Here is a 111,059-nt window from a genome sequence, read left to right as displayed (position 1 = left end):
CGTATTCTCCGGCCCCTGCCCGAGAAGCGTCGCTCCGGCGGCGGGGATGAGGCTGCCCGAACAGTTGAACGTGCCGTCCGAGAGGACGACCGTGCCGCCCGGCGGCAGCGCATCGAGCGCCGCCTGGATCTCCACCTGGTCGTCGAGGCCGTCGCAGACGTAGTGCGCATCCGCTGCAGCGCTGCTGTCGCTCGCCGCCACAACGATCGGCGCCGCGGGCGTGGCGGCAACACCCTGGACGAGCAGAAGCCCGACAACTACGCCGACCAGGAGAACGACCGGCAGGTCCGCGGCGGGTGGGCGTGGCCGGGATGGATCTGACGCTTTTTGACGCAGGCGGGTAGTCATCACGCTCCTCGATCATATCGTACGGGCTACCGGGTAGAGGTGTCGGAAACTTCACCCCGATATAGCAGCAGAGATATAAAAATTCATGCGCGAAGAAATAGCCATACGCCATCATACACAGGGGTTCCGGCACCCACGCGGGCGGCGGTCGGAACCGTCCCGGATACCCGGGACAGCCACCTGTCTTCATCGTGCCGCCGACTGCCGGCCCGGATCGCCCCCGGTGCCGGGGCGGAGAAATGCGGCCGGACCAGCCGTTCGGCGGGGCGATGCGGGTCGCCGGTGGAATTGTATATAAAGAGATACAATATTATTCGGGAAATATGTCCAGCAAGAAGGAAGTCACCATCGGGATCACCATCAACCTCGAGAACTACGAAAATCTCCGCCTCGAGGTCGAGGGAGATGTAGAGACCCACGAGGATGTGGACGACCTTATCACATTCCTCGACGGGATCCTTGCCCGGCTCGGGCGCGGCGATCAGGCAACCGCCGAGCGCGTGGATGCATACCGTCGCCGCGTTCTCGCGGCAAGGCCCGCGGTCCGAGAGGCACCTCTCCCGGAGAAGAAGGCGCCTGAGCCGGCAGCCCCGGTGACGGTGGCGGAACCGGCTGCCCGGGAGGAGGAGAAGAGAGCCTGCCCGACGCCCGAGGTCATCGAGGCGGCGATTCCGCCGGCACCGGAGCACCCGGAGCCGCCCCGGGTGCCGAGACCGCCCGAGAAGCCGGAGGAGAAGCCCCCCGTACAGCCGGAGGCGGCACCGCCGCAGCAGGAACCGGTTCCGGCGAAACCGTCCGGGGTTCCGGCGGGGGATGTCTGCGAGGTCTGCGGGGCGGAAGTGACGAAATCGCAGGCAAAACTCTCTCAACTCTTCATGAGCAAAACGCTCTGCAAGAAGTGCATGGAACAGCCTTAATTCCTGCAGGATCCGCGCGATGAGGAGAAACCAACCTGGAGGATATAAATACTACCGTACCCGAGGATTGTATAATGAAGAAGAACCTGCTCATGTGGGACGAGACGCTTTTTCGGGATCCCGAGGTCTTCGAGATCGATTACGTCCCCGAGCAGTTCAACCACCGTGACGCCCAGATCCGGGAACTCGCGTTTCAGGTCAAGCCCGGGCTGCGGGGGGCGAGGCCGCTCAACACCATCTGCCGCGGCCTCCCGGGAACCGGGAAGACGACGAGCGTCAAAAAGGTCTTTGCCGAGATCGAAGAGGCTACGAAGAAGCTCGTCCCCGTCTACATCAACTGCCAGATCGACAACACCAAGTTCGCTATCTTCTCGCAGATCTACCGCCGCGTCACCGGGCACCCGCCGCCGCCGTCGGGCACGTCGTTCAAGCAGGTCTTCGACGCCATAGCGAAAGTGCTGCAGCGCGAAGAGCAGGTGCTCCTCGTGGCGCTCGACGACGCGAACTACCTCCTCTACGAGAACGAGATCAACCAGGTGCTCTATCCCCTGCTGCGCTCGCACGAGGCCTACCCGGGCGTCCGGATCGGGGTCGTCGCCATCGTCAGCGACATGTCCGTCACCCTGCAGACCGAGGTCGACGCACGGGTGGCATCGGTCTTCCGCCCGACCGAGATCTACTTCCCCCCCTACTCAGCGGAGGAGATCCACGGCATCCTCGAGGAGCGTGTCCTGCAGGGTCTCTACCCGAACGTCCTCCGGCCCGATATGCTGGATCTCGTGGTGGAGCAGACGATGAAGAGCGGCGACCTCCGCGTCGGTATCGATCTCCTGAAGCGTGCGGCCCTGAACGCCGAGCGGGAGGCACGCCGGTCGGTCGAGCGGGGGGATGTCTGCAAGGCATACGAGGTCTCCCGGTACCTCCACCTTGCGTTCTCGCTCCGGGCGCTCAAGGCCGAGGAGCGGGAGGTGCTGGCCAGGATCGCGGATATGTCGGCCCGCGACGATAAGGAGATGAACGCCGGCGACGTCTACCGGTTCGTCAAAGAGCAGGTGGGCGGGGTCAGTTACACCAAGTTCTACGAGATCATCCAGAAGTTCGATGCGATGCGGCTCTTGAACCTCCACTACCGCCAGGGAAGGGGGCGAACACGGCTGATCAGTCTCCGGTACGATCCCGGGCGCGTGCTGGAACACCTGGGGCAGGAGCAATCGATTTGATAATCCTTATCTGTTCCCCCACCGTTTGTACTCTGATGAGGTTTTCCACATGCTCAGCGTGAACGAACTGGCACTGGATATTTTTGAGGAACTCTTCGAATACGCCGAGGAGTTCAATGCCGCCCCGCACGAGCTCGACAACGGCGCACGCATTGTTGACTGCGGCGTCAGCACTTCGGGCGGGTACCTGACTGGGAGGCGGTTCACCGAGATCTGCATGGGCGGGCTCGGCGAGGTCGACATTACGATGGGCCGGATCAAGGAGTTCCCCATGCCGTTCATCGAGGTCAGCACCGACTTCCCGTCGATTGCGTGCCTCGGCGCCCAGAAGGCGGGCTGGACGATCAGCGTCAACAAGTACTTCGCGATGGGGAGCGGCCCCGCACGGGCGCTCTCCCTGAAGCCCAAGCACACCTACGAGGTCATCGAGTACGAGGACGAGTTTGATTACGCGGTCATCTGTCTTGAGAGCGACCACCTCCCGAACGCCGCGGTGATGGAGAACATCGCCGAGGCCTGCAACGTGGACGTGGCGAACACCTGCGCGGTCGTCGCCCCCACGGCCTCCCTCGTCGGCTCGATCCAGGTCGCCGGCCGCTGTGTCGAGACCGCGATCTACAAGCTGAACGAGCTCGGGTTCGACACCAGAAAGATCACCGCGGGTATCGGCCACGCCCCGATTGCGCCCGTCAAGAAGGACGGCACGAAGGCGATGGGCTGCACCAACGACGCGACGATCTACCACGGCAGCATCATGCTGACGATGAACGCGCCGGAGATCAAGGACTACCTGGATCGGATCCCGAGCAACAAGTCCAAGGGATACGGGAAGCCGTTCTACGATATCTTCAAGGAAGCCAACTTCGACTTCTACCAGATCGACACCTCGCTCTTCTCCCCGGCCGAGGTCGTCATCAACGAGCTCTCCGAGGGCAAGGTCTACCACGTGGGAGCCGTCAACCCCGAAGTGACGCTGAAGTCCTTCGGGTTTATCTGAACTCTTTTTTTAGGCCCTGTTGGTACGTTTCCTCAACTCTCTTTAGAGGGGCGCCTCTATCGAGGCGTCCCGCGGAGCGGATTCTTACCGGAATACCAAGGATCCGCATATAACTTCCCATGGGACTGCGCATCTAACGATGCTCGAACGACCGCCGTGCCGCCGATCGTTTATCACCACGCACTGCCCGCCCCCTTGGGGGGGCGGAACGACGTTCCATCAGGAGCGGAGTTTGAGCACCGTCAGGTGCGAATGAGGAGCGCGAAGCGCGGGCGGTGGGGGCTTTTGAGGAGAGGCTTGTGAGCACGAGCCGCGACGGACGGAAGAGCACGGACACGACAGCCCCGGAATCAGGAGCAGGCAACACGTTTATCCGTCACGGTGCAAAACACTATAAGGCATCCACGGGGCTTGTGGTCTAGCCGGTTATGACGTCGCCCTTACACGGCGAAGATCCCCGGTTCGAATCCGGGCAGGCCCATTGCTGTTTGGCACTGGCGGCGCAGCGTCATTGGTTCGCTCTTTTATATTCCACAAGGTTTCCTGGTTTCTTGATGCACCATTTGAGTCCTAGGAGCGAATATTCACAGCAGACCTGTGCGGTGGGGGTTGCCGGAAGCACAACTCTGTTGTCCTGCGCGATGATAGATGGCTTTTGCCCCTAGTGCTCAGTCTCGTAGCGGGCTATTCGCTCTCCGGACAGATAGTCGATGAGAGCTTGTCTGCAAGAAATGCAACTCAATTATGCAATTAAAGAAGGGTTAGTCTTGATTGATACTACATGACGCTATAAATTGAGATTTGTCCTCGATGCTTTTTTGTATAACTGAAACCAGCGAATCTGGCACCTACACCCAGGAGAAGAAATATATATTACAGTCTCCAGGGGGGGGTAGTCGGCGATGGAGAACACCGACCGGGAGCGTCATGCTGGTGCAACTGGCAACCTGTACGGCTTACAGGTTGAAATGGGTTACCTCACTGGCACCTTGAACTGCAGCAATCAAGATGTCACGTGCAGGTTGATCCGTGATGTTGTACTTGACGTACGTGGGCTTATGGACAATCTAGAAAATTGTTCATTGTCCAAGGTGTTCGCCACACCGGCGCACATTTGCATGGGTGGGATACTCTTTGACAATCCAATCTGTGTACGTTGTGAACACACAGGTGGTTAACGTCGATGATCGACCTCTTAAGCCGCCTTCAACCTTAACCCCAAGTTGGGGATCGATATTTCGTAGTGAGAATTGCTTTTCTGACCTCTTACACCTTAATGATTCAGAATCGGATGTTTCAGATGACAACTCAAATCCACAAGCACCAGAAGTCCAAGGAGTCAGCCAATTATGCTTTAACCCACGTGAATTTCGGATTAGACCAAAGGGGTATACGGACAACGAGCTTATTGAACTTCTGCAAAGTGTTGGTGGTACACAAGGAAGAAGATCATGTGACAATCTTCTGTACTACTGCCCAGATATTGGCGATTATAGAATTTCTTCTTTTTACTTTGAACTTAGAAATCCAGTTATTTTTGAAGCCATCGATATGCCAGACGTAAGTAAGAACGTATCAAAATTAAATGCAAGAGGCAAAATTCACGCCCACTTCTACCCTTGTGGATATGCAGTTATTCATGTCCCCATCAAATTAAGTTGGAAAGGACACCTGCAACTAGCGGAAATCAAGAATCTTGCGTCTAAAGTATACCCGGGTAAAGAAAGTAATTGGAGTTGGGCGTCAAATATCCACGAAGGACAATTGCATTCAATTTTAGAGAAATTTCTCAAGGCTTTCAACCAATCAGTATACTCAATCAAATCAAAGGGAGTAAACGTATCACAATTTTCTGATCGGGGTTGGCTTACCACATTAAAAATAGCATCTGACGTCAGTGCAAAGTTATTTGCGAAAAAATATTTCAATCGAGAACTAAAGAAGTTGGACTATTTAGAGATTTTAGATGATATCTACCTATTAGGGACCAGTACATACACTAGCTTTGTTTTCTCATCTATTCGAAATAATAGGAAGGCACTACATATATTTTGGGATCTGCTCTCACTAGTTGAATTGTCTCTTATAAATCTAAAAATTTACGAAGACTTAGACTGGTTCCTAGAACAAGAAATAGACAAGTTAAAAGCTAAGAATAACAGTATCTTTGAGCGATATAAAATCTCACGGGAAAATCTGCGAAGATGGGACTATGACGAACCATCTGTTCGAAAATTCTCTAGATTTTTAAAGTATCAAAATGACATCCTTAATAGGAGTATTTACTTAAGAGACACGCACATGGAGATGATTCGCCATCTTTATAATTTTTACGGCGTCAACGGTCAATGCACGACATTTGAAGACAATTTAAAAGAATGGGAGAATGAGGTGAGGGTTAGTACACCTACACCTCTTCGAATAGTCAGAATAATCTGGAGCATTATACCATTTTTCAAACCACCTTAAGTGCGCTTTAGAATTCTCGCCTGTCGACACGTTTAAATTTTGTCTTATTGCGATGAACGCTTATGGAATACGGATTCTCGGAAAACGCCTTCTCGATAGTGACATACCCGGCTTTTTGCAACCGTCGTAAATGAGCCGAGGGGTTACCCGATGTCAGCCCCATCTGCTCCTAAAGACAGGCACGTCAGCACGCCCGGCAAAAATATGAACGCTATGATTGCAAACCGAGTCGGTACGTGAATCATCTCACCATAAGGGCAATTTCCATCCTATTTCATAATATTCAAAATATCCCCAACCAAACACCCCACCAGGAACACACCGCCGCCGGCCCCCTACAGCCCCCCGGTCGTGCACTCCAGGGGTAACCATACCGGGAAAAATGTCCAGGAGAATCTCATGCTACTTCTTGTTCTCACAACCGCAACGGTGCTGCTCGCGCTCTGCATCATGACGGGCCGGGCGGCCGACGGATCGAACGTCACCATAACCGGAACCGACGGCGACACCCGCGAGGGCTACGTCGGCGTCACCGGCGGCCGGGTCTGGTTCCGGATCGTCAGTGCGGAGAGCGCGGGAACGCCCCTCCTTGTCCTCCACGGGGGGCCGGGGATGACGCACGACTACCTCGAACCGCTCGAAGCCCTCGCGGACGAGCGGCCGATCGTCTTCTACGACCAGCTCGGGTGCGGGAACTCCGACCGGCCCGGCGACCCCGCTCTCTGGACGGTGGAGCGCTACGTCGACGAGGTCGGCGAGGTCAGGGAGGCGCTCGGCCTCTCCCGGGTGCACCTCCTCGGGCAGTCCTGGGGAGGCGGGCTCGCGGCCGAATACGTCCTCGCTAAAAAACCCGACGGCGTCGAGAGCCTCATCCTCTCCGGGCCGCTGCTGGACGCCGGCCGGTGGGTCGCCGACCAGCGGGCGAACCTCGCGGCGTTCCCCGACGAGATGCAGGAGGATATCCGGGAGGCGGAAGCAGGCGGGAACTTCGACTCGCCGGAGTACCAGGAGGCCATAACGGCGTACTACACCCGGCACGTCTGCCGGACGGATCCCTGGCCCGAATGCTTGAACAGGTCGATCGAGCACCTCGCCATGCCGGTCTACCTGCAGATGTGGGGGCCGAGCGAGTTCACCTGCACGGGAACCCTCCGGGAGTTCAGCGTCGCCGACCGGCTCGCCGGCGTCCCGGTTCCGGTGCTCTTCACCTGCGGGGAATACGACGAAGCGCCACCCGCGACCATGGAATACTACCGGAGTCTGGTGCCGGGATCGGAGCTCGAAGTCTTTAAAGGCGCCTCGCACAGCCACCACCTCGAAGAGACCGGGGCATACCTCACGGCCGTGCGGGAGTTCCTACGTCGGGTCGACGCGGCACAGTGATCCGGGGACAGGTAAACCCACTCTTTTGCGCCCAGGAGAACCGTATCACAACTCCGGAGTCTCGCGCGAAGGCGCGAAGAACGCGAAATCCAGAGAGTTGCTGGCAATCCCCTTCGCGTCTTCGCGTCTTCGCGTGCAGCAACGTCGATGGAGGTAGCAGGTGCTATGCCTCAGGGTGAGGCATTCAACAGAGCCCTATTTTAGCACTCGTGCAGGCCGGGGGGACACCAGGCGCCGCCGCTCTTCCCCATCCCGGAACCCACAGCGACAGACAGCATCGCGGCATCCCCATCCGCAGGGAGAGGTTGCGTACCACGCCGGTCTTCCGGGCATCGAAACTTATATTGCCCGGAGAGCAGGATCACCGCCGCGGTGCATCATGAAGTTAAGCGCAAGAAACCAGCTTCCCGGAAAAGTAAAGGCCATTGATGTGGGCGTCGTCACTGCAGAGGTCGTCATCGCGCTGGACGGCGGCGGCGAACTTACCGCGGTCATCACGAAGAAGTCCGTGGAGAATCTCGGGCTTACCGTCGGCAAGAAAGTCTACGCCGTGGTCAAGTCGACCGAGGTCATGGTCGCCATCGACTGAACAACCCACCCCTTTTACCCCGAGCAGGGCGGCAACGCATAAATAGACCGGCAACCGTTCTGCCGGCATACCCACCGTGGGGCACCCATGGCACGAGAATACCCTCCCCTGCTGATTGCGGTCATCATCTGCGTCCTGATGACCGTGCTCGCCGGCACCTACGCCCTCCTCGCGAGCGAGGGCGCACCCCCTCCAAAAGAACCGGCCCTCCCCCCGGCCCCGGCCGGAACCCCGGGAACCCCGGTCGCGACGGGCGCCCCGGTGCAGGTTGCGTCCCGCACGTTCTCGATCAGCGTCACCCCGTCGTCCGCCACGGCCCGGCCGGGCGATACCGTCAGGTTCACGCTCACGGTGCACCCAGAAGACGGATTTGCCGCTCCCATCGAGGTCAACGTCACCGCTACGGCGCTCGGTGGCGTATACCGCGATAACCATGACCTCGGCACGATCTCCGTACCCTACCCGCCGCTCACCTACGAGGTCGCGGCCCCCGACCTCCCGCCGCTCGTCTCCACCGCGACCGTGGATGCCGTGGTCACGGCGACCGGAGGAGGCACCGTGCGGACCGAGCGGGTGCAACTGGTCATCAGGAGATAGGGCACCGGCACGGCACATCGGCCGATATGGTCGTTGCAGGCGAATCGCGGCGCGTTCGGGCCGCATCTCCCTTCTCACACGCCTACATCCCGGACACCCGTCTGAGATATCCCCAAATTGCCCTTAAATCCCTCAAATCATCCAATTTAAAGGACGGTTCTGAGTTACCCGCACGGCCTGCGGGACGGTTACCGGGGTCGACAGCCGCAACGGAGAATCGAGAGAATATCTACAATATAGAGAGTATTGTGCAAACCCCTTGATTTCCACTGGAGATTTTGGCAGGCGGGCCTGAACTGCCCGGCAAGGGTGGGGCGGTACCCCGGCACCCGGTTCTCGATACCGGCAACGATCGCTCTGCCCCGGGGATAAACCGGAGCAAAATGGGGCCGGAACGGCAGATCAGCGCGGCTCCGGGCGTTAAGAAAACTCACTCCACCGCATCGAACCAGACGGGATCGGGGCAGTCCGCCGGCCCGCCGTAGTTGATGGTGATCTCCTCGTCCTTCGAGATGGGGCGGTGGGCGGAGATGCGGATCGCGCCCCGGAGATGATCGCAGACGTGATCCGCGTTCGCGTGGTAGGAGTGGTTGTAGAGCGACCCGTAGCCCAGCGCCACGGCGGCGTGCTCCCCCCATGCGAAGTAGTAGTCGAAGAGGTGCGTCTTATCAAGGTGTTCCTGCTCATCCGCTCCAGCGAGCACGATAACCGGGCAGATCTCGATCATCTCGCCGGCCGCAAGATCCCTGCGGGCGAAGACGCCCCGGCCGCGGGACTGCGAGGAATCGACGTATACGGCTTCCGGAGGGGAGAAGACCCCTCCTGTATCCCTGGAATTCTCGATCATGGTTTCGCTGCGACTCCACATCTGCAGATAAGTGCGGTTTACTCTGCCGGGCAAAAAGGCTGCGGGGGCCCCGTCCCGATAGACCGGAATTCCGGCCCGAACCGGGCGGGAATGCTGCATGCCTCCCAGCCGGGAACCCCCTGCGCGGCAGAAGGGTGAGCGAAAGAATGTTGTAGTCGCACGACTCCACTGACCCTTTCGGGAGGAGGAACGATCGGGGACATCATCGTAGCGCACGACCTCTTGAAGCGGTTCGGAGACCTCGTCGCGGTCGACCGCATCGCCTTCCGGGTCAGAGAGGGGGAGGTCTTTGGGTTTCTCGGCCCGAACGGAGCGGGAAAGACGACGACCATGAAGATGATCCAGTGCATCTCCCCTAAATCCGGCGGCACCCTGGAGGTCTTCGGCATGGATGTGGATACCCACCACCGCCGGATCAAGAGCCATCTCGGGGTGGTACCGCAGGAGAACAACCTCGACCCGGACTTCTCGGCCTACCGGAACCTGCTGATCTACGCCCGCTACTTCGGCATCCCGAAGCGGGAGGCGGAGAGGCGGGCCGAAGACCTCCTCGCATTCATGCAGCTCGACGAGAAACGGGACGTCCTGATCGACAACCTCTCGGGCGGGATGAAACGGCGGCTGATCATCGCCCGGGCGCTCGTCAACGAACCGGAACTGCTCATCCTGGACGAGCCCACCATCGGTCTCGACCCGCAGGCGCGGCACCTGATCTGGGAGAAACTCCGGAGCCTCCGGGCCGAAGGAAACACCCTCGTCCTCACCACCCACTACCTCGACGAAGCGGAACGCCTCTGCGACCGGCTGGTGATCATGGATCACGGAAAGATCCTCGTCGAGGGCACCCCGGCGGACCTCATCCGGGAGCACGCGGGAAGCGACATCGTCGAGGTCGAGCGGACACAGAAGGTGGTTGGTCGCCTGGAGGAACTCGGGCTGAACTACGACCTTGCCGGCGACGTGGTTCAGGTCTTCACGGACCGCCCGAACGACGTTGCACGAGAACTGCTCGAGGTCTGTCGGCACGAGGCGGCGGTGACGGTCCGGCCGGCAACCCTCGAGGACGTCTTTCTGCGGCTGACCGGCCGGAGCCTGCGGGAGTGAGCGATGATCGTCGACATCACCACGAGAGTCCGGAGCGTCTGGCGGAGGAACTGGGACGCCTTCCTCAGGACATACAAGGTAAACTTCATCCCGCCCTTCGTCGAGCCGGTTCTCTACCTCCTGGCGCTGGGGTTCGGTCTCGGAACCTACATCGAGGCGGTCGACGGGATCCCCTACCCCGTCTTCATCGCACCCGCCCTCGTCTCGATATCGGTGATGTACTCGGCCTTCTTCGAGTGCACCTACTCCTCCTTCGTCCGGATGTACTACCAGAAGACGTTCGATGCCATCATCGCGACCCCGGTCGGCATCGACGAGGTGATCGCGGGGGAGATGCTCTGGGGCGCCACCCGGGGAATGATCTACGCCGCACTGATGCTCCCCGTGCTCCTCATCTTCAACGTTGTCGCCATGCCGTCGTCCCTGCTGCTCATACCCTTCGCGTTCCTCGCCGGCCTCCTCTTTGCAGGCATCGCGATGTGCTTCACCGCGATCACGCCGAGCATCGACGCGCTGAACTACCCCTCGTTCCTCTTCATCACCCCGATGTTCCTCTTCTCGGGGACGTTCTTCCCGCTCGATCTGCTCCCGGAACCAATCCAGTACTTCGCCCTCGCCGCTCTTCCGCTCACGCACGTCGTCGCCGTCAACCGGGCAATCACGCTCGCGGCGTTCTCGCCGGTAAACCTCCTCAATCTCGCCTGGATAGCGGCGGCTACCGTAATCTTCTTCGTTCTCGCCATCAGGCTGATGCGAAGGCGGCTCATCGTGTGACGGCGCGATCGGCTAAAAAAAAGGGTTAGAATCGGGGTTTTCTGTGCTTCGGGAGGCAGTCGCGGCAGTAGACCGGCCTGCCCTCAGTCGGCTTGAAAGGAACTTCGCACTCTTTACCGCAGTCGGAACAGACCGCCTTGTGGAACTCACGGGGGCGGTCGTCATACGAACGGGGGCCCCTGCGGGGGTATCTCTCTTCCATCGGAACTTCACTCACTTCTGGAAACAGAATTCGTACTGGCTACTCAGAACCGGGGTTTCCTGTGCTTCGGGAGGCAGTCGAGGCAGTAGACGGGCCGACCCTCCGTTGGCTTGAAAGGAACTTCGCACTCTTTACCGCAGTCGGAACAGACCGCCTTGTGGAACTCGCGGGGGCGGTCCTGAAACGATCTGGGGCCCCTGCGGGGATATCTCTCTTCCATATACTCAACCATGCAGATAATCTGCACATACACAACTACCTGCCTGCATATATAGGTGTTTCTTGGGGATCCGGGACCGGGGAGCCCGGCCCGGGGAGGCCGGTGCGTGTTCGGGATATGCGGGAACCAAAACCCACCTTCAATGTGCCTGTTTCCCGCTAAAGAGAGGATCGTGACGCAATGCTTTTATCGATACCATCCTATCGAAAGATCATCCAACTATGTACAGGATAACCGTTCTCTTTTGCAACCCGGCAGAACAATGGTTCTATTCCGGAAACGGAGCCGGGGGGAGTGGGCCGGCATGATCGACGAGGTCCACACCGACGAGCCTCCCGATAGCAAACGCAAGGCAAAACACCGGGACAAAAGGACGATCGGTCCGGTCCCGAACCTTGAGGAACACGTAAAATCCGACTGGTGGAGGGGTATCTTCAATCGCCTCTACCTGAAGACCGACGGCGATGTCGTCGACGACCCCGGGATCACCGAGCGGGAGATCGACCGGATCGCCCGGGTTCTGCATCTCCAGCCCCACGAGAGGGTTCTCGACCTCTGCTGCGGCCAGGGCAGGCACACCCTCGAACTCGCGCGCAGAGGCTACAACGCCGAAGGCCTCGACCAGTCGCACTACCTGATCCAGCGGGCCCGGTCGACCGCGAAGAAAGAGGGGCTCCCCATCCGGTTCCGGGAGGGGGACGCCCGGCGGCTCCCGTACCGCACCGACACCTACGACGTCGTCCTCATCCTCGGGAACAGTTTCGGCTACTTCGATTCTGTCGAGGAAGACCTGCGGATCCTCACCGAGATCCGGCGCATCCTCAAACCCTGGGGACGGGTGCTTCTGGACGTCGCCGACGGCGAGTACTTACGCGAGCACTTCCAGCCGAGGTCGTGGGAGTGGATCGACGACGCCATGTTCGTCTGCCGCGAGAGGTCGCTCTCGTTCGACGAACAGCGCCTGATATCCCGCGAGGTGATCACCGACGTCGAGAAGGGCGTCGTGGCCGACCAGTTTTACGCCGAGCATCTCTACACCCCCGAGGCGCTCCGGCGGCTTCTGGAACGGGCGGGATTCTCCGGGATTGCCTTCCAGGAGATCGCGACCGAGTCGCAGCGCAACCAGGACCTCGGGATGATGGAGCGCCGCCACATCGTCACCGCGCACGTCAGGAAGGAGTGGTCGGCGACGAAGACGAAAGGCCGGGAGAAGGCAAAACACGTCGCGGTGCTCCTCGGCGACCCGGCCAGGCCCGATGCCCTGAAACCCTCCTGCGCCTTCGACGACGACGACTTCTACACCATCGACCAGATGAAGGCGGCGTTGCGGGAACTCTCCGGCTACCAGTTCACCTACCACTCCAAACACGAGACGCTGATCCAGGATCTCCCGCGGCTGAAGGGGAAGGTGGACTACGTCTTCAACCTCTGCGACGAGGGGTTCAACAACGACCCGAGGAAAGAACTCCACGTGCCGGCGCTTCTTGAGATGTACGGCATCCCGTACACGGGAGCCGGCCCGCAGTCGCTCGCGTTCTGCTACGACAAATCGCTCGTGCGCGGGATCGCAAAAGAGATGGGGATCCCGGTGCCGGACGCCTGCTTCATCACCCCCGGCGACCGCACCTACGATGTCGGGATGAAGTTCCCGGCGATCGTCAAGCCGAACGCCGGCGACTCCTCCTACGGCATCACGCAGAAGAGCATCGCCCACACCATCGAGGAGCTCGCCGACATCATCACCTCGCTCCGGACGACCCTCGGGTACGACTGCTCGCTCCTCGTCGAGGAGTTCCTCACGGGAAAGGACATCAGCGTCGGCATCATCGGAAATCCGTCGGGCTACAGCATGGTGCTGCCCGTCATCGAGGAGGACTACTCCGCCCTGCCCCCGGACCTCCCCCGTATCTGCGGCTACGAGGCAAAGTGGCTCCCGGACTCGCCGTACTGGAAGGTCACGTCAAAGCCGGCGGATCTCCCCGAGGGGACCGAGAAGATGATCGTGCGGTGCTGCCTCGCCCTCTTCGAACGCCTGGAGTGCCGCGACTACTGCCGGTTCGACTGGCGGCTCGACGAGCACGGCAACCCGAAACTCCTCGAGGTCAACCCGAATCCCGGCTGGTGCTGGGACGGCCACCTCGCCAGGATGGCGAAGTACGCAGGCCTGAACTACTCCGAGATGCTCGGCCGGATCCTCAAAGCCGCCGAGGAACGGTTCGGGATGGAGCCGGAGAGGGATGCGCGCGAGACCGGCGAGGAACGCCTCCCGTTCGACCTCAGCCAGGAGACGGCCTGACCCTACCACCTTTTTACCGGTCCACCCGGACCGGCCGGCAACCATCAGTATATAACATCCTCCGGCGCATAGATTAGTTATATGGCCGACGAGTATCGAACCGCAACGGTCCAGGGAAGGGAGGTTCCCTACGATCCGGAGCAGTTGCGCAAGATCAGCGAGCACCCCTGCTACTCAGATAAAGCCTGCCACGCCTTCGGGAGGTGCCACGTCCCCGTCGCTCCGAAGTGCAACATCCAGTGCAACTACTGCATACGGGACTTCGACTGCGTGAACGAGAGCCGGCCGGGCGTGACGAGCAGGGTGCTCTCCCCGGAGGAGGCGCTCGACCTTGTTCGGAACGTCGTCAGGGAGTACCCGTACGTGAAGGTGGTCGGGATCGCAGGTCCGGGCGAGCCGCTCGCAAACCCGGAGACGTTCGAGGCGCTCAAGCTGATCCACGAGGAGTTCCCGCACCTGATCATGTGCATCAGCACGAACGGTCTTGCGCTCCCCGAGTCGATCGAGGAACTCGCGAAGTACGATGTCGGGAACGTCACGGTCACGCTCAACGCTGTTGACCCCGCGATCGGTGAGAAGATCTACTCCTGGGTCGAGTACGACGGGAAGAAGTACCACGGGCGCGAGGCGGCCGAACTCCTCCTCGCCCAGCAGATGAAGGGGATCGAGATGGCGGTGGCAAAGAAGATGTTCGTCAAGATCAACACCGTCTACATCCCCGGGATCAACGACGAGCACATTCCCGAGATCGCAAAGAAGGTCGGGGAGATGGGAGCGTTCACCTTCAACGTCATCCCGCTCATCCCGCAGTACAAGTTCGCCGCGATCACCCCCCCGACGCCGAAGGAGAAGCGGGAGATGCAGGACCGGTGCGAACCCTACATCAAGCAGATGCGCCACTGCGCACGCTGCCGGGCGGACGCGATCGGGAAACTGGGCCAGGACGTCCAGTCCTGCGTCTACCAGCAGATGAAGGATGAGAAGAAAGAATAACCCCTTTTTTACCCGCCGCGGCTACCGGCCATGAAGACGATCGAACTCCGGCCCGACCAGCCGTTCGACCTCGACCTGACGCTCTCCTGCGGGCAGGCATTCCGCTGGGAGAAGACAAACGGGTGGTGGCGGGGCGTCGTCGACGGCCGGGCCGTCCGGATACGGCAGGACGGATCCCGTCTCATGTTTGAGGGGGCGGACGATGGGTTCGTCCGCGACTACTTCCGGCTCGACCAGGATCTTCCTGCCATCCTCTCGTCGATCGACCGCGACGCGGCGATCGGCGCCGCCATCCGGGAGTGCCGCGGCCTTCGGCTTGTCAGGCAGCCACCGTGGGAGTGCCTGATCTCGTATCTCTGCGCCACGAACACGAACATCCCGGCGGTGAAGCGGCGGGTCGCGCTGATGGCGGAGCGCTACGGGAGGCCGGTAGACGGGCCCTCCGGCAGGGCATACGCGTTCCCCGGACCGGAGGCGCTCGCGGGGGTTCCGCACGGGGACTTATGGGACTGTAAACTCGGCTACCGGACGAACTACGTCCGGGAGGCTGCCGGATATGCGGCAGAGCACCCGGACTGGGCGGAGCGGGTCGCCGCCCTTCCGTTCGAGGAGGCGCGGCAGGCGCTGATGCAACTCCGGGGCGTGGGGCCGAAGGCGGCGGACTGCGTGCTGCTCTTTGCGTTCGGGTTTTTTGAAGCGTTCCCGGTCGACGTCTGGATACGCCGGATCGTGGGAGAGATGTATCTCCCCGATCTCGGCAAAAACTGCACCCCGGCGGAGTACGAGCGGATCCGGCGATTTAGCCGGGACTACTTCGGGGAATACGCGGGGTATGCGCAGGAATACCTCTACTGCGCGCGTGGCCCGGCGCGCCGGGCGGCCTGAAGTTCACCCCTTCCCGCTGCGGATACGCTCCCGGACGAGCAAGACTCCCGCGAGCAGGATGAGGATGCCGAGGGCTGCGAGGACGATGGTGACCAGGGCAACAGGCACTCCGCAGACCGGGATCACGGGCGAGGCGATGGCGATGGCGACCTGTTTCCCGGGAGGCACAAATTCCCTGCCGGAAGCGAGATCCCCGTGCCGCGCCATCGTCGTGTTGTAGAGATGCGCCCTCACCTCCGGGGGCATGCTCTCCAGGAACTCGGGGCAGACTTGCTCGTAGTACTCGCCGACGGAGGCGTTCTGCTCCAGCATCCGCTCGTAGATCTCCGCGTGCGACTCGTTGAACGAGTAATTGATGGGGATCTCCCCGCCCGCGGCAGAACCCGGCACGAGAGAGATCGCCGCGAGCAGTGCGAGGAGGAGAACGTATCCGTGCTTCACCATGGTCATCATCCGAGGGGCCGGGAGTCCGGCGGCCTCCGGCTATGAGCAGTGATGGACGCCCGGGGCATAAATCCGTTGCGGGGCTCCGACCCGGCGAAACTCGCGATGAACCCGTTCTCCCGCATGCCGAGCACCTTCTCCGGCGCACCCTCGGCCACCACCTTCCCCTCCTCGATGAGGCAGAGACGGTCGCCGAGTTCAAGGGCGTCGCGGAGGTTGTGGGTGACGACGATGCAGGGGATGCCGGCGCTCCGGATCCGGTCGCGAAGCTCGCTCCGCATCGCAGCCTGCGCCCGCATATCGACGGCGGCGAGCGGTTCGTCGAGGAGGAGGAGGTCCGGGTTGAGCACCAGCGCCCGGGCAAGGGCCACCCGCTGCCGCTGCCCGCCCGAGAGCCGGCCGGCGTTGACATCCGAGAGATCGGCGAGGTTCATCGCGCGGAGATGGTTCGTCACGGCGAAGGCAACCTCCGGCCGCGGAACCTTCCGGCACCGGAGGCCGAACGCTATGTTCTCGGCGACGGTCATGTGCGGGAAGAGCGCGTAGGACTGGAAGAGGTGACCGATCTTCCGGCTCTCGGGAGGAATACCGATCTTTTTCTCGTCCGAAAACAGCGTCCGATCCCCGAGCACGATCTCGCCGTGGTCCGGGGTGAGGATGCCGGAGATCAGGTTCAGCACCGTGGACTTGCCCGAGCCGTTCTCACCGATGAGGACGAGGGTCTCGCCGGACCGGACCGAGAGCGTGACGTCGAGGACGAAGTCACGCAGTTGCCGGACGGCATGGACGGAGAGCATCAATACTTCCTCCGGGTGACGATCTTCACGGCAGAGATCACCGCAAACGATATCACGACAAGGATGATGGAGAGGCTGATCGCGGCGTTCATGTCTCCCTGCATGGTCGTGTAAATTGCAAGCGGCATCGTCTGGGTCCTGCCCTGGAAGTTTCCGGCAAACATGATCGTCGCACCGAACTCCCCGAGTGCCCGGGCGAACGAGAGGATCGCCCCGGAGACGAGTCCGCCCCACGCAAGCGGGATGGTGATCCGGAGAGCGACGGTCATGGGGGAGGCCCCGAGCGTCCGCGCCGCATCCTCGTAGAGGCGGTCGACCGCCTCGAAACTCGCCCGCGCCTGCCGGATGTAGAACGGCGAGGCGACGAAGACCTGTGCGAGGATCACCGCGATCGTGGTGAAGCCGATATGGATGCCGAAGATATCGAGGTACTGCCCGATCACGCCCCGGCGGCCGAAGGCCATCAGCAGCGCGAGCCCCGCCACCGCCGGCGGGAGGACGATGGGGAGGTCGGTGAGGGTGTCGACGAGCTCCTTCCCCGTGTAGTCGCGCCGGGCGTTCACCAGGGCAAGCGGCGTCCCGAAGAGGACGACGATCGCCGTGCTCACCGTCGCGGTGACGAAGGAGAGCGAGAGGGCATCGAGCACCACCGGTTGGGTGAGCGAATGGAAGAACCCTTCCGGCGATATGCGCAGGAAGAGCGAGACTACCGGCAGCGTGATGAAGAGGAGGAAGAGTGCAAGAAGGACGGTGGTGAAGAGGGAAAGAACCGCCCTCCTCAATACCGTCAGGCTGCCGTGCGGAAATATCCCGCGTTCAGGCAGGGATCGGGTCAAAACCATATTCCGTCAGGATGGCGCTGCCGTCCGGGCCCCGGACGAATGCTATGAACGACTCTGCTTCAGTCTTGCCCGGCGACTCCGCAAGGATGCCGAGCGGATAGGTGGCCACGACGTTGTATTCGGCCGGGATGTCGAGCCGGGTCACTTTCGTCAGGTCGTCCTTTGAGACGTCCGACTTGTAGACGATCGCCGCATCGGCCTCGCCGAGCGCCAGCTTGGGCACCACGGAGCTCACCGCCGTCTCCTCGGAGACGACGTTCTTCATCACGGCGTCCTTGTAGGCCGGACCATAGGCAGGATCGGCGGCCATCTTCTCGAACATCTGCCGGGTATAGTCGCCGAAGGGAACATCCTTGGTGCCGATGACGATCTTCACACCGGGTTTGTTCAGGTCGGCGAGACCGGTGATCCCTGCCGGATTATCGACCGGGACGATCAGGGCCAGGCTGTTCCCGAGGAACGGAACCACGGTGCTGTTGTCCATGAACCCGCCGTCCTGGAGCGCCTTCATGTGCTTTGTGCTCGCGGAGACGAAGATATCCGCATTCGCTCCCTGTTCGATCTGGGTGCGGAGGGTCTGCGAGCCGTCAAAGACGAAGTCGACCTTGACGTTCTCGTTCTGTGCCTCGTAAGCTTTGCCGATATCCGTGAAGGCCCCCGTGAGCGATGCGGCCGTAAAGACCGTCAGGGTTGTCTCTCCCGGGGTCTCTTCCGTGGTCGTGCATCCTGCAACCAGGAGACCGGCGATGATCATGAGCGTTACGGCAACGAGGGTTGCCGGGGTTGATACTTTCATAATAATGACACCTTGTTCATAAAGGATTGCGGCACGGTATATTTAATTTAGCTTATTCGGGGCCCGTATAAACGATATCTGATTTACAGGTTCGGCGAGCATAAAAATGTGTTGCGCTGCCGGTTGCCGGATAGGGGGTTTGAGGAGATTCTTCATGACGACCGGCCCGGGCGAGAACAGGCAATCACCCCGGCCGATGACGGTCGCACGCAGGTTGAACGATACGTTCGGGTCAGGCTTGCCGCCGTTTCACTTCATCCAGGAGCTCGCGGCGGAACCCCTCGATGCGCTCGTTCACCATCCGGACGAGGGGCTCGTTCTCGCCCGCACCATAAAGCGAAGTCTCGCGGCGCCGCACCTCTTCGAGCGTCCTCGCTTTCGTCAGTTCTCCGATGACGGACTGGGCCATATTCGAGTACTCGCCGCTGTCGACCTTCTCCTTCAGCCACCGGTAGAGATGACCCGGGAGCCGCACACCCACCTGCTTGCTTGAGACGTTATCGGGAGACTCCATCTTCCTATTCAGGTATTCCGGCAGGACAATTATATTGTATTGTTTTTATTTTTTCAACGAGATACCTATTGATACCAATGGATACCATTTAAGCGATCGGAGCACCCATAGGGAGTGTATGAGACAGAGCAGTGTGGTTGACCCATGCAGGCCGGAAAGTATACCGGAAGCACGAAAGGGGTGGAGCAACACCCTCCCGGAGAGGAACAAACGTGCAGAAAACAGGGGGACGGGTGTGTGCGGGTTAGACAGGACCCGGAAGACGGCGTGCCCGTCGTGCGATACCGGAGTGGATGGACCTGCTCCCTGCCCATTCTGCGGGTGCCGGGACCACGTCAAGGAGATCATTACCGCCAACTCACGGGTCCATACCGTCCATCAATGCCTCAAATGCGGCCACTGGTTCGACGATCGGGGGCCGGCATGCCCCCGGTGCGGCTCCCCGGGGGAACTCCTGGGGAATGTCGATGTTCCCGGGTGCAGCATATATGCTCAGTATCGGTGCCGGAGATGCAGTCACGGGTTCATGCTCAAGATACGATAAAGCACAGATGGCCACTGGCCCTAACAGCGAACCGAACCCCGCCCACCGTCCGCTCCCATCATGGATCGTGCGCAGGCGTCTATGGTGCGGTGAAAAAGAAGGGACGAGTTACGTCCCGATCGTCCAGCTGCTCATGTAGGTCTCCTGCTCGGGCGTCAGCCGGTCGATCGAGAGGCCGAGCGCGTCGAGTTTCAGCCGCGCCACAGCCTCGTCGATGGCGGACGGGACGTCGTGCACGCCGGGAGCGAGTTCGCGGCCGTGCTTCGCGATGAACTCGGCGGAGAGCGCCTGGACCGCGAAACTCAGGTCCATCACCTCGACGGGGTGACCCATGCCCTTCGGCGTCGCGAGGTTCACGAGCCTCCCTTCGGCAAGGACGTGGACGGCCTTCCCACCGAGCACGTAGGTGTCGATGCCGTCCCGGTGAACGGTAGAGTCCGCGTGCGACGCAAGCCAGTCGACGTCGATCTCAACGTTGAAGTGGCCGGCGTTCGCGAGGATCGCCCCGTCCTTCAGGCTCGGGAAGTGGCGTTCGGTGAGGATGCCCGTATTCCCGGTGGTGGTGACGAAGATGTCGCCGAGCGCTGCCGCCTCGTCCATCGTCATGACGTCGAACCCGTCCATGTGCGCCTGGAGCGCCCGCCGGGGGTCCACTTCGGTCACGATGACGCGGGCGCCGAGGCTCCGGGCCTTCTGCGCAAGTCCCCGGCCGCAGTAGCCGTAGCCGGCGACGACGAACCGCTTTCCGGCGATAAGAACGTTCGTGGTGATCATGATCGACGCAAGCGAGCTCTCCCCGGTGCCGTGGACGTTGTCGAAGAAGTGCTTCATCGGGGTGTCGTTGACGGCGACGACCGGGAACTTGAGCGCCCCGTCCTGTGCCATCGCGCGGAGCCGGTGGATACCGGTCGTGGTCTCCTCGCACCCGCCGATGATCGAGTCCAGCACATCCCGCCGCTCGGTGTGGATGCGGTGGATCAGGTCCATCCCGTCATCGATGGTGATTGCGGGGCAGGCGTCGAGCACCCGGTCGATGGCCGCGTAGTACTCCTCGACACTGGCGCCCCGGCGGGCGTAGGAGTGCACCCCTTCCCGGGTATCGAGCGCCATCGAGACGTCGTCCTGGGTCGAGAGGGGGTTGCACCCCGTGATGTATACCTCGGCTCCGCCTGCCGCGAGCGTCTCGACCAGCACCGCGGTCTTCGCCTCGACGTGCAGGGCCATGCCGACAGTCATGCCGGAGAACGGCTTCTCCTCGACAAAACGTTTCCGAATGGACGAGAGCACCGGCATATACTGCCGCGCCCACGCAATTTTTAGATCTCCAGACTCCATAAAAACCACCAGACCGGTTATCCCGCCCGGATATCCTCCGGTTTGCCTGTAAAGGTGTCTTTCGTGAGTACTTAAAAGTAAGGGAGCAGCACGGGCTCCAGGGGATCGGGTTCGCCCGCGTGTACGTGCAACCTCAATTGATGGATATCCTCCAGGAGCATCTCCGGTGCGTTCAGCCATTTTCCAGTCGCAAAAAGCGGAAACTGATTTCCACCGGATATCGCCATTGGGGGAGGCGGCTCGCGGGGAGGGGGGAGCATCCCCCCCTCCCCTGTCTCCAACCCGCTCCTCCTGTGCTTGTGTTCCGGTTTCAATGAATCTTCGCAAGTCGAAAACGCTACGCGTTTTCTCAAACTCTGCTCCCGGCGGAGCGTCGCAAGTCGAAAACGCGTAGCGTTTTCTCCTGCTCCTGCCGCTCGCTTCGCTCGCGCCAGTCGCACATACCAAACCCTCATCACCTCCGCCCTCAAAACCACTACGCATGGTTTTGACCAAGCGGATCATCCCCTGCCTGGACCTCAAGGACGGGCGGGTGGTCAAGGGCACGCACTTCGTCGGCCTGCGCGACGCGGGCGATCCCGTGGAACTCGCCCAGCGCTACAACGAGCAGGGCGCGGACGAGGTGGTCTTCCTCGACATCACCGCCACCAGGGAAGACCGGGGCACCATCATCGACGTCGTGCAGCGGGCGGCCGACCAGCTCTTCCTCCCGCTCACCGTGGGCGGCGGCATCCGGACGATCGAGGATATGAAGCAGATCCTCCGGGCGGGCGCGGACAAGGTGAGCATCAACTCGAGCGCCGTCGCCGACCCGAACCTGATCTCGCAGGGCGCAGAGCGGTTCGGAACCCAATGCATCGTCGTCGCCGTCGATGTCCGGCGCAACTACGAGACGACACCGGGAAAGACGCCGATAACCCTCGCCGACGGCCAGGAGTGCTGGTACGAGGTCGTGACCCACGGTGGAAGCCGGGGCACGGGGCTTGACGCCGTCGCCTGGGTGAGAGAGGCGGAGGAGCGCGGAGCGGGCGAGATCCTGCTCACCAGCATGGAGACCGACGGGACGAAGGAGGGGTTCGATATCCCGATCACGGGAGCGGTCTCGGAGGCGGTCGGGATCCCGGTGGTCGCGAGCGGCGGCGTGGGGACGCTCGACCACTTCTACGAAGGGTTCACGGAAGGAAAGGCCGACGCCTGCCTCGCGGCAAGCGTCTTCCACTACGGCGAGTTCACCGTCCGCCAGGTCAAGGAGTACCTGGCGGGACGGGGTATCCCGGTACGGCTGTAAGGTCGAGCGCGAGCGCCGCGACCGGGTGTTCGAGATCGAACGCCCTGAGAACAGCCGGGTGGATCTCCCCGAACACCCCCGCTATTCTTCCGTCGACGACGATATCCCCGCGGCGGCCGTCGAGGAACGCCGGGTCGGCCGACTCGACGATCGTATAGGAGAGCGAGAGTTCCCGGCAGAGGACGTCCGCCGCCGCGTATGCCTCAGAGAAGTCGGCCGCCGGGTGGATGCTGACTGCGGCGGCCTGCTGGGAGGTGACGCAGTCCTCGACCACGTCGCCCACTGCAAAGAGCCGCTGCGGGAGTTCGCGGTGCTTGTTCGCCTGGAGCATCTCCATCAGCAGGGGGAGAAGGTCAGTCCGGACCACCGTCTGCTCCTCGCTGATCGGGTGGAGAACCCGCAGGGTCCCCGGAGCAGGCTCGCGCTGCATGTTCGCGTAGAGCACCCGCTCGTTTGAGAGGGTGAACGGCATCATCTCGAGATAGCCAAGACCGATCATCACCGACCTTACCGCTCCCGCGATTGCGGGGATCGGGTGCTCCTTTGCAACGGTCGAGGTCTCCGGGAGGACGGCGTCGAAGTTCTCGATGCCGTAGGCGATTGCCACGTCTTCAAAGACGTCCCAGTCGTGGAGGATGTCCGAACGGTAGCAGGGGACGAGCACCCGGACCCGTGAGTCGCCGTCGGGCTCTGCCCCGAACCGCATCCGGCGAAGAAGCCGCGACATCTCCTCTCCCGTGAGAGGGAGGCCGAGGAGGGAGGAACACTCCGCGACCGAGACGACGCGCTCCGCGGGGGCGAGCGTGGGCATCTCCTCTCCCTCGACGGTCACCGTCTCGATCGTCGCCCCGGCCTCGGCGAGCGCCGTGCAGATGATGTTGACCGCCGTCATCACCGCTTTCCGGTCGGTGCCGGTGCAGTCGAGCAGGATGTTCTTTGTCGCCGACGTGACCCTCGTCAGCTCGCCGTTGATGATCGGCGGGAAGGAGAGCACCCGGTCGTCGGCATCGACGATCAGCGGGAACCGATTGAAGTTTTCCACCAGATGTGCGTAGTCCCGGCCCTTCGGGTGGTCGGCGAGCATCTTTTCCATCGTCATCTCCCGCTCGAAGTCCAGCGGGACGAACGACCGATCCCGGGGCGAGGCGATGTAGCGGAACGGCGGCCTGACCGCATCGAGGTCGTGGACGCCGATCGCCACCTTGCCCCGCCCGCGCCCGACCGCCCAGTGAAGGGCCTCCTGGAGGGCCATCAGGCTCTCGATCGCCTCCTCGTCGAGGTTGACGTTCCGGATCACGGCCGAGCCGAGATACGGCCGGATACCGGCAAGGCCCGGATCGACCGAGAAGGTGATCCCGGAAGGGCGGACGGCGTAGGCCGGGAGGCCCTCCTCGATACCGAGGAACCCGCGCATCGCCCGGGCAACGCCCTCGGGAGAGTAGAGGTCCGGCCGATCGGGGAAGAACTCGACGTCCACGTGGTCTTCCTCGATCCGTTCGATGTCGGCCCCGATCATCGGAACGCGGTCGATGATCGTCTGCCGGTCGGTCCCGGTCAACCGTTCCAGGTACCGGTAGGGTAGCGTGATTATTCCCATATTACCGCCTCCCGCCGTAGGTGGGCGTCTCCCGGACCCACTCGACGTCGCTCCTGTAGAGCTGCCGGAGATCCCGCAGCCCCAGCCGGAGCATCGCCACCCGGCTGATCCCGAGACCCCACGCGAGCACCGGGTGCTCGATCCCGAAGGGCGCGGTCACTTCCTGGCGGAATATGCCCGCGCCGCCGAGTTCCACCCAGCCGAGCCCGTCGACGTAGACCTCCGGCTCCACGGAGGGCTCGGTGTAGGGGAAGTAGCCGGGTCGGAACCGGACCTTCTCAAAGCCCATCTTGGCGTAGAACTCTTTCAAGAACCCGAGGAGGTGACGTAAATTGACGTCTTCGTCCATGACGATCCCCTCGAGCTGCTCGAACTCCGCAAGGTGGGTGGGATCGACCGCCTCCCGCCGGTAGACCCGGCCGATGCAGAACGCCTTCACCGGAGGGGTGGGGTGGCTCGCCAGGTGCTGGATGGAGAGGCTCGTCGTGTGGGTCCGGAGCACGCACTGCTCCGCCTTCTCGGCGCTCCAGGTTCCCCCCCACCCGGTCGAGGAGGTCTCGCCGCCGTGCTCGTGCATATCGCGGACGCGCTCGTATCCCGCCGGGAGCGGCCAGCGCTCGCCGAGGAAGAAGGTGTCCTGCATCTCCCGCGCCGGGTGGTCCTGCGGCTGGAAGAGAGCGTCGAAGTTCCAGAACGAACTCTGCACGATCCCGCCCGCCATCTCCTCAAAGCCCATGTCGAAGAGGATGCGGCGCATCTCGTCGATGAGGCGCTGGTAGGGGTGGGTCTTGCCCGGGTAGGCGCGTTTCGGCAGTTTCGTGACGTCGTAGCGCCGGAGCGGGAGGTCCTTCCACTCACCGGAGAGGATCTGCTCGCGGGTGAGCGTCCCCACCTCTTCCCGCAGGTCGAGGCCCTGGCTGAGGAGTTCGCGGCCGCGGGGCGTGACCGAGACGGTGTAGGCGACGGTCTCCTCCTCCTCGACAAGCCCGCGCTTCGCGAGATCGGCAACACCATCGCCGTCCTCGATCGCGCCGCTCTCGCCGAGCCTTGCAAACGCGGCCTCATCGGGTCCCGGGGCGGTCCGGCCGGTCTTCTGCACGACCCCGTCGCGGATGGCGATCCAGCCCTTCTTGCGCATCCAGCCGATGGCGATCTTCGCAAGCGGATGGCTCTGGAGATCGCGCATCGGGATCGTCTCCTCGAAGCTATCGAGCACCTGCCGCTCGGGGAGGCCCTTTCCTATGTAGGCCCGCCCCTCTTCCGTCGGGACATACCGCCGTGAGACGTGCTTCTCCACGTCCACAAGGCCCCGCTCCCCGGCGAGGTTCGCGTACTGCACCACCGCTTCCCGGCGGGTATCCATCTTCTCCGCAAGGACGGCCGCGTCGGCCGATCCCATCGTCCCCAGGGCAACCAGGAGCCTCTTCTCGTTCAGCGTCAGTTCCACCGTCACACCTCCTCTGCAAGGTGCTCGACCGCATCCATCTTATCCCGCAACTCCGCGAGGAACGCATTCACGCGCTCCAGCGTCTCCTTCTTGCACTGCCCGCAGGTGAGTTCGCCGCTCTCGCACCGGCGCCGGAGATCGGCAAGTTCCACGTCGTCTTCGAGCATGTGGAAGAGATTCAGGAGATAGACCGAGCAGGCGTCCGGCTCGCCGCCGAGACGCCTCTGCTCCTCGAGCGTCATCCGGCCGCCGGTCATCGCCGCCATGACCTTCTTCCTGACCGACTTTTCGGACTCGTAGAACCCGAACGAACTCTCGGGCACGCTGCTCGACATCTTCCCGCCCTGGAGCCCGGGCATGAAGATGTGGTAGGTCGACGAGGGGAGGTAGAACCCGAACCCGCCGTGAGCGATCTCGATCTCGCGGACGGCGTCCTCCACCCGCCCCTGCGGAAGGCCGGTGACGTCGACGTGGCCCGCGTACTTCTTCGAGCCGGGGAAGGCGCGGTGCACGGCCTCGATAGCCTCCTCGGGAGCGTTCTTCGACCGGACGCTGATATGGTCGCCGCGATCCTCGACCGTGAAGAGCCTGAGTTTGTAGGCCACATCCCGGGTGAGCCGGATGTGCGGGTCCTGGTCGAGGCCGACCGGGACGACGGTGGGCGCAGGGCCGGCATCGAGCTGCGGGAAGAGGATGTCGGCAACCTGGGTGATGACGCTCATGGCATGGGAGAGCGAGGTATCGGGTCCGAACCCGTAGATCGCCGACATCTCCGAGAAGTTCACCTTCGTGGACGCCTCGAACGCGAGGTCTTTCAGGCGCTCGTTTTTGCTCTGGTAGTAGGTCGTGCCCTCGAATCCCAGGGCGTAGAGGGCTTTGAGATACTCCTTCCCGTACTCGCGGCACTTCTCCCACGAGATGCCGCGGACCGCGTGCGCCTCACGGTCGGCGACGGCGACGTAGCCGTTCCCGCCCTGCCGGACGTGCCAGACGACCTCTTTCATGACCATCAGGTGCCCCAGATGCGGGAGGCCCGAGGGCATGAACCCGGTCAGCACGTGAAACGGGGTGCGCTTTTGGATAGCGTCGGCTACCAGGTTGTAGTCCCGGTGCCCGACGACGATACCCCTGCGCATAAACGACGGTACTTCGGGAAGCCTTCGTGCGACCTCACTGACCGGCTCGATGCCGAACTCGGCAAAGAGTCGATCCACATCAACGGTCTGGTTACTCGACCACGGGTTCACTTCAGAATGCATGTGCTGACGCTCACAGTTTTATTCGGGCGAATTCGACGTATCTGATATCGGTGTTATATATGCAGGCAAACAACATCTTTTTTTTGACGCTGTGAGCGAGCCTGACGGAGCGGGAGACGGCGCTCATCGGCGTAGAGGTTCCGGACGGAACCGCGTGGACGAGCATCTCGGAATGGCTCTTCTTCCCGGAGTAGACGCGGAAATGGTGGCCGAACTTGTAGCCCGTCCGGGGGATGTAGCCCTTCTCGCGGAGGTCGGAGAAGACCCGTTCCTTCTCATGGATCTCGACGTCTTTTTCTGCCGCCGCATCGAGGAACTGCTCTGCGGTCATCTGTCCCCCGTCCTGCACGACCGAGAGGCAGCGTCTGCGCATGAGATAGATCGACTCGACCGGGCGGAGGAGGAGCCGTTCGGTATCGAGCCGCTTGCCGTACCAGTCCTCTTCGAGCGGGGTTCCCGGCGGCAGGTGGGCGAGCGCGTAGGTCCCGAAGAGCGTGGCCTCCACCGGCGTCGCGCATCCCGCAGGCTCCCCGACCCCGGGAAGATCCTGCACCCGCACCTCGTAGTAGGTCAACTCGTCCTCGTCGTCGACGACCGCGAGGAGGTACTGTTTGCGCATGTTGACCGCGGCAAGCACGTCCTGGCTTAACCGGTCGAAATCGACGATGTCGCGCTCGGAGAGAACCCGGATCAGGTACCGGGACTTCCCGGCGCCGGGCTTGTGGCCGCGGCGGAAGACGCGGAAATCCTGCGGCCCGGGCTGGATCACGTATCCCCGCTCGCGGATGTCGCGGTAGACGAGGTACCTGCGGATGAAGTTCGGCTGGCCGGCAAAGAGGCCGAGCAGGGCGTCGAAACCGAAGTCTTTCACGTCGATCTTGTTTCGTTCCATGAGGTAGAGCGCCTCTTCGGGAGAGAGGCGGAGGCCGGTTCCCTCGGGCCTGCCGTAGCCGCCCTGCTCGTAGAGCGCCCGCCCTTCACCGCCGAGGCGCACCCAGGTTCCGTCGAATGTTGCCAACACGTGCTAGAGGTATTGGAGGTTCACGTTCATTAATGGATTGCCGGGGCGAACCACTACGCTTTTTGCGTGCCGCGCCGCACCAGTGATCGATTCCATGACGGAAACAGTCCGAGACTTCTGGAAGTCGGGGACGATCCTCGCGGCACTGCTCATAGCGGTGGTGATGCCGGCAGGAATCGTCTCTGCGAGCGAGACCTCACCGGAGGTCGCCTGGAACGTGACGTTCGCACCGGAGAACAACAACAAGTTCGACGCCGTTGCGCCGACGGCGGACGGCGGGTTCATCGCCCTCGGCTCGACCCTTGCGGAGAAGTACGGGGGGAGCGAGAGCCTGCTGCTCGTAAAGACCGACGGCCGGGGTAATGAGACGTGGACGGTGACGATGCCCGAGATAGCGCCGGCCTCCGTTGCAGAGACCGATGACGGGGGATATATCATCGGCGCCTACAACATGTCCACAACCGTGGTCGATCAGGACTTCAACTACCAGGGTTCCTCGTTCCTGATCAGGACGAATGCCGCCGGTGAAGAGGAGTGGCGGCAGGTCATTCCCGGGATGAAGGTCTCGTCCGTCGAGGAGACTGCGGACGGCGGCTACGCCGCGATCGGGTGGCTCTGGAACCCGCCCGAATCGGAGAACGAGACGACGGCGGTCATCGTAAAGACCGACGGTGACGGCACGCCCGCCTGGAACCGGACGTTCCCCGGGATCTCTGCGAACGTAGGAACCGTGACCGCCGACGGCGGCTACGTCCTCGGGGGCACCAAGTCGCCCTTTACTTACGACATCGGCGACGCCTTCCTCATACGCCTCGATGCCGACGGGAACACGCTCTGGCATGAGAACTACCAGGTCCCGGTCATCTTCGACGTCAAGGAGACCGACGACGGGCGGTTCGTCTACGCGGGCAACTACTGGTACGGCCTCGTCGACGGAGACGGCAAGGAGGTCTGGCTCCGGAACATGGAGGGGCTGACCGGATACGCCGTCGAGTTGCGGCCCTCCGGCGGGTACGTGGTTGCAGGCACGGACGCGAGGAGCGGAGAGGGATTCGTCTTCGGAACGGATGGTGACGGAACGATCCTGTGGGACACGGCGTTCACCGCTACCGGGATTTACGGGGCCGCCAGCGCTCCCGGCGGATACACCCTCGCGGGCATCCGGTTCCTCTCCCCCGATACCAGCGCCGCCTGGCTTGCCGGCATCACGGAGGCGGTGAGCCCCGCCCCGACGGCGGCACCGGGATTCGGTGCGGCTGCTGCCGGGGCGGCGCTGCTCCTCCTCCTCGCGGGGAGGAGACGGAGAGGGTAACCCTCCTCCATCGCTTTTTTTGAACAGTTTTCAGGGCCCGCTTCAGGGCTCTCCTTTCCGGAAGTAGAGGAGCGCCCCCGCCCCCGCGATGATGAGGGCAAGCAAGCCCGGGATGAGGTGCGCGTACGGGATCTCCTCCCCGGCCGTGGGTTCCTGGCCGGTATCGGCGGCAACCGCCTGTGCAGCGCCGTCTTCGGGTGCCGCGACAAAGAGCGCGTAGGTGCTGAAGTGCAGGACTTCGGCCGTGACGCTCCGGGTCTCCGGGAGGACGGTGGTGGGAACTTCCTCCCAGGTGCCGGCCGACCGGTTGTATCGCTGCACCACGAGCCCGCCCTGCACGCTGCCGTTGTAGACGGCGTTCCATTGCTCTTCTGTGAAGTTGAACGAGAGCGTCGCCGGCGGGGAGAAGACGGCCTCCTCCGGCCCGGCGATACAGGCGTACCCGGCAAACACGTACCCACCGGGCGCCGCGGGCACGTCGGCCGCATCGATCGCCGCAAGGGTCACCGCGCGAAGCGGGTTGCCGGCGGCATCGACCGCCCGGATGCCCTCCGCGATCGTGAGGGTCGCGATCCCGTCGGCCGAATGGATCCTGGCGACCCGGTCGACGAGGCCTGTCTCCCCGAGGTGCAGGCTGCCGGAGTCGGCTTCACGGGGGGTGGGGGTCGGCGTGGGGTTGGGCTCCGGCGTGCTCCAGCCGGGGTTGACCGGGGCGGAGCCGCCGCCACCACCTCCTCCCCCTCCGCTACCGCCGCCCGGGGGGTTCTGTGTCGCGGTCGGGGTGGGCGTCCGGGTCTGGGTCGGCGTCACGTTAGCCGTTGGAGTCGGGGTTACGGCCGGAGAGGATGTCGGCGTCACGTTAACCGTCGGGGTCGGGGTCGCGGTCGGGGGATGGACGGTTATGTAGCCTGGCTCTGCCGCCGTGCCGCTCCCGGCGGCGTTCCCTGCGGTCAGGGTGACGTCATAGGCACCGGGGCTCACGTAGGTGTGCACCGGGTTCTGCTCCGAAGAGGTTCCGCCGTCACCGAAGTTCCAGAGCCATGTTTCGGGCCCTCCGGTCGAGGTATCCGTGAACCTGACGGTGAGCGGCGCAGTCCCGTTCCTGACGTCGGCCGAAAACGAGGGGGCGAGGTGCTCGTAGACGGTGATGTAGCCGTACTCCGTGTGCGTCGCGCTGGCTCCCGCGTTGTCACAGGTCAGGGAGACGTTGTAAACACCGGGACGATCGTAACGGTGATACGTGTCCCGGTGTGTCGATCTCTCGCCGTCACCGAAGTCCCAGAGCCAGGCCGTCGCGTAGTCCGGTAAATCACCGTAAAAAGCGACCGTGAGGGGTGCAGGCCCCGACAACGGCACCGCCCGGAAACGGATGACCGGCGGTTCCGGGGGACCGACGTGGATGAGATCGGTCTTCGTGACGGTGTCTGACCCGAACACGTTGCTCACCGTGAGCGAGACGGTATAGTTCCCGGGGATCTCGTAGAAGTGCCACGGGTCTTCTAACGTCGAGGTGTTCCCGTCGCCGAAGTCCCATTCCCAGGTGTCCGGGCCGCCGGCCGACTGGTCGATGAACCGGACGTTGAGTACCGCCCCTCCTTCGGCGGGGTTTGCCGAGAACTCCGCTACCGGGGCCGTTCCGCTGAAGTAGGTGAAGGCGTAGATGTCCGAACCCTCGCCACGGCCGTTCTGCCAGACGACCCGATCGCCGCTGACGGCGGGGTAGAGCTGTTCGGTCGCGGAAGGAATGACCGGCATCTGCTTATCCTTCCCTGCGGCGAGGTCGCAGATGTAAACGTTCCAGACCCCGCTCCGCCTGTCCTCCCAAGCGATGAGGTCGCCATCGATCGCCGGGGAGACCTGCCAGTCGGGGTTGTCGGTGATCCTCTGCTCTCCTGCGGCAGGGTCGTCGAGATCGAAGAGGTAGATATCGGGAGCGCCGTTCCGGTAGTCTTCCCAGACGATCCGGCTCCCCGATATCGACGGGTAGGTCTGCCGTGCACCGTTCCCGGTGATCTGCCGCCGCTCTCCGCTCCGGATATCGTACAGCCGGATATCCCCGTTCCCGGTACTCTCCTCCCAGACGACGTACCGCTCCGAGAGCGAGGGCTTCCATCTGGTCACCGGCGAACAGGAGAGGAAGGTCTCGCTGCCGGTCTCGATATCGTAGAGGCAGATATCCGTGCTCCCGCTCCGGGCATCGTACCAGACCACATGCTCTCCGTGAACGACGGGCATCCACTGGTCGGCCGGATCGTCGGTGAGCGCCGTCGTCACGCCGGTCGATAGATCAAAGAGGCAGATGTCCGGGCTCATGTTCCGGTTCTCCTCCCAGACGACGTGATCCCCCGAGACGGACGGAGACCTCTGTCCCGTCCCCCCGCCCGCAACCTTCCGGCCTCCGCTGCCGGGGCCGCTCGAATAGTAGATCGACTTTCCGTTCCTTCCGTCCTCCCAGACAACCGTACCCCCGTCGATGTCGGGATGCTCCTGCGACCCCCATCGATACAGATCGAAACGATATCCCCCGGGGCCCTCTCCCCGGCCACGGCAGGCGATGCCAGTAATCCTATGGCAATGGCGGTACAGATAACAATCAGCGCTTTACATGCAGTCATTCTTGTATCACCACGATGAGAACGCCCCTTTCGTCCCATACGGTGGTGTCTGTACGCACGCCGGGGAAACGGGGTTCCCTCGCCGGCGTACAAACGGAAATCCTGTGGAATTCCGGAGAATCACCGGGACACCTCAGGATAAAGGGTTCGCGCGTTGCAGGATAGAATTAGCAATATAAATATATTGCCATAAAATAGAATGGGCTGAGAAAAAATATCCGATTATTATAATAATTATGTAATATTTGCTGCCCGGGGGGCCTGCGCAGGATAACCGGCAGCACGATCCCACCGGAGCGACGTCCCGGGGCGCTCAGGCTCCCGCAAGTTCACGGACCTTCGCGATATTCCCGGTATCGTCCCGCTGCCCGTCAACCGGCGTCTCGCAGATGAGGGGGAGGCGGCGGACGGCCGGGTGACGGAGGATATGCCGGAAGCCCTCCTCGCCGATCGTCCCGAGCCCGATGTGCTCGTGCCGGTCAAGCCCGCTCCCGAGATCCCCTTTGCAGTCGTTGAGGTGGATGATCCGGAGATGGGATAGACCGATCCGGTCGTCGAACTCATCCATGACCGCATCGACCCCTTCGGCCGTCCGGAGGTCGTAGCCGGCGGCGAACGCATGGCAGGTATCGAAACAGATCCCGACTCTCCCTTCTGCGTCGATCCCCTCCATAATCCGGGAGAGATCGTCGACGGTCGTTCCCACGCTGTTCTTCTCCCCGGCGGTGTTCTCGAGGAGGAGCATCACGCCGGCATCCCCGGCATCCGCAAACGCCCGGTTTAGGGCAGCAACGACCCGCTCCTGCCCCGCCGCCGTCCCGGCACCGCGATGGTGCCCGAGGTGGGTCACGAGATAAGGTATCCCGAGGAGAGCGCACCGCCGGAGCTCCCCGGCAAGCGACGCGACCGATTTTTCGTAGATCTCGGCATCGGGCGAGGCCGGGTTCGGGAGGTAGGGCATGTGGTCGACGACGGGCCCGATCCCCGCCGCACTCACCGCCGCCCTGAAGGCCTCCACCACGCCGGGGTCGAGGTCCTTTGCCTTCCAGCCCCGGGGGTTCCTTGAGAAGATCTGAAACGTATTGCAGCCCGCATCAAGAGCCCGCCCGACCGCAAGGTCGATCGAGCCTGCGATAGAGACGTGGCATCCCACCAGCACCATACCGTAATCTCTCGACCCCAAATCGCTTAGGCCTTCCCCCGCCCGACCTCGCGGAGCACCGCCGCCCCGAACTCCCGGGTGCCGGCGACCCCGCCGAGGTCGGGTGTCCGGATGCCTGCACGGAGCACCCGGTCGACGGCCTCCTCGACAACCGCCGCGGATGCGGGATCGCCGAGGTGTTCGAGCAGCATCGCAGCGCTTTGAATGGCCGCGACGGGGTTTGCGACGTTTTTGCCCGCGATGTCGGGAGCGCTCCCGTGGACGGGCTCGAAGAGGGCATGCCGTTCTCCGATGTTCGCGCTCGGGAGCATTCCGAGCCCCCCCACCAGGTAGGCGGCGGCGTCGGAGAGGATGTCGCCGAAGATGTTGGTCGTCACGATCACGTCGTACCGGTCGGGGTGCATCAGGAGGTCGAGGCAGAGCGCGTCGATGTAACTCGTCCGGCAGGAAACCCCCGCCCGGGCGGCCTCCGCGGTGCAGACCTCGACGAAGAGGCAGTCCGACTTCAGCACGTTCGCCTTGTTCCCCACGGTGAGGTGGCGGCGGGACTTCGCGAGGGGGCAGGCGTAGCGGGCGATCCGCTCGCTCCCCCGGCGGGAGACGACCCGGACGGTGCAGGCACGATCGGGTTCCGTCCACTCGATGCCTGAGTAGAGCCCTTCGGTGTTCTCCCGCACGATGACGACGTCGACCCCCTCGCCCCGGATCGGGCGGACGTTCGCGTAGAGGTCGAGAGCATGGCGGATCTGCAAGAGAACGCTCCGGTAGCCGGGGTCGGGCGGCGTCGTGACCGCACCGAAGAGGATGGCGTCGGCCGACCGGAGGTCGGCGATCGTCTCCTCGCCGCAGGCGCTCCCGGTCCGCTCCCACCGGCCGTATCCCACCTCGACGTCAAAGAACTCGATATCCGGGCGCACGGCCGCGAGGATATCGCGGGCGACCGGGACGACCTCGCGCCCGATGCCGTCGCCCTCAACGACCGCTACCTTCACCATTCTGCTTCCTCCACGCGGTTGCGACCTCTCTCGCCGCCGTCGCAATCTCCCACGACGACGCTCCCCAGTGAACCACTGCGCCAAAGAGGCCGTTCCAGAGGCCGAGACCGGCCCGCTCGCTCCGGCAGCACCGCGCGATGAACGGTTCGGCCGCAACCTTCTCAAGCGGGCAGATGGTCTCCACGGCGACCTCTTCGCCGTAGCACTCCCGCAGGAGTTCCCGTGCCGTCAGGCACCCCGCCACGCGGTCGCCGGGCCGGAGCGGGTCGGCGTCGACGGTGCGGGGGAACCCGGCCGCCCGGCAGGGGTAGACGTCGGCTTTGATCTCGCGGATGTCCCGGACGTGGTGCTCGAAGACGACCTCAAGATCGCCGAAGAGCCCGGTTCTCTCGAGGTCGCCGAGCGTTGCCGAGAGATGGGGGCGGGGCGGGGTGATGTCGTAGACGTGGACGCGGAGGAAGGCCGAGATCTCCGGGTCGAGCACGAACGTGGTCTGTTCGCCGTGGCCACAGAACACGGTGCACCGGTACCCGGACCGCATCGCCTCCTGCACTAAGAATGTTCGATCCTGAACGTTCACGCGTTCCGGGTAGCGGTAGACATCGTCGCCGGAGGCGAGCACCCGGGCCGAGAGGACGTCGCGCATCAGGCCGGTTCCGTTCGGGTCGGTCTCCACCTCAAGCACCTCGGTGCCGTCGCCGGCCTCCCGGACGAGGTAGCGCGAGAGGAAGTAGGCCCGCTTCCCGCACGGTGTGCCGTTCGCGGACCCGACAAACTTGCAGTGGGGCGGAAAAATCATCGGCACGACCTCCAGTAGGAAACCAGCCCTCCGGCCCGGAGGATGGCGACCATCTTCTCCGAGAGCGGGCGGGCGGGATACCGCATCCCGTCCACCTCCACCCACCCGCTATCGAGGTCGAAGGCGACGCGGGCACCGTCGGTGCAGGCGACGGAGGCCTCGATGACCGGCAGGCCGACATTGACGGCGTTCCTGAAGAAGATGCGGGCGAACGATTCCGCGACGACCGCGACCACCCCGGCCTCGCGGAGGGCGACCACCGCCTGCTCGCGGGACGACCCGCAGCCCATGTTCCTCCCGGCGACGATGACCGATCCGCGGATGCGGCCGGCGAGCGTCGGGTCGAGGTCCTCGAAGACGTGCTCCGCCCAGACCGAGCGGTCCTTCGTCCGGAGGTAGCGGCCGGCGATGATGAGGTCGGTGTCGATGTCGCGCCCGAGACAGACCGCCGGCCCGGCACCCTGCATCACGCCACCTCCGGTACGGTAATTACACCGGTAATCGCGCTCGCTGCGGCGGTTGCGGCCGACGAGAGGTAGATCTCGCCGCCCACGCCCATCCGGTTCTTGAAGTTCCGGTTGGCGGTGGAGAGGCAGACCTCCCCCTCCCCGAGCACCCCGGCATGCGCCCCGAGGCACGGCCCGCACCCCGGCGATCCGACGATGCAGCCCGCATCCACGATATCGGCGAGGACACCGGTGGCGATTGCCCGGGCAAGCACCGCCCGCGAGGCGGGGAAGACTAGGGTGCGGACGGCCACCTTCTTCCCCCGGACGATCCGGGCGAACCGGGCGAGATCCTCGTAGCGGCCGTTCGTGCAGGTCCCGACGAAGACCTGGTCGAGGTGCGTGCCCGCGACCTCCTCCGCCTCGCAGACGGTATCCACCCGGTGCGGAACCGCGACGAGCGGCACGATGTCGTCGAGATCGATCGCGACCGTCCGTTCGTAGCGGCAGTCCTCCGGCACCTGGGGCGATGCCGTAACCCCGTGGTCCGCAAGATAGCGGACGGTGGCCGCGTCGGCGTAGAACATCCCCGTCTTCGCCCCCGTCTCGACCGCCATGTTCGAGAGGGTCAGCCGCCCGTCCATGGAGATCCCTGCCGCCCCGTCGCCCACGAACTCCAGCGCCCGGTAGGTCGCCCCTTCCATCCCGAGGTCTGCGACGTAGGCGAGGGCGACGTCCTTTGGCTCCGCAGGACCGGAGAGCCGCCCTGTGAGATTGACCGCGATCGTCTCCGGGACGCGGAACCACGTCTCCCCCGAGGCCCAGATCGCCGCCATATCGGTCGCTCCCACCCCGGTGGCGAACGCGCCGAAGGCACCGAGGGTGCAGGAATGGGAGTCGGCGCCGACGACGATCGTGCCGGGCCGGACGACCCCTTCGCTCATCACCTGGTGGCAGATCCCCCCTCCGGCATCCGAGAGCGCGATCCCCGAGGCCCGGGCATACTCCCTGAGTTCGGCCTGGAGCGTCGCCGTCGTCCCGGTGTTCGCCGGGACGATGTGGTCGAAGACCAGGCGCAGGCGGTCGGGGTGCGGGAGGTGCTCCACCCCCATCTCCCGGAGCGCTTCGCGGGTGAGAACGCCGGTCCCGTCGTGGGCGAAGGCGATATCGACCTCGCGGTCGACGTACCTCCCCGCCGGCGCGCCGAGGATCCGCTCGGAGAGCGTGCTCACTGGACGATCCCCTCCTTTGCCGCCCGCAGGAGACTGCAGAGCACCTCGCGGGTGACGCTGCACTTCCCTTCGCTCTTCTGTTTGACCTGTTCGAGCACCCACCGCGCCTCGTCGTCGGAGAGGTCGAACCCGTAAGCCTTCGCGACGTGCTCGAGCGCCCGCCTCCCCGTATGCTTCCCGAGGACGAAACGCCGCTCGCCGCCCACCAGTTCCGGCGGGACATACTCGTAGGTCGAGGGGTCGCAGAGGATGGCGGCGATATGGATCCCGCTCTCGTGGGCGAAGGCGTTCTCGCCGACGATCGGCCGGGTGCGTTCGGGAAAGACGCCTGAAGCCCGGGCGACCAGCCGCGAGATCTCCTGCAGGCGGGTGAGGTCGTAACGGTCGACCCCGCCCTTCATCCGCAGGGCGACGAGCACCTGTTCGAGCGCTGCGTTCCCTGCACGCTCCCCGATGCCGTTGACGGTGGTGTGGAGCTGGAACGCCCCCGCAGCCGCGGCCGTGACGGTGTTTGCCGCCGCAAGCCCGAGGTCGTTGTGGCAGTGGATGCAGAGCTGGTGGGGAGCCCCTTCAAGGATCTCCGAGACGACCGCGTGGGTCTCAAGCGGCGTGAGGCAGCCGACGGTATCGGCAAAACTGACGTAGTTCGCGCCGTGCTCCACGCCCCGGTTGTACATCTCGATGAGGAACGCGGGGTCCGTCCGTGAGGCGTCCTCGGCGGCGAACCGCACCTGGACGCCGTGGTCGGCGGCGAACTCCACCATATCGAGGGCGCCGTCGAGCACCTCCTCGCGGGGTTTATGGTACTTGTGCCGGATGTGGAGGTCGGAGGTCGCGAAGAATATGCTGACCATATCCACGTCGCAGTCGAGCGCCGCCTCGATATCGGGCTTGAGCGCACGGGCGAGGCAACAGACCCGGGCGGAGAGGCCGCTTCCGGCGATGGCCGCTACACATTCCTTCTCCGCTGCAGAGACCACGGGAAACCCGGCCTCGATCACCTCCACGCCAATCTCGTCGAGCGCGTGCGCGATCGTCATCTTCTCATCACGGGTGAACGAGACGCCGGGAGTCTGCTCCCCGTCTCGCAGCGTTACGTCACAGATCTCGATATGCCAGGGTTTCATGGGTCTCACCTTCAGGGCAGATGCCTTCGATCACAACCGTCCTGGGGCCATCCAGGGGCGGGACGAGCGCCCGGCAAAGCGCCGCGGTGTCGTCTGCGGCGCAGACGACCGGGTCCGCCCAGGCGATGTAGCGAAGGATCTCGGGGACAGGGTGACCGCCGGTCATCCCCATCCGGTTGTTCGCAAAGACGATGCAGAGGAGCGGGAGTTTGCGCTCGTAGACGTCGATGAGGGCGTTCAGGCCCGAGTGCAGAAGCGCGTAGTCGCCGATGAGCGCGACGCCCGGACCGGTCGCCGCCACGGCGACCGACGAGCCGAGGCCATAGGTGGCGATGCCGATGCGGTACGGCGGGTTCATCGCGAGGATGGCGCACCCGGCGTCGCAGGCCGCCCGTAGGCCGCGTTCGCGGAGGAGGGCGAGCGCCGGATGGAACGGGCAGTTCCGGCAGAACATCCGCGAGTAGCCCCGGGTGGAGAACCGCTCCGGCTCCCCGCCGGGTTCGGGTGGGGCGAGCAGGCGGTGCTCCCCGAGGAAGGGGCGGCCGGTCTCATGGAGCGAGGCGAGCATCTCCGGGGCGGCCGGGGGCGGGTAGACGGTGACGATGCGGCCCTCTCTCCCGGAGAGCCGGTTGAGCGGCGATGACCGCGACCAGGCAAACATCGCGGCGGTTCGCAGGTCAGCGGCATGCGCCCGTCCGGCCATCGTGAGATCCGGGTCGGCGAGGCATCCCTCCCGGTCGCTCCGGTCAACGGGGGCGTCCGGCACATCCGCATCCAGGCGGTCGGGCGTCACCCTGACGATCGCGATGCGCGAGAACTCCTCCGAGGCCTCGAACGCCGCCTCAATGGCAGGGGCGAGCGTCTCGCCGTCCGGTTCCAGCACCGGAACCCGGGCCACCTCGCCGTAGTAGCGGGAGTCCTGCACGACGTCTGAAGCCGCTGCGCGGAGATCGTCGCCGACGACCACCACGACGCCCGACCGGAGACCCTGGGCGGTGGCGTGAACGAGCGGGTCGGCACAGGCGTTGAGGCCGACGTGCTTGACGATCACGGCCGCCCTCCGCCCGGAGAGGGAGTCGCCGAGGGCGTACTCGAGCGCCGTCTTTTCGTTGACGGTGTTCGAGGCCCCCGCCAGGGCGGCAACCTCCGATACCGGGTAGCCGGGGACGGCGTAGCAGCGGTCAGCCGACTGCCGGATCGCCCGGGCGAGCGCTTCCGAGCCCTTCATCCGTCCCTCCCGGGCGTAAGATCGCACCCGGTGCATGCCGCACACATCGTCAGCGCCCGGCAGGGGTCGAGCCCGGCCCGGTGAAGGATCCTCCCCTGAATCTCGAAGAGCGCGAGCAGCCGTTCGGCGGCGGGGCGAGGGCGGTCGGCGAGAGCAGCCGCCGGGGTGAGCGGGCGGAGAACCGGGATAACGCCGATGGCGGCGAGGTCTTCCATCACCCGCTCCAGGTCGTCGTCGGTCTCCCCGAGGCCGACGATGACGTTCGAGTAGACCCTCCCGCGCCCGAAGAGCGCGACGGAAGCCGAGAGCGACTCCCGGATCCCTTCCCACGAGAGGCCGGGGCACATCTTGCGGAAGAGTTCGGGGGTCGCCGCCTCGATGTTGAACTTCACCTCTGCGACGCCGAGGGCGTGGAGCCGGGCGGGGGTCTCGGGCCCGGGGTAGATCGAGACCCCGATGGGAAGACCGAACGAGCGGAGCGCCGAGACGACCTCGAGGACGTATGCCTCCTCCTCCTTGATCGAGGAGGCGACGCCGCTTGTGATCGAGATGCCGTCGACCCGATCGGCGACGCTCTCGACCATCCGGACGATCTCGTCGACTCCTTTCCGCCGGCCGGGGAGGTCCGGCACCGGGCAGTAGCGGCACCGGAAGATGCAGGTCCCGCTGACGGTGATGTAGGCCTGCCGGGGACAGTGGAGGGCGGCGGGTTCGAGCCGGCCGGCGACGACTTCGCCGTCGACGAGGAGGTCGGCCGCGCCGCCACCCCGGTGAACGATCTCGATGGGGCTGTCATCATCGATGCCGGCCCGGAGACGCCGGCCGCCGCCGGAAGGCCGGCTGCCGCCGGGAGAGAAGAAGAGAGAGCCGGGCGTGCCAGCCGAGGGGCCGGCGGCGGAGCGGGATACGTATTCGTCTGAAGGCTCGCCGGAGAGGCGAACGGAGCCTGTCTCAAGCACCCGGGCTTTCAGCCGAATCCATTCCATAGCGCCAGCGCCTCCTCGTATCGTGTGAAGAACGGGATCGCCGCAACCGCACCGATCACGCCCCGGCCGTCCATGACGATCGCGAGTCGCGAGTCATCGAGGGCGGCAAGGTCGGCCGCGGAGACCTCGCCGCGCTTCACGCGGCAGCCGAACTCTTCGAGCGGCGAGGGATCGAACCCCCGCCAGACCGCCATCCCGGTCTCGTCCGAGAGGGTGTACTCTTCGAGGAGATCCCGATAGTTCCTGATCAGCCCGGCAGGGTCTGAAGTTGCGAACTCGCAGGCGATGGCGACGCAGTTCTTGGTCCGGTAGGGAACAGGATAGAGCTGAACGATGGTATGGGAGAGGTAGCGCGACCGGTCGTCCTCGACGGCACGGGCGATGTTGTGCGCGAGCGTCCAGGTGGCACCCTCTTCGGGGGTGTCGGTGTCGTCGATCCCGACGATCACCCGCTCAAGCCGGGGAAGCCAGACGGTTGAGCCCGCGAGCCGCCCTCCGCCGGCAGGGTCGCTTACGCAGCGGATGACGCCGCGAGCGCCGGCACGGCAGACCGACGCCCCCACGCCCCCGCCGCCGAGACCACGGTAGGTGACGGCGATCTCGTCTCCTTCGACAATGACGGCGGCGATCCCCGCCGGAAAGACCGAGCCTTCGAGCGCGAGGTCGGCGCTCCCGGTAGCAAGAAGGTAGCGGTTGGTCGACCCCACCGTCCGGACGGAGCGGACGAGCGGGCTCTGCGCGTAGTGCCGCTTGACCCACATCGCGCCGCCGGTGCAGTCGAAGAACTCGACAAGTTCCACCTGCCCGCCGCTCTCGTCGGCCACCGCCACGATCTGCGGATACCGTATCGTATACGGATCAGAGAGTCTCTCCATACAACCCTGCCGCCTCCACACCCTTGTTCCCCCAGAGAACGGCACCCAGCGCTCCGATTCTGCCCTTCCGCCCGGTCGAGTCGATGAACCGGACGCCCATCCGTGCCGCCTCCGCCTCCGCGTCGTCGACCGTCAGGAGCTCGGTCTTGACCCTCTTCAGGTACGGCGATTCCCCGGCAAACGCAATCCCGCGGTAGACGGCGATGCCGGTATCGTTGCTGACCGCTCCCGACTCGACGAAGTCGCGGACGTATTCGAGGAGTTCGTCCACCTTCCCCGGCCGGACGGCGAAGTTCAGGGCGGAGCCGACGCAGTTGGTGGTCTTCTTCGGAACCGCCGGGTTCAACTGCACGAGACGCATGTCCAGGTACTCGACCCCCGGGATCGTGCAGGCTTCGGCGCACTTGAGCGCGAGCACCCACGTGGCGCCCTCCTCGCGGGTGTCGGTGTCATCGATCCCGATCGTCACCTTCTCGTAGAGCGGCGAGACGATCCGCACCCGGCAGACCCGGGCACCGCCGATCTTGAGATCGTCTTCGGTGGGATACTCCGCCCGGATCACGCCCGGCGCCTGGGGCAGGCAGGCGGCGACGCCGACGCCTGCTCCGGCGATCCCCGACCAGGTCGTCACCACCTCGTCTCCGACGACCTCGACCCCTTCGAGCGCCTGGCCGCCGATCTCCCGGCCGGCAGCCCCGAACTTCGCGGGGGATACGCCCAGGCGGGCAAGCATTGTCATCGTCGTGCCCTCGACGTGGCAGGACTCGACCGCGCCCTTTGCCCGCACCCGGTTCGCCGCATCCCACTCGATGGTCCCCCGGGCCCGGCAATGCTCGCGGATCTCCGCGAGACCGGCGTTCTGGTCGACCATGGTGAGGAACTTCATCGAGAACAACCGCCCGAACCGGGCCCTGACGTCATCGGGTGTGAGCGTAATCATGATGTCACCGAAATTATCGTTAACAAGAATGTCGTTGATAACGATATTTAAGGGGATCGATCGGGCAGGGTGAGGCGGCGGAGATCGGGCTGCGGCGGGGTGGCGAGAGGGGAAAGGGGTTATTCCACGCGGGTGAGCGACCCCGGGGTGTGGGGTGGTTGAGAGGTATGTGAGGGCCGGTTCATTAGCAGGAATCGATGGGTGACGGGGAGTGCGATGTTCCGTAGGAACTGAGCTCGAGCACCCGAAGGGTGCGGAGTGCGAGCGCAGCGAGCTTGAGCACCGTTAGGTGCGAGGGGGGTGTAGCCCCCCTCCCCTGTCTCTACCTTGTACGCCGACATCTGTAACCCCCACTCGAATACCTTCGGTCTTCTCAAGCTCCAGACATCCCGTCCGTCGCACCCCACCCGGCCTTCGGCCTCCTCATTCGCACCTGACGGTGCTCGAACTCCTGCTGTTCCGGCAGTCGTTCCCCGCCCCCAGGGGCGGGGGCAGTCATGGCGATAACCGGTGGGAAGCCGCGTCATTGGACAGGGGGAGCATGCAAATTTCGAATCGCTTCAAGAGGGTATCGCTTCGCCATCACACCGGGGACACCATCAATTACCAGGCCCATCGATCCCGCCAACAGCACCAAACAGACGGCCCCCTCAAGAACCGCCACAAAAAAAAGAGATTTAGAGGTAGTCCGCAAGGACGTCCTTCAGGTCGAACTTGAACGGCCCGAGGCTGCCGCCGAAGTTTCCGGCGCTGATGAACTTCACGCCCGGCACCTTGGTCGCCGCCCGGATGCCCTCGGCCATCGCGGTCTTGATCGAGTCCTCGTCGACGCCGTCGATGACGATCTCGTAGATGGCCTTGACGCCCTCGGGAACCTTGCTGCCCTCGACTTTATCCTTCAGCGTCGGGCAGTAGGCCTCGTTCGTGCTTGCGCCCATGAACTTGTACTTCTTGCTCCCGACCTTCGAGCCGCTCGCGACGATACCGCCGGGGAAGGGCGTGATGACACCGCAGACGCCGCTGATGGCGTCGACCGCAGCCTGAGCGGCCATGAGTGCGGCCATCTGGTTCTCGCCCATGATGAAGAAGTTGCCGCCGGCAACACCCTTGACGGCGCCGAACTCCTCCTCGCCGATGTACTCGCCCTCCATGATCGGGATGGCCCAGACCGTCCTGCCGCCGACCTCGCGCTTCTCCTCGTAGCCGTCGCCGAAGAAGTGAAGCTTGACCGGGAGTTTCTCCGGGACCTCGGCGACGACGTCAGAAAGACCGTCGAAGACCGCCGTCGTCGGGGCGGTGAGGATGCACTCGGCGAGGCGCTCCACGACCTGCTCTTTGAGCTTCTTCTTGCTCGCGCAGATCATGATCGCGTAGCCGGGGCGGCCGTCCGGAGTCTCGTCGGGGGAGACGAAGCAGTCGATACCCGCCTCCGCAGGACACCCGATGGTCGAGGTGGCAAACCCTACGGCCTCCACTGCCGCCTTGTACGCCCATTCCTCGGTGACCGCGGTGATGATCGGCCGCGCCACCCAGGTCGGGAACGCCTCTGCATAGGTATCATCTATAGTAACGCCATTCAGTTCCATGGATAGAATACACCTCGTTTGCTACAGTGTCACAATATGGACAGAATAAGGTTTCTTTTTTATCCGGGCGTGCGCAACGGGCCGGCCCCGGGCTTCATGCAACGAGACGGTGTGCAGCACCCGCCGCCCCGGCCGCCTGCCGGCAGGGCCATCCCCGATACGGCACGAGGAGCGCGGGCACAGAACCGTAGTCGCCTTCCGGAGGCAATCTGAGGCTTCCGCACGAAGAGTGAAGAGACGACGGATACAGAAACGGTCACCGCTCAAACCGCGCAAGGTAAAACGGCCCCTCCGGATCAAGCGGACGGCCGGTCCCACCCCTCCGGGCGGCGTTCCTGCACGTCCTCGACGCTACCGGGCCGGATCGACCACCGATTTTCACCAGAAACCCCGATTTGATATTTACGTCTTTTGATCCGACATCATGCCCGAAAGCCCGTATAGCAAAGAGATTTCGAGGAACGGATTGACATAACAACCATTTTAATATATAATATTTGACGGATAATCATAGTTCTGAAATATAAGGCTGCCGGATTTCAGAAAGTTTATGTATATTCTTTGACAATTCTTTTTATATCGATTTTTAATCGATCAGATCTGGTGCGTGATACCATGGCATTTGCATTGCACATCAATATGGAACGATGTACAGGCTGCAACAACTGCGTGGTGGCATGTCCGGTCGACGCTCTCGAGCTCTACACTGAAGATCCAGCAACCAAGGAGAAGATCTACAAGGTCAAAGACGGCAAAGCCGTCATCCTTGACTTCAATTCAGAGCTCTGCGCCGGTTGCGGCGTATGCGTCCAGGCATGCCCCTATGGAGTCATCAAGCTTGCAGGACCGTGGGAGAGCCGGGCCAAGGCCCGAAAAGCGGAAGCCTAGGAGTGATACTGAAATATGGCACTGTTTCCAAAGTATTCAAAAACGCGGGAGGGCCAGAACGTCGTCATGGAGCAGAGGCTCCTGAAGGCGGTCAACAACCTGATCCTGAACGCCGAGACCTGTACGGGCTGCGGCATCTGTGTCGATGCCTGCCCCGAAGAGGCGATCGTGCTCGGACCTGTCGGCGCGACACGCCGCGGGGCCATCGACTACGCCGAACCCGTCGACGTCAACCCCGAGAAGTGTTCGTACTGTGGCGTTTGCGTCATCATGTGCCCCTTCAACGCGATGACACTCAAGATCGACGGCGAGGAACGCCTCCCGATCCTTGAGCAGGAAGGGTTCCCCACCTACGACATGGTCACCGTAATCGACGAAGAGAAGTGCGACCGGTGCACCATCTGTGAGGAAGTCTGCCCGAGAGACGCCATCGACCGCGACGTCCCCGCATTCGAGGGCGGCGACGAAGCCGGCAGACCGCGCCAGACCGCGATCCAGACCAAGACGACGTTCACCGTCGACACCGAGAAGTGCGACGTCTGCGGCATCTGCGGCGAACTCTGTCCGAGCATCACCGTCGCTCGCAAACCCGCGAACCCCGAGACCGGCAAGGTCGAAGGAGATGTCCGGTGGGAGGAGAGCACCTGCGACGGCTGCACGATCTGTGTCGAGGCCTGTCCCCAGGATGCAATCACCCTCGAACGCGAGATCATCGGCACCAGGCTGCCCGGCAAGGTCGAGATCGAGCAGGACAACTGCTGCACCTGCACGTGGTGCGTCCAGTCCTGCCCGGAGGAGGCAATCACCGTCGAGAAGATCTTCGAGGGAGATATCGAGATCAACCCCGAGAAGTGTCCCGGCGGCTGCTCGACCTGTGTCGAGGTCTGCCCCTGCAACGCACTCTACCTGCCGTCCCCTCTCCCAGCAAAGGAGATGAAGGGAGAGATTGAGCCCAACATCGCCATCAACAAGGACTTCTGTATCCTCTGCGGCGCCTGCGTTAACGCCTGTCCGAGCGAGGATGCGATCGTCCTGCGGCGGACGGCCATCCGAATGCAGGATAAAGAAACGGATCTCTTCAAGCAGATCAAGGAAAAACTGCTCGCCCCGAGGACGTCAAAGGTACATGAGACCACCCCCGGAGAGGTCGAGATCAAACACCTGGGAAAACCGGAAGAGGCGTGAGGGATAGTCAATGGCAGTAAAGAAAGACTACAAGGATCAGAAACTCGCTGAGAAACTCCGGGACAGGAAATACTACATTCCTGACAGCAACCCCGAGTTCATCAAGGATGTAGAGAAGATCGGGCAGACGGCCGCCCACATGTGCTACCAGTGCGGCACCTGCACCGGTTCGTGCCCCTCGGCACCCCGGAGTTCGTACCGTATCCGGCTGTTCATGCGCAAGGCAATCCTCGGTCTCGAGGAAGAGGCCCTTACCGACCCGGACCTCTGGCTCTGCACCACCTGTTACAGCTGCACCGACCGGTGCCCCCGCGACCTCGCGCCGACCGACGCAATCATGGCGATGAGGAACCTCGCGTTCAAGCGGGACATCGTTCCACGCAACTTCCTCCAGACCGTCCAGCTGATCTACAAGAGCGGGCACGGCGTCCCGAACAACGACGCGAACCGCGCAGCCAGGAAAAAACTCGGACTCGAGGAGGAGCCTGAGACGACGCACAAGTACCCCGAGTACCTGCCCGGTATCAGGAGGATCCTCGACCACTACAAACTGAAAGAGAATGCAGACAAGATCCTCGCGGAGGGAGAGTGAAACCATGAGCGGAAATAATCACCAGTACGCATTCTTCCTCGGGTGCATCGCCCCGAACCGGTACCCCGGCATCGAGGCTGCGGCCATTCAGACCAGCAAGAACGTCGGCATCGACCTTCTGCCCCTGAAGGGTGCAAGCTGCTGCCCGGCACCGGGTGCATTCGGTTCGATCGACCTGAACGTCTGGTACGCGATGGCGGCCAGAAACGTCGTGCTCGCCGAGCAGATGAAGATGGACATCGCCCTGATCTGCAACGGATGCTACAAGTCGATCTGGGAAGTCAACCACAAACTGAAGCACAACGACGAACTCCGCGACGGAGTCAACGAGGTGCTCAAAGAGATCGACATGGAGTTCAAGGGAACCGTCGACGTCTGGCATCTCGCCGAGCTCTACTACGACCCCAAGATCGTGGGCGTCAAGAGGATTGCAGACAGCGTCAGGCGCCCCCTGACCGGCGCGAAGGTCGCCGTCCACTACGGGTGCCACCTGATGAAGCCGAGCAAGGAGCGGCACTTCGGGAACACCGAGACCCCGATGTGGATAGAAGAACTCGTCGCCGCTCTCGGCGCCGAGCCGGTCCAGTATCGGAACAAGATGCAGTGCTGCGGTGCCGGAGGCGGTGTCCGCGGATACGATATCACGCACGCGCTCGACATCACGAATGAGAAACTGATCAATATGGAAGAAGTCGGTGCCGATGCAGTCACTGATCTCTGTCCGTTCTGTCAGCTCCAGTTCGACCGCGGCCAGATTGAGATCAAGGATAAGTTCGGTGTCGAACACGGCATCCCCGTCCTGCACTACAACGAACTCCTGGGACTCGCTCAGGGCATGAGCCCGGACGAGCTTGCACTCGACCTTCATGCCGTCGATGTTGAGCCGTTCCTGAAGAAGATCCTGTGAGGTGCAAATACATGGCAGAAGTCAAGAATAAAGAGGCAAGGATTGGTGTTTTTCTGTGCCACTGTGGTACCAATATCGCGGGTACCATTGACATCGAGGCAGTAAAGGAATACGCCAAGACAATCCCGAACGTCGTCGTCGCTGACAACTACGCGTATATGTGCTCGACCCCCGGGCAGAACAAGATCGCAGATGCTATCAAGGAGCAGAACCTGACCGGCGTCGTCGTCGCGGCCTGTACGCCCCGTCTGCACGAACCCACGTTCCGTAACGCAACCGCGGCGGGCGGCCTGAACCCCTTCCGGTTCGAGATGGCGAACATCCGCGACCAGAACTCGTGGGTGCACATGCACCAGCCCGAGGAGGCTACCGCCAAGGCAAAGGATGCAGTCAGGATCGCCGTAGCAAAGGCGTCCCTGCTCGAAGACCTCATCCCGAAGAGCGTCCCCGTCGAGAAGACCGCGATGGTCGTCGGCGGCGGTGTCGGCGGCATGCAGGCAGCGCTCGACCTTGCGAACGCAGGGATCAAGACCTACCTCGTCGAGAAGAGCCCGACCATCGGCGGCAGGATGTCCCAGCTCGACAAGACCTTCCCGACGCTGGACTGCTCGCAGTGTATCCTTACCCCGAAGATGGTGGACGTCTACCGGAACGAGAACATCGAACTCCTCACCTACACCGAGGTCGAGGCGGTCGAGGGATACATCGGCAACTTCGATGTGACCCTCCGGAAGAAGGCACGCGGTGTCCTCACCCCGGCAGAGGCGGAAGCCCGCGGCATCGTCGGCGGCGGCTGTACCGGCTGCGGCGACTGTGCCGAAGTCTGTCCGGTCATCAAGCCGAACCCCTTCGAACTCGGCATGGCGCCGAGAAAGGCGATCTATATCTACCACCCGCAGGTCTCCCCGCTGATCTACACCGTCGACTTCGACGCCTGCGTCAAGTGCGGTCTCTGCGTCGAGTCGTGCGGCGAGAAGAAGGCGGTCGACCTCGATGCGAAGGATGAACTCATCACCGTCAAGGTCGGCACCGCCATCCTTGCTCTGGGATACGACATCTACCCCATCGAGAAGAAGTTCGAGTGGGGCTACAAGAACTACGACAACGTCATCACGTCGCTCGAGTTCGAGCGGCTGATCTGTGCGTCCGGACCGACCGGCGGCCACCTTGTCCGCCCGAGCGACGGCGAGACCCCGAAGAAGATCGCGTTCGTCCTCTGTGCAGGCTCCCGTGACAACACCGATACCGGCAAGCCGTACTGCTCGCGGTTCTGCTGCATGTACTCGCTCAAGCACGCTCACCAGATCATTGAGAAGATCCCCGGCGCGGTGCCCTACATCTTCTACATGGACATCCGGTCCTTCGGCAAGATGTACGAGGAGTTCTATTACCGCATCCAGAACGAGGGTGCGAAATTCATCCGCGGCAGGGTGGCAAACATCACCGAAGATCCGGTGACCAAGAACCTTCACGTCAACGCGGAGGATACGCTCCTCGGCCGGCCGATCGACATGGAAGTCGACATGGTCGTGCTCGCGGCAGCCATCCAGCCCTCGGCCGAGACCGAGAAGACCCGCAGGCTCTTCGGTGTCTCCTGCTCGCAGGACGGCTGGCTCCTTGAGGCTCACCCGAAGCTGAACCCGTGCGGAACCACCACGGCCGGTGTCTACCTCGCCGGTGTCTGCCAGGGACCGAAAGATATCCCTGACACGGTCGCCCAGGCTGAGGGTGCGGCATCCGCGGCGTCGATCCCGATTCACCGGGGTGAGGTGGAGCTCGAGCCCTACTTCGCCCAGTGTCTTGAGGACAAGTGCGCCGGATGCGGACTGTGTGTCAACCAGTGCCCCTACCAGGCCCTCTCGCTCGTCGAGAAGGACGGACGCACCGTCATGCAGGTCACCGAGGCCAAGTGCAAGGGTTGCGGCACCTGCGGCGGGTTCTGCCCCGGCGGTGCAATCTGGATGCAGCACTTTGCAACCCCACAGATCGTCGCACAGATCGACGCATTCCTCCTCGGAGGTGAACAGTAAATGGCAGACGAGAACTGGAAACCCAAGATCATCGCCATCATCTGCAACTGGTGTTCCTACGCCGGTGCAGATCTTGCCGGCGGCGCCCGTATTCAGTACCCGCCCGATATCCGTGCCATCCGCGTGATGTGCACGGGTCGGATCGACCCCCTCTTCATCCTGAAGGCATTCCAGGACGGGGCGGACGGCGTGCTGGTCTCCGGGTGTCACTTCGGCGACTGCCACTACCTTGAGGGCAACTACAAGGCAGCCAAGAGGATGTTCCTCTTGAAGAGTGTCCTCAAGAACATCGGTCTTGACGACAAGCGTCTCAGGATGACCTTCGTCTCTGCATCGGAGGGTGCAAAGTGGGGATCGGTCATGACGGACGTCGTCAAGACCATCAACGAGCTCGGCCCAAGCCCGCTCAATGAGTTTGCCAGATAATATAATAATCCAACAATAACAGACAGGGGATAAATAACAATGGCAATCAGAGTGAATTTGATTACGGGTCGTACCATCCAGCAGGGGGTGTCCATGGAGGCGGGGAAGGAAAAACCCGCCTACACCACCGCCTGCGGGATCATCGAACTCGACCCGGCGGACTTTAAAAAGCTGGGAGCTTTCCGCAACACGAACGTGCGCGTCACAAGCAAGTACGGCAGTGTTATCGTCAAGGCGGTCGAGGCGACCCAGGGCCCTCATCCGGGTGTGGCATACATACCGATGGGGCCGTGGGCAAACATGGTGGTCAATCCGAACACCTACTCCACCGGCATGCCAACGTTTAAGGGTACGCCTGTTGAGGTGGAGGTCGCCAAGAACGAACCCGTCCTCGGCTCACTGGAACTAGTGCGCAAGGGCTGCAGGGGTGAGCTGGCATGACCAGGACTGTAACCGACGTTATCTGCCCGTTCTGCGGGACGCTCTGCGACGACCTCGAGGTCGTCGTCAGCGATGATGGAAAAGAACTCCTCGAGGTCTACAACGCCTGCGCCATCGGTGCCGAGAAGTTCCTCCACTCCCAGGCCAAGGACCGTATCACCCGCCCCCGCATGCGCCAGGAGGACGGGTCCTGGAAAGAGATCTCCTACGACGAAGCAATCGAGTATACCGCCCGGATGCTCACCGATGCAAAGAAGCCGCTCATGTACGGCTGGAGCTCCACGAACTGTGAAGCCCAGGCCGTGGGCTCAGAGATCGGCGAGGTTGTCGGAGCGGTCATGGACAATACGGCGACCGTCTGCCATGGCACGTCGCTTATCGCGGTTCAGGATATCGGCATTCCGAGCTGCACGCTCGGTGAGGTCAAGAACCGTGCCGACCGGATCCTCTTCTGGGGATGCAACCCGGCACACGCCCACCCGCGGCACATGTCCCGCTACTCGATCTTCCCCCGCGGATTCTTCACCGGCAAGGGTCATACCGGCCGGAAAGTGATCGTCGTCGACCCGCGGCCCACCGATACCGCAAGCGTGGCGGACGTCCACCTGCAGGTCGAGCAGGGGCGCGACTACGAACTCCTCAACGCATTCCGCGTGGCGTTCAAGGGCGAGCAGCTCCCCGACGTTGTCGCCGGCATCCCGAAAGAGAAGATCTACGAGGCCGCCGAGACGCTCAAGAGCGGCCGGTTCGTGATCATCTTCTTCGGCATGGGTGTGACCCAGTCGCTCGGGAAGAACCACAACATCGACGAGGCCATCGCGGTCACCCGTGACTTAAACGAGTACACGAAAGCGGCCATTATGCCGATGCGCGGGCACTACAACGTCACCGGCTCCGGTCAGGTCTGGGGCTGGCTCTTCGGGTTCCCCTATGCGGTGGACCTCTCCCGCGGATTCGCCCGCTACAACCCCGGCGAGACGACCTCCAACGACCTGCTCCGCAGGGACGAGGTGGACGCCGTCTTCGTCCTCGGCAGCGACCCCGGCGCGCACTTCCCGTTCAGCTCGGTCAAAAAGATCTACGACCGCCCGTCGGTCGCAATCGACCCGCACGAGACCCCGACCACCGAGGTCTGCAAGGTCCACGTCCCGGTCGCCTTCGTCGGCGTCGAGGTGGGCGGATGCGCATACCGGATGGACAACGTGCCGATTGAGACCAGGAAGGTTGTCGAGCCTCCCGAAGGCATGATGACCGATGAAGAGTTCCTGAAACACGTCCTTGCACGTGTCAAGGAGATCCAGGGGGAGTAAGCGATGGCAGAGTATCTTATCAAGAACGGGTTCGTTTTCGACCCGGTTCTGGGGATCAAGGGCGACAGGGTCGATGTCGCCATCAAGGACGGCAAGATCGTCGAGACGACGGCTCTCAGCAGCCCGAAGGTCATCGATGCCGCCGGTAAGACCGTCATGGCCGGCGGTGTCGATATCCACGCCCACGTTGCCGGCCCGAAGGTCAACATAGGCCGCAACTTCCGCCCCGAAGACAAACTCTTCGGCTACAAGGCAAGAAGCGGCATCGAGCGGATGCAGGGCGGGTTCTCGGTCCCGACGACGATTCGGACCGGGTACAACTACGCCCGCATGGGGTACACGACCGTGATGGAAGCGGCCATGCCGCCGCTCTACGCCCGGCACACCCACGAAGAGATGCGGGACACCCCGATCCTCGACCAGGGTGCCTACCCGGTCTTCGGGAACAACTGGTTCGTGCTCGAGTACCTGAAGAACCACGAGATCGAGAACGCCGCAGCCTACATCGCCTGGCTGCTTCGCGCCACGAAGGGCTACGCCGTCAAGGTCGTCAACCCCGGCGGCACGGAAGCCTGGGCCTGGGGCCTGAACTGCGAGAACGTTCACGACCCGGTTCCCTACTTCGACATCACCCCGGCCCAGATCATCAAGGGTCTCATCGAGGCGAACGAGTACCTGGGTCTCCCGCACTCGATGCACATGCATGCGAACAACCTCGGAAACCCCGGCAATTACACGACGACGCTCGACTCGTTCAAGCTCTCCGAGGGCATCAAGCCGAACAGCAAGTTCGGCCGCGACCAGGTGATGCACCACACTCACGTCCAGTTCCACTCCTACGGAGGCGACTCCTGGGCGAACGTGGAGTCGAAGGCGAAGGAGATCATGGACTACGTGAACTCGCACGACAACCTCACCATCGATATGGGTCAGGTGACGCTCGACGAGACGACGACGATGACCGCCGACGGGCCGTTCGAGCACCACCTCACCGAGTTGAACCACCTGAAGTGGGCGAACGCCGATGTGGAACTCGAGACCGGATCCGGTGTCGTGCCCTACGTCTACAGCCCGAGCATCAAGGTCTGTGCCATCCAGTGGGCCATCGGTCTTGAACTCGCGCTGCTCGCGAAGGACCCCATGCGGGTCTTCATGACCACCGACCACCCGAACGCCGGGCCGTTCATCCGCTACCCGCGGATCATGAAGTGGCTCATGAGCGAGGAGGCACGGAAGCAGCAGTTCGACGCCTTCAAGCACAAGGACAAGGTCATCGATGCGACCAACCTCGCCAACATCGACCGCGAACTCGACCTCTACGAGATCGCGCAGATGACCCGCGCCGGCCCGGCAAAATCGCTCGGCCTCGCGCACATGTACGGCGGGCTTGCACCCGGCCTCGAGGCGGACGTTGCGGTCTTCAACTTCAACCCGAACGAGCCCTACGCACCCGACGACATCGAGAAGGCGTTTGGAAGCGCCGAGCACCTCTTCAAGGCCGGCGTCCAGGTCATCCAGGACCGCGAGATCGTCTCGAACGGCAACAAGAGGACGCTCTGGGTGAACGCAAAGGTCAACGAGAACCCGCAGGTGATGCGTGACGTCAAGGAGAAGTTCCTCCGCTACTACACCGTCACCCTGAACAACTACGAGGTTACCGGACACTACCTCCCGAACCCGTACGTAATCGAGGTTGATGCTACCGAGTGAGGAGAGAGAAGGATGGAAACCGTTACACTCACCATAAAGAACCAGCCCGAACTCTACCTCGAGGCAGACACCATCGCTCCCGATGCGTTCGCTGGAAAGAAAGCCGAAGAGATCGCCGACCTCCCCGTCTACGTCGGCCGCGAGCAGCACCGGCTCGGGGACTTCTTCGAGGTCTCCGGAAAAGCCGGAGCAACGCCTGAGGAGACGAAGATCGTCGTTGGCGGCGATCTCTCCCGGGTCAAGTACATCGGCATGAAGATGACCGGCGGCGAGGTCGTCGTCAACGGCAACGCCGATATGTACGTCGGGGCATGGATGCAGGGCGGCAAGATCACCGTGAACGGGAACGTCGATGCCTTTGCCGGAACAGGCATGAAGGGCGGCGAACTCGTCATCAACGGCAACGCCGGGAACTACCTCGGCGCCGCGTACCGCGGCGACTGGCGCGGCATGCAGGGCGGCAAGATCACCGTCATCGGCAATGCCGGAAGCGATATCGGCACCTTCATGAACGGCGGCGAGATCGTCATCGGCGGCGATGTCGATGTCCATGTCGCCACCCATGCCGAAGGCGGGAAGATCGTCATCAAGGGCAATGCAAAGAGCCGTCTCGGCGGCCAGATGGTGGAAGGCGAGATCTACGTCCTCGGCAGCATCGACTTGATGATGCCCGGGTTTGTATACCGCGAGGATGTCGACGTCGATATGGACGGCATCAAAGGGCGGTTTGCCCTCTACGAGGGCGATCTCGGAGAGCGCCACCGGAAACGAAAAGGTCAGACGATTTACGCTAAACTCTACCAGCGGATCGAGGCCTGAACCTCTCTTTTTTCTGCACTGCATATACACGGTACCGATCGTCGGAGAGCGGGAGCGATCGGGGAAAAATACGTAGCACAAAATAACAAACTTTTGCTATTCTCATGTTACGGCAGGAGAGGCAAGATAAGTATACAATTCTGTGCAATCGACAATTTTTCAGCAGATATTTAATATCGGGCTTGCGATATATATTAGATCATAGACATAAATAGCAATGCTTATATCGTCGGAGAAGGTTACTATCTTTTTGTCCCACGAGGACGTGCAGTAGTCACCATCAGACACAGTCAGCGATGCTTTTAGTGTTCATTTCACATTCCCGGATTGCATGCACTTAAAGAGGGTAATGGAGGAAAATTATGGCAAAATACAAGGAAACTATTGACCTGTACGATGATGCAGGCAAGCAGTTGAAGAGTGGTGTGCCGCTCGAGAAGATCAGCCCGGTGATCAACCCGGCGACCAGGAAACTCATCGACCTCACCAAGAGGACGATTGCAGTCAACCTGGGCGGTATTCAGGAGAGCCTGAAGACCGGGAAGGTAGCCAAGGGGTATGTCCTCGGGCGTGAGATGAACCTCGACATCATCGGCAACAAGGACGCCATCATCGGAAAGATCAAGGAGATGGTCCAGGTCGAGGAGGGTGACGACACCAAGATCCGCGAGTTCAGCGGCGGCAAACTCATCCTCGTCGAGGCTCCCAAGGCCCGTCTCGAGGCTGCATCCACCTACGACGCCGCGATCACCTCGGTCGCAGCCGCAACCACCTACGCGCTTGTCGAGCAGTTCAACATCGGAGCGTTCGACGCAGCGATGATCAAGGCGGCGGTCTGGGGTTCCTACCCGCACACGATGGACCTGAGCGGTGCCAACGTCACGTCCATTCTGTCGATCCCCCAGAACAACGAAGGTCTCGGCTACGCGCTCCGGAACATCCCGGTCAACCACACGGTCATGATGACCGGCAAGAACGCGATGCAGGGTGCCGCACTCTCGTCCACCTTCGAACAGGCAGGAATGTTTGAGATGGGTAACGCCATCGGACCGTTCGAGCGTGCCCAGTTACTCACGTACGCTTACCAGGGCCTGAACGCGAACAACCTGGTCTACGAGCTCGTCAAGAAGAACGGTGCGACCGGAACCATCGGTACGGTCGTCCAGAGTCTGGTCGAGCGCGCCATCGAGGACAAGGTCATCGTCCCCGGCAAGAAGGGCGGGTACTTCCAGTTCTACGACACGAAGGACCCGATGCTCTGGAACGCCTACGCTGCCGCGGGAACCATGGCGGCCACCATGGTCAACTGCGGTGCCGGACGGTTCGCCCAGGCAGTCTCCTCGACGCTCCTGTACTTCAACGACCTGCTTGAGCACGAGACCGGTCTCCCCGGCTGTGACTACGGCCGTGTCATGGGTACCGCCGTCGGATTCTCGTTCTTCAGCCACTCGATCTACGGTGGCGGCGGCCCCGGTATCTTCAACGGCAACCACGTCGTGACCAGGCACGCCGCAGGCGTCGCCATCCCGTGCGTGGTCGCTGCGGCGGCGCTCGATGCCGGAACGCAGATGTTCTCGCCGGAGAGCACCTCCAAGGTCTACGGCGAGACCTACGGAAAGGTCGACGTCTTCAACAAGCCGATCCAGCAGATCGCACAGGGTGTGTAAATAACACAAGGATGCTAATGACCGAAGCCATATACCCTCAGGTTCGAATCGTTTCAACGCGATTCCTCAGACCCGATACGGTGGAACAACTCCTGAACAGGCTTGTTCAGGTCGGCGGGATTCTCCGGATGTCTCTTACCGGACAGAATCTTCCCGTCACCGTTCCCTACGGTCCGGCACGGGGGAAACCCAACCTCCATCCGGACCGCAAGGTCATCCGTGTCGGAAACCAGGACGTCCAGCTCCAGGTACAGGTCGGAACCGTTATCCTGGAGCTCGAGGACGAGTCGTACATCCCGGCCATCGAGGAAGCGGTCGACGAAGTCTTTGCGAGCAAGGACTTCTCCTGCACCGTCCAGAAGGGGCGGTTCATGAAGACCCAGCCGACGGTGTCCGACTACGCGAAATACGGACCTGATGCCGACAGAGAAGTTCTCGGGCTCGTCGATCCGAGGAAGAAAGACGGTCCCGTTATCATTCAGGGAAACAAGTGAGATGCCAATCGGAAGAGTAACTCAGGTCGTCGATTGCCGCGAGAGCATGGGGATGGGAAAAGGAGGCGGTCTTGCCCAGCGCGGCACCATCTCCGAGACCAGGTCCCCGGACGTCATCGTGATAGGGATGTCCCCCGGCCGCAGACACGTAACAAAACCGGTCTGCGACATCACCTCCGGTCTGCGGAGGGAGGGGGCGGAGTTCTCCGTGACTACGCTCGTCCTCAATGCAGGGAGCGGGGTTCCGGCGGATTCGCCTGTTGCGGGTCACGTTCTCGGTGCTTATTTCGGACTGACGGAGAAAGAGATCGCCCAGATCGAGCAGCACAAGGTAGCCATCCTGCATCACGGGAATGTCCGCTCCCATGTGGTGCAGAAAGTCCGGTTTATCCTTGAGCACGCGGACATCAGGGCCATCGTCGTATCCCAGGTCCCGATCGACTTCGAGGATCTCGCAAAAGAAGGGATCAGGACTGCGGTGGTTATGCCGCCGCCCGACCGGACGAAGACGAAAGGCATGGTGATAGATATCGTCAGCGGCGTGACACGGGGTCAGACCCCGGGCAGGGAAAAATTGGCAGAGGTCGTTCGTGCCGTTATGAAAGCGCTAAAAAGCCCAACATGAATGAGGTGAAAGAAAACATGGCATACAAGCCCCAGTACGGGCCGGGTACATCCAAGGTCGCCGAGAACCGGCGCAAGCAGATGAACCCCAACCAGAAGCTTGAGAAGATGCGTGACGTGACTGATGAGGACATCGTGCTGATCCTCGGCCACAGGGCGCCGGGAGCCGCCTATCCGACGGCCCACCCGCCGCTCGCCGAGCAGCAGGAACCCGACTGCCCCATCAGGAAGATCGTCACCCCGACGGAGGGTGCGAAGGCCGGCGACCGCGTCCGCTACATCCAGTTTGCGGACTCGATGTTCTTCGCCCCCTCGCAGCCCTACCAGCGGACCTACACCGAGTGCTACCGCTTCCGCGGTATCGACCCCGGTACGCTCTCCGGACGTCAGATCGTCGAGTGCCGCGAGCGTGACCTCGAGAAGTACTCGAAGGAACTCGTCGAGACCGAACTCCTCGACCCGGCCCGCACCGGCATCCGCGGTGCGACCGTGCACGGTCACTCGCTCCGTCTTGCCGAGAACGGCATGATGTTCGACATGCTCCAGAGGAGCGTCCTCGGCGAGGACGGCATCGTCCGCTACGTCAAGAACCAGATCGGCGAGCCTCTCGACCGCGCGGTTGCCATCGGCAAGCCGCTCGACGAGAAGTGGCTCAAGGCCCACACAACGATCTTCCACTCACTCGGCAACACTGCATACCGCGATGACGCCGAGTATATCGAGTACGTCCAGCGCATCCACACGCTGAGAACAAAATACGGGTTCCTACCGAAGGAGGCCTGATTACGATGGCAAAGATTGAGAGAACCCAGAAGCTCTTCCTGAAATCCCTCAAGGAGAAGTTCCAGGGCCAGGACGTCCAGTCTGAGACGACCGAGTTCTACAAGTTCAACGGCTACCACCAGTCTCCCCGCAAGGAGGAGTTCGTGAAGGCCAGCCGCGCCGTCGAGATGGACCGCGGCATCTCCATGTATGACCCCGTACGCTGCCACCTGGGCGGTATCCCGCTCGGCCAGCGCCAGCTGATGACCTACGAGGTCTCCGGCACCGGCGTCTTCGTCGAGGGTGACGACCTGCACTTCGTCAACAACGCTGCGATGCAGCAGATGTGGGACGATATCCGGCGGACGGTCATCGTCAACATGGACCTCGCCCACCAGACGCTGCAGAAGCGTCTGGGGAAGGAAGTTACCCCCGAGACGATCAACGAGTACCTCCACGTGCTGAACCACGCGATGCCCGGCGCGGCCGTCGTCCAGGAGCACATGGTCGAGACTCACCCCGGCCTCGTCGACGACTGTTACGTCAAGGTCTTCACCGGCGACCAGGAACTCGCCGACGACCTCGAACCCCAGTTCGTCCTCGACGTCGAGAAACTCTTCCCGGCGAAGCAGGCCGAAGCGCTCTCCGCAGCCGTAGGGAAGTCCCTCTGGCAGGCGATCCACATCCCGACCACGGTCGTCCGGACCTGCGACGGTGGAACGACCTCCCGGTGGTCTGCGATGCAGATCGGTATGTCCTTCATCGGTGCCTACCGGATGTGCGCCGGTGAAGCGGCCGTTGCCGACCTCTCCTACGCCGCGAAGCACGCGGGTGTCATCCAGATGGCGTCCCACCTGCCCGCCCGGCGTGCCCGTGGCCCGAACGAGCCCGGTGGCCTTGCATTCGGTCTCTTCTCGGATATCGTCCAGGCGAACCGGAAGTACCCGAACGACCCCGCCAGGGCCTCCCTCGAGGTCGTCGGCGCCGGAACGATGCTCTACGACCAGATCTGGCTCGGCTCCTACATGTCCGGCGGTGTCGGATTCACCCAGTACGCGACCGCGGCCTACACCGACAACATCCTCGATGAGTTCACCTACTACGGTATGGACTACATCAAGGACAAGTACAAGGTCGACTGGAAGAACCCGAGCCCGAAGGACAAGGTCAAGCCGACCTACGATATCGTCAACGACATCGCAACCGAGGTCGCCCTCAACGGCATGGAGCAGTACGAGCAGTACCCGACCATGATGGAAGACCACTTCGGCGGGTCCCAGCGTGCCGGTGTGCTTGCCGCCGCCTGCGGTCTGTCGACCTCCATCGCGACCGGAAACTCCAACGCCGGCCTGAACGCCTGGTACCTCTGCATGCTCCTGCACAAGGACGGATGGTCGCGTCTCGGCTTCTTCGGCTACGACCTCCAGGACCAGTGCGGGTCCGCGAACTCCCTCTCCATCCGTGGAGACGAGGGCGCGATCGGCGAGGTCCGTGGCCCGAACTACCCGAACTACGCGATGAACGTCGGTCACCAGGGCGAGTACGCCGCGATCACCGCCGGCGCCCACTACGGGCGCGGCGACGCGTGGTGCTTCGACCCGCGGGTGAAGATCTGCTTCGCCGACCCCGCGCTGAAGTTCGACTTCGCCGAGCCCCGCCGCGAGTTCGCGAAGGGTGCCATCCGCGAGTTCATGCCCGCCGGCGAGCGCTCGCTCATCATTCCGGCCCGGTAAACCCAAATCAACTTTTTTTTCCTTAGCGTAACCCCAAATGCCTAAAACTGTCATTCCAGCCGATTTTTTACGTTTCGTTGCGATATCGGCGCAACTTTTCGAAACCTTTAATTAAGTCATAAACAACTGTTAAATGAACCAAAAAGGTTTTGAACCCGTACTCCGGTGCCATGAGCACCGGAGGAGGATGCTGAATGGAAGAGATCGTATTTGGCATCGGCATTACCGCATTGGCAGGTGCTCTTGCAACCGTCGCCGGCGCTGCGGAAGACGTTGAATCTGACATCGGATCACAGGGTGACCCGAACTCACAGGTTCAGCTGGCTCCGCAGATGGGATATATTCACCGCATATTCAACAAGGCAATTGCCGGTGAACCTCCCGCGTACGGCCTCTGGGTTGCTCTGGGCGCAGGCCTTGCCTGGGCTTTCATGGCGATGCAGATAAACCCGATTCTTGCAATCGTGCTCGGGAGTGCTCTCGCGGTCTTCGTGCAGGGCATATATGCGACTACCGCATACCTCGGCCGTACTGCAAGTCTCGCCAAGTTCGGACAGCCGGTCTATATCGATATTCTGAAATCGATGACGACCGTGACCATGGCACACGCGTTCGTAGCGATCTTCACCACCGTCGCGATGTGTCACCTTATGATCAGCGCGCTCGGCCATCCCTTCCCGCTCCCGCTTCTGGGTATCGTCTGGGGTATCGCGCTCGGTGCGGCCGGGTCTGCGACCGGTAACCCGTTCTACGGAAAGGAGCGGCAGTACCAGGAGCAGAAGTTCGGAGCAGGCGTTCCGATCTCCGCATCCGGTAACATCGTCCGCTACGCCGAGGCCGGCCAGCGGAACTCGCTCGACAACGGTTTCTTCAGCGCCAAACTCGGCGGCCCCGCGTCGGGTATCTGTTTCGGCCTGATCGTCTTCTTCGAGCTCTGGCGTACCGTGGTCTTCGAAGAACTCAACATCTGGGGACCGATCGTCGTCGGTGTCGTCGTTATCCTGATCTTTGCCATCATCGACCGCTACATCGAGGTCTGGGCAAGGAAGAACTTCGGCCCCTACACGGCTCCTGAGGAGGCATCGTCATGAGCGCACTCGGCGGACCTAAACAGACAGGAGGCGTCCAGTCCCCGACGGCTATAGGAATCGTCCTCAGCATCGTTCTTATCGTTGTCGCGCTCGGACTCGCCTACTTCCTCGTGCAGATGGCCGGAGTGCTTGCTCTCGTCGGCATCATCATCGGCGGCGTCCTGGTAGCATTCGGCGTCCACTTCGTCCCGGTCGGCGGTGCCCCCGCTGCAATGGGACAATCGCCCGGTATCGCGACCGGTGTCGCGATGCTCGCAGCCGGTGCCGGCCTTGCCGGTCTCTTCGGCGGCGCATGGGCTGCTCCGCTCGGACTCGCTGTCGCCCTCGCGGGCGGTGCGGTCGGCGGCGGTCTCCTGATGGCGATCACCTGTACGATGGTCAACGTCATCTACATCTTCGGCATGGGTATCCCGGCGGCTTCCGGTAAGGTTGCAAAAGACCCGATCACGGGCGACACCTTCCCCGAGTACAAGAGCCAGGGTACCGAGGGGCACGGCCTCCCGTTCATCTCCTGGGTCGGCGGCGTCATCGGCGGCGCACTCGGCGGTCTTGGGGGGACGCTCATCTACCTCGAACTTCTCGACATTTACCAGGCACAGCTGCCCGTACTCCTGAACGCCACGGTCGAGCAGATCGCGCCCGTTGCTATCTCGCTTGCCGGCATCTTCGCGGTCGCTATGTTCCTGATCAACGCCGTGCTTGCGGCATACAACATCACCGGTACAATCGAAGGGCCGCACGACCCCAAGTTCAAGCGGTTCCCGAGAGCGGTCGTCGCAGCCGCCGTTGCATCCGCCGTTGCAGGCCTCTTCGCGATCGGGCTCCTCCAACTGGTGGGGGTATTCTAAATGTCAGTAAAAATTGAAGTAGGAGCAGGCGGCATCCCGCACAACCAGATCCTGATCTACGGCCTCGTGGGATCGCTCGTCCTGATTTACCTGACATACCTGAACACGTACTTCCAGACCGAGTACTTCGCGTTCTTCGGCGGGCTTGCCGCCGTCGCCGCGCTCATCTGGGGTACCGATACGATCAAGCACCTCTGCAGCTACGGTCTCGGTACCGGCGTCCCGTCGGCAGGTATGATCGCCCTCGGGTCCGGTGTCATCGCCGCGCTCTTCGGAGCCACGACCGGCCCCTTCGCGCCCATCGTGACGATCATCATCGCCGCAATCATCGGCGCGGTCGCCGGCATCATGGCGAACCACGTTGTCCGGATGGACATCCCGGTCATGATCGTCTCACTGATCGAACTTGCGATCGTCGGCGCGATGACCGTTCTCGGCCTCGCAGCCATGGCCTGCGGAACGTTCGAGTTCCTCGGCATGATCACCGGGACGGTATCCTTCCTCGGATTCACCGTGCAGACCTACGAGTTCTCGCTCATCGGCGGCAGCATCATCGCCGTGATCTTCATGCTCGGCGCCATCGCCATCCAGCACTCCTTCAACGCCTGTCTCGGGCCGGGGGAGAAGCAGGACCGGACGCTCATGCTCGCCGCGGAGTGCGGGTTCCTCTCCATGATCCCCGTCGCGATCATCTCGTTCGCGTTCATCGGCATGTATGCCGCTCTCGTCGCACTGGTGATCTCCATCGTCGGGTGGCTCTACACCTACGGGAAGTACATCGAGCTCTCGAAGCGTGACGCCTACGCATGGCTCGACGCGAAACCGATCCTGGAGCCCAAGGGAGGTGCCTAAATGGCGTACATTCAGGTACTGCCCGAGTTCGGCCTGGTTGTCGACCCGATGGTCGGCGTCGTAACCACTGCCGGTGTCTCGTACACCCCCGTGCTCGAGCAGGTGGCGGAACTTGAGAAGATTACCGACGACCTGGTCGGCATGCTCTCCGGAGAGGGCAACTTCCTGGCATCGTTCCCGAACAGGGAGGGTGTTCTCAATGTCGCCGGAGGCGTGACCGCATTCTGGTACGGCATGGCAATCGGCCTTCTGGTTGCCGGTGTCGTCGTATTTGGACTGCTGTGAGGTGAAGAACATGGTTGAAAAGAAATCACCGGCCAGCGGATGGCCGATTGTCCAGGGCGACTTCCACACAGGAGATGCACAGAGCTGCGTCGGCGTCGTCACCATGGGATCTCACCTCGACGAGCAGGGCATCTGCGATGCCGGAGCGGCAATCGCCGGGTCCTGCAAGACCGAGAACCTCGGCCTTGAGAAGATCATCGCGAACGTCATCTCCAACCCCAACATCAGGTTCATCCTCTGTTGCGGTACGGAGGTCAAGGGACACCTGTCCGGGCAGAGTTTCATGGCCCTGCACGAAGGCGGTGTCGCCGGCGGAAAGATTGTCGGCGCTCAGGGAGCCATCCCGTTCATCGAGAACCTCTCCGACGAAGCGATCAAGCGCTTCCAGGACCAGGTCGAGATCGTCAACATCATGGAAAGCGAGGACATGGGCGCCATCAAGGCCAAGATCAACGAGCTCAAGGCCAAAGACCCCGGTGCCTTCGGCGCGGAACCCATGATCGTCGAGGTCAAGGAAGCGGCAGGTGCCGGCGCAGAGGAAGCGACCGGTGAAGTACAGCCACTCTCCGGCGAACTGGCACTGATACACGCACGGATGAAAGTCATCGAGCGGATGGTCACCGACATCGGGTACCGTAACAAGTTTGCCGCCGGCGTCTACTCGGGCAAGATTGAGGGCCTCATGATCGGCCTGATCGTCTCGTTCGTGATTCTGGGGTTCATCTTGCTGGGGTGAGATAAATGGCAGAAGAAGTTACACAGGCAGGCCCCATCCGGATGACGGCAATCAACAACATGATGAACTCCATCCGGTACAAGGCACAGATCCTTGCCCGCACGACCAAACTTGAGTCGGGTATCATGGGCAAGGGGATCATCGGGTTTGCAATCGGACTCCTCGTAGTTCTGCTCCTGATTGTGATTCCGGCACTGCTGCTGGGGGCGATCTAACATGGTTGAGAAGAAATCTCCGGCCAGCGGATGGCCGATTGTCCAGGGCGACTTCCACACAGGAGATGCACAGAGCTGCGTCGGCGTCGTCACCATGGGATCTCACCTCGACGAGCAGGGCATCTGCGATGCCGGAGCGGCAATCGCCGGGTCCTGCAAGACCGAAAACCTCGGCCTTGAGAAGATCATCGCGAACGTCATCTCCAACCCCAACATCAGGTTCATCCTCTGTTGCGGTACGGAGGTCAAGGGACACCTGTCCGGGCAGAGTTTCATGGCCCTGCACGAAGGCGGTGTCGCCGGCGGAAAGATTGTCGGCGCTCAGGGAGCCATCCCGTTCATCGAGAACCTCTCCGACGAAGCGATCAAGCGCTTCCAGGACCAGGTCGAGATCGTCAACATCATGGAAAGCGAGGACATGGGCGCCATCAAGGCCAAGATCAACGAGCTCAAGGCCAAAGACCCCGGTGCCTTCGGCGCGGAACCCATGGTCGTCGAGGTCAAGGAAGCAGCCGGTGCGGCAGAGGTTGCCGTTGCAGGCGCAAACCCGCAGTTCCTTGAGATCGAAGAGCGGCTCAACGCCATCGAGGAGAGGATCGAGTTCGTCGATGCCGAGATCGCCCAGCGCGTCGGAAGAAAGGTCGGGCGCGATATCGGCATCCTGTACGGACTGGTCGCAGGTTTGATTGTATTCATGATGTTGTTGGTATTACTGCCCAAATTGATTGGGTACCTGTAAAGGAGGATTGGCGAATATGTTCAAATTCGAAAAAGAGCAGACGGTACACGACTTCAACGGTACCAAGATCGGCGGGCAGCCTGGAGAGTACCCGACCGTGCTCGGTGCATCCATCTTCTACAACAAACACGAAGTTGTACTGGATGACCACACTGGAAAGATTGACAAACCCACGGCGGAGGCGCTCTGGAACCGCTGCCAGGAACTCTCGGATATCACGGGTATTCCGCACTTCATCCAGATCATCGGGGAGTTCGGCGAGGCCTTCGAGAGCTACATCGACTGGTTCTGCAGCATCGACGACAAGACCGCATTCCTGATGGACTCTTCCGTCCCGGCGGCGCTGGCTCACGCGTGCCAGTACGTCACCGAGACAGGCATTGCGGACCGTGCGATCTACAACTCGATCAACGGCTCGATCCTGCCCGAGAACATCGAGGCGCTGGCAAAGAGCGACGTGACCGCCGCGATCGTCCTCGCCTTCAACCCCGGCGACCCGTCGGTTGCCGGCCGCGAGAAGGTTCTGGTCGAGGGCGGTGTCGCCGGACAGGAGATGGGTATGCTCGAGATCGCGGAGAAGTGCGGTATCACCCGCCCGATCCTCGACACCGCGGCAACCCCGCTCGGCCTCGGCTCCGGCGGCTCGTACCGTGAGATCCTCGCCTGCAAGGCGATCCACGGCCTCCCCACCGGCGGCGCGTACCACAACATGACCGTCTCCTGGACCTGGCTCAAGCGGTGGAAGGGAACGAAGAAGACCCCCTCCCAGCAGCTCGCCGGCCTCGAGGGCAAGGAGAACCTTGTCAAGCAGCTCACCCACCACTACCTCGGCGGTACGGACGGGCTGCGCCAGGCGGCCTGGTCCGCGCCCGATATCGGCTGCAACATGATTGCAAGCACGCTCGGCGCCGACCTGATCATGTACGGCCCGATCGAGAACGTCGAGGCGATGATCACCGCACAGGCCTACTCCGACATCGTCGTGCTGGAAGCGGTGCGCGACCTCGGCATCGAGCCTCAGGTGGACACCCACCCGCTCTTCAAACTCATTTAAACCCTTTTTTTATCCTCGGTGGACGGCATTCACCCCCACAGAACGAGGGCTACATTCCAGGTAAACTAATTTACCTTAAAAAAATGAATTTAGTAACGGCTATACATCGGTGAATCCTATACCAGAGCACCAGACGCTTATGAAACTGATTACCGTTGCAGGCCCTCCATCTTCGGGGAAGACCTCTGTGATCCTCAAAACCATTGCAGCCCTTGGACTGCCCCCGGGGAGCGTGGGCGTCGTGAAGTTTGACTCGCTCACCTCCTTCGATCACCAGCGCTACGATGAACAGCAGATCCCCAATCAGACTGCTTTTGCCGGAAAGATCTGTCCGGACCACCATTTCGTCAGCAATGTTGAAGGGGCGGTTGAATGGGGCATGAAGAAGGGATTGTCGGTTCTTGTCACGGAAAGCGCAGGGCTCTGCAACCGGTGCTCGCCATACGTGAACGGCATTTTATCGGTCTGTGTGATCGACAACCTCTCCGGCATCAACACACCCCGAAAGATCGGTCCGATGCTGAAGTATGCCGATGTCGTCGTTGTCACGAAAGGAGATGTCGTCTCCCAGGCGGAGCGCGAGGTCTTCGCCTTCAATATCCGTGAGGTCAATGCATCGGCAACGGTTCTCTTCGTAAACGGAATTACGGGCCAGGGAGCGTTTATGCTTGCCCGCCACTGGCAGGATACGCTGGATATCCGGACACTTCGCGACCGTAAACTCAGATTCACGATGCCTGCTGCCATCTGCTCCTACTGTACCGGCGAGACCCTTATCGGAGAGATGTACCAGATGGGGATGGTCAAAAGGATGGAGTTTGACGACGCATGAAAGCCTTTGACTATGTTGCAGAGGTCTCGTCGGTGCCAATCGGCGATATCCTTCGCCGGTATCCTCTTGCGGTTGATTACCTCGCCAACATACGGTTGGTTGGGGTTGATGAAACAAAGACGCTTCCCGAGATCCTGGAGAACGTCGATGAGGATATGCTTGAGGAGTTCGGGCTTGACCGCGAGGAGGTTATATTCCATTTCAGTGCATTTCTTGAGGCATTCTCGCGAATGGAAGAGTCTATCGAGACGATCTCCTCCATCACGATCCTCGGCGGACGAGATAAGACGGGGAGGCCCGAGATGCTCGAACTGACCGTGACACCCGGCGAGGTCGTAAGCATTGTCGGTCCCACCGGCTCGGGAAAAAGCAGGCTGCTCGAGGATATCGAGTGCCTTGCCCAGCGCGATACGCCGACCGCAAGGCAGATTCTCATCAACGGTTCGGCCCCCGATCTCGATAAGAGGTTTTCTACCGGAGGAAAACTGGTAGCCCAGCTCTCGCAGAACATGAACTTCGTCATGGACCTGACGGTGCAGGAGTTTCTGGAGATGCATGCAAAAAGCCGGATGATCCCGGGCTCCGCCGCGGTTGTGGAGAAGTGTTTTGCGGTTGCCAATTCGTTAGCAGGGGAGAAATTCACCCTGGATACGAAAGTCACCCAGCTCTCCGGGGGACAGTCGCGGTCGCTGATGATCGCCGATACCGCCTTGTTGAGTTCATCCCCGATCATCCTCATCGACGAGCTGGAGAATGCAGGAATCGACCGGCGGGAGGCGATCGAGATCCTCGTCGGCAACGAGAAGATTGTCCTCATGTCGACGCACGATCCGCTCCTTGCCCTCCGTGCCGACAAAAGGATCGTCATCAGAAACGGGGGCGTGACAAAAGTGATTGAAACGACCGCGGAAGAGGAGCAGACACTGCATAAGATCGAGGCGATCGATTCCGCCCTCCTCAATATCCGCAACCAGCTCCGGAGGGGAGCGATCGTCACAAACGAGAGTATTCCGGAATTTCAGGAGAAATGATATGTGGCAATTATACGATGCGTTGATCGAAGGGATCCCCGACGACATTATCGTTGAAGATATGGCCCTCGGCGGGGAGCTGACGTATGTTGAGGCAAACGGTGGCATCGGTATTGCAGGATACCGCTATTATATCCAGCGTGCCCCGATGATGACCGAAAACAAGATTGGAAAACCGTTAAAAGAGATAGCCGGGTGTGTGAAGTCCTGGAACCTATGGGAAGCATCGATCGGCAACGCGGCGATCAATGCGTGGTACAATCATCCGGATACCGCCAGGAGAGCAGGGATCGAGGTTGCAGAGAAGAAACGGGTCGAGGAACGGCTGAAAGACCCGTTCATCAAATCCCAGAACCTTGTAAAGGGTAAAAAAGTCTGTGTTGTCGGTCATTTCCCGTTCCTTGAGAAGTTGATTGCCCCCGTCTGCGACCTGAGCATTGTTGAGTGGGACCCCGAGGAGGGAGATTATCCGTATTCTGCCTGCGAGTACCTGCTCCCGGAGTCCGACTATGTGTTTCTGACCTGTGGCGCTCTCGGCGACAAAAGCATGCCGCGGCTCCTTGAACTTTCGGAGAACGCAGAGAGAGTGACGATCGTGGGCCCCGGGACTCCCCTCTCTTCGGTCTTCTTCGAGTACGGCGTCTCCGATCTCTCGGGTTTTGTCGCAACCGATGCTGCGCTCGCGAAAAGGATCATCAGAGGAGCGGAAAACCAGAGGATCTTCGGGGCGGGAATGAAGGTGGAGTATCTTCGCCCCGGGGTTTGAAGGAGGTTGCGGCGCTTTTTTTCAGTACTTCGCTAAAACTACTGAGCCCGAAAAAAAGGAGCGGATGCCGGGCAACTCACTTTGCAAGATCTCGCCCTCACCTGCCCTGACATTTTTATTACCCGCCATCCAGGCCCGGTACTTCGCTAATTTCGGCATCTGAAATAGACCAATGCAGCCTCGCATAGCGACCTACAACGGGATCGGCAGCACCCGGGCACCGGACTTCGCACCTTGCGGTGCTCGAGCTCTGTTCCTGACGGAACATCGCACTTCGCACCTTGCGGTGCTCATGCTCCTGCCCACGCACCTAACGGTGCTCCAGCTCCGTTCCTCTGGAACGTCGCACCTTCGGCCAGTCGCGCTTCGCGGCTTCGCGCTCTTCGCGCGAGTTAATGGGCAAAGATAGCAATATGGCTTCACGCGGAAGCACGCGGGAGAACGCGAAGGGACGATGGTTTGACCTCTTGAAGATTACCTCAACCGTTTTAGCGAAGTACTGAGACCGCGGCAGATACTCTGCCACGGTGGTGATGTACATTGCAGGAGGATGTACGAAAGGGCTTGCGAGGTGAACTCCCCCGTCTCCAGCCCATAAAGAGGCGTGTAGCCCCCACTCGAAGACCTTCGGTCTTCTCAAGCTCCGGACGTTCCGTCCGTCGCACTTCCCACCTGACGGTGGTCGAGCTCCGTTCCTATCGGAACGTCACATCCCACTCCAAGGGGCGGGGGCAGTCATGGCGATAGACGACCGGCGACACGGCGGTCGTTCGAGCACCACAGGTGCGCAGTCCCCTTGGAATCCGTGTCCGGGATGCAACCGATGACTCTCCTGAGAGGTTTCAACAAAGCCTTACTTGAGAACGTTCAGGAGAACCATATGACGAGCGGAATCGGACATACAAAACAGGTGCCATCACAACCCCGCGATATGCGCTACGGCGGTGACGGATATAGAGGATTATAACCTCCCGCTCCTCATGATGCACGGCATATATAATCCGGTAGTCCCCTACCCGGGTCCGGTAGAGGTGTTCTGCTCCGCTTAACTTACATACACCATGCGGCAGAGGGTTTTCAGATAGACTGTCTATGCTCCAAAGATGCAGAGAACAATATCATGCGGCAATACTGCGATATCTTTCTCGACACTCGCCTTTACGCGAATCGCGTACCCCGCCATTACTGCTCGTATCGCTTCCGGAATTCTCTGAACCCTACGGTTGGTTCGTTACGCCGCTCCGCGACCACGGCAAGGTCATGGAGATCTTCCTGCAGCTGCTCGTACTCCTGGAGAGGGAGAATAACCGCGACCCGGTTCCCGTGCTCATCGACGACATACTGTTCTCCTGTAGCGCTCATCGTTCTCCTCACTTGTAGATTGAGTGCAGGAACCATTAATCTTCTTTTGGCTCTGGTGTAAACCCGGTTCCTGTCTTTCTCTACCCGATAGGGATGGTGCCGGGTTCAGGTACCAATCCACAGCCCGGAAACTCCATCCAGCCGGAATGCAAAAAAAGAAGGGTATACTATCCGCAGGGCGAAGGGCCTCCCGCACCGGCCGCTTACGCGAGTTCGATGTGCCCGGCGATCCGGAGTTTCCCGCCTTCGAGGTAGTGGAGCACCGCCGTGTCACCCGGGAGGTAGACGAGGTCTTTTTCGAGCGCAAGCGTCAGCGTCGGCTGCCGCCAGTCGCCGTCGTCCCGCACCGCCTCCACCCTCGCCGGAATGAACTGCATCCAGTGGCCGAGGTGGAGCACCGTCCCCGCCGTGAGCGGAGCCGGCCAGTATTTGACCAGGGTCGCCCGTGCCTCGATCGTTGTCCCGGTCCGGATCGCGGGGTCGTCGGAGAGGACGAAGCCCCGGTCGAGGTCGTCGGACTCGATGTTCTTGAGCGCAAGCCCCACGCGGTCGCCTTCCGCCGCCCAGTCGAAGTCGTCGTCGTGCTTCTGGATCGACCGCACCGTGATCGCCTGCTCCCCGGGGTAGACCTTCAGGGCGTCGTGCTTCCGGATACCGCCCCGCACCACGCCGCCGAGGATGACCGTCCCGATGCCGCGGACGTTGAAGTGGTGATCGATGGGGATGGCTCCCACGGAGCCGGCGGCAGGCGGGACGGAGGTGCGGGCATGCGCCTCGCGGAGCAGGAGATCGCGCAACGCGATCGGGTCCTCTTCCACGAACTCGTAGCGCTCGAGCACCGTCCCGCGCAGGAGCGGCGCGACGTCTCCGGGGGAGAGGTAGTTCCGGAGGACAATGTAGCCCTGCTTTACCCCTGCCTCGTCGAGCATCAGCACCCACTCCCCGAGCGTCGGGGTGATCTCGCCGACAACGATGAGAGCCGCATCCGCCATCGACGCGGCGTAGAAGAGCGGGGCCAGCCGTTCGGGATACCGGGTAGGCTCGATGATAGTGACGGTGTCCTCGCCCTTCTTCAGATTATAAAAGGTGATATCGGATTCCGTGCCTTTCTTCCCGAGGTCTTTTGCGTAACCGGCGGGTCCCAGCACGGCAATGTTCAGGTTGCCCATATGCCAGATCTCTTGGTCATCAAGGGCAATGAGGTTTGCTCCATGCGATTCGGTGAGGCAGACCCGCACAGATAATCCAAATAGATTTTAACAAAGTAAACTTAATTTTATGACATATATGCGGAGAACGGCACCGATCATCATCCTGACGCTCATCTGCGCGCTTCTCATCAGCATGGCCGCTGCGGTCGCTCTCGGACCGAGCGGGATCTCCTTTGGATCGCTCTTCACCTCGGATAACGCCTGGATGATCCTCTGGGAGATCCGGGTGCCGAGGGTGATCGCCGCGGCGCTGGTCGGGTGCGGGCTTGCCGTGGCAGGCACGGCCATGCAGGCACTCTTCCGAAACCCCATGGCCGACCCCTACATCATCGGCACATCGTCGGGCGGAGCGCTCGGGGCTACCCTCGCAATCGTCCTCTTTGCCGGCACGGGACGCCCCGTGCTTGCATTCGCCGGGGCGATAGGCGCCACGTTCGCCGTATACTTCATCGCCCGCAGAGGCGGCAAGATCCCGGTCGAGACGCTCCTGCTCTCCGGTGTCGCCCTCGCGACGCTTCTCTCGGCACTCCTCTCCTTCCTCATGTATACCGCAGGGCGGAGCCTGCACCAGATCATGTTCTGGCTGATGGGAGGGTTCTGGAACATAGCGTGGAACGACGTCGGCGTCGCCCTCCCCATCCTGATCGGGGGCGCAGGCATCTACCTCTTCGCACGCGACCTCAACATCCTCGCCCTGAACGAAGAGGACGCAACCCATCTCGGGGTGAACGTCGAGCGGACGAAACTGATCCTCCTCGCGCTGAGCGCGTTCGTGACGGGCATAGCCGTTGCGGTAGCCGGTTCAATCGGGTTCATCGGCCTGATCACCCCGCACGTGATGCGGCTGATCGTCGGGCCCGACCACCGTTTCCTCTTTCCCGCGGCCGCGCTTGCAGGCGCCATCCTCCTCGTATGGGCGGATGCGCTCACGCGAACCTTCACGAGCGACATGCCGGTCGGCATCCTGACCGCCTGCTTCGGCGCGCCGTTCTTCATATACCTCCTCCGGAGCCGGACAAAATCATGAAACCGATTGAGATCATCGATATCGACGTCTCCTACGGCGCAAAGAAGATCCTCGAAGCGATCACGTTCCACGCAGAAGCAGGCGAGATCCTCGGTATCGTCGGGCCGAACGGATCGGGGAAGACAACGCTTTTGAAAGCGATGAGCAGGGTCGTCGCCCGGGATAACGGGGATATCCGGCTCGACGACCGGGATCTGGACTCGCTCGGACACCGGGAACTCGCGCGCCGGGTTGCGGTCGTCCCGCAGGATATCTCGATCGGCTTCGATTACACAGTGCGCGACGTCGTCATGATGGGGAGGCACCCCTACATCGGAAGGTTCGCCTCCGAGACGGCCCGGGACGCGGAGATCTGCGACCATGCCATGCACCTTGCAAACGTCGCGGATCTCGCCGGGATGTCAGTGCACGAGATCAGCGGCGGGGAACGCCAGCGCGTCCTCATCGCCCGGGCGCTCACGCAGGAACCGAAGATCCTGCTGCTCGACGAAGCAACCTCGAACCTCGACGTCAGCCACCAGGTCGAGATCCTCAACATCATCAGGGATCTCGCGGGAGAGATCACGGTCGTAAGCGTCTTCCACGACCTGAACCTGGCCGCATACTACTGTGACCGGCTCCTGCTTCTCAAAGACCGGAAGGTCTACGCCGCAGGAACACCCGGGGAAGTCCTGACCCGTGAGAAGATCCGTGAGGTCTTCGGGATGGAGATGCTCGTCAGACCGCACCCGCTGACGGGGAGGCCGTACGTCCTGCCGGTATATATGCACCAGTCGGGTGCGGGGGCGAACCGGCGGGTGCACGTCGTCTGCGGCGGGGGGACGGGGTCCGATATCCTCCACCTCCTTCATGCCGCGGGCTTCACGGTCACCTGCGGCGTCCTGAACGTCCTCGACACCGACTACGGGACGGCGATGCACCTCGGTCTTCCCTGCATCGCGGAGCCCCCGTTCCACGGCATCACTCCGAAATCGCTCTCGCGCCTCAGGGAGTGCCTGGAGAGTGCAGACACCGTCGTCGTCACGGCAATGCCGATAGGCAGGGGGAACCTCGACAATCTCCGGGTGCTGCTCGACTATCCGGCAAAACCGGTAATCTTCTATGCAAGAGACCGCACCGCCCGGATGGAAGACTACACCGGGGGCGAGGCCGGGGCGGTGCTGACCGAACTGGAGGCGCGCGGGGCACCCCGGGTCGAGGGGGCGGAGGGACTTCTTGCCCGTCTCTCGCAGGACGGCCCCGAACGCGATTGAGCCCCGGACCACATCCGGCGGCCGTCAATCCCGCCGGTATGCGGCAGATCGTTTCAGAGAGGGGGAATGAGAAGACTGCGGTGGGTGCGCGCCTCGATGCCGCACCGTGATCCCGATTTGTAAATTATTATTACCTTAACACAAGGGTACCTAGTAATGCAAACCACGCGCCTGATACTCTCTCTTGCATCGCTCGCCGTGCTGCTCCTGCTCGCCGGGACGGCCGGGGCGACACCTGTGCCCCCGGCAACGGCGGACGGCGGCGAACGATCCGTGACGGTGATCGACGACTCCGGGAAGACCGTCCTCATCCGGGGAGAACCGCAGAGAATCGTCTCGCTCGCGCCCTCGAACACCGAGATCCTGTATGCCCTCGGGCTTGAGGACCGCATCGTCGCCGTCACCGAACGCTGCGACTACCCGCCGGCAACAGCGGAGAAACCGAAGGTAGGCGGTTTCAGCACCGTCAATATCGAGAAGGTGATTGCTATGGAGCCCGACCTGATCTTCGCCGCGCCCGCCAACACCGACGAAGTCATCGACCGCCTCCGATCGCTCGGGATGACCGTCGTCATACTCGACCCGCAGACGATCGACGGTGTCCTGCACGACATCGAACTTGCCGGAAGGGCGACCGGGCAGGAAGAGCAGGCATCGACGCTCATCGAAGGACTCAGGGTGCGTATCGGAGCCGTTGCCGAAAAGGCGGCCGGGGGCCCGGCCGAAGAGCCGTCTGTCGCCCACGTCATCTGGCACGATCCGCTCTGGGTCAGCGGCCGGGGAACGTTCCAGGACGAGGTGATCACGCTGGCCGGCGGAGCCAACGCGTTCGGCTCGGTCGACGACTGGAGCATCGTCAGCCTCGAGGAGTTCATCATCACGAATCCCGACTACATCCTGGTCAGCTCGGGCAGCGGGATGAACCGGGACGGCTACGATGCCATCTACAACTACATCATCAACGAGCCCCGCCTGCAGAGGCTCGACGCGGTCAGGAACGACCGCGTCTACGTCATCGACGCAGATGTCGTCAGCCGCGGGAGCCCGCGGATCGTGGATGCGCTTGAGGAGGTGGCGGACTACCTCCATCCGGGCACCTCCGGGGCAGGTACCCCGGAGGCAGCCGGGACGGTCCAGTCGCCGGGGTTCGGTGCGATAACTCTCATCTGCGCATTATCCGCAGCCGTCCTGCTCCTGCAGAAGAGGTAGTCCGCACAACGCGAACAATATCGGCTAATCCTGATGGACGGGGCGCTTGAGGAGGCGGTCGGCCTTATCTCCGGCAGTACGGTTCGAGCCGCACCCGTTTCAGGATGACGAATAACGCCCCGGATATTCGGGGGCGCACAATCACGGCTCGCGCCCGATAAGCCGCTTCACCGCCGCGAGGAACTCCCGGAACTGCTTCGAGACCTCCGGGCCATCCGAACCCGGGTAGGCGTTTGCACCCCGGACAACGGTGGAGCGGCCGTCCATCTCCATCCGCAGGTGCCAGTAGGTGACGTCGCAGCAGGAGTGGGCGGAGACGTACTCCGGCTCCCACTCCCGGACACCAAGCCGGTCGACGATCTCCCGGAACCGCGCCCATTCCTCCTCTCCGGGCGACGCCTCCGTCACCACCCCGGAGTAGCCGCCTGCGCTCGCCCACTCGTAGAGGAGCCGGCCGGCCGCGAGCCTGACGTAGAGGGACGGCCCGACGCTCCCGCCGATGTAGAACTCGAACGCCGCCGGAGGTGAACCGTCGCGCATACCTGGTTATACGAGCAGCACGGCCAAATACCCTGCGACCACAAGGCCCATGCAGCAGATCCCGGCGACGTCGGCCCGGCCGGGAGCAAGGTCGCGCATCGGCGTCCGCCTGCCGGAACGGTAGCCGCGGAGATCGATCGTCAGCCCGAGGATCGTGGCTTTCCCGAGCGAGTTCGAGACCAACGGGATGATGATGGGGAAGAGCCCCCGTATCTTTCCGGCAAGGCCGTTCCCCGGGTTGTAGGCGCGGGCAAGCTGCGCCTCGTGGATCCGCTTCCCCTCGAGCTGCAGGCTCGGGATGAACCGGAGCGCGATCAGGAGCATGAGGGTGTAGTCGACCGGCATCCTGAGGCGGTCCATGACGTGGACGAGGTCGCGCGGCTGGGTCGATATGATCAGGAGCTGGAACGCAAAGAGCATCGCGGCGAACCGAAGCGACATCGCGAGCGCAAGGTCGATCGCTCCCGCCGTGACAGGCAACGCCCCGCCGATGACCGGGACCGACTGCGGAACCAGGTAACCGATGACCTCACCGCTCCTGATGGTGAGGATGGTAAGGGCGAGCAGGCTCACCGCGAGCATGAGCAGCAGCGGAACCTGGCGGAGGAGATCGCGGGCGAGTCCGCTCGCTATCGCCACCGCTACGACCGCTCCGGCGAGAACCGCGAGCATCGCGGTATCGCTCGTCAGCACCGCGAGGACAACGACGACGGCCGCAAAGATCAGTTTGGTGAGCGGGTGGAGGCGGTGAAAGGCGCTCTCCCGGATGACGTACTGCATGATTTCAGACATGGTTCTTCCTCATAGGTTCTGCTGTCGCGGATGACTCTTCCCTGCTCCATCCTGACGATGCGATCCGCATACTCCGCTCCGAGACGCATATCATGCGTCACCATGACGATTGTGTGGCCGTCCTGCCGCAGGCGGGCGAGGATTCCCATGATCCTCTCCGACTCACGGGCGTCGAGCCCGGTCGTGGGCTCGTCGAGCACGATGACCTTCGGCCTCATGGCGATGACGCAGGCGATCGCCAGGCGCTGCCGTTCGCCCCGCGAGAGCGACCGCGGGTAGGCCGTCTTCCGGTGGAGGAGACCCACCTCGCGGAGCGCCGCGTCGACAGGCTCCTCAGAAGCGCCGGGGTCGATGTTTCTGAGACCGAACGCCACCTCGTCCGCCACCGTCTCGGCAAAGAGCATGGTGTCCGGATTCTGGAAGACAAGGCCCACGTGACGCGCGAGTTGTGCTATCGGGACGATTCCGGCGTCGAGTCCGTCGACGGTGACGCTGCCTTCGGTCGGACGGAGCAGCCCGTTGAAGTGCTTGACGAGCGTCGTCTTCCCGGACCCGTTATCCCCGGCGACAGCCACGATCTCACCGGAAGCAATCTCAAGATCGAGACCCCTGATGGCCGCGACCCCGTCGTAGCGGTGGACAAGCCCCCGAACAGATATGACGGGGACTCCCGGGGAGGCTGCCGCCGGTGCGGGAAGCCGGACGTTGCCGGCCGGCGGGTGCTCCCGGACGGGCTCCTGCATCATCTCGGCGGGAGACCCGATCTTCGCGATCGCTCCGTCTTCGACGACGACCATCCTGTCCGCGATGGCGGCGAGCTCGCCGATCTTCTGCTCGACGATGAGCACGGTGGTGCCCTCGCCGGAGAGCCTCCGGAGGAGAGCGGATACCGCAGCGGTCGCCTCCGCGTCCAGTTCGGCGGTGGGTTCGTCGAGGATCAGGATCTTCGTGCCGAGCGCGATGGTTGCGGCGATGGCGACCCGCTGTTTCTGCCCCCCGGAGAGGGTGTGCGGGGCACGCTCCGCGAGACCGGCGATCCCGGTCGCTTCCATCACCGCGCGGAGCCTCTGCTGCATCTCCTCCCGGGGGATTCCGAGATTCTCAAGCCCGGAAGCAACCTCCTCCTCGACGGTCGTGAAGATGAGCTGGGCTTCGGCGTCGTCGAAGACCACGCCGACGTTTCTCCCGATCTCGCCCATGTTCCGGTAGTCCCGGACGTTTCTGCCGAGGATGGTGACTGCCCCCTCCAGTGTGCCGCCGTACTCGTGGTGGAGGATGCCGGACGCCGCAAGACAGAGCGTCGTCTTGCCCGCCCCGGTAGGGCCGGTGACGAAGACGATCTCCCCTTTCGCGATAGCGAGGCTGATCCCGTTGAGCGCCGGCGTCTCCGACCCGGGGTAGGTGTAGGAGACCCCCCGAAGGGAAAGGGCGGTCTCCCGTCCGGTCTCAGGACTCATCAACCGGCCTCGCATCCCGCCCCGGGGCCGCCTGCCGGGTCCCCCGCATCAGTGCCCGCGATGCGGGCATCTCGAGCGCCTGTGCGACGACGGCATTGACCGCCGCCGTGATCAGGACGATCGGCACGGTGACCGCGAGGAACGCCTCGAGGGTTCCGAACTTTCCAAGGACGGTCGGGGCCACGGCAAGGATGGCAATAAGGATGAACGAGAACCCGCTCGCGAAGGTGGCCAGAAGCGTCGTCACCGCCGGGGCGAGGAAGAACCGGTCCCTCAGCACCAGGTAGACCCCGAGGCAGACGACCGCACCGATGGGTTCGCTGACGAGGTTTGCGGGCGGGAAGATCGAGTGGCTGAGAAGCGCACAGACGACGCCCGCCACGACGCCGATCCCGAGCGCCTCGCGGAACGTGGGCGCGACGAGGATGATGGCGAGGCAGTAGAAGGCGATCACGAGGTTCGATACGATGGGGCCGGGGATCAGGAGGGACATGTACCTGATGATGGCCCCTATGGCAAGGAGTATGCCGACGATTGCAATATCTCTCGATTTCATGGTATCAATCTCATACTATTGAGGTTCGACGAGCGATTTGACAGGGTATGTGTAGCGGGACGAAGACCTGATGACCCAGACCACACCAAGCATCATTGTACAAAATAGTACATTTATGAATATATATTTTATGGCGTAGGGGTCCCGTCCCGGACGGGTCAGCGCCGTAAGAACAGGGTCGCCATAACAAGCACCGCACCGGCCGTCATGAGGGCGGCGAAGGGGGGTGCTGCTGTCGTCGGCGCAGGGGAGGGCGTGGCTGCCGGCACCGTCGCCGTCGGCGTCTCCGTCTCCACGGGCGAGGTGGCAGGCACGGCGGTTCCCGTAGCCGGGGTTCCAGAAGGCACCCCGAAGGTGACGGGGATGGTCGTGTAGCCATGGCCGGAGAGGTTTCGGCGGTCTACGGGCGCTTCCACGGCGTAGACGGTGTATGCCCCGGGGTCGAGCCCGGCCTCGCCCGTCCTCCAGCGGTATGTCCAGCGATCGTCGCTACCGACCGTCACCCTCGTGAAACTCCCCGGATCTCCCGGGCGAACGGCCGTATGCGGATCGTCAAGCCGCCCGCCGGTGGGCGGGAGATTCGGGCCGGTCACGAAGAGGTAGACAGTATCGCTCCCCGTGCTCGTACCCGTGAGCGTCACATCGCTTCCCGGGTACACTGCGACGGCAGAGACCGCCGGTGCGGCGGCAAGGGCGAGGAGGAGAAGAGCACCCGTAATCATCAGGATCTGATCGAAGATGCGGTTCATGGTCATCCGATCGACCCGGGAGGAGATGAACCTGATCAACGTCAGAGCGGGACGGCATCCCGGCGACTGGCATACGCCTCCACGAGGTGACGGGTGCTTGCCTTTTCCCCGCCGCCGGCGGGACTGAAGCGGGCTCCGTCGAGGGCGGCGACGATCGCTCCGATCGCTCCCGCATGCGACCGGCCGTAACCCCCTTCGAGCACGAGGGCGAGAGATGCAGGGGTCGCGTCCACGAGCATCCCGGTCAGTGCCCCGAAGCCTTCCGGCCGGAGGTGTATCGAGCCGAGCGGGTCGTCGAAGAGTGCGTCCTGGCCTGCCGAGACCACCACGACGTCCGGGTCGAACCGCCGGAGCGCCGGGACGAAGACCTCGCGAAAGACCAGTGCGTAGTCGGCGCCGGTTGAACCCCCTTCGAGGGGCGCATTGACGGTATACCCGACACCCGGACCGGCACCCCGCTCCTCCGGCCACCCGGTACCAGGGAAGATCCCCGCCTGGTGAACCGAGCAGAAGAGCACCTGGTCGCTCCCATAAAAGATCGCCTGCGTGCCGTTCCCGTGGTGCAGGTCCCAGTCCACGATCGCCACCCGGTCGACCTCGCGGAGCGCTTTCGCCGTCGCGACGGCGGCGTTGTTGAAGAGGCAGAACCCCATCGCCCGGTCGGGCGTTGCATGGTGCCCCGGCGGGCGGACGAGAGCGAAAGAGTGCTCGCCCGAAAGCGCCCGCTCCACCGCCTGCCATGCGGCTCCGGCAGCATAGAGGGCCGCGTCGAAGGAACAGGAGGTGACGTAGGTGTCCGGGTCGAGGTAACGGGCCCGGCCCGGGGGGCACTCCCGGCAGAACGAGCGGATCCCTTCGATATGCCGCCCGGTGTGCACCCGTGCGAGGTCCTCAGGTGTCGCCCGCTCCGGGGCTATGCGGCGTGCGCCGGCCGGCACCCCGGCGAGAGCCGCATCGAGACGTGCCTGGCACTCGGGATGGCCGGGCGCGTCGTGGCCGGCAAAGAGATCCCCCGTCACGATCGAGCAGGGCATGGCGATCGGAGGCGGATTGTCGGCACGGGATATGAATCTTATCTGCGCGGGCGGAGAGCGGCCCACCGACAGAAAGTATTTGACGGGCGAGATGGAATCATCGACTGAGAAGAGAGAGCCCGGACCGCTTACAGGGTAAATAGACGCGCCGGGAGGATTGGAGAAGTAAGATGCCGAGAGTATCGAACATTGAACTGTTGCAGAAGAGAGAGCAACCTACCTTGTCGATCCGCACCCGGGCAAAGGTCGAAGATCTGCCGATGCTGATTGGCGGGGGTTACGGCAGAATGGCCGATTACCTGAAGGAACTCGGAGAACATCTCTCAGACGTCCCGTATGTGGCATATCACAACATGGATATGCAGAACCTCGATGTAGAGATGGGATTTCCCGTACCGAAGGTGCTGCCGGAGAAAGGAGACATTCGATCGGGCTCCATCCCGGAAGGCAAATTCGTCTTCTGCATGTACCGCGGCGCATATCGAGATATGGCGCCGACGTACGAGGAGATGGCGGGCTGGATAGAGAAGAACGGGCTCCAGCCCGTCGGCACCGTCTACGAGCACTATTACAACGGGCCGGAGTACCCGGAGAGCGAACTGTTGACGATGATCGTCATGCCGGTGCTGCAAGCCTCAAACATCCCCCATCCAGTTCTCCGAAGGAGGCCGACACCTCATCCGGTCGCCCCGGGCTGCTAGCGGTGCCTCTAGGCCCTGCATCGCCGGCCGGGCCTGCCTGCGCCATCCTCGCGGCCGCCCTCACCGCCCCCGACCTCAACCGGGTGCGCATTTATAGCAGGAAACGGTAATGGGGGTGCATGCCCCCGCTGGGCGTGACCTCCCCCTCATGCATCTACGCCTGCACCCGGTTCCGGGTAAGGAGGACGACGCTCCTTCCCCGTGAAGAGTACCTGCGGATCATGCAGATGAGCTTACCGGAGATCGTCACTCATCTCAGCAAGCAGGAAGAGTACCGGCAGAACATCCTGGATCTCGTGCACGACTTTTCCGGCGCCCAGCTCATCGAGGCGGCGGTAAACCGCAACCTGGCGCAGTCGTTCCGGCACGCCATGGCGATCGCTCCCGGCGACCTGCATACCCTGGCCGGGGAATACCTCAACCGGTGGGACATCGCAAACGTCATGGCGATCCTGCGGGGCACGATTCACGACATACCCCGGCGCCGGATCCGCGACCTCCTCGTCCCGGCGGGGGAACTCGACAGTCCGCTCCTCGACCGCCTCCTCAACTTCACAAACTGCGGCGAGGCCATCGAGGCGCTCCAGGGCTGGCGGCTCTATCCGGTTCTTGCGGATTACTATCGGATCTGCGGTGAGACGGGCGCATTTGCCCGGATCGAGGACGACCTTTACCGGCAATACTATGCCGGCCTGCTCGGTCTTGCCGCAATCGGGTGCAGCGGGTGCCAGGAGTTGAACGCCTACCTCCGGTTCGAGATCGACATCACCAACATGAGAAACCTCCTCCGGCTCCACTGCACGGAAGAGGCATGCGATATCGCGACCATCGACCGGACAATGATCCCCGGCGGCCGTATCCCCATCACCCTCTTCCAAAGGCTCTACGGCATTGAGACGGAAGGGGAGTTCGTCAGTATCTTCCTCGATACCGACATCGTCCCGGTTCTCACCCAGGCGGTGCGCGAACTCCGCCAGGATCCGAACTTCGCGAGTGTTGACGCCGCAGAACTGGTCTGGCAGCGATGGCACCGGCGCAGGAGGCCCGTTCACGAGATCGAGATGGCAGTCACCCGCGTCAGGCTCCACCACCTGGAGGCCCTCTCCCGGCGGCACCCGTTCTCGGTTCTGCCGGTGCTTGCCTACCTTGAGCGGAAGAAGTACGAGGTCGCGAATCTGCGGGCAATCGCACGGGGAAAAGCATTCGATCTCGCGCCCGAGCGGATATGGCAGTACATCGTCCTGTAGGAGAGGCATCATGCCGGTCGACGATATCAAACCCACCCGGTCCGGCCTCCTGATCGTCAGGCGGCGGCTGGCGCTCGCAGAGAGGGTGCACCGGCTTTTGTCGATGAAACTCGACGGCATGATGCTGGAACTGGTCAGGCTCACTGAAGAGGCCGCCCGGGAGCGCCGGGCACTCGAGGAGAAGTACGCCGGGGCACGGGAGATGGCGGCGGTCGCCACCATGATGGAGGGGGCGACGGGAGTGCTCCTTGCAGCGCTCTCGGTGGAGGCCAGTCCATCCTGTACTGCCGGACACAGGAACGTCTTCGGGGTGCGGCTCCCGGATCTCGAACCGGTGATGGTGAAAAAGACGCTCGACCAGCGCGGTTACGGCATCCTCGGGACATCGTCGGTCATCGACGACGCAGCCGACGCCTACGAGGAACTCCTGATGGCGATCATTGCGACCGCCGAACTCGAAGGAGGAGTCAAACGGTTGCTCGACGAGATCGAGAAGACGCGGCGGCGGGTGAACGCGCTGGAGTTCAAGGTCATCCCGGAACTCACGGAGATCCGCCGGTTCATCGATGACCAGCGCGACGAGATGGAGCGGCAGGAGTGGACACGGCTCCGGCGCATCAAAAGGATAAAGGCAAAGAGGGGCGCCGGGCTTTGATGGACGATTTCGTCCCACCGTTTGGGCTCAGGGGGAGGTCGCCGCTTTGGGGTGTGATGAATCAGGAGTCTTTCGCTCTCTCCCTTCATAACCCCCACCCCACCCGCGCTTCGCGCTCCTCCCCCGCCCCTCGGGGCGGGGGCAGTGCGTGGCGATATCCCCTGGAAAGCCGTGTTCTCCAGGCCGAATCGGGGCGCCACCCATCTCCAGCATCTCTTCGTGCAGTGGACCATGGGGGTATCGCATTGGGGGTGGCGGCCCGCGGGGAGGGGGGAGCAGCTCCCCTCCCCTGTCTCTGTCGCGTAAGAGGCGGCCTGTTGTCATTCCCGCCCGCCCCCCATCGTGCAGGAATTGACCGGTATGCTTTCACCTAGTTATGCAGCTGGAACCTGTATTCGTCGCGGGAACGAGCGTGAGCGCAGTCGAGGCCCGGGGCACCCACAGCACTACGAGAGGCAACAACCGGATAAAAATAAGATGAAGTGTCTTTCGCTAACGAGCGCCTTCCCGCTGCCGGGCGAGACACGCGATCACGGTATCCACAATCGCGCCGAGGGCGTCCACGCCGAAGGTCCCTGACGAGAGGACGATGTCGTACGGCGAGAGGTCGTCGATATCGATACCGTAGTAGTTCCGGTAGCGGGTCGATTCCGAACGCTGCCGGTTCTCGGTATAGATCCGGGCTCCCTCCTCATCCATCCCGTCGCGCCCCGCAATGCGTTTTGCCCGGCAGGAGATCGATGCGGAGAGCCAGATCCGGAGATCGGCGTTCTCGACCATCCTGCCCGAGAGCCTGCCTTCGACGATGATGTCGTCGGAGGTTTCCCCGATCTCCTTTTGCCGGGCGTCGATCATCCGGTCGACCGAAGGATCGCTCTCCGCGAACTTCCCGAACTCGGCGAGTTCCATGCCGTGCTCCTTCGCGAGCTGGCGGAAGACCTCCCCCGCGGAGATGAGGGCGAGCCCGTGCTTCCCGGCAAGGTAGCGGGCGAGCGACGTGGTGCCGCTCCCCGGCGGGCCGCTGATGGTGATCCGCATCAGAGTCCTCCGATGTTGAGGGACTTCCGGATCACCTGGCTGACGGTCAGCGAACAGATCATGTACCACAGGATCCAGGCCGGGACGATCCAGAACGCCATCTCCGAGAGGCTGAGCGCTCCGAAGAAGGGCATCACGATGCCGCTTGCGATGGCGGCCGGTGTGCCGACTTCGGGGAGCCGCAGGAGAAGCCAGAAGAAGATCGGCACGGAGAGCACCAGGATGATCGCCATCGGGGTGAACTGCTGCCGGGAGAGATCCAGCTGGTCCTGCATCATCCGCTCCTGCTTCCCCTGGAGTTTCTTGACCCTCTTTTCGTCCCCGGAGAGCTGGGCCTCCCGGAACTCCTTCTGGAACACCTTCATCTTCGCCTGCGTCTCCTGCATCTTCTCGTAGTCGATGGTGTACTTCTGGACGAGCGAGGAGTAGAGACCCGTGATACTGGAGAGGATCAGGATCATGACGAAGAACGGCACCCCGAGGGTGTCGATGAAGGGGCCCAGCACTGCGTCCATCGCCAGGCCGACCGTCACCCGTATCCACTCGATGCCGTATGAGAGCATCACGAGCATGGTAAAGAGAAGGGCGATCGTCGGGCCGTGCTTCTTCAGGTCCACCATATCAGGTTACCTCAGCACACTCACCAGGTCGTCGATACCCTGTTCGAGCAGGAAGTTTTCGTTCCGGACGATCTTGATGGTGCAGCCGGTGTACATTGCGTATGCCGCGCTGACCGCGCGGTTGAACTCCTGATGTTCGGCGATCGCACGGTGTCCTTCCATGTCGCGGGTTCTCGAAGCGTCGCCGAGCCGGCGCATCAGGATCTGGTCGGGGTCGGTCTCCACCAGCACGACGATATCGGGCATCAACTCACGGAGCACCCATTCGGGCAGCCCCGCAAGGAACCCCGCCGGGGTCTTGACGCTGCTGTGCGTGTCGATGATGACGTTCGCATCCCCGCTCATGGCGGCGATTCCCGAAGCGGCCGCCTGCTGAAGGCGTTTCTGGACGTCTTTCTCGAGCTTGCGCATCTCGTCGCGATCCGCGGCCAGGTTCTCCTTTTTGGCCACCTCAAACATGAACGTGCCGAAGTTGACAGCCGTATACTCAACGCCTTCGGCCGCCAGCCTCTCCATCGCGCCATTGATAACGGTGGTCTTTCCGACACCCGGAACCCCCGTCACGACAACTTTCTTTCCCAACTTTATCACTCCCGTTAGGGTATCATTCGCTATTCAGATAAATCCGTGCCTGAAAGAGTAATGCCTTTCGGAATCACACGGGGCCAGGACAGTCACCCGGGGTAAAAGCGGATTGTACAGTTCTGGGAGAAAGAGAATTGGAGGGAGTCATTCCCGGTCGAAACGAGCGCTTCGCGCCGCTTCTCCAAGAGTAACTTCTCCGGCCTGACCTCCGGGTCAGGCCTCCAAACTTACTCTTTCCCAAAGAACGACCGCATGAACGGGTACATCTCCATGATCTGCTGGCTTGCGACCTCCTCGTAGAGGCGGTAGGTGATACTCACCGCAAGCAGCAGACCCGTTCCCCCGACCGCGCCCACCACACCGAAGAGGTTCGCGACGACCGAGAGAAGGCCGATAAAGACACCGCCGATGACGGTGATCCGCGGGATGTAGCGGTCGAGATACTTCTCGAGCACCTGGGCGTTCCGCCGGTAGCCGGGGATCTGCATCCCGCTTCTCTGGATCTGCCGGGCCACGTCCTTCGAGTCGAGACCCGCGGTCTTGACCCAGAAGAGCGCGAAGATTGCGCCCCCGACCACCATGACGGTGATATCGACGCCCATACGCACCATGATCTCCCACGGAGCGTGCCCGAGATCGGAGAGCCACCACATCCAGTCCTGCGGGGTGTTGATCGGCGCGATGTACCACATCAGACCGTTTACCGGCACCTGCCCCTGGAACTCACCGAAGATCGTTATCCCGGCGTTCGAGAGGAACATCCCGATCATCTGGACGTTCGCCTGCAGCACCCGGACGAGGATCATCGGCAGAACGCTCGCATAGATGAGCTTCACCGGGAACCGCGCACGGGCGCCGCGGACGGCGGTATGCGCGAGCGGGATCTCGATACGGGTCGACTCCACGTAGACGATGACCATGAAGATGGCGATCGTCGTGATTAGGGCCAGGAGATCCGTGCCGAAGTACTCGAGGAAGTTCGCTCCCGAGGTACCTATGGCGAAGAGCCGCGGGAAGAACCCGATCGGGAAGGGATCGGTGCCCGTCTGCCAGTTCAGGAACCCGTTCACGAGACCCTGCGAGACCCCCGCAACGATGAAGAGCCCCACGCCCGAACCGACACCCCACTTGGTGACGACCTCGTCCATCAGCACCACCAGAAGCCCGCCGAGGCAAACCTGGAGGAAGATCAGGAGCGAGACCGTGAACATATTGCCGCCGAAGAACTGCGCGGCCACCGTCGCATCGGGCATCATCATCCCGCTCGCGACCATGGGGAACGCTTCGACGATGATCATCACGAAGATGAGCAGTTTCTGCAGGCCCATATACATGACCTGCCCGCGTGCTTCACTGGTATCGATCTGCAGGAGTCCGGCACCCTTGAGTAGCTGCAGCACGATCGACGCGGTGACGATCGGCCCGATACCGAGATGCAGAAGCGAACCGCTCGCACCGGCAAGCAGGGCACGATACAATCCGAAAATATCCTGCGACTCAGGAGAGAGCCCGAAGATATTGATGTTGGTCAATGCAAAGTAGAGGAGCAGAATCGCAAGCGTCCACATGAGTTTATTCTTGAAGTGGACGTGCCCATCCGGCCCTCTGACTGCAGGCATCGCTGCAAGGATGGGTTCAAATCTATCCAGCAGATCTCCCATAGTTTCACCTGAAAAAGAAGATCAAGCGGTCGTTGTCTGACCGCCCATCTCCTCGATTTTAGCCCGGGCGCGTTCGGAGAACTCCCGGGCGGAGATACTCATTTTGTGGGTGACTCTTCCACCGCCGAGCACCTTATCGATGCCGAGTTCGGCGACGTCGAGGGCGATGAGATCGCCCTCCCGGGTGGCAAGTCCTTCACGAAGCAGCGCTTCGGCCATCTGGTCGATCTCACCGATATCAAGGGCAGATACCGGCACGGAAGTCTTGTTGATGAAACCGTGCTTGCCGTTGGCTATCTCGCCCTTCAGGTAGAAGTGGGAGAAGCGGTGATCGCGCTGCCCGGCTCTACCCCGTCCACCCCTGTTGCCGGCGCCACGCCGGTTTTTGTGCGTACCGCCGCCGCAGGTCCGTGAACCCCTGTATTTGGATCTCTTGTTTACGGGCATCAGTCTCACCTCATCTTGTAGAGGAGATCGTTGATCTGGGGACCATAGTAGCCGAGAGCTCCACCCTGCTGAAAGGTTCGCTTGATGGTTTTATAGCCCTTTCGCGGAGGATGTAGTCTCAGCACCGGTTTGATCTCCACCAGATCACGGAAGCTCGTCTCGCCGTTGCAGAGTGCTGCCGCGAACTCATCGATATCGGCATACGGGGTATGCGCGCGGACGTATTCGTCGGTCAGCTTCTCGTCCCCGGTCAGTCTGCCCCGGGTACGCAGGAGGGTGGCCAGAATATCTTTGTCCACCTCACCGTACGCCACGAAGTCCTTGACTTTTCGGATCATGCCGAGATACGCAGGCGTATCGGGCACGAGGACGCAGTGGTTCACGTGGTGCAGGCGGAGCATCTTCAAGGTGTCCTTGATCTCGCGGTTGGTGTTGACGACGCCGCGCACCTGTACTACCGCGTACATCACTCCGTCCCTCCAATCCGAACCATGTTCGTCTGCTTGAGCGCCTCAAACGTCGCCTTGGCATAGTTGATGGTCGTCCGGGTCTGCCCCCGGTTGAACGCCCAGACATCCTTGATGCCTGCAAGCGTCAGGACTTTCTTCGGGATATCCCCGGTCACGAGGCCGATACCCTGCGGGGCGGGTTTCAGCGTCACCTTGACGCTGCCCGACTTCCCGGTCACCTCGATCGGGATCGAATGAGCGGCATCACAGCCGCACTCCCAGCTCCCGCAGCCACGGGAGACCTTGATCAGGTTCAGTTTTGCGTTTGCGATTGCCTTCTGGATCGCGTTGCCGACCTGGACGTCCTTCCCCTGGCCGAACCCGACGTAACCGTTCCTGTTGCCGACCACCACGGCGGTGCGGAACTTCACACGGCGACCCGAGTCCGTCATCCGCTGGACCATGTTGATGTCCAGCACCTCGTCCTCCAGGTCGGGCAGGAGGAGATCGACGATCTGGGGCTCCTTGATCGGCCTGCCGCTCGCGAGCACCTCATCGATGCTGGTGATCTCGCCTGCAGCGACCATGCGCCCGAGACCGGTGAGCGGAATCCATTCTTCCTGTACGTATGCCATGTCACACCAGCTCCTTCTTGATGGCCAGAGCCACAGCCTCTACATTCGCTACCAGGTCGCCCGCCTGCTCGGGAGCAAACTCCACGATGTGGGCACCTTTGAGCCGTTCTTCATCGGGGAGGATCGATTCGCCGTAGGGGACGTCGAGACCCGCATCCACCGCTCCCTTGAGAGCGGCAAAGACCCGAGCTCCGGGTTTTGCCCGGGCAAGCCCGATATCCAGGATGGCCTCGTCATACCCTTCCTTCAGCGCCTTGACCGCAAACAGCATACCGGTCAGGTAGGCGGCCGGGGTGCTCGCAGTCGATCCCTCGTAGCCGTAGCCGGCGAGTTCGGTCGAGTACGCAGCCACCAGGGTGCGATCTCCTTCAATCTCAGGAACGACCAGCTGTACGATGATCTGCCGGTTCGTCTTCCGGACGACCATCCTCGGCGTTCCCGACGACAGGAGCGACATCCGCTTGTAGTAGTCGGTCTTGCCCTCGTGCCTTCTCCGGAAGGGCACGAAGTATCTTGGGCCGGTTGCCATTATTTCATCCTCCCTGCCGTAATCTCAATCTGAGCCGCGAGATGCGACACACTCCGGAACTGGCCTCCGGAAGCCCGCCGGTACATCAGGCGGTAGAGACCGCGGTCGATTGTACCTTCCTCACGCATCTCGCGCAGAGTGCGGCGCTGTGCCCGGATCTTGCGGATCCACACCCGCTTGCTGGCATTCCGTGCGCCGGCGGCACCCTTCCTGCGGCCCGGGCCTTTCCGGTGGCTGTAGGAACGCTTTGCCATCCGGACACGGGCTCTGCCGCGGCTGTTCCCTTTCACGGGGTGCGCCCTGATTGCGCCTTCCCCGATAAGCTCGCGCAGGTCGTTTCTGGAGATCGCTCCCTCGATATCGGCCTGCCGCTCGGGATCGAACCAGACACGGTTGATCCCGCACTTGAGAATGGCGGCCGCCATTCGCTTCTGGTTGGCGAGATCACTCATCCTCGTTCACCTCTTCTTCTTCGGCTGCGGCAGGTACCTCAGCCGCGGGAGTGAGGTCTTTTGCGTTCAGGACTTTGAGCCCGAGTTCCAGCGCCCGCTCCTGAATCGCTCCGCGCTTCCTGTTGCCCACGGATCCGGCGATCCGGACGGCCTGGATCTCGGGATTCAGATCGACAAGATCCGCCGGTGTAAAGACCCGCACCTCCGCATAACCGCTCGGGTGCATGCCGCGAACTGCGGCGGGGCCCCCGTATCCCGGCCGGGGGAGGGCACCCTTCGCCCTGAACTGCCGCCTCTGCTTGTTGTGCAGACCGCGCGGACGCCGCCAGACATCTGCCAGTTTCACTTTGCGGTGAAGGCCCCGCCGCTTGAAGGCGGGCTTGTTGTGCCGGGTGCGGACGCGGATCAGTCTTCTTGTTTCGTCCATTGTTTTCACGCCCTCTCAGTGATGTAGATGCCGTCCTGGAACACCCGGGGATCGCGCTTCGTGATCCTGGTCGCGTGCTCGATGTTTGCGGCCGTGTTGCCCACCTTCTCCTTGTCGATACCGGTGAGCGTTACCTCGTCGTTTCCAAGCTTGACGGTGACACCCTCGATGATCTTTGCGACCCGGGGCTGTTTCTCGCCGAGGAAGTTGGTGATCTCGAGGCGGTTGCCCTGCTGCTTGAGCTGGATCGGGAAGTGGCTGTAGACCACCTTCATCCGGTACTCGTAGCCGTCGACAACACCCTGGATCATGTTCTTCGCATGCGCCTCGATCGTGCCGGTCATGGCAAGGATCCGCTTCTTGTCGGATGCCGTGGAGACGACGACTTCGCCGCCCTCGACCGCGATCCCGATCTGCGGGAAGCGCATGTCGCGGACCAGAGTGCCCTTCGGTCCGGAGACCGTGAGCACACCGCCGTCGAGCGTGACGTCAACGCCGGGAGGGATCTCGACCTGTCGTGTTATTGCCATACTCATCTCCCTCCTTTTAGTAGACGTAGCCCAGCAGCTGCCCGCCGATCCCCTCGCCCCGTGCCTCTGCATGGGAGATGACTCCCTTCGAGGTGGAGACGATCAGGATGCCGAAGTTCTTCGCGGGGAGGTACTGCGACTCCCAGTATTCCATATCAGCCATCGTCACCGGGAACCGGGGGCTGATGGCGCCACACTTATTGATCGTTCCGGAGAGCTGGACCCGGAACTGGCCGCCGCGGCCGTCGTCGATGAACTCGAAGCCGCTAATAAAGCCGTTTTCCTGCATGACGCGGAGCATTGCGCCGAGAAGCTTGCTGGCGGGTTCTACAATAACCTCGCTCTTTCCAGCGTCTCCGGCATTCTTGATCGTGCTCATCGCATCTGCGATTGGATTCAGTCGTGCCATATTCTCTACCCCTAGTTCATCTTCTTGAAGCCCATCTTGCTCGCCCACTCGCGGAAGCACTGGCGGCAGAAGTAGATGCCGTACTTCCGTACAAGGCCCTGCTTCCGGCCGCAGATGCGGCACTCGTTCGCGCCACGGCCGAACTTCCGTACGTTCTCGCCCGATGCAGGCGCTCCTGACTCTTCCGCCATTCCTTACACCTCCACCTGGTAGCGCTCGCGCATGAACGCGATGGCTTCCTCTTTGTTCACCTTCTGGTCGGCCGGAAGTTTCCTGCGCTCGACGCTTCTCCGTGCGACCCGCACGCCCTTGTACTCGAGCACCACGTTGATGTCCATGCCGTAGATCCCGATTGTCGGATCGTAGGACATGCCCGGGAAGTCGGTGTGTTCTTCGATACCGAAGGAGACGTTCCCGGTCCGGTCGAACTGCGAGGAGGCAAGCCGCCGCTCGATGATGTCGAGGGCGGTCGTGATGAACTTCTCGGCGTTCTCCCGGCGCAGGGTGACCTTGCACCCGATGGGTGCGCCCTTCCGGATACCGAACGCCGGCTGGGTCCGCTTCGCGATGGTGCGGACGGGTTTCTGGCCGGTGATCTGTTTCACGAGATCCTCCGCCTTGACCAGCCGCTCGCCGCTCTCCCCGACGCCCATGTGCACGACGACCTTGTCGATGTAGATATCCTTCATCGCGGTCATGCCAGGGCCTCCAGTTCGGGTGCTATCGCGGAGCGGCCGACCATGAAGACGTACTCCTCGATGGTCTCGAACCGCTCGCCGGCCGAGTCGTCCGAGAGAATGACGCGGTTCGGGACGGAGCTTGCCGTCTCGACGATCTCGACGATCCTCGCGACCTTGCCGGAGTGTTTCCCGCCGACGATCGTGGCCATGTTGCCTTCCGCGAAGGGGAAGTGGTCGACGATCCTGAACCGGTCTTCGCCGTCCGTCCCGAGGGTCACGACGACGGAATCCTTTGCCCGGTAGGTGTTGTCGGCGAGGATGTTCGCACCGAACGCAAGGTTCAACTGGACCTTGCCGCCCTTGACCGTGGTCTTGTTCCGGATCTTGCAGAGCCGGGTCTTTGCGGACTCCGCCGAGATCTCAACGGCGCTCAGGTTGCCCCGCATATCGAACTGGATGCGGTAGTGCTTCCCGAGCTTCGGGATCGAGACGATGTCGAAGACACCGAGGCCCATCTGCGGGTCTTTGCAGGCCCGTCCGTTGACGATGATGTCCCGCTGGTGCAGGATCTTTCTGACCTCGCTCGCATTCTGTGCGAGACCGATGTGCTCGCGGAGCCAGACACCGATCGGCAGAGCGTCGGCGTTGTGGGGGCCGGGAGCGGTCTTCATGACGAATTTCTGTACTTTCTTCGGGATATGCCAGGATTCCGGCGCTACCAGCCGCTTGAGATATTTGGACATTATGCTCCGCCTCCAAGCCTCTCCTCACGTAGTTTGTCCTTCAGGTTGAGCTTCGTGATCTGCACGTTCGAGGGATCGACCGGCCGGGGAACCTCGGTTCCGTCCGCCTTCGTCACCATCACGCCGTGCACGACCAGCCGGCACGTCTTCATGTCCACCGCATCGACGACGCCTTCGTCGCCGGCAAAGTCTCCACGGAGCACTTTCACGGTGTCGCCCTTGACCACACGGGTTCTCCGGTTGTTGTACTTCCCGCGGAGCTCAGGGGAGAGCGATGCGGAGAGGAAACGGCCCCGGGTGTGGTTCGGTGCGTTGTAACGCGCCTTGCGCTGTTTTCTCGGCTGTTTGCTAACTATGCGTACCATTCTTACCACACCTTACACGATTGTCGTCGCCATGGAGGCGATCTTCGGGAAACGCTCCGCGATCTCACGGGGGACAGCCCCCTTGATCTCGGTTCCCTTCGGCTCGCCGCGATCGTTGATGAGCACCATGGCGTTGTCCTCGAACGAGAGACGGACACCGTTCGGGCGGCGGATCTCCTTCTTCTGCCGGATGACCACTGCCTTCTCGAGTTTCCGCCGCATGTCGGGGGTGCCTTTCTTGACGCTCACGGTCGCGACGTCGCCGATGCCCAGGCAGGGCTGCCGACGGCGGACGCCGTGGTAACGGTCGACCGAGACGACCTCCACGAGCCGTGCGCCGGTGTTGTCGGAGCAGACCATCCTGGAGCCGGTGGCGAGGGCGCGCGGAATCTTTGCCTGCATCGCCTTCATTCCTTCATCACCTCGACCACAACGAAGTTCTTGGTCTTCGAGAGCGGACGGCACTCCGCGATCCGGACCACATCGCCCACGCCGGCGTTGATGCAGGGCGTGCTGTGGGCATGGTACCGGGATCTGCGTTTCTCGTACCGCTTGTATTTCTTGACGTAGTGGAGGAACTCACGCTCCACCACGACGGTACCGTTCATACGGTCGCTCACGACTTTGCCGGTAATCACCTGGCCGCGTACCGGCAAAGTGCCGTGAAACGGACAATTTGCGTCCTCACATTCCTTTTCCGGAATGGGAACGTCCAACCCAATGTTTCGTGCCATTATTCATCCTCGTTTATCTGATGCGCATGCCGATCCGCCGTTCCGGCTGTGCTTCGAGGCTCGACCCGTCGACGTCGACGGTCGTGCCGTCGGGAAGCCGGAAGCGGAACACGCTGAACCGTTTTGGTATCTGCTTTTCTCCCCGCCCGGTCAGGATGACCAGGGTATTTCGGGTCTCATCAGTGACGCGACCCGATACCCCGGCATGACCCGGGTTGCTCGCACGGACCACCAGAACGTCCAGCCCGATCAACTCGTGGCGAAGGACGTTCTGGGGAGAGATCATGCGTTCCTCCGCGCGTTCTGCTCGGTTCGGATGCGCGCAATCGTCCTCCTGACCTCGCGGATCCTTCCGGGGTTCTCGGTGGCACCGCCGGCGCTGACTTTCCCCCGCTCCTGGATCAGTTCGAGGGAGAGTTTCTGCTCCTGCTCGAGGAGCTCGGTGTCGGAGAGTTGTTTCACTTCACGCGCCCGAAAGATTGCCATTTATCTCTCCTCCTCGAACTCCTCTCCGGAGATCTCCTCGAACTCTTCCTCGAAGACCTCTTCACCGACCTCTTCGGGCTCGATGGGTTCCGCCGGAGCCTGCTTCGGCTCGGGTTCGAGGACGTCGAAGGTGTCGGGCAGCCGTGCATCCGGCGGGACGATCTTGACCTGAACCCCGATGGTTCCGAGTTTCTTGATCGCAACCGCGTAGCCCTTCTCGACGATCGTCTCGCTGGGTTCACCGCAGTGCTTGATGTAGCCCTCGGTGAACTTCTGGGTCCGCGACCGCGCACCGGTCAGTTTCCCGGCGACGATGACCTCGCAACCGAGCGCACCGGACTCCATGATCCGGCGGATCGTGCTCTGTCCGGCCTTCCGGAAGTACCAGCCGCGCTCGAGAGCGTTCGCAAGCCTCTCCGCCATGATCTGGGCGTTGAAGTTGGGGTTCTGGACCTGCTGGACCTCCACCTGCGGAGACTCGATATCGTACGCTGTGGCGAGATCCTGCGTCAGCTGGCGAACCTGCTTGCCGCCCTTGCCGATCACGATACCGGGCTTCTCCGCAAAGATCGTCACCTGGGTGCCGAGCGGCGTCCGGGTGATATCCATGCCGCCGTATCCTGCCCGCTTGAGTTCCTTCGTGAGGAACTGCTCGACGCGGACGTTGCGCACGCCGTCAGTGATAAACTTCTTCTCGATTGCCATTACGCCACCTCGGTCACGACGATCTCGATGTTCACGGTCTCCCTGCGCTTCGGAGTAGCGCGACCCATCGCACGCGGGAAGAATGCCCGGAGGCCACGGCCGGTGTTGGCGGCGACGTGGTCGATCCGGAGTTTCTCGGTGTCGAGGCCGATGTACTCGGCGTTCTTCTCGACGGACTCAAGCAGCCTGATGTAGGCTTCTGCAGCCTTGACCGGATACCGGCCGGCGGGCCACTTCGAGAGCCCCCGCTTGTGGGCGACGTTCCGGTTGAACCGCTTGAAGGGGATGGCCTTCTTCAGCGCCACCACGTCGGCAAGGTATGCCTTTGCGTCAGAGGTGGTCATGTTCCGGATGAACCTGGCAATCTCGATCGAGTGCTTGGGAGAGACGGGAAGTTCGTTCGCTTTTGCGCGAGCGACGTTCTCGCCCTCAATTGTTGCTGAATAACCTGTTCTTGCCATGTCCATCACTTCAGCGGTACGTACTTACTCGACCGGGTCGCACCGATACCGGCGCTGCCGTGAGAGACCTTCCTGCGGGTCAGTGCAAACTCACCGAGGTAGTGGAAGACCGCCTCGGGCTGGATCTCCACCTTCTGGAACTCCTTCCCGTTGTGGATCTCGATGGTTCTCCCCACCATCTCGGGCATGATGATCATGTCACGCAGGTGAGTGCGAATCTGCTCATCCCCCGACCGGAGATCGGCGAGGAGTTTCTCGTGCTCCCGGGAGAGACCCCGGTCGAACTTCCTGCGTGCCCTGGCCGGCATGAGCGGCAGCAGCTCGGAGAGAGCCATCTGCTGCAGGTCCGCAACGGAGTAACCCCGATAGGTGAACTCCTCGCGGCGCCGCGGCATTCTCTTCTGTGTCTTCTTTGCCATGCTTCACCCCTCACTTCTTCCACTTGCCGGTTCTCCGGGCGGCAACATGCCCGACCTTCCTCCCGGGGGACGTGCCACGGGCGACGGTCTTCGGCCGCCCGCAGTGCTGGTGCCCACCGCCACCGAACGGGTGGTCGATGACGTTCATGCAGACACCCTTGACGCGAGGCCACTTCTCGGAAGAGGACCTGACGTGGAAGTGCTTCTTTCCTGCCTTGGCGAACGGTTTTTCGCCCCGTCCGCCGCCGGCAACGATACCGACGGTTGCCATGCAGGCACCGTTGAACCACTTGTTCTTGCCGCTCGGCATCCGAACACCGACCCTGCCGTCATCGGCCTTGCCGATGACGAGAGCCTGGACACCGCTCGAACGGACGAACTTGCCGCCGTCGTTGGGCCTGGATTCGATGTTGCAGACGTATGCGCCGACCGGGATCTCCCGGAGCGGCAGGGTGTTGCCGTTCTTCACCGCGCCCCCCGTGCCCCAGGAGACCGCATCCCCGACACCGAGACCCTCGGTGGCGAGGACGTAGATCTTCTCGCCGCTCTCGAGTCTGGCGAGAGCGATCGGTGCGTGGCGGGCCGGGTCGTGCTCGATGTCGATGACGCTCCCGGAGACCAGGACGTCGTTCTTTCCTGCGTGCCGCAGTGCCGCCTTATACCGGTGCGACGGTGCACGGTAGGTTGGGCCGCCTTTTCCACGGCTCTGTGCTATGATTCTATGTGCCATCGTCACTCACCTTACATGATTCCCAGCCGGCTGAGGATCTCTTCAGCCGCCTTCGCGTCCGCAAACGTTACAATGGCCTTCTTTTCGCCTTTCATGGTCATCATCGTGCGGACGTTGGCCACTTCCTGTTCGAAGGCCGATTCCAGCTCGCGCTTGATCTCCTGCTTGGTGGCATTCCTCTGCACGATAAACTGGAGTTTGCTCTCGCCTTCGAGCATCATCGTTGCTTTTTCCGTAACGAACGGGTATTTCAGCTTCATGAGAACTCCTCCAGTCTCCTGATCGCAGATTCCGTCCAGACCGTCAGGCGCCCTGCCTGCGTGCCGGGTGCTAAGAGTTCGGCGTTGAGCTGGTCGACCGCCACGGCATCGACGCCCGCGAGGTTCCGGGCTGCCCGGAGCGGTTCGCCGCCGGTGACGATCAGAACGCTCGTGCGCTGCTTGTAGCGGCGGCCACGCATGGTGCCCCGCCCCGCACGGACCTTCCGGCTGCCCTTCGCCCGCTCGACGTCGGCATAGACACCGAGCGCAGTGAGCGCCGCGATGACGTCGCCGGTGCGGGTGATCTCCTCAAACCGGTCCTCGAAGACCAGCGGGAGATCGCCCTCGAAGAGGTGCCCGCGTCCCCGAACCAGGTCGGTGTAGGTGCTGGCGGCGATGGCGGACCTGAAAGCTTTGCGTTTCTCTTTTCTGTTGATCTCTTTGACGAGGATCTTCTCGACCTTCGGGGGATGCGCTGCGCGCCCGCCGGTTGCCTGCGGAACCCGGGCAACCCTGCTGCCGTTCTTCAGGCGGGGGACCTGGGCGACACCTCGGCCGCTGCCCCAGGACTCTGCGGAGGTGCGCATGCCCGCATAGGGGTTTGTCCCGTGCGGCTGGAACCGGGTGCTCTGGAGCGCGAGGACTGCCCGCTTAATCAGGTCGGGCCTGTATTCTTCGTCGAAGATCTCCGGGAGATCGATCTCGTGGGCGATATCGCCCGTCAGTGTTCGAACCTGTGCCTTCATCGCTGCTCACCCCTGCTGACTCTGCACGCTGACGAAGTTGATCGTCGGCGTGCGAACGGTGTGTTCACCCTGCCGTATCGCGGAGCGTATCCGGACCAGCCGCTTGTTCGGCCCCGGGACGGAGCCCTTGATCAGCACGTAGGGGCCGCGCACAAGGCCGTAGTGCAGGAACCCGCCTGCCGGCGTTATGTCGGCGCCGTCGGTGCCAATCTTCAAGATCCGCTTGTTGAACTCGGTGCGCTGCTGGTAGCCCATCTGGCCCATCTGGGGCACCTGCCACCTGACGTGGTGCGGATGCCACGGACCGAGGTTGCCGATGTGGCGCTTCTTGCCGCCGCGGGAGTGTTTCCGCTTCCGGACCTGGACGCCCCACCGCTTGACGGGGCCTTCCGTGCCCTTACCGGTGGTGACGGCGGTGACGTCGACGTACTCGCCGACCTCGAGGTTCCCGGAGATCACGATCTCTTTGCCCAGAATCTCGCCGGCATAGGCGATCTGGTCTTCGAGGCTTCCGCCGGCGATCCGCATCTCCATCAGGTCGGGGACCTTCTTCGGGACGCCGGTGAGTTCCATGGGCCGGGTGTAGGCGAGAGCGTAGAGTTCCGTGACCTTGCCTTCGCCGACGGCGGCCTTGATGGCGTCGAGGGCGGCAGCGGTGTCGTGGTTCTTCGGGACGTTGATCCGGCGGGACAACTCCTCGTCGAGATCGGTCGTCCACGCTTCGGTCAGCGCGTGCTTTCCGTAGGTGTCTTCACCGTATGCGCGCACGCCGGCCACCCGCATGGGCGGGACCTCAACCACGGTCACCGGCACCATCACGTCCTTGCCTTCGGTGGGGCTGCTCTTGTGGTCATCGACCATGATGACGTGGGTCATTCCCACCTTGTAGCCTGCAAACCCCTGCACAGCCGGGGTTCCCGTATACTCCGGCCATGAACCGTAGCGGGGAACCGGGCTTTTTGCCCGTTTTCTCGGGCTGTACGCGAGGGATCCTCTGCGTGGTCTGTGTAAATTCGGCATTTGTCAATCAACCCTTCATGCGTTGTAGCGTGCGGCATCGACTGCAGGATCACCGCAGTGCGATGCGTGCGCCGGGCCCCGTACCGGACGCGCCGGCACGGTAAACCCTCTGGCGAACCCGGATGGGGCGGGATATCGAACGCCACGCCATGTTGCCGTAGCGTTAGGGAAACAGTTGATGGAGGCAGCGGAACGTGAAGGCACAGAGACATTCGTCTCCGTGCGCCTCGACCGATCTCACTGCCGTCCCGGTGTGCACCGGGTACATTCCAGTCGTCGCCAATAGATCCTGACTCTTCGACGCTCCCGGGAACTCTCTTCCCGGAACCGGGCGCGCTGCACTGGCGTTGGCCCAGCGTCTCGATCAGATCCAGCCTGTCATCCCGTTGTGACGAGCACAACTCCATATCGACATCGGCCCTCCGTAAGGAGGGTTCGACCTTGTCTCTTACCTCCTGCACCCCCGCCGCGAGTCCTCAATCCACATACATGCGATATGAGAACCGATCTCGGGAATCAGTGGCACTTATGGTGCCGGATATCCCCCGGATCCGGGCGGAACCGTGCAGAGCGGTTTCTTAAACATTACTTAAAATGAGATATAAACCTTGTTATCGGCTCATTCGGGATTTTGCACAAACCGTTCCAGCGCCGCAGGCGCGGCACCGGTTCGCCCGATTGAGCGGGCGGGGAGATGAATGAAGGGCTGCACTGACTGCGTTCATGGCAGGTGGGCGCGAGGCATGCTCCCGCGGGGCTCCCGCTCCCGCACGGAGCCCGTGTGCGCGCCCACGAAACCATATCACCCGAAGTAGAGATCGCCGTCTTTGTTGATATAGATCTCAACATCCTCGCGGACCTGTCTCCCGCTGAACCGCTCGGGGTTTGCATCCCGAAGCCTGTTTATGAGCGATATCGTGTCGTATTTGACCTTCAATCCCTGCTTCTCAGCTTCGGCATAGATGAGTTCGGGGGCCTTGAGCAGGTCGAGGCCGCTTTTCAGCGTACAGAGGTGTATGGCGTCAAGGGTGTAGAGAAATTCGAGCGTCTCACGTGCGCGCGAGATGTTCTCGATAGCAGCTTTTTCGATGGTGCAGACGTTGGCTTTCGAGGTATGGATGATCTCCGCAATCTGCTGCTGCGTCAACCCCTTCTTCCGGTAGCGCAACACTTCCTTCTGGCGATCGGTGAGCAGACCTTGCTTCATCAATTATATATGGGCAGTGCAAACTTAAACACTTTCCCTTAACCCATCCTGCCATTGAACGAAATTTTCGGGGCATTTCAAAACGTTTATATGAGAACTTGGCGATACTATCGTGTTCTCAAATTTTGAGAGGTGTTAAAGTGGTTGTAAAAGTTGGAATTGCAAAACTGGGAAATATTGCCAGCGGCGTAATGGGCGAACTTCTTCTCGATGAGCGCGCAGACCGTGAAGACATGATCACCTTCATGGCGACCTCCGGCACGAAGCTGCAGCCCGAGGATATCGAGCGTGTGGTCAGCAATATGAAGGCATGGGGCCCGGACTTCTGTATCGTCGTTTCCCCGAACGGCGTCCTTCCCGGACCCACCCAGGCCCGTGAAGACCTTGCAGCGGCCGGAATCCCCTGCATCGTCATCACCGACGACGTCACCACCAAGAAGGAGCAGTTCGAAGCGCTTAAGGCGAGCAACTTCGGCTACATCATCATGAAGGCCGACGCCATGATCGGCGCCCGTCGTGAGTTCCTCGACCCCATCGAGATGGCGGACTACAACGGGAACCTCGTCAAGGTCCTCGCCATCACCGGCGCGTTCCGCAAGATGCAGGTGGAACTCGACAAGGTCATCGACCAGGTGAAGGCAGGCAAGAAGGGCGCGGACCTCGTGCTGCCGAAGGTCGTCATGACCTCCGACAAGGCGGTCGACGGCGAGTTCAGCAACCCCTACGCGCTCGCGAAGGCCCGTGCGGCCTACGAGATCGCACAGTCGGTCGCGGGCGTCAACGTCAAGGGCTGCTTCATGACGAAGGAGTGGGAGAAGTACATCCCGATCGTTTCGAGCGCTCACGAGATGATGCGCCAGGCCATGATCCTCTGCGAGGAAGCACGCGACCTCGAGAAGGCTATGGACGGAGTCATCAGGAAGCCGCACAAGAAGACCGGCGAGATCGTCTCGAAGACTGCACTCATCAGCAAGCCCGAGTAAACCCAACACCACTTCTTTTTTTGAGTTTGTAAAGCGTCTCACCCGGTAGAGAGGGTGCCGTCTGTCCCCTGACTGCGAAGCGGCATCCATGTTCCTAAGAGCCATCTCTATGCTGGTGCCTCGCACTTCGCGTGAGGCCGCACCCTCAGCCTCTACTGTCGACGCACGCGAAGTGTGGCTTCCGGAACGCGACTGCCGGGACGTGCGACGGTTCGTAGCGCGATGGTTCGTAAGAACCGGAGCGTGAGCACCGAAGGGGCGAGGAATGCGAAGTTCAGTAGAAAGATGCTGCAACATCCCTTCGCGGCTTCGCGCTCTTCACGCGAGGCTGTATCACTATCAACAATCGATATCGCACGCGAAGCCCAAAGCGAGAATGACAGTTCCTTCGCGTGAGCCGTCGGCGTATGAGTAAACCCGGAGATACTCAACAAACCTTACTTTCTCGCCCGGAAGAGCGCGCCGAGGTCTTCGGGGAGCGTCAGGATGATCGGCTCCAGGTGCAGCCGCTCCATGAACGCCGAGTCGCACATGGAGAAGGTGTTCGGGTTCAACCGTGCGATGATGGAACAGAAGACACGGAGGCCTTGCACGGCTTTTCCGGGGGCATCAAAGAAGATCGAGGCGTTGAAGGCGTGCGTGCCGAGGCTCCGGTAAAAGTCGACGACCCGGAGGATACCCCCGGCCAACGGTTCGACATACGGTTCGAGTTCATCAAGCGTCGATATCGGGAGAATTCCCCGCACCTCCCGCTCGCCGAGGGGGACGGGGTTCGCCGACCAGAAGATCTCATCTTCAAAGAGAAACCGCTCCGAGCAACGCTCGCGCTCCACGAGGTCGTCCCAGTAGAAACGGCCGTGATCGGCGAGGTAGCAGCGGCCGCCGGAGATATAGAGCTCCGCAAGGCGGGTGGGCTCCGCATCGGCGATGCCCTGCAGGTGCGGGTGGACGATGCTCGCACCCGCCGACGGGAGGTGATTCCAGTTGATGCTTGCATATCCGGGAGACCGAGCGAGGGCCTCCGCCGTTCCGGATATGGCGTCCGCAAGACACCTCACATCGAACCGGCCGGGCCCGTGATCGGGCGTGATCACCGTGACCACGTGGCGCCCGGCGAACGGGTAGAGGTTCGGGAACGTCACGCTCTCCCCGCACCGGAGCCGGCTGCCGTCCTCGAACGTCGGGGTGGACGTATCGATAGCACCGGGGCAAAAGGGGCAGCCGTCGCGGGATGAGGGCATGGCAGGAGCAGCGTCGATCTGCCTCTCAACCCGGACGGGACTGATCCGGCACCGGATGCCGGTGAGAGACTCCCGACGGTACTGGAGAATTCCCCGTTCCGTCACGATCTCGCGGGTGGTGAACATGGCCCTTCATACTCCGGTTGGCGCGCCGAGCGTATAAAACCCTGTCCGAATTGCGGAGAGGGTGCCCAACGCCGTTGCGAAACCCCGGAGTACTCCGGTCGGTCCGAACCATCCGGCAGTGCCGGAAAAAAAGCGAGTGTGGTTTCCCGCCTCAGACAATGTACTTGCCGAGGAGGCGGATGGAGTTGGTCATGTCGGGGCCGAGCGGCGAGCCGAAGATGATCTGGGTAACTCCGGACTTTGCAAGGTCTTCGCACTTCTGCTTGACCATGTCGGGGGTTCCGGCAATGGTGAAGGCGTCGATCTCCCCGTCGCCGACGAGTCCGCCGACCGTCTTGAAGTCGAAGCGTCCGAGCGCTTCCTTGATCTTCGCGACGTTGTTCAGGTCGAGTCCGTGGCGCTGGAGAAGCGCGGGCGGAGAGCCGGCGGCGATGAATGCAGCAACAATCTTTGCAGCGTTCCGGGCCTTCTTCTCGTCCCTGTCGATGGACATGGCGGTGTAGGCGCCGACGTCGAACTTCTTCTTGTCGACCGCTTCCATTGCCTTCTTGATGATCGGGATGGCGACCTGGAAGTCCTTGGGGTTCGAGGCGTTGATCAGGGCGCCGTCACCGATCGTTCCGGCGAGCTCGAGCACCTTGGGACCCTGGGCACCGATGTAGACCGGAATGCCCTTCTTGCCGGGCAGGGTGACGCCGGTCAGCTTGGCGCCGTCGTAGTCGAAGAACTCCATGTTGCCGGACTTCTTGACCTCTTCGCCGGCGAGGAGTTTCCGGATCTGCTCGACACCTTCCTTCAGGTGACCGACGGGCTTGACGGGGTCGATCGCGAGCTTCGGGAGCGTCGAGAGGTCGCCGGGTCCGATACCGAGGACGGCACGTCCGTCGGAGATCTCGTTTAAGGTAGCCATGAAGGAGGCAATGGCTGCCGGGGTGTCGGTGAACGTGTTCATGATGCCCGGGCCCATCTTGATCGTGTCGGTGTTTGCCGCGATCATGGCGAGGGTCGGGTATGCATGGCGGTTGTTGTAGTGGTTCGTAATCCAAGCGTAGTCGATATCCTTCGACTCTGCAAGCTTGGTGTAGTTCACCACCTGCTTGACGTTGATTGCTCCGGGCACAAATTCAATTCCATATGTAGTCAAGGCTATGCACCTCATTGAGTAGTTACGTGCAGGGAGTTAAATATATTATCATTTTGTGCTCCCGAAACGTCACGCACCGCACAGGTAGTGCAAAACGGAGAGGCGTAACGGGTTCTCCCGGGGATCAGGTGATTCTTCTCCCTTAGCCACGAGGAGGCACAAGCGGGGGGAAGTCAAACCGGAATATTTTAATAAGACCATTTCGTGATTGGCCGGGTTCCACCCGTTCCGGAACGCACAGAAACGTATATGTCCGTCCGCCCACATATTTACCAATAGTTTTAGATGATATTCATGCTTCTTTCGCGGCAAAGGTCACCCCGGGCATGCAAAGATACCAGACAGGGAGTTTGATCTTATGCGAGTGCTGGCGATAGGGTTGGGCGGCGCCGGGTCGCGGGTTGTGGATCAGCTCTACGACCATGACCAGCGCAGCAGAGTCTACTGCATGAGTGCGGTAGCGATCGACATCGACCCGAACTCCCTGCTGCAACTCCGCCATCTCCCGAACCCTGCAAGGATCTTCTTCCCGCGGGTCGATATCGTGGATCACGCTCATGTCACGGACGTGATCGATATCGAGGAGGTGATGACCCGGCTCCAGAGCATGGATACGATGGAGATCGACGCCATCCTCCTCTGCTGCGGGCTCGGGGGCAGCGTCATCGATATCGCGCCGCTCATCATCGCCGAGATCCGGAAGTCCTACGTGGAGCCGATCTTCGCTCTTGCCATACTTCCGTGCCTGGAAGAGGGAAAACGGGTCTCGGCCAAAGCCGCCGACGACCTCGACGCGCTCCAGGGACTCGTCGATGCCGTCATCCTCTTCGACAACGAGACCTGGTCGCAGAAGATCAAGGCGGCCGCCGCTGCAGCCGGGACCGAGAACACCAGCGTCATGGGCCAGCTGCGCCAGATCCCCGCGGGATCGGACCCGAGAACACACTACAACATGCTCAACGAGAGGATTGCACGCCAGATCGGCCTTCTTCTTCGCGCCGGAGAATTCAACGAATCGGGGCTCGACGTCGCCGAGGTTGTTCTGGATGCCGGAGAGGTCCTCAACACCCTGAAGGGAAACGGGTTCGTCGCGGTCGGCTACGCCACGGAGCGACTGCCGACCGGATGGCTGAACATCTTCCACCGGCGGCAGTCGCTGAAAGACTTCATCCAGGGTTCGCAGGAGAAGGCCGCCCGGATCATCTCCCTCGCCAAAAAAGCGGTTTATGAAGACGTATCGGTTCCCTGCGATCTCACGAGCGCCGACAAGGCACTGGTGCTGATCGCCGGGCCTTCGGCCGAACTCTCGATGAAGGGGTTCCAGACCGTCCGAAAATGGATCGATCGGAGCATCGCCGGACTCGAGATGCGATCGGGCGACTATCCGGTGAAGAGCACGTCGTTCGTGGGGATCATCATTGTGCTCTCGGGGCTCACCAACATCCCCCGGGTCGAGGAGATCCGGGATATCCGGACGGAATACCAGCTTGAATGCGAGGAAGAACGACTGAGGGGAGAAGAGGAGGCGCGGCTGCGGGAAGAGGAGGAAGCCCTGGCGGCCGGTGCCGTCTCCGAAGTGCCGGATGACGCCGGGGTCCCCGGGTTTGCCTCGCCTCTTGAGTCGGCATATCTTGAGGAGATCGGGTACATGGCAGAACCAACCACACCGGAGAAGGATGAGATGATCTCGCTCCCGGGCAGCGGCGGGAGCGACCGGAAGCGCAGGGACGACACCATCGTTATGCTCCCGAAAGCCGAGAAGAAGCAGGATGACGGGGTCGTCGCCCTTCCCCCGAAGCCGGGTGGGAAGGAGATCGATCTCACCGGTTCGGCCTCGGTCACCTCGTCGGTGCCCGCCCCGAAGAACTCCACCTTCGGCCTCAAAGGGATCGCTATCGAGAAGACGGGGCCAAAAGACGATGCGGTAACATATTCCACATCCTTAAAATCCGTGCAGCGGCCGAAAGACGGATCGCTTTCGGCAGATGCGAGCACCCTGGAGCGCGGGATGCAGCGGCCGAAAGAAGGGGTGTTCACCGGGGACCACGTTACGCTCGGTCAGGGGATGCAACGGCCGAAGGACAGCCTCTTCGAGGAGGCCGGCCTGCACATGCGCGAAGGAGCGCCCTTACCGAAGGACGGTTCGCTGGGCCAGATCGGCCGGGGATTGGCCCGGCCCGGCCCCCACCCGAAAGAGGTCGATCCCTCGCGCGGAAAACTCGAGGTGATCGACGCGGCCGCCCGGCAGAAGAACCGAGACGAAGAGAAGCGTTCGGACGACGATACGGACGGCGGGATCACCTGGCTGTAGCGTCCGCTATTTTTCCGAACGGTATGGTTCCCGCACCAATCTCGGTCTTGATCGCATAGCCTTTCTCAACGGCGTTTCCTACCATGTTCATGCCGCTGAACGCAACGACGGGGAGGCGATAGGGGTGTTTCGGGAGGTTGAACTCGCCGATACCCCCTCCGGCGGGGAAGGTGAAGCCGCACTCCTCCATGAGGCCGACGGTCGTCTCCACCCGGTGGCGTGCGGCCGCAGGCACCGCACGGACGTTTGCAAGCGCGACGCCGGCCCGGGTCGTCACCAGCCGGTTGATCGAGGTGAGCCGGGCGGATATGAAGAGGTGGAGCGGGTCGACCGAGGTCCCGCGGTAGCCGATGAGATCGAGGAATCCGGCGGAGCCGTCCTCATCGACGGCAAGCCTCCCCGCGTACTCGAGCCTTGTCGGGATACCCATCTTCTGGAGGACACCGTCCAGCGTGACGCTGCAGGCCGTCATGATCCCGGCGTGGCCGTCGGGTATGCGGGGGTCGGAGTCGACGACCCGGTAGGCGGAGAGGAACCCGTAACCCGCCGCCGCCACCTCGTCGAAGGCTGCTGTGACGGCCTGGAGATCCTCTTCCCGCACGAAGGAGAGGTTGTAGGCGACGCTCCCCGTAGCGGTCAGGGGATCGAAGGTGCTCCGGAAGGCGAGCTGTTCGAGCCTCGATATGATGAAGCCGAGCCTTTGATCGACGAGCGCGCTCTCGCTCTCGGCAATCCCGGCCTCGGTGAGGAGGCGGCCACGGTTCCCGGCCTTCTCCGTAAACCCCATCTCATCGAGGTACTGGAGGTAGTACTGGACGGCGCGGTCGCTCAGGACGAAACCCCTCTCGGCCATCTTCTCGCTCAGCCGTTTTGCGCCCAGGGGCTCGTGCGATTCCGCAAGGATCCGCAGGATCTCAAGATACTTCCGTTCCGAGCGTATTGACGGACTCATCGTGTATGCACCGCGCCAAGGCTGTCCTGGTACCGGCCCTGGTAGAGCCGGTCGCCATTCAGCACTTCCTGCAGGATCATCTGTACGATCCGGTCGCCCGCTGCAAGGCAGATATCCTCGGGACCGGCATTCGTCAGGCAGAGCGTCAGCTGGCCGCGGAACCCGGGGTCGACGAACCCGCCGCCGAGGAGGACGCCGCGACGGGCGAGCGAGGAGCGGCACCGGAGGGTTGCGGCGAGGTCGGCGGGGAGTTCCACCCGCTCGATCGAGGAGACAAGGGTGCATACGCCGCGCGGAAGGATGGTCTCTTCGGCCGCCCGGAGGTCGTAGGATGCGGGCTGCCGGGATTCAGGGTGGTACGGCTCGATGACGAGATCGCCGTTCTCGCGCCGGCGATCGATCTCACTGGATGAGAGGATCATTGTATAGAGTACTGATATAAAAACGCTTAATAACTTACGATAGAAACCGAAGAGGGGACCCATGGGGTAGAGGACATCCTTTTGGGCTTCGAACCCAAGGACGCGGGTTCAATTCCCGCTGGGTCCGTTGTTTTTTGGGGGTGCGCAAACCCACGCACCCGAATATCGTTACATGATGCGGATGTACGTGGTGTGCTGCTCCCCGACCCGGATGGGGGGGAAGAGCAGTCCGGCATCGGGCACGTCGTCCGCAGAGGCGCGTACCCGGATCAGGTATTCGCCCGGCGGGAATGCCCGGACATCGAGAGATGCGGCCTCACCGGTCACGGTCCCGAACCGCACCCAGGAGAGGCCCCCGTCGTTTGAGTACTCTACGGACTCGGTCAGGGTTCCCGCTCCGGTGTAGGTGAGGTCCCAGGCAGCGCTGAGGATCTCCCTGACCGGTTCCGTGCAGGTGTAGCGCGGGTTTGTGAGTGTGAGCGTCGCGGAGCCGAAACCCGTGTTGCTGAGATCCGGCACGGCGGTGACGAGGGTGTCGGGGAGGGGGAGTTTTGCCGCGTCGTTGAACGTGATAGTTGAGCCGGGCCCGAAGACGTTGATGTTGCCGTCGGTCAGCGCCCTCAGGCGGAACGTCGCCTCCCAGGTCTGACCGAGGTGAACCGTCCCGATCGCGAACTCCAGGTTGCGGTCGTCGCTCCAGTCGTCGGTCTGGTTGACAGTTCTTCTCGGCATGATCGTATAGTGACCCGTCTCGTTCACGACCACGCTCTCGATGACGGTCGAGACCCCGTCTTCGTAAACGTAGGAGAATACGCCGGACCCTTCCCGGTCTTCGCCGTTGACCTGAACCGTGCTGAAGTCGAGGCTCATCGTGGTGTTGACCCCGGCCTCCGTCTTGAGGACCCCGGCGATATCGGTGTAGATCGGCCCCAGGGCATCCGGAGCCGGTGCGTGGTAGTATCCCCCGCCGGTCGATTCGGCGATGCTCCGGAGCGTCGATCTCGCGTCACTGGAGAGGCTCTCCGAATACGAGATCGTGAAGATGCGGATGTCGTTCTCCGCAGCGTAAGTTGCCAGGTTCTGCCAGTTCGAGGGGATATCCGCGTACCGGTAGTAACTCCGGGCCAGCGTCCCATAACCTTCCGGCGAGTGAGGGGTCGAACCCGAGCCCCGGGCAAGCGGGTCGCCGTACCAGTTGTAATCGCCGTCGGAGAGGAGCACCACGGCTTTTACCGAATCGTCGCCTGCAGCGGCGGTCAGGTGGTCGATCGAGACCTTCAGCCCGTGCCGAAGCGGGGTGCCGTGGTCGGGGACGATGCCGTCGAGCGCACCCTTCACCGCCGGGAGATCGCGGGTGAGCCCGAGATCGAGCGTTGCGTAGTCGTCGTAGGTCTTCGGGTAGGTGTAGTCGTTATCGATCTCGTGCGTGCCGATGCCGGAGTTGGCACCGGGACGCGAGATGGATCCTTTACACCCGAACGAGGCGGCGGCCGCGCGATCGTGGTTCTCCGAGAACTGATCCACGAACGCCTTTGCCGCCTCGCGAACCGAGTGCATCCGGTCGGGGTCGTCGTAGAGCATGCTCCCCGACCGGTCGGTGCAGATCACCACATCGATCGGGTCCGGCCGGAGCGCCCACCCATCGCCTTTGAGCCGGATGGTAACATCCACCGTGTCGTTCACCGCCACCGTCCCGGGAGAGACCTCCGCCTCCACCGAGAGGAAGGGGTAGTTCTCCCAGGCCAGGGGTATCGTCCGGGTGGTGTCGTTCCACGTGGCGACGACATTGCACCCGCCCCTCGCCGCAGCGCTCCAGCGCGGATCGGTCCGGTCGGTGGTGAACGTGCCGGGGTAGAATCGGACGGCCGCGTAGCCGTCGTCATCGGTCCTGGCAGAGGACGCAGAGAGATAGGGGGCGGTGACCTGCACGAATTCGCCGGCATCGATGTTCCGGACGGCGAAGGTCACGTTCTCTCCGGCGACCGGGTTTCCTTTCACATCGACGACCTTTGCACGGAGAGTTGCCGGTCCTGAGCCGGGCACGTCGAGGCTCGGCATCGACTGGGGGTTTGCCGACAGAAGCATATCTGCAGGAGCGGTGTGGACGAACTCGACGACCTGCGATGCCGTCACGCTTGCGTTGTCCACGGCGGTTGCGTTGACGGTGATCCTGCCGGTGGTATCCTTCGGGCCGTAGGTAAGGCGGGCGACGCCCGTGCCGTTTGTCGTCAGGACGGTGCCTTCCCCTGCAAGGGAGGTGGCGACCCGGATATCCCGGCCGGCCGCGGGGTTGCCCCAGGAGTCGAAGAGCCGGTAAGTCAGGGTGAACGTGCTCTCTCCGTCGGCAGGCTGGTAGGGTTCCGGATCGGCATCGGGGTTGACCGAAACGGCGATGGCGGCCGGGTCTCCGGTCGGGAGGCCGCGGATAGAGATGTAGCGGTCGATCCCGCCTGAAAGAGCGGTTATCCGGACGATGTTCTCGCCGACGGTTCGGCCGGTTCTGAAGGGCACCTGGACGTATCCGGTGGCGTTGGCCGTCCGCTCTATCCCGGGCACCGGCGCTCCCCCATCGTCGATGAAGACGGCATCGTCGTCGACCGAACCGACGCTGAAACGGACGGCCTCGGCGCCCCGGGTATCGTCCACCGGGTTGCCGTACCGGTCGGCCAGCCCCACGGTGATGACGGTGACGTCACCTGCGGCAACCTCGAACTCGTAGTCGAGGTAGGTGACGCGGCCGGCCGGGCCGTGGTCGATCGGGAGGGAGAGCGTCTCCTCTACGGTACCGGCCCGTGCGGTTATCATGGCGACGCCGCTCGTCCTGCCGGGGATGAACGATGTGGCGGCGGTTCCGGATGCGCCGGTGGTGACGGTCGCGGGCGATATGCGCCCGAAGACCGGGTCGACCTCGAACGCCACGGTGCAGTTGTCGAGCGGCATCCCGCTCCCGTCGAAGACCTGCACGGTTATTTCAGCGGAATCGGCTCCACCTGCCGCGAGCCACCCGAGATCGCTTGAGAGGGTGATCCGGCCGGGGGCTGTCGCACTCGCCGCAGGAACGATCAGGCCGAGCAGGATCGCGAGGAGGAATACTTTTGTAAAATTCATACTGAGATCAGGGAGCCGTGATCCCATGCAATATATATAAGAGTTTTCGTTTGATCCGGATTTTTTTGGTGCGGCTAAGAAACGCACATTATCATTGGAATAGCCAAAACCCAGGGAATTATGCCGCAATTTTCAATTCAAACCGGGACCGGACAACCACCTCGCCCACGCAACCATCATATAGGGATCATTTCAGGTAATTTTCACCCATTACAGATCCATAAATCAACCAATACTGACCCAATCCAACAATTTGGCCGCGAATACACAGGCCAAAATATGGTATGCCACCGGAAGGGCTGCGAACGTTTCGCGAGGGATAAATACCGGCATGTGCAGGTAACCGGAGGTGGCGGGAGAGCGAACCCTGCAGGACCGGCGAGAGTAAAGGGTGAGCCCTGCACGGGAGAGGGCGGGAGTACGGGCCGCGGGGGTCTTCTTCTCCTGTGGAAAAAGGGGTGCCGGAGCCCCTCACTCGAGGCGGATATACGCGCTTCCGCCCGCCCCAGCATTTACAGTCTGGGTGATCTTCGCCGAGGCATCCTCGGTATCCGGCGCAGATCCACGGACCCAGATGATGTACTCGCCGGGCGGGAGGCCCTGAGGGAGCCGCACACGCGTCAGTATGGACCCGGTGACCCGGTTGTTTCGGGGTAAAATACCTCCCGGAAGTGATAGTTTATCCGCCCGCTCCGGGAAACCTGTGTGATTACCCGAACTCACCGCGGGTTTATCCATCAGGGCCACACTCGCCAGATTGCCCTGCAACTCGTTCCGATCAAAAAAGGGGATACGAAAATGGGTATCAGCTGATTCTAATATATGCCCGGTCGCTCATCCCCACCCAGATGGGCTCTGCCCATGTTATCTCCCTACTCGCACCACCATCATCAGGCGCATTCTCTATTGCACGGACCCGTATCTTGTACCACCCCTCCCTATCTCCGAGATTGAGAGTGGACGAGTATGTGCCGTTAATATCGGTATTTGCGGGGTGGTGTATCGTATCGATCTCACGCCAACTGCCGTCCCACCAGATGTTGTCCAGGCTGAATTGATACATAACCTTCTGTGTTACCGATCTGTTCCCGGTATAAATTAACTCCCAGGTGGGCACGAGAGTGCCGGGGTTATCCTCATCAACATCAAGAGGACCACGCGTTAACAGAATATCTGCTGCAAAAATATCAGTCTCACTGAGGTTCTGGCTGGCGGTGATGAAGGTGTGAGGCAGGCGCAGTTCCGTCGGGCCCGCGGTGCCGTTGAACTTGATGATGGAACCGTTGCCGAAGATATCGATGTTCCCCTCTTTCAGGACCTTCAACTTGAACGTCGTCTCCCAGGTCTGATCACGATAGATATCGCCAACCTTAAAGGAGAGGCTCTGGCCACCCGTCACCCAGTCTTCGCTCTGATTTTTCCATTCCGGTCCCTGGATTGTTGTTTCGTTTGCGGTCCAGTACTTGATCATCTTGGTCGACGACGGTTCAGACGATACATACTCAAAGACATCCTCAACAGGCGCGGAATTGATCTCGACCTTATCGAACGCCAGATTCATCGTGGTGTTGACGCCGGCCGCCTCCTGGAGTTTCGTAGCGATAGCCGCATAGACCTGCGTCAGGTCGTCGCCTGCGGTGGCGCTGTAGAACGTGCCGCCGGTCTGCTTGGAGTAATTCTGGAGTTCGCTATGACTCGGTTCGTTGCCGAGGGCGATTGTAAAGATCTTGATGTTATTTCTTTTTGCATACTCGATGACACTGCCCCTCTCGACTCCGTCGCCAAGGTATGCATTGTTTCCGCCACCCTCTGGGTTTTGATTCGTGCTATATTCCCCGTCGGTCAGGAGGACAATCGCTTTCACAGGGTCTCCCGTTCTTGGGTTCTCCTTGATCATCCGCACGGACTGGTACAGTCCCTCGCGCATCGGCGTTCCACCGCAGGGGAGCCACTTGTCAATTGTGGCGTTGACACTCCCATAGTTTGAGGTCAAGTTAAGGTCACGGGTGGCAGGGCCAGAGTAAGTTTGTGGGTTCTTGTAATGCTCGGCGATATAAGCATCGTCGTCGCTGGAATCACTCTCCCACCCCCAATAGCCATCGTGCCACCCCCACCCCCAATAGCCATCGTGCCACCCCCACCCCCAATAGCCATCGTGCCATACTTCCTTATAGTCGTTTCCCGCCCAATATTTATAACTATATTTGTCAAGATTTGCATCTCCATTCTGACCAAACGATACCAGTCCTATTCTGTCCTTCGAGGACTGCATCTGAGCTGTAAAGTTCTTCGCTGCCCGCATTGCGTGAACCATCCGGTCATCGATCGACTCCTGCTCGACCCAATTTGGATAACTAGTACTCTCCCCGTCATACGTCGTATTCTGTAGCATACTCCCCGATCGATCTGTGCAGAGCACCACATCGATCGGCTTCTTCTGGAGCGCCCAGCCGTCGCCGATCAACCGGATTGTAACGCTGACGTTTTCAGTCACATTAACCACCTGCGGTTCGACCGAGACATTGACGCTGAGATAAGGGTAGTTCCGGAATGAGACGGTAGTATCTCCCTGTTTATCTTTCCAGACGGCCTGGATTGTTGCACTCCCCGAGGCCATATCGCTGTACAGGGGATCAGACGCATTCCGGGTGAAAGCTCCGGGCTGGAAATCAATCGTGGCAAACCCATCCTTATCGGTCACGGCAACAACAGGCGGACCGTCTTTTCCGGAGGGGGGGGGAGTGCCGTTCGATATCACAGGCTCTTCGGTCATCTTATACCCTTCGGCATCGACCTTGATGAGCCTGAACAAGACGCTCTCGCCTTCAACGGGGTTGCCCTTCGAGTCCATCACTTTCGCTCTGATCGAAGAGACGATATCGTCCTTTACATCCCTGCTCGCGATGGTCTCCGGTGCGGCAGCAACGACCATATCACTCGAAACGGAACTGTAGAAGCCTACCTTCTGTTTACATAAGACGCTGTTGTTATCGACAGCGGTCGCAACAATCTCTGCGACACCGGCTCGGGTTGACGAACTATATGTAATCTGCGCCTTACCCACACTGTTTGTTTTGGTGAACGACACATCATCGATCAGGGCACCGGAGATCCGTGTAAAATCTACTCTTAGATCCCGATCCCCGGCGGGGTTGCCATACTCATCATAGAGAGCATAGGTCAGGGTGAACGACCCGGGCAGCGGCACCTCAGGATAATCTGATCCTTCCGCCCGGGGAGAAACGGTCTGGAAAATCTTCGCCGGTTCACCGCTCACACACCCGGTGATAATCAGGGAACGTGATGCGATATTTCCGGGAAACGATACAGAAACAATGTTCTGCCCGGCCTTTGTATCAACATGGAGTCTTGTGGTGACGTTCCCGGCACCATCCACCGGCACTGTGATCTCGTCCTCACCGTTGGCGAATGTCGCACCGGAACCGCCTACGATCTGACCCACCAGGAAAGACACCGACTCAGCCACGCTCCGGTTATCCACCGGATTTCCATACCGATCAGCCATCCGAATGACAATATCCGTCGTCCCCCCGG

118 protein-coding genes and 2 tRNA genes (2 of these 120 running past the window's edge) are annotated in these 111,059 nt (G+C 62.0%); 50 read left to right on the top strand and 70 right to left on the bottom strand.

All coding sequences use genetic code 11. The features are described from left to right. Positions 1–348, bottom strand: partial view of a right-handed parallel beta-helix repeat-containing protein gene (locus MchiMG62_RS04065; protein ID WP_221057995.1) — the beginning only. It extends 1,206 nt beyond the left edge of the window; the window shows 348 of its 1,554 coding nt (coding positions 1–348); its start codon is at positions 346–348; its stop codon lies off the left edge, out of view. A gap of 323 nt (positions 349–671) precedes the next feature. On the opposite strand from MchiMG62_RS04065, the gene MchiMG62_RS04060 reads away from it, so the two are divergent. The 5 genes from MchiMG62_RS04060 to MchiMG62_RS04040 all read left to right on the top strand — a co-directional run bounded on the left by MchiMG62_RS04060 (position 672) and on the right by MchiMG62_RS04040 (position 5,951). Continuing rightward, entirely contained in the window at positions 672–1,265 is a 594-nt protein-coding gene (locus MchiMG62_RS04060; protein ID WP_221057994.1) for a hypothetical protein, read from the top strand. 74 nt (positions 1,266–1,339) lie between these two features. Next, positions 1,340–2,485, top strand: a complete 1,146-nt coding sequence (locus MchiMG62_RS04055; RefSeq protein ID WP_221057993.1) for an ORC1-type DNA replication protein — start codon at positions 1,340–1,342, stop codon at positions 2,483–2,485. Positions 2,486–2,534: 49 nt separating this feature from the next. Then, positions 2,535–3,482 (top strand): methenyltetrahydromethanopterin cyclohydrolase, encoded by a 948-nt coding sequence (gene mch, locus MchiMG62_RS04050; protein WP_221057992.1) that lies wholly within the window; start codon positions 2,535–2,537, stop codon positions 3,480–3,482. Between the two features lie 407 nt (positions 3,483–3,889). After that, positions 3,890–3,963 (top strand) — tRNA-Val (locus MchiMG62_RS04045). A gap of 689 nt (positions 3,964–4,652) precedes the next feature. After that, entirely contained in the window at positions 4,653–5,951 is a 1,299-nt protein-coding gene (locus MchiMG62_RS04040; protein WP_221057991.1) for a hypothetical protein, read from the top strand. Positions 5,952–5,958: 7 nt separating this feature from the next. Here MchiMG62_RS04040 and MchiMG62_RS13390 read toward each other — a convergent pair whose 3' ends face one another. Beyond that, the gene (locus MchiMG62_RS13390) at positions 5,959–6,114 is read right to left on the bottom strand and encodes a transcriptional regulator (RefSeq protein WP_221057990.1); all 156 of its coding nucleotides are present in this window, start codon (positions 6,112–6,114) and stop codon (positions 5,959–5,961) included. A 236-nt stretch (positions 6,115–6,350) separates the two neighbouring features. On the opposite strand from MchiMG62_RS13390, the gene MchiMG62_RS04030 reads away from it, so the two are divergent. The 3 genes from MchiMG62_RS04030 (at position 6,351) to MchiMG62_RS04020 (ending at position 8,520) form a co-directional block, all read left to right on the top strand. Continuing rightward, positions 6,351–7,334 carry a proline iminopeptidase-family hydrolase gene (locus MchiMG62_RS04030; protein ID WP_244987790.1) on the top strand — a complete coding sequence of 328 codons (984 nt, stop codon included), beginning with the start codon at positions 6,351–6,353 and terminating at the stop codon, positions 7,332–7,334. Positions 7,335–7,713: 379 nt separating this feature from the next. Then, positions 7,714–7,923: a TOBE domain-containing protein gene (locus MchiMG62_RS04025; protein WP_054848364.1), complete on the top strand. Its 210-nt coding sequence runs from the start codon at positions 7,714–7,716 to the stop codon at positions 7,921–7,923. A gap of 87 nt (positions 7,924–8,010) precedes the next feature. Then, a complete protein-coding gene (locus MchiMG62_RS04020) occupies positions 8,011–8,520 on the top strand; it encodes a hypothetical protein (protein WP_221057989.1) in 510 nt (169 codons plus the stop codon). Between the two features lie 430 nt (positions 8,521–8,950). Here the strand turns inward: MchiMG62_RS04020 and MchiMG62_RS04015 are convergent, their stop codons facing one another. Further along, positions 8,951–9,367, bottom strand: coding sequence for an SET domain-containing protein (locus tag MchiMG62_RS04015; RefSeq protein ID WP_221057988.1), 417 nt, complete (start codon positions 9,365–9,367; stop codon positions 8,951–8,953). Positions 9,368–9,610: 243 nt separating this feature from the next. Here MchiMG62_RS04015 and MchiMG62_RS04010 point away from each other — a divergent pair, with 243 nt between their 5' ends. Beyond that, complete coding sequence (locus MchiMG62_RS04010; protein ID WP_244987789.1) at positions 9,611–10,492, top strand: ABC transporter ATP-binding protein; 882 nt, start codon at positions 9,611–9,613, stop codon at positions 10,490–10,492. A gap of 3 nt (positions 10,493–10,495) precedes the next feature. Next, positions 10,496–11,266 (top strand): ABC transporter permease, encoded by a 771-nt coding sequence (locus tag MchiMG62_RS04005; protein WP_221057987.1) that lies wholly within the window; start codon positions 10,496–10,498, stop codon positions 11,264–11,266. A 25-nt stretch (positions 11,267–11,291) separates the two neighbouring features. Here the strand turns inward: MchiMG62_RS04005 and MchiMG62_RS04000 are convergent, their stop codons facing one another. Next, positions 11,292–11,468, bottom strand: a complete 177-nt coding sequence (locus MchiMG62_RS04000; protein ID WP_074370462.1) for a CxxC-x17-CxxC domain-containing protein — start codon at positions 11,466–11,468, stop codon at positions 11,292–11,294. 43 nt (positions 11,469–11,511) lie between these two features. Beyond that, on the bottom strand, positions 11,512–11,688 hold the full coding sequence (locus tag MchiMG62_RS03995) for a CxxC-x17-CxxC domain-containing protein (protein WP_221057986.1): 177 nt from the start codon (positions 11,686–11,688) through the stop codon (positions 11,512–11,514). 304 nt (positions 11,689–11,992) lie between these two features. Here MchiMG62_RS03995 and MchiMG62_RS03990 point away from each other — a divergent pair, with 304 nt between their 5' ends. From MchiMG62_RS03990 to MchiMG62_RS03980, 3 genes are all read left to right on the top strand, one after another. Then, the gene (locus tag MchiMG62_RS03990) at positions 11,993–13,984 is read left to right on the top strand and encodes a methyltransferase domain-containing protein (protein ID WP_221057985.1); all 1,992 of its coding nucleotides are present in this window, start codon (positions 11,993–11,995) and stop codon (positions 13,982–13,984) included. Between the two features lie 81 nt (positions 13,985–14,065). Then, positions 14,066–14,977, top strand: a complete 912-nt coding sequence (gene nifB, locus MchiMG62_RS03985) for a nitrogenase cofactor biosynthesis protein NifB (protein WP_221057984.1) — start codon at positions 14,066–14,068, stop codon at positions 14,975–14,977. A gap of 30 nt (positions 14,978–15,007) precedes the next feature. Beyond that, a complete protein-coding gene (locus tag MchiMG62_RS03980; protein WP_221057983.1) occupies positions 15,008–15,862 on the top strand; it encodes a DNA-3-methyladenine glycosylase family protein in 855 nt (284 codons plus the stop codon). Between the two features lie 3 nt (positions 15,863–15,865). Here MchiMG62_RS03980 and MchiMG62_RS03975 read toward each other — a convergent pair whose 3' ends face one another. The 6 genes from MchiMG62_RS03975 to MchiMG62_RS03950 form a co-directional block, all read right to left on the bottom strand. After that, a complete protein-coding gene (locus MchiMG62_RS03975; protein WP_221057982.1) occupies positions 15,866–16,306 on the bottom strand; it encodes a hypothetical protein in 441 nt (146 codons plus the stop codon). A 5-nt stretch (positions 16,307–16,311) separates the two neighbouring features. Continuing rightward, positions 16,312–17,103 carry an ABC transporter ATP-binding protein gene (locus MchiMG62_RS03970; protein WP_221057981.1) on the bottom strand — a complete coding sequence of 264 codons (792 nt, stop codon included), beginning with the start codon at positions 17,101–17,103 and terminating at the stop codon, positions 16,312–16,314. Continuing rightward, on the bottom strand, positions 17,103–17,885 hold the full coding sequence (locus MchiMG62_RS03965) for an ABC transporter permease (protein WP_244987788.1): 783 nt from the start codon (positions 17,883–17,885) through the stop codon (positions 17,103–17,105). The genes MchiMG62_RS03970 and MchiMG62_RS03965 overlap by 1 nt, the downstream gene beginning before the upstream one ends. A gap of 34 nt (positions 17,886–17,919) precedes the next feature. Further along, complete coding sequence (gene modA, locus MchiMG62_RS03960) at positions 17,920–18,741, bottom strand: molybdate ABC transporter substrate-binding protein (protein WP_221057979.1); 822 nt, start codon at positions 18,739–18,741, stop codon at positions 17,920–17,922. Between the two features lie 232 nt (positions 18,742–18,973). Continuing rightward, on the bottom strand, positions 18,974–19,255 hold the full coding sequence (locus MchiMG62_RS03955; RefSeq protein ID WP_221057978.1) for a hypothetical protein: 282 nt from the start codon (positions 19,253–19,255) through the stop codon (positions 18,974–18,976). 652 nt (positions 19,256–19,907) lie between these two features. Then, positions 19,908–21,134: an adenosylhomocysteinase gene (locus MchiMG62_RS03950; RefSeq protein WP_221057977.1), complete on the bottom strand. Its 1,227-nt coding sequence runs from the start codon at positions 21,132–21,134 to the stop codon at positions 19,908–19,910. 481 nt (positions 21,135–21,615) lie between these two features. Here MchiMG62_RS03950 and hisF point away from each other — a divergent pair, with 481 nt between their 5' ends. Continuing rightward, positions 21,616–22,422 (top strand): imidazole glycerol phosphate synthase subunit HisF, encoded by an 807-nt coding sequence (gene hisF / locus MchiMG62_RS03945; RefSeq protein ID WP_221057976.1) that lies wholly within the window; start codon positions 21,616–21,618, stop codon positions 22,420–22,422. Here hisF and pheT read toward each other — a convergent pair. The 4 genes from pheT to endA are packed head-to-tail and all read right to left on the bottom strand — an operon-like array spanning position 22,379 to position 27,746. Further along, positions 22,379–24,019 carry a phenylalanine--tRNA ligase subunit beta gene (gene pheT, locus MchiMG62_RS03940; protein WP_221057975.1) on the bottom strand — a complete coding sequence of 547 codons (1,641 nt, stop codon included), beginning with the start codon at positions 24,017–24,019 and terminating at the stop codon, positions 22,379–22,381. The genes hisF and pheT overlap by 44 nt on opposite strands. A 1-nt stretch (position 24,020) precedes the next feature. Then, a complete protein-coding gene (gene pheS, locus MchiMG62_RS03935; protein WP_221058626.1) occupies positions 24,021–25,466 on the bottom strand; it encodes a phenylalanine--tRNA ligase subunit alpha in 1,446 nt (481 codons plus the stop codon). A gap of 2 nt (positions 25,467–25,468) precedes the next feature. Then, positions 25,469–26,725: a tryptophan--tRNA ligase gene (locus MchiMG62_RS03930; RefSeq protein ID WP_221057974.1), complete on the bottom strand. Its 1,257-nt coding sequence runs from the start codon at positions 26,723–26,725 to the stop codon at positions 25,469–25,471. A gap of 10 nt (positions 26,726–26,735) precedes the next feature. After that, positions 26,736–27,746 (bottom strand): tRNA-intron lyase, encoded by a 1,011-nt coding sequence (gene endA, locus MchiMG62_RS03925; protein ID WP_221057973.1) that lies wholly within the window; start codon positions 27,744–27,746, stop codon positions 26,736–26,738. 94 nt (positions 27,747–27,840) lie between these two features. Between endA and MchiMG62_RS03920 the strand changes: the two genes are divergently transcribed. Then, a complete protein-coding gene (locus MchiMG62_RS03920) occupies positions 27,841–29,058 on the top strand; it encodes a hypothetical protein (RefSeq protein WP_221057972.1) in 1,218 nt (405 codons plus the stop codon). A gap of 42 nt (positions 29,059–29,100) precedes the next feature. Here MchiMG62_RS03920 and MchiMG62_RS03915 read toward each other — a convergent pair whose 3' ends face one another. From MchiMG62_RS03915 to fhcD, 12 genes are all read right to left on the bottom strand, one after another. Then, entirely contained in the window at positions 29,101–31,485 is a 2,385-nt protein-coding gene (locus MchiMG62_RS03915) for a PKD domain-containing protein (protein ID WP_518523736.1), read from the bottom strand. A 501-nt stretch (positions 31,486–31,986) separates the two neighbouring features. After that, positions 31,987–32,835 carry a deoxyribonuclease IV gene (locus MchiMG62_RS03910; RefSeq protein ID WP_221057971.1) on the bottom strand — a complete coding sequence of 283 codons (849 nt, stop codon included), beginning with the start codon at positions 32,833–32,835 and terminating at the stop codon, positions 31,987–31,989. A gap of 26 nt (positions 32,836–32,861) precedes the next feature. Continuing rightward, positions 32,862–33,830, bottom strand: coding sequence for an isocitrate/isopropylmalate dehydrogenase family protein (locus MchiMG62_RS03905; protein WP_221057970.1), 969 nt, complete (start codon positions 33,828–33,830; stop codon positions 32,862–32,864). Further along, positions 33,808–34,629, bottom strand: coding sequence for a DUF7714 family protein (locus tag MchiMG62_RS03900; protein WP_221057969.1), 822 nt, complete (start codon positions 34,627–34,629; stop codon positions 33,808–33,810). The genes MchiMG62_RS03905 and MchiMG62_RS03900 overlap by 23 nt, the downstream gene beginning before the upstream one ends. Beyond that, positions 34,626–35,096, bottom strand: coding sequence for a LeuD/DmdB family oxidoreductase small subunit (locus MchiMG62_RS03895; RefSeq protein WP_221058624.1), 471 nt, complete (start codon positions 35,094–35,096; stop codon positions 34,626–34,628). Before MchiMG62_RS03895 ends, MchiMG62_RS03900 begins: the two co-directional genes overlap by 4 nt. Then, positions 35,096–36,307 carry an aconitase/3-isopropylmalate dehydratase large subunit family protein gene (locus MchiMG62_RS03890; protein ID WP_221057968.1) on the bottom strand — a complete coding sequence of 404 codons (1,212 nt, stop codon included), beginning with the start codon at positions 36,305–36,307 and terminating at the stop codon, positions 35,096–35,098. The genes MchiMG62_RS03895 and MchiMG62_RS03890 overlap by 1 nt, the downstream gene beginning before the upstream one ends. Next, positions 36,304–37,434 carry a homocitrate synthase family protein gene (locus MchiMG62_RS03885; protein ID WP_221057967.1) on the bottom strand — a complete coding sequence of 377 codons (1,131 nt, stop codon included), beginning with the start codon at positions 37,432–37,434 and terminating at the stop codon, positions 36,304–36,306. The genes MchiMG62_RS03890 and MchiMG62_RS03885 overlap by 4 nt, the downstream gene beginning before the upstream one ends. Further along, positions 37,406–38,662 carry a thiamine pyrophosphate-dependent enzyme gene (locus tag MchiMG62_RS03880; RefSeq protein WP_221057966.1) on the bottom strand — a complete coding sequence of 419 codons (1,257 nt, stop codon included), beginning with the start codon at positions 38,660–38,662 and terminating at the stop codon, positions 37,406–37,408. Before MchiMG62_RS03880 ends, MchiMG62_RS03885 begins: the two co-directional genes overlap by 29 nt. Further along, positions 38,659–39,648, bottom strand: coding sequence for a radical SAM protein (locus MchiMG62_RS03875; protein WP_221057965.1), 990 nt, complete (start codon positions 39,646–39,648; stop codon positions 38,659–38,661). The genes MchiMG62_RS03880 and MchiMG62_RS03875 overlap by 4 nt, the downstream gene beginning before the upstream one ends. Beyond that, a complete protein-coding gene (gene mmp11 / locus MchiMG62_RS03870) occupies positions 39,630–40,523 on the bottom strand; it encodes a methanogenesis marker protein 11 (RefSeq protein ID WP_221057964.1) in 894 nt (297 codons plus the stop codon). The genes MchiMG62_RS03875 and mmp11 overlap by 19 nt, the downstream gene beginning before the upstream one ends. Further along, positions 40,507–41,463, bottom strand: a complete 957-nt coding sequence (locus MchiMG62_RS03865; RefSeq protein WP_221057963.1) for a tRNA(Ile)(2)-agmatinylcytidine synthase — start codon at positions 41,461–41,463, stop codon at positions 40,507–40,509. Before MchiMG62_RS03865 ends, mmp11 begins: the two co-directional genes overlap by 17 nt. Before the next feature lie 677 nt (positions 41,464–42,140). Beyond that, the gene (fhcD, locus tag MchiMG62_RS03860) at positions 42,141–43,049 is read right to left on the bottom strand and encodes a formylmethanofuran--tetrahydromethanopterin N-formyltransferase (RefSeq protein ID WP_221057962.1); all 909 of its coding nucleotides are present in this window, start codon (positions 43,047–43,049) and stop codon (positions 42,141–42,143) included. A gap of 615 nt (positions 43,050–43,664) precedes the next feature. On the opposite strand from fhcD, the gene MchiMG62_RS03855 reads away from it, so the two are divergent. The 26 genes from MchiMG62_RS03855 to MchiMG62_RS03730 all read left to right on the top strand — a co-directional run bounded on the left by MchiMG62_RS03855 (position 43,665) and on the right by MchiMG62_RS03730 (position 67,086). Next, positions 43,665–43,937 carry a ferredoxin family protein gene (locus MchiMG62_RS03855; protein WP_221057961.1) on the top strand — a complete coding sequence of 91 codons (273 nt, stop codon included), beginning with the start codon at positions 43,665–43,667 and terminating at the stop codon, positions 43,935–43,937. A gap of 15 nt (positions 43,938–43,952) precedes the next feature. After that, positions 43,953–45,122, top strand: a complete 1,170-nt coding sequence (locus MchiMG62_RS03850; protein ID WP_221057960.1) for a 4Fe-4S binding protein — start codon at positions 43,953–43,955, stop codon at positions 45,120–45,122. 10 nt (positions 45,123–45,132) lie between these two features. Then, positions 45,133–45,714, top strand: coding sequence for a CoB--CoM heterodisulfide reductase subunit C (hdrC, locus tag MchiMG62_RS03845; protein WP_221057959.1), 582 nt, complete (start codon positions 45,133–45,135; stop codon positions 45,712–45,714). A 4-nt stretch (positions 45,715–45,718) separates the two neighbouring features. After that, on the top strand, positions 45,719–46,621 hold the full coding sequence (hdrB, locus tag MchiMG62_RS03840; protein WP_221057958.1) for a CoB--CoM heterodisulfide reductase subunit B: 903 nt from the start codon (positions 45,719–45,721) through the stop codon (positions 46,619–46,621). An 11-nt stretch (positions 46,622–46,632) separates the two neighbouring features. Continuing rightward, positions 46,633–48,651 carry a CoB--CoM heterodisulfide reductase iron-sulfur subunit A family protein gene (locus MchiMG62_RS03835; protein WP_221057957.1) on the top strand — a complete coding sequence of 673 codons (2,019 nt, stop codon included), beginning with the start codon at positions 46,633–46,635 and terminating at the stop codon, positions 48,649–48,651. After that, positions 48,652–49,077, top strand: a complete 426-nt coding sequence (locus MchiMG62_RS03830; protein WP_221057956.1) for a hydrogenase iron-sulfur subunit — start codon at positions 48,652–48,654, stop codon at positions 49,075–49,077. Positions 49,078–49,116: 39 nt separating this feature from the next. Next, entirely contained in the window at positions 49,117–49,518 is a 402-nt protein-coding gene (locus MchiMG62_RS03825) for a molybdopterin dinucleotide binding domain-containing protein (RefSeq protein ID WP_221057955.1), read from the top strand. Continuing rightward, entirely contained in the window at positions 49,515–50,828 is a 1,314-nt protein-coding gene (locus tag MchiMG62_RS03820; RefSeq protein ID WP_221057954.1) for a formylmethanofuran dehydrogenase subunit B, read from the top strand. The genes MchiMG62_RS03825 and MchiMG62_RS03820 overlap by 4 nt, the downstream gene beginning before the upstream one ends. A 3-nt stretch (positions 50,829–50,831) precedes the next feature. After that, a complete protein-coding gene (locus tag MchiMG62_RS03815) occupies positions 50,832–52,538 on the top strand; it encodes a formylmethanofuran dehydrogenase subunit A (RefSeq protein ID WP_221057953.1) in 1,707 nt (568 codons plus the stop codon). A 12-nt stretch (positions 52,539–52,550) separates the two neighbouring features. After that, the gene (locus MchiMG62_RS03810; protein WP_221057952.1) at positions 52,551–53,357 is read left to right on the top strand and encodes a formylmethanofuran dehydrogenase subunit C; all 807 of its coding nucleotides are present in this window, start codon (positions 52,551–52,553) and stop codon (positions 53,355–53,357) included. A 362-nt stretch (positions 53,358–53,719) separates the two neighbouring features. Beyond that, complete coding sequence (gene mcrB / locus MchiMG62_RS03805) at positions 53,720–55,024, top strand: coenzyme-B sulfoethylthiotransferase subunit beta (protein ID WP_221057951.1); 1,305 nt, start codon at positions 53,720–53,722, stop codon at positions 55,022–55,024. 17 nt (positions 55,025–55,041) lie between these two features. Next, the gene (mcrD, locus tag MchiMG62_RS03800; RefSeq protein ID WP_221057950.1) at positions 55,042–55,518 is read left to right on the top strand and encodes a methyl-coenzyme M reductase operon protein D; all 477 of its coding nucleotides are present in this window, start codon (positions 55,042–55,044) and stop codon (positions 55,516–55,518) included. Position 55,519: 1 nt separating this feature from the next. Further along, positions 55,520–56,143 (top strand): methyl-coenzyme M reductase I operon protein C, encoded by a 624-nt coding sequence (gene mcrC, locus MchiMG62_RS03795; RefSeq protein ID WP_074370628.1) that lies wholly within the window; start codon positions 55,520–55,522, stop codon positions 56,141–56,143. Positions 56,144–56,160: 17 nt separating this feature from the next. After that, the gene (gene mcrG, locus MchiMG62_RS03790; RefSeq protein ID WP_221057949.1) at positions 56,161–56,925 is read left to right on the top strand and encodes a coenzyme-B sulfoethylthiotransferase subunit gamma; all 765 of its coding nucleotides are present in this window, start codon (positions 56,161–56,163) and stop codon (positions 56,923–56,925) included. Between the two features lie 5 nt (positions 56,926–56,930). Continuing rightward, entirely contained in the window at positions 56,931–58,637 is a 1,707-nt protein-coding gene (gene mcrA, locus MchiMG62_RS03785; RefSeq protein WP_221057948.1) for a coenzyme-B sulfoethylthiotransferase subunit alpha, read from the top strand. Between the two features lie 194 nt (positions 58,638–58,831). Continuing rightward, on the top strand, positions 58,832–59,728 hold the full coding sequence (gene mtrE, locus MchiMG62_RS03780) for a tetrahydromethanopterin S-methyltransferase subunit E (RefSeq protein ID WP_221057947.1): 897 nt from the start codon (positions 58,832–58,834) through the stop codon (positions 59,726–59,728). Further along, entirely contained in the window at positions 59,725–60,576 is an 852-nt protein-coding gene (gene mtrD, locus MchiMG62_RS03775) for a tetrahydromethanopterin S-methyltransferase subunit D (protein ID WP_221057946.1), read from the top strand. The genes mtrE and mtrD overlap by 4 nt, the downstream gene beginning before the upstream one ends. Then, positions 60,577–61,428, top strand: a complete 852-nt coding sequence (gene mtrC, locus MchiMG62_RS03770) for a tetrahydromethanopterin S-methyltransferase subunit MtrC (RefSeq protein ID WP_221057945.1) — start codon at positions 60,577–60,579, stop codon at positions 61,426–61,428. Next, positions 61,429–61,713 carry a tetrahydromethanopterin S-methyltransferase subunit MtrB gene (gene mtrB / locus MchiMG62_RS03765; RefSeq protein WP_221057944.1) on the top strand — a complete coding sequence of 95 codons (285 nt, stop codon included), beginning with the start codon at positions 61,429–61,431 and terminating at the stop codon, positions 61,711–61,713. A gap of 10 nt (positions 61,714–61,723) precedes the next feature. Beyond that, the gene (gene mtrA / locus MchiMG62_RS03760) at positions 61,724–62,449 is read left to right on the top strand and encodes a tetrahydromethanopterin S-methyltransferase subunit A (protein ID WP_221057943.1); all 726 of its coding nucleotides are present in this window, start codon (positions 61,724–61,726) and stop codon (positions 62,447–62,449) included. A 5-nt stretch (positions 62,450–62,454) separates the two neighbouring features. Then, positions 62,455–62,664, top strand: a complete 210-nt coding sequence (locus tag MchiMG62_RS03755; protein WP_074370635.1) for a tetrahydromethanopterin S-methyltransferase subunit F — start codon at positions 62,455–62,457, stop codon at positions 62,662–62,664. Between the two features lies 1 nt (position 62,665). After that, complete coding sequence (gene mtrA, locus MchiMG62_RS03750; RefSeq protein WP_221057942.1) at positions 62,666–63,403, top strand: tetrahydromethanopterin S-methyltransferase subunit A; 738 nt, start codon at positions 62,666–62,668, stop codon at positions 63,401–63,403. Positions 63,404–63,419: 16 nt separating this feature from the next. Next, the gene (mtrH, locus tag MchiMG62_RS03745; RefSeq protein WP_221057941.1) at positions 63,420–64,457 is read left to right on the top strand and encodes a tetrahydromethanopterin S-methyltransferase subunit H; all 1,038 of its coding nucleotides are present in this window, start codon (positions 63,420–63,422) and stop codon (positions 64,455–64,457) included. 139 nt (positions 64,458–64,596) lie between these two features. Next, positions 64,597–65,289, top strand: a complete 693-nt coding sequence (locus tag MchiMG62_RS03740; protein ID WP_221057940.1) for a GTP-binding protein — start codon at positions 64,597–64,599, stop codon at positions 65,287–65,289. Further along, positions 65,286–66,320: an ATP-binding cassette domain-containing protein gene (locus tag MchiMG62_RS03735; protein WP_221057939.1), complete on the top strand. Its 1,035-nt coding sequence runs from the start codon at positions 65,286–65,288 to the stop codon at positions 66,318–66,320. The genes MchiMG62_RS03740 and MchiMG62_RS03735 overlap by 4 nt, the downstream gene beginning before the upstream one ends. 22 nt (positions 66,321–66,342) lie before the next feature. Then, entirely contained in the window at positions 66,343–67,086 is a 744-nt protein-coding gene (locus tag MchiMG62_RS03730) for a DUF364 domain-containing protein (RefSeq protein ID WP_244987787.1), read from the top strand. Positions 67,087–67,928: 842 nt separating this feature from the next. Here the strand turns inward: MchiMG62_RS03730 and MchiMG62_RS13385 are convergent. From MchiMG62_RS13385 to MchiMG62_RS03715, 3 genes are all read right to left on the bottom strand, one after another. Next, positions 67,929–68,156 (bottom strand): type II toxin-antitoxin system RelE family toxin, encoded by a 228-nt coding sequence (locus MchiMG62_RS13385; protein WP_425331903.1) that lies wholly within the window; start codon positions 68,154–68,156, stop codon positions 67,929–67,931. A 112-nt stretch (positions 68,157–68,268) separates the two neighbouring features. After that, positions 68,269–68,448, bottom strand: coding sequence for a type II toxin-antitoxin system prevent-host-death family antitoxin (locus tag MchiMG62_RS03720; RefSeq protein WP_221057937.1), 180 nt, complete (start codon positions 68,446–68,448; stop codon positions 68,269–68,271). Between the two features lie 203 nt (positions 68,449–68,651). Further along, positions 68,652–69,617, bottom strand: coding sequence for an EF-Tu/IF-2/RF-3 family GTPase (locus MchiMG62_RS03715; RefSeq protein ID WP_221057936.1), 966 nt, complete (start codon positions 69,615–69,617; stop codon positions 68,652–68,654). A gap of 118 nt (positions 69,618–69,735) precedes the next feature. On the opposite strand from MchiMG62_RS03715, the gene MchiMG62_RS03710 reads away from it, so the two are divergent. From MchiMG62_RS03710 to MchiMG62_RS03700, 3 genes are all read left to right on the top strand, one after another. Beyond that, positions 69,736–70,686 carry a FecCD family ABC transporter permease gene (locus MchiMG62_RS03710; protein WP_221057935.1) on the top strand — a complete coding sequence of 317 codons (951 nt, stop codon included), beginning with the start codon at positions 69,736–69,738 and terminating at the stop codon, positions 70,684–70,686. Next, positions 70,683–71,939 (top strand): ABC transporter ATP-binding protein, encoded by a 1,257-nt coding sequence (locus tag MchiMG62_RS03705; protein WP_221057934.1) that lies wholly within the window; start codon positions 70,683–70,685, stop codon positions 71,937–71,939. Before MchiMG62_RS03710 ends, MchiMG62_RS03705 begins: the two co-directional genes overlap by 4 nt. Positions 71,940–72,095: 156 nt before the next feature. Beyond that, positions 72,096–73,148 carry an ABC transporter substrate-binding protein gene (locus MchiMG62_RS03700; RefSeq protein WP_221057933.1) on the top strand — a complete coding sequence of 351 codons (1,053 nt, stop codon included), beginning with the start codon at positions 72,096–72,098 and terminating at the stop codon, positions 73,146–73,148. A gap of 141 nt (positions 73,149–73,289) precedes the next feature. Here MchiMG62_RS03700 and MchiMG62_RS03695 read toward each other — a convergent pair whose 3' ends face one another. From MchiMG62_RS03695 to MchiMG62_RS03670, 6 genes are all read right to left on the bottom strand, one after another. Continuing rightward, the gene (locus MchiMG62_RS03695) at positions 73,290–73,688 is read right to left on the bottom strand and encodes a hypothetical protein (RefSeq protein ID WP_221057932.1); all 399 of its coding nucleotides are present in this window, start codon (positions 73,686–73,688) and stop codon (positions 73,290–73,292) included. A gap of 6 nt (positions 73,689–73,694) precedes the next feature. Beyond that, on the bottom strand, positions 73,695–74,480 hold the full coding sequence (locus MchiMG62_RS03690; protein WP_221057931.1) for an energy-coupling factor transporter transmembrane component T family protein: 786 nt from the start codon (positions 74,478–74,480) through the stop codon (positions 73,695–73,697). Next, positions 74,411–75,937 carry an ABC transporter ATP-binding protein gene (locus MchiMG62_RS03685; RefSeq protein WP_221057930.1) on the bottom strand — a complete coding sequence of 509 codons (1,527 nt, stop codon included), beginning with the start codon at positions 75,935–75,937 and terminating at the stop codon, positions 74,411–74,413. Before MchiMG62_RS03685 ends, MchiMG62_RS03690 begins: the two co-directional genes overlap by 70 nt. Further along, positions 75,927–76,493, bottom strand: a complete 567-nt coding sequence (locus MchiMG62_RS03680) for a hypothetical protein (protein WP_221057929.1) — start codon at positions 76,491–76,493, stop codon at positions 75,927–75,929. The genes MchiMG62_RS03685 and MchiMG62_RS03680 overlap by 11 nt, the downstream gene beginning before the upstream one ends. A gap of 158 nt (positions 76,494–76,651) precedes the next feature. Continuing rightward, on the bottom strand, positions 76,652–77,242 hold the full coding sequence (locus MchiMG62_RS03675; RefSeq protein ID WP_244987786.1) for a hypothetical protein: 591 nt from the start codon (positions 77,240–77,242) through the stop codon (positions 76,652–76,654). Between the two features lie 41 nt (positions 77,243–77,283). Next, positions 77,284–78,276, bottom strand: coding sequence for a histone deacetylase family protein (locus MchiMG62_RS03670; protein ID WP_221057927.1), 993 nt, complete (start codon positions 78,274–78,276; stop codon positions 77,284–77,286). Between the two features lie 221 nt (positions 78,277–78,497). On the opposite strand from MchiMG62_RS03670, the gene MchiMG62_RS03665 reads away from it, so the two are divergent. From MchiMG62_RS03665 to MchiMG62_RS03655, 3 genes are all read left to right on the top strand, one after another. Beyond that, a complete protein-coding gene (locus MchiMG62_RS03665) occupies positions 78,498–78,977 on the top strand; it encodes a GyrI-like domain-containing protein (protein ID WP_244987785.1) in 480 nt (159 codons plus the stop codon). Between the two features lie 119 nt (positions 78,978–79,096). Further along, positions 79,097–80,224: a V-type ATP synthase subunit C gene (locus MchiMG62_RS03660; RefSeq protein WP_074370651.1), complete on the top strand. Its 1,128-nt coding sequence runs from the start codon at positions 79,097–79,099 to the stop codon at positions 80,222–80,224. Positions 80,225–80,234: 10 nt separating this feature from the next. After that, positions 80,235–80,879, top strand: a complete 645-nt coding sequence (locus MchiMG62_RS03655; protein ID WP_221057926.1) for a V-type ATP synthase subunit D — start codon at positions 80,235–80,237, stop codon at positions 80,877–80,879. 492 nt (positions 80,880–81,371) lie between these two features. On the opposite strand, the gene cmk is transcribed toward MchiMG62_RS03655, so the two are convergent. From cmk to MchiMG62_RS03515, 28 genes are all read right to left on the bottom strand, one after another. Continuing rightward, complete coding sequence (gene cmk / locus MchiMG62_RS03650) at positions 81,372–81,917, bottom strand: (d)CMP kinase (RefSeq protein WP_221057925.1); 546 nt, start codon at positions 81,915–81,917, stop codon at positions 81,372–81,374. Then, positions 81,917–82,537 (bottom strand): DUF106 domain-containing protein, encoded by a 621-nt coding sequence (locus MchiMG62_RS03645; RefSeq protein WP_221057924.1) that lies wholly within the window; start codon positions 82,535–82,537, stop codon positions 81,917–81,919. Before MchiMG62_RS03645 ends, cmk begins: the two co-directional genes overlap by 1 nt. A gap of 6 nt (positions 82,538–82,543) precedes the next feature. Next, on the bottom strand, positions 82,544–83,119 hold the full coding sequence (locus MchiMG62_RS03640) for an adenylate kinase (protein WP_221057923.1): 576 nt from the start codon (positions 83,117–83,119) through the stop codon (positions 82,544–82,546). A 230-nt stretch (positions 83,120–83,349) separates the two neighbouring features. Beyond that, positions 83,350–84,783 (bottom strand): preprotein translocase subunit SecY, encoded by a 1,434-nt coding sequence (secY, locus tag MchiMG62_RS03635; RefSeq protein ID WP_221057922.1) that lies wholly within the window; start codon positions 84,781–84,783, stop codon positions 83,350–83,352. 21 nt (positions 84,784–84,804) lie between these two features. Further along, the gene (locus tag MchiMG62_RS03630; protein ID WP_221057921.1) at positions 84,805–85,230 is read right to left on the bottom strand and encodes an uL15m family ribosomal protein; all 426 of its coding nucleotides are present in this window, start codon (positions 85,228–85,230) and stop codon (positions 84,805–84,807) included. Between the two features lie 5 nt (positions 85,231–85,235). Then, positions 85,236–85,697: a 50S ribosomal protein L30 gene (locus MchiMG62_RS03625; protein ID WP_221057920.1), complete on the bottom strand. Its 462-nt coding sequence runs from the start codon at positions 85,695–85,697 to the stop codon at positions 85,236–85,238. Further along, entirely contained in the window at positions 85,697–86,314 is a 618-nt protein-coding gene (locus MchiMG62_RS03620) for a 30S ribosomal protein S5 (RefSeq protein ID WP_221057919.1), read from the bottom strand. Before MchiMG62_RS03620 ends, MchiMG62_RS03625 begins: the two co-directional genes overlap by 1 nt. Before the next feature lies 1 nt (position 86,315). Next, entirely contained in the window at positions 86,316–86,843 is a 528-nt protein-coding gene (locus tag MchiMG62_RS03615; protein ID WP_221057918.1) for a 50S ribosomal protein L18, read from the bottom strand. Continuing rightward, a complete protein-coding gene (locus tag MchiMG62_RS03610) occupies positions 86,843–87,295 on the bottom strand; it encodes a 50S ribosomal protein L19e (protein WP_221057917.1) in 453 nt (150 codons plus the stop codon). The genes MchiMG62_RS03615 and MchiMG62_RS03610 overlap by 1 nt, the downstream gene beginning before the upstream one ends. Next, positions 87,288–87,722, bottom strand: coding sequence for a 50S ribosomal protein L32e (locus tag MchiMG62_RS03605; RefSeq protein WP_221057916.1), 435 nt, complete (start codon positions 87,720–87,722; stop codon positions 87,288–87,290). Before MchiMG62_RS03605 ends, MchiMG62_RS03610 begins: the two co-directional genes overlap by 8 nt. A 5-nt stretch (positions 87,723–87,727) precedes the next feature. Then, positions 87,728–88,252 (bottom strand): 50S ribosomal protein L6, encoded by a 525-nt coding sequence (locus MchiMG62_RS03600; protein WP_221057915.1) that lies wholly within the window; start codon positions 88,250–88,252, stop codon positions 87,728–87,730. 16 nt (positions 88,253–88,268) lie between these two features. Then, the gene (locus tag MchiMG62_RS03595; protein ID WP_221057914.1) at positions 88,269–88,661 is read right to left on the bottom strand and encodes a 30S ribosomal protein S8; all 393 of its coding nucleotides are present in this window, start codon (positions 88,659–88,661) and stop codon (positions 88,269–88,271) included. 11 nt (positions 88,662–88,672) lie between these two features. Further along, on the bottom strand, positions 88,673–88,852 hold the full coding sequence (locus tag MchiMG62_RS03590) for a 30S ribosomal protein S14 (RefSeq protein WP_054847393.1): 180 nt from the start codon (positions 88,850–88,852) through the stop codon (positions 88,673–88,675). Positions 88,853–88,855: 3 nt separating this feature from the next. Further along, positions 88,856–89,359, bottom strand: coding sequence for a 50S ribosomal protein L5 (locus MchiMG62_RS03585; RefSeq protein WP_054847392.1), 504 nt, complete (start codon positions 89,357–89,359; stop codon positions 88,856–88,858). Further along, on the bottom strand, positions 89,356–90,084 hold the full coding sequence (locus MchiMG62_RS03580; protein WP_221057913.1) for a 30S ribosomal protein S4e: 729 nt from the start codon (positions 90,082–90,084) through the stop codon (positions 89,356–89,358). Before MchiMG62_RS03580 ends, MchiMG62_RS03585 begins: the two co-directional genes overlap by 4 nt. After that, on the bottom strand, positions 90,084–90,449 hold the full coding sequence (gene rplX, locus MchiMG62_RS03575; protein ID WP_221057912.1) for a 50S ribosomal protein L24: 366 nt from the start codon (positions 90,447–90,449) through the stop codon (positions 90,084–90,086). The genes MchiMG62_RS03580 and rplX overlap by 1 nt, the downstream gene beginning before the upstream one ends. A 12-nt stretch (positions 90,450–90,461) precedes the next feature. Then, positions 90,462–90,860, bottom strand: coding sequence for a 50S ribosomal protein L14 (gene rpl14p / locus MchiMG62_RS03570; RefSeq protein WP_054847390.1), 399 nt, complete (start codon positions 90,858–90,860; stop codon positions 90,462–90,464). Then, entirely contained in the window at positions 90,857–91,183 is a 327-nt protein-coding gene (locus MchiMG62_RS03565) for a 30S ribosomal protein S17 (protein WP_054847389.1), read from the bottom strand. The genes rpl14p and MchiMG62_RS03565 overlap by 4 nt, the downstream gene beginning before the upstream one ends. Positions 91,184–91,196: 13 nt before the next feature. After that, the gene (gene rnp1, locus MchiMG62_RS03560; protein ID WP_221057911.1) at positions 91,197–91,469 is read right to left on the bottom strand and encodes a ribonuclease P protein component 1; all 273 of its coding nucleotides are present in this window, start codon (positions 91,467–91,469) and stop codon (positions 91,197–91,199) included. Next, a complete protein-coding gene (gene rpmC, locus MchiMG62_RS03555; protein ID WP_048180205.1) occupies positions 91,466–91,669 on the bottom strand; it encodes a 50S ribosomal protein L29 in 204 nt (67 codons plus the stop codon). The genes rnp1 and rpmC overlap by 4 nt, the downstream gene beginning before the upstream one ends. After that, positions 91,670–92,374, bottom strand: a complete 705-nt coding sequence (locus MchiMG62_RS03550) for a 30S ribosomal protein S3 (protein ID WP_221057910.1) — start codon at positions 92,372–92,374, stop codon at positions 91,670–91,672. Continuing rightward, positions 92,374–92,835 carry a 50S ribosomal protein L22 gene (locus tag MchiMG62_RS03545; RefSeq protein WP_054847403.1) on the bottom strand — a complete coding sequence of 154 codons (462 nt, stop codon included), beginning with the start codon at positions 92,833–92,835 and terminating at the stop codon, positions 92,374–92,376. Before MchiMG62_RS03545 ends, MchiMG62_RS03550 begins: the two co-directional genes overlap by 1 nt. Before the next feature lie 5 nt (positions 92,836–92,840). Further along, positions 92,841–93,254 (bottom strand): 30S ribosomal protein S19, encoded by a 414-nt coding sequence (locus MchiMG62_RS03540; protein WP_221057909.1) that lies wholly within the window; start codon positions 93,252–93,254, stop codon positions 92,841–92,843. Positions 93,255–93,264: 10 nt separating this feature from the next. After that, on the bottom strand, positions 93,265–93,984 hold the full coding sequence (locus MchiMG62_RS03535; protein ID WP_221057908.1) for a 50S ribosomal protein L2: 720 nt from the start codon (positions 93,982–93,984) through the stop codon (positions 93,265–93,267). Positions 93,985–93,995: 11 nt separating this feature from the next. After that, complete coding sequence (locus tag MchiMG62_RS03530; RefSeq protein ID WP_054847384.1) at positions 93,996–94,244, bottom strand: 50S ribosomal protein L23; 249 nt, start codon at positions 94,242–94,244, stop codon at positions 93,996–93,998. After that, the gene (rpl4p, locus tag MchiMG62_RS03525) at positions 94,241–94,990 is read right to left on the bottom strand and encodes a 50S ribosomal protein L4 (protein ID WP_221057907.1); all 750 of its coding nucleotides are present in this window, start codon (positions 94,988–94,990) and stop codon (positions 94,241–94,243) included. The genes MchiMG62_RS03530 and rpl4p overlap by 4 nt, the downstream gene beginning before the upstream one ends. Positions 94,991–94,996: 6 nt before the next feature. Continuing rightward, positions 94,997–96,010, bottom strand: coding sequence for a 50S ribosomal protein L3 (locus MchiMG62_RS03520; RefSeq protein ID WP_221057906.1), 1,014 nt, complete (start codon positions 96,008–96,010; stop codon positions 94,997–94,999). Positions 96,011–96,812: 802 nt separating this feature from the next. Next, the gene (locus MchiMG62_RS03515) at positions 96,813–97,217 is read right to left on the bottom strand and encodes a Tfx family DNA-binding protein (RefSeq protein ID WP_074370675.1); all 405 of its coding nucleotides are present in this window, start codon (positions 97,215–97,217) and stop codon (positions 96,813–96,815) included. Positions 97,218–97,357: 140 nt separating this feature from the next. On the opposite strand from MchiMG62_RS03515, the gene MchiMG62_RS03510 reads away from it, so the two are divergent. Continuing rightward, on the top strand, positions 97,358–98,200 hold the full coding sequence (locus MchiMG62_RS03510; RefSeq protein ID WP_221057905.1) for a F420-dependent methylenetetrahydromethanopterin dehydrogenase: 843 nt from the start codon (positions 97,358–97,360) through the stop codon (positions 98,198–98,200). Positions 98,201–98,637: 437 nt separating this feature from the next. Here MchiMG62_RS03510 and MchiMG62_RS03505 read toward each other — a convergent pair whose 3' ends face one another. Together MchiMG62_RS03505 and MchiMG62_RS03500 are read right to left on the bottom strand one after the other, a co-directional pair. Continuing rightward, positions 98,638–99,567: a galactose-1-phosphate uridylyltransferase gene (locus tag MchiMG62_RS03505; protein WP_221057904.1), complete on the bottom strand. Its 930-nt coding sequence runs from the start codon at positions 99,565–99,567 to the stop codon at positions 98,638–98,640. A gap of 151 nt (positions 99,568–99,718) precedes the next feature. Continuing rightward, positions 99,719–100,726 (bottom strand): 5,10-methylenetetrahydromethanopterin reductase, encoded by a 1,008-nt coding sequence (locus MchiMG62_RS03500; RefSeq protein ID WP_221057903.1) that lies wholly within the window; start codon positions 100,724–100,726, stop codon positions 99,719–99,721. Positions 100,727–101,069: 343 nt separating this feature from the next. On the opposite strand from MchiMG62_RS03500, the gene MchiMG62_RS03495 reads away from it, so the two are divergent. Then, positions 101,070–103,022 (top strand): tubulin/FtsZ family protein, encoded by a 1,953-nt coding sequence (locus tag MchiMG62_RS03495; RefSeq protein WP_221057902.1) that lies wholly within the window; start codon positions 101,070–101,072, stop codon positions 103,020–103,022. Here the strand turns inward: MchiMG62_RS03495 and MchiMG62_RS03490 are convergent. Together MchiMG62_RS03490 and MchiMG62_RS03485 are read right to left on the bottom strand one after the other, a co-directional pair. After that, positions 103,009–103,974 (bottom strand): DUF128 domain-containing protein, encoded by a 966-nt coding sequence (locus tag MchiMG62_RS03490; RefSeq protein WP_221057901.1) that lies wholly within the window; start codon positions 103,972–103,974, stop codon positions 103,009–103,011. The genes MchiMG62_RS03495 and MchiMG62_RS03490 overlap by 14 nt on opposite strands. Then, positions 103,971–104,396 (bottom strand): dCTP deaminase, encoded by a 426-nt coding sequence (locus MchiMG62_RS03485; RefSeq protein ID WP_221057900.1) that lies wholly within the window; start codon positions 104,394–104,396, stop codon positions 103,971–103,973. Before MchiMG62_RS03485 ends, MchiMG62_RS03490 begins: the two co-directional genes overlap by 4 nt. A 55-nt stretch (positions 104,397–104,451) precedes the next feature. Between MchiMG62_RS03485 and MchiMG62_RS03480 the strand changes: the two genes are divergently transcribed. After that, a tRNA-Arg gene (locus MchiMG62_RS03480) sits at positions 104,452–104,523 on the top strand. A 41-nt stretch (positions 104,524–104,564) separates the two neighbouring features. Here the strand turns inward: MchiMG62_RS03480 and MchiMG62_RS03475 are convergent. Together MchiMG62_RS03475 and MchiMG62_RS03470 are read right to left on the bottom strand one after the other, a co-directional pair. After that, positions 104,565–107,504, bottom strand: a complete 2,940-nt coding sequence (locus MchiMG62_RS03475; RefSeq protein ID WP_221057899.1) for an Ig-like domain-containing protein — start codon at positions 107,502–107,504, stop codon at positions 104,565–104,567. Between the two features lie 805 nt (positions 107,505–108,309). Then, positions 108,310–111,059 carry the 3' portion of a VWA domain-containing protein gene (locus MchiMG62_RS03470; RefSeq protein ID WP_221057898.1) on the bottom strand. Its footprint extends 430 nt past the window's final position, so only the last 2,750 of its 3,180 coding nucleotides appear in the window; the start codon falls outside the window, past its right edge; the stop codon is at positions 108,310–108,312.

The organism is Methanoculleus chikugoensis, assembly GCF_019669965.1.
Classification (GTDB): Archaea; Halobacteriota; Methanomicrobia; order Methanomicrobiales; family Methanoculleaceae; genus Methanoculleus; species Methanoculleus chikugoensis.
The sequence above is the reverse complement of the archived record's forward strand: the minus strand, read 5'-3'. Positions and strand labels throughout refer to the sequence as shown.

What these genes read in the sequence shown, in the direction of transcription:
- MchiMG62_RS04060 (WP_221057994.1), top strand. Translation starts at nt 672, where the DNA reads ATGTCCAGCAAGAAGGAAGTCACCATCGGGATCACCATCAACCTCGAG.
- MchiMG62_RS04055 (WP_221057993.1), top strand. Translation starts at nt 1,340, where the DNA reads ATGAAGAAGAACCTGCTCATGTGGGACGAGACGCTTTTTCGGGATCCC.
- mch (WP_221057992.1), top strand. Translation starts at nt 2,535, where the DNA reads ATGCTCAGCGTGAACGAACTGGCACTGGATATTTTTGAGGAACTCTTC.
- MchiMG62_RS13390 (WP_221057990.1), bottom strand. Translation starts at nt 6,114, where the DNA reads ATGGGGCTGACATCGGGTAACCCCTCGGCTCATTTACGACGGTTGCAA.
- MchiMG62_RS04030 (WP_244987790.1), top strand. Translation starts at nt 6,351, where the DNA reads ATGCTACTTCTTGTTCTCACAACCGCAACGGTGCTGCTCGCGCTCTGC.
- MchiMG62_RS04025 (WP_054848364.1), top strand. Translation starts at nt 7,714, where the DNA reads ATGAAGTTAAGCGCAAGAAACCAGCTTCCCGGAAAAGTAAAGGCCATT.
- MchiMG62_RS04020 (WP_221057989.1), top strand. Translation starts at nt 8,011, where the DNA reads ATGGCACGAGAATACCCTCCCCTGCTGATTGCGGTCATCATCTGCGTC.
- MchiMG62_RS04015 (WP_221057988.1), bottom strand. Translation starts at nt 9,367, where the DNA reads ATGATCGAGAATTCCAGGGATACAGGAGGGGTCTTCTCCCCTCCGGAA.
- MchiMG62_RS04005 (WP_221057987.1), top strand. Translation starts at nt 10,496, where the DNA reads ATGATCGTCGACATCACCACGAGAGTCCGGAGCGTCTGGCGGAGGAAC.
- MchiMG62_RS04000 (WP_074370462.1), bottom strand. Translation starts at nt 11,468, where the DNA reads ATGGAAGAGAGATACCCCCGCAGGGGCCCCCGTTCGTATGACGACCGC.
- MchiMG62_RS03995 (WP_221057986.1), bottom strand. Translation starts at nt 11,688, where the DNA reads ATGGAAGAGAGATATCCCCGCAGGGGCCCCAGATCGTTTCAGGACCGC.
- MchiMG62_RS03990 (WP_221057985.1), top strand. Translation starts at nt 11,993, where the DNA reads ATGATCGACGAGGTCCACACCGACGAGCCTCCCGATAGCAAACGCAAG.
- nifB (WP_221057984.1), top strand. Translation starts at nt 14,066, where the DNA reads ATGGCCGACGAGTATCGAACCGCAACGGTCCAGGGAAGGGAGGTTCCC.
- MchiMG62_RS03980 (WP_221057983.1), top strand. Translation starts at nt 15,008, where the DNA reads ATGAAGACGATCGAACTCCGGCCCGACCAGCCGTTCGACCTCGACCTG.
- MchiMG62_RS03975 (WP_221057982.1), bottom strand. Translation starts at nt 16,306, where the DNA reads ATGGTGAAGCACGGATACGTTCTCCTCCTCGCACTGCTCGCGGCGATC.
- MchiMG62_RS03970 (WP_221057981.1), bottom strand. Translation starts at nt 17,103, where the DNA reads ATGCTCTCCGTCCATGCCGTCCGGCAACTGCGTGACTTCGTCCTCGAC.
- modA (WP_221057979.1), bottom strand. Translation starts at nt 18,741, where the DNA reads ATGAAAGTATCAACCCCGGCAACCCTCGTTGCCGTAACGCTCATGATC.
- MchiMG62_RS03955 (WP_221057978.1), bottom strand. Translation starts at nt 19,255, where the DNA reads ATGGAGTCTCCCGATAACGTCTCAAGCAAGCAGGTGGGTGTGCGGCTC.
- MchiMG62_RS03950 (WP_221057977.1), bottom strand. Translation starts at nt 21,134, where the DNA reads ATGGAGTCTGGAGATCTAAAAATTGCGTGGGCGCGGCAGTATATGCCG.
- hisF (WP_221057976.1), top strand. Translation starts at nt 21,616, where the DNA reads ATGGTTTTGACCAAGCGGATCATCCCCTGCCTGGACCTCAAGGACGGG.
- pheT (WP_221057975.1), bottom strand. Translation starts at nt 24,019, where the DNA reads ATGGGAATAATCACGCTACCCTACCGGTACCTGGAACGGTTGACCGGG.
- MchiMG62_RS03930 (WP_221057974.1), bottom strand. Translation starts at nt 26,725, where the DNA reads ATGCATTCTGAAGTGAACCCGTGGTCGAGTAACCAGACCGTTGATGTG.
- MchiMG62_RS03920 (WP_221057972.1), top strand. Translation starts at nt 27,841, where the DNA reads ATGACGGAAACAGTCCGAGACTTCTGGAAGTCGGGGACGATCCTCGCG.
- MchiMG62_RS03910 (WP_221057971.1), bottom strand. Translation starts at nt 32,835, where the DNA reads ATGGTGCTGGTGGGATGCCACGTCTCTATCGCAGGCTCGATCGACCTT.
- MchiMG62_RS03905 (WP_221057970.1), bottom strand. Translation starts at nt 33,830, where the DNA reads ATGGTGAAGGTAGCGGTCGTTGAGGGCGACGGCATCGGGCGCGAGGTC.
- MchiMG62_RS03900 (WP_221057969.1), bottom strand. Translation starts at nt 34,629, where the DNA reads ATGATTTTTCCGCCCCACTGCAAGTTTGTCGGGTCCGCGAACGGCACA.
- MchiMG62_RS03895 (WP_221058624.1), bottom strand. Translation starts at nt 35,096, where the DNA reads ATGCAGGGTGCCGGGCCGGCGGTCTGTCTCGGGCGCGACATCGACACC.
- MchiMG62_RS03885 (WP_221057967.1), bottom strand. Translation starts at nt 37,434, where the DNA reads ATGAAACCCTGGCATATCGAGATCTGTGACGTAACGCTGCGAGACGGG.
- MchiMG62_RS03880 (WP_221057966.1), bottom strand. Translation starts at nt 38,662, where the DNA reads ATGAAGGGCTCGGAAGCGCTCGCCCGGGCGATCCGGCAGTCGGCTGAC.
- MchiMG62_RS03875 (WP_221057965.1), bottom strand. Translation starts at nt 39,648, where the DNA reads ATGGAATGGATTCGGCTGAAAGCCCGGGTGCTTGAGACAGGCTCCGTT.
- mmp11 (WP_221057964.1), bottom strand. Translation starts at nt 40,523, where the DNA reads ATGGAGAGACTCTCTGATCCGTATACGATACGGTATCCGCAGATCGTG.
- MchiMG62_RS03865 (WP_221057963.1), bottom strand. Translation starts at nt 41,463, where the DNA reads ATGATTACGCTCACACCCGATGACGTCAGGGCCCGGTTCGGGCGGTTG.
- fhcD (WP_221057962.1), bottom strand. Translation starts at nt 43,049, where the DNA reads ATGGAACTGAATGGCGTTACTATAGATGATACCTATGCAGAGGCGTTC.
- MchiMG62_RS03855 (WP_221057961.1), top strand. Translation starts at nt 43,665, where the DNA reads ATGGCATTTGCATTGCACATCAATATGGAACGATGTACAGGCTGCAAC.
- MchiMG62_RS03850 (WP_221057960.1), top strand. Translation starts at nt 43,953, where the DNA reads ATGGCACTGTTTCCAAAGTATTCAAAAACGCGGGAGGGCCAGAACGTC.
- hdrC (WP_221057959.1), top strand. Translation starts at nt 45,133, where the DNA reads ATGGCAGTAAAGAAAGACTACAAGGATCAGAAACTCGCTGAGAAACTC.
- hdrB (WP_221057958.1), top strand. Translation starts at nt 45,719, where the DNA reads ATGAGCGGAAATAATCACCAGTACGCATTCTTCCTCGGGTGCATCGCC.
- MchiMG62_RS03835 (WP_221057957.1), top strand. Translation starts at nt 46,633, where the DNA reads ATGGCAGAAGTCAAGAATAAAGAGGCAAGGATTGGTGTTTTTCTGTGC.
- MchiMG62_RS03830 (WP_221057956.1), top strand. Translation starts at nt 48,652, where the DNA reads ATGGCAGACGAGAACTGGAAACCCAAGATCATCGCCATCATCTGCAAC.
- MchiMG62_RS03825 (WP_221057955.1), top strand. Translation starts at nt 49,117, where the DNA reads ATGGCAATCAGAGTGAATTTGATTACGGGTCGTACCATCCAGCAGGGG.
- MchiMG62_RS03820 (WP_221057954.1), top strand. Translation starts at nt 49,515, where the DNA reads ATGACCAGGACTGTAACCGACGTTATCTGCCCGTTCTGCGGGACGCTC.
- MchiMG62_RS03815 (WP_221057953.1), top strand. Translation starts at nt 50,832, where the DNA reads ATGGCAGAGTATCTTATCAAGAACGGGTTCGTTTTCGACCCGGTTCTG.
- MchiMG62_RS03810 (WP_221057952.1), top strand. Translation starts at nt 52,551, where the DNA reads ATGGAAACCGTTACACTCACCATAAAGAACCAGCCCGAACTCTACCTC.
- mcrB (WP_221057951.1), top strand. Translation starts at nt 53,720, where the DNA reads ATGGCAAAATACAAGGAAACTATTGACCTGTACGATGATGCAGGCAAG.
- mcrD (WP_221057950.1), top strand. Translation starts at nt 55,042, where the DNA reads ATGACCGAAGCCATATACCCTCAGGTTCGAATCGTTTCAACGCGATTC.
- mcrC (WP_074370628.1), top strand. Translation starts at nt 55,520, where the DNA reads ATGCCAATCGGAAGAGTAACTCAGGTCGTCGATTGCCGCGAGAGCATG.
- mcrG (WP_221057949.1), top strand. Translation starts at nt 56,161, where the DNA reads ATGGCATACAAGCCCCAGTACGGGCCGGGTACATCCAAGGTCGCCGAG.
- mcrA (WP_221057948.1), top strand. Translation starts at nt 56,931, where the DNA reads ATGGCAAAGATTGAGAGAACCCAGAAGCTCTTCCTGAAATCCCTCAAG.
- mtrE (WP_221057947.1), top strand. Translation starts at nt 58,832, where the DNA reads ATGGAAGAGATCGTATTTGGCATCGGCATTACCGCATTGGCAGGTGCT.
- mtrD (WP_221057946.1), top strand. Translation starts at nt 59,725, where the DNA reads ATGAGCGCACTCGGCGGACCTAAACAGACAGGAGGCGTCCAGTCCCCG.
- mtrC (WP_221057945.1), top strand. Translation starts at nt 60,577, where the DNA reads ATGTCAGTAAAAATTGAAGTAGGAGCAGGCGGCATCCCGCACAACCAG.
- mtrB (WP_221057944.1), top strand. Translation starts at nt 61,429, where the DNA reads ATGGCGTACATTCAGGTACTGCCCGAGTTCGGCCTGGTTGTCGACCCG.
- mtrA (WP_221057943.1), top strand. Translation starts at nt 61,724, where the DNA reads ATGGTTGAAAAGAAATCACCGGCCAGCGGATGGCCGATTGTCCAGGGC.
- MchiMG62_RS03755 (WP_074370635.1), top strand. Translation starts at nt 62,455, where the DNA reads ATGGCAGAAGAAGTTACACAGGCAGGCCCCATCCGGATGACGGCAATC.
- mtrA (WP_221057942.1), top strand. Translation starts at nt 62,666, where the DNA reads ATGGTTGAGAAGAAATCTCCGGCCAGCGGATGGCCGATTGTCCAGGGC.
- mtrH (WP_221057941.1), top strand. Translation starts at nt 63,420, where the DNA reads ATGTTCAAATTCGAAAAAGAGCAGACGGTACACGACTTCAACGGTACC.
- MchiMG62_RS03740 (WP_221057940.1), top strand. Translation starts at nt 64,597, where the DNA reads ATGAAACTGATTACCGTTGCAGGCCCTCCATCTTCGGGGAAGACCTCT.
- MchiMG62_RS03735 (WP_221057939.1), top strand. Translation starts at nt 65,286, where the DNA reads ATGAAAGCCTTTGACTATGTTGCAGAGGTCTCGTCGGTGCCAATCGGC.
- MchiMG62_RS03720 (WP_221057937.1), bottom strand. Translation starts at nt 68,448, where the DNA reads ATGAGCGCTACAGGAGAACAGTATGTCGTCGATGAGCACGGGAACCGG.
- MchiMG62_RS03715 (WP_221057936.1), bottom strand. Translation starts at nt 69,617, where the DNA reads ATGGGCAACCTGAACATTGCCGTGCTGGGACCCGCCGGTTACGCAAAA.
- MchiMG62_RS03710 (WP_221057935.1), top strand. Translation starts at nt 69,736, where the DNA reads ATGCGGAGAACGGCACCGATCATCATCCTGACGCTCATCTGCGCGCTT.
- MchiMG62_RS03705 (WP_221057934.1), top strand. Translation starts at nt 70,683, where the DNA reads ATGAAACCGATTGAGATCATCGATATCGACGTCTCCTACGGCGCAAAG.
- MchiMG62_RS03700 (WP_221057933.1), top strand. Translation starts at nt 72,096, where the DNA reads ATGCAAACCACGCGCCTGATACTCTCTCTTGCATCGCTCGCCGTGCTG.
- MchiMG62_RS03695 (WP_221057932.1), bottom strand. Translation starts at nt 73,688, where the DNA reads ATGCGCGACGGTTCACCTCCGGCGGCGTTCGAGTTCTACATCGGCGGG.
- MchiMG62_RS03690 (WP_221057931.1), bottom strand. Translation starts at nt 74,480, where the DNA reads ATGTCTGAAATCATGCAGTACGTCATCCGGGAGAGCGCCTTTCACCGC.
- MchiMG62_RS03685 (WP_221057930.1), bottom strand. Translation starts at nt 75,937, where the DNA reads ATGAGTCCTGAGACCGGACGGGAGACCGCCCTTTCCCTTCGGGGGGTC.
- MchiMG62_RS03680 (WP_221057929.1), bottom strand. Translation starts at nt 76,493, where the DNA reads ATGAAATCGAGAGATATTGCAATCGTCGGCATACTCCTTGCCATAGGG.
- MchiMG62_RS03675 (WP_244987786.1), bottom strand. Translation starts at nt 77,242, where the DNA reads ATGAACCGCATCTTCGATCAGATCCTGATGATTACGGGTGCTCTTCTC.
- MchiMG62_RS03670 (WP_221057927.1), bottom strand. Translation starts at nt 78,276, where the DNA reads ATGCCCTGCTCGATCGTGACGGGGGATCTCTTTGCCGGCCACGACGCG.
- MchiMG62_RS03660 (WP_074370651.1), top strand. Translation starts at nt 79,097, where the DNA reads ATGCCCCCGCTGGGCGTGACCTCCCCCTCATGCATCTACGCCTGCACC.
- MchiMG62_RS03655 (WP_221057926.1), top strand. Translation starts at nt 80,235, where the DNA reads ATGCCGGTCGACGATATCAAACCCACCCGGTCCGGCCTCCTGATCGTC.
- cmk (WP_221057925.1), bottom strand. Translation starts at nt 81,917, where the DNA reads ATGCGGATCACCATCAGCGGCCCGCCGGGGAGCGGCACCACGTCGCTC.
- MchiMG62_RS03645 (WP_221057924.1), bottom strand. Translation starts at nt 82,537, where the DNA reads ATGGTGGACCTGAAGAAGCACGGCCCGACGATCGCCCTTCTCTTTACC.
- secY (WP_221057922.1), bottom strand. Translation starts at nt 84,783, where the DNA reads ATGGGAGATCTGCTGGATAGATTTGAACCCATCCTTGCAGCGATGCCT.
- MchiMG62_RS03630 (WP_221057921.1), bottom strand. Translation starts at nt 85,230, where the DNA reads ATGCCCGTAAACAAGAGATCCAAATACAGGGGTTCACGGACCTGCGGC.
- MchiMG62_RS03625 (WP_221057920.1), bottom strand. Translation starts at nt 85,697, where the DNA reads ATGTACGCGGTAGTACAGGTGCGCGGCGTCGTCAACACCAACCGCGAG.
- MchiMG62_RS03620 (WP_221057919.1), bottom strand. Translation starts at nt 86,314, where the DNA reads ATGGCATACGTACAGGAAGAATGGATTCCGCTCACCGGTCTCGGGCGC.
- MchiMG62_RS03615 (WP_221057918.1), bottom strand. Translation starts at nt 86,843, where the DNA reads ATGGCAACCGGCCCAAGATACTTCGTGCCCTTCCGGAGAAGGCACGAG.
- MchiMG62_RS03610 (WP_221057917.1), bottom strand. Translation starts at nt 87,295, where the DNA reads ATGAGTGATCTCGCCAACCAGAAGCGAATGGCGGCCGCCATTCTCAAG.
- MchiMG62_RS03605 (WP_221057916.1), bottom strand. Translation starts at nt 87,722, where the DNA reads ATGGACGAAACAAGAAGACTGATCCGCGTCCGCACCCGGCACAACAAG.
- MchiMG62_RS03600 (WP_221057915.1), bottom strand. Translation starts at nt 88,252, where the DNA reads ATGGCAATAACACGACAGGTCGAGATCCCTCCCGGCGTTGACGTCACG.
- MchiMG62_RS03595 (WP_221057914.1), bottom strand. Translation starts at nt 88,661, where the DNA reads ATGGCACGACTGAATCCAATCGCAGATGCGATGAGCACGATCAAGAAT.
- MchiMG62_RS03590 (WP_054847393.1), bottom strand. Translation starts at nt 88,852, where the DNA reads ATGGCGGAAGAGTCAGGAGCGCCTGCATCGGGCGAGAACGTACGGAAG.
- MchiMG62_RS03585 (WP_054847392.1), bottom strand. Translation starts at nt 89,359, where the DNA reads ATGACCGCGATGAAGGATATCTACATCGACAAGGTCGTCGTGCACATG.
- MchiMG62_RS03580 (WP_221057913.1), bottom strand. Translation starts at nt 90,084, where the DNA reads ATGTCCAAATATCTCAAGCGGCTGGTAGCGCCGGAATCCTGGCATATC.
- rplX (WP_221057912.1), bottom strand. Translation starts at nt 90,449, where the DNA reads ATGGTACGCATAGTTAGCAAACAGCCGAGAAAACAGCGCAAGGCGCGT.
- rpl14p (WP_054847390.1), bottom strand. Translation starts at nt 90,860, where the DNA reads ATGAAGGCGATGCAGGCAAAGATTCCGCGCGCCCTCGCCACCGGCTCC.
- MchiMG62_RS03565 (WP_054847389.1), bottom strand. Translation starts at nt 91,183, where the DNA reads ATGGCACGAAACATTGGGTTGGACGTTCCCATTCCGGAAAAGGAATGT.
- rnp1 (WP_221057911.1), bottom strand. Translation starts at nt 91,469, where the DNA reads ATGATCTCTCCCCAGAACGTCCTTCGCCACGAGTTGATCGGGCTGGAC.
- rpmC (WP_048180205.1), bottom strand. Translation starts at nt 91,669, where the DNA reads ATGGCAATCTTTCGGGCGCGTGAAGTGAAACAACTCTCCGACACCGAG.
- MchiMG62_RS03550 (WP_221057910.1), bottom strand. Translation starts at nt 92,374, where the DNA reads ATGGCAATCGAGAAGAAGTTTATCACTGACGGCGTGCGCAACGTCCGC.
- MchiMG62_RS03545 (WP_054847403.1), bottom strand. Translation starts at nt 92,835, where the DNA reads ATGGCAAGAACAGGTTATTCAGCAACAATTGAGGGCGAGAACGTCGCT.
- MchiMG62_RS03540 (WP_221057909.1), bottom strand. Translation starts at nt 93,254, where the DNA reads ATGGCAAAGAAGACACAGAAGAGAATGCCGCGGCGCCGCGAGGAGTTC.
- MchiMG62_RS03535 (WP_221057908.1), bottom strand. Translation starts at nt 93,984, where the DNA reads ATGGCACATAGAATCATAGCACAGAGCCGTGGAAAAGGCGGCCCAACC.
- MchiMG62_RS03530 (WP_054847384.1), bottom strand. Translation starts at nt 94,244, where the DNA reads ATGAAGCTGAAATACCCGTTCGTTACGGAAAAAGCAACGATGATGCTC.
- rpl4p (WP_221057907.1), bottom strand. Translation starts at nt 94,990, where the DNA reads ATGAAGGCACAGGTTCGAACACTGACGGGCGATATCGCCCACGAGATC.
- MchiMG62_RS03520 (WP_221057906.1), bottom strand. Translation starts at nt 96,010, where the DNA reads ATGCCGAATTTACACAGACCACGCAGAGGATCCCTCGCGTACAGCCCG.
- MchiMG62_RS03515 (WP_074370675.1), bottom strand. Translation starts at nt 97,217, where the DNA reads ATGAAGCAAGGTCTGCTCACCGATCGCCAGAAGGAAGTGTTGCGCTAC.
- MchiMG62_RS03505 (WP_221057904.1), bottom strand. Translation starts at nt 99,567, where the DNA reads ATGTTCACCACCCGCGAGATCGTGACGGAACGGGGAATTCTCCAGTAC.
- MchiMG62_RS03500 (WP_221057903.1), bottom strand. Translation starts at nt 100,726, where the DNA reads ATGAGGTGCATAGCCTTGACTACATATGGAATTGAATTTGTGCCCGGA.
- MchiMG62_RS03495 (WP_221057902.1), top strand. Translation starts at nt 101,070, where the DNA reads ATGCGAGTGCTGGCGATAGGGTTGGGCGGCGCCGGGTCGCGGGTTGTG.
- MchiMG62_RS03490 (WP_221057901.1), bottom strand. Translation starts at nt 103,974, where the DNA reads ATGAGTCCGTCAATACGCTCGGAACGGAAGTATCTTGAGATCCTGCGG.
- MchiMG62_RS03485 (WP_221057900.1), bottom strand. Translation starts at nt 104,396, where the DNA reads ATGATCCTCTCATCCAGTGAGATCGATCGCCGGCGCGAGAACGGCGAT.
- MchiMG62_RS03475 (WP_221057899.1), bottom strand. Translation starts at nt 107,504, where the DNA reads ATGAATTTTACAAAAGTATTCCTCCTCGCGATCCTGCTCGGCCTGATC.